Raw genomic sequence first — 110759 nt, forward strand, 5'->3', positions numbered from 1 at the left:
GATCTCGCGGCGCTTGCGCTCGGCGGTGATGCGCATCAGCATTTCCCACAGGTCGGTTTCCGCCACGAAATGGTCGCGCCGGTCGCCCTCGACATGGACGCGGCGGACGATGCCATAGCCCTGCAATTCCTTGAGGCCGGTCGAGACGTTGGAGCGGGCAAGCCCGAGCGCCTCGACGATCGCCTCGGCATCGATCGGCCGGTCGGAGAGATAGAGCAACGCATGGATCTGCGCGACCGATCGGTTGACGCCCCATTGCGTGCCCATCTCCCCCCAATGGAGGATGAAGGCCTTGACGTCGGGATGATCGGTGAGGGTCATATGTTTCTCTTTTCTGTAAAAACAGAAATACGAGATATGGGCGGTTGCGTCAATGGGGCTGGTTCGTGCGTTATGCCGCGCGTCTGTCGGGAGAGGAGTGCAGCATGCTCGATCATATCGGTCTGGCGGTGACGGATCTGGCAAAGTCCCGGGTCTTTTACGAAGCCGCGCTGGCGCCGCTCGGCATCACCGTCCTTGAGGTCATCGACGAGAACGAGGCCGGCGGCACCGCGGTGATGATGGGCGACAGCGAGCCCTTCTTCGTGTTCGCCGACAACGAGCAGCCGGGCGAGGGCACGCATGTCGCCTTCCGGGCTTCGTCGCGGGCACAGGTCGACGGGTTTTACGCGGCAGCAATGGCGGCGGGCGGCAAGGACAATGGTCCGCCTGGCATCAGGGCGCAGTATCATCCGCATTATTATGCGGCGTTCGTGCACGATCCCGACGGGATCAACGTCGAGGTGGTCTGCCATCTGCCCGGATGAAGCGGACGGATTGCGCGATCCTTCGCGGAGCGCGATACCGTCGCGATGAGCCAGACGACATCATCGCCTTTCCCGAACTTCTGGCTCTTCCCCGCTGCGATCCTTGCGGGCGTGAGCTTCTGGGCGGCGAGCCATCTGGGCGTGTCAGGCGCCCTGTTCGTTGCCTGGAAGGGGTTGGGTGTCGGGTTGCTGACGTTCTGCGCCGGTCTTGCCGCGCGCGACCGCAACGGCTGGCTGCTCACGGCGCTGCTGGCGCTGGGGACGCTGGGCGATGTGGTCCTGGAGACCTCCGGCATCGTGATCGGCGGGGCGGCGTTCCTGGCCGGGCATCTGGTCTCGATCCTGCTCTATCTGTCCAACCGCCGGAAAGAGGGCGGCGCGGTGGCGATCGCGATTGCCCTCGCGATCCCCGTCGCTGCCTTTGCCATCACGCATGATGCCGGCGCGACGGTCTATGCCGCCGGACTGGGCGGGATGGCGGGGGCTGCCTGGTACAGCCGATTTCCGCGGACGCTCGTCGCGACCGGCGCCCTGATGTTCGCCGCGTCCGACCTGCTGATCTTCGCCGAGCTCGGGCCCTTGAAGGGGTCGATCCTGCCGAGCCTGGCGATCTGGCCGCTCTATCTCGGCGGCCAGGCGCTGATCGCATACGGCGTGCTGAGAACCCTCGAAGCGAGGAAGCGCAATGAAGATCTTCACCATCGGCTATGAAGGCACGACGATGGCCGACTTCCTCGCCGCGCTGAAAGGCGCGGGTGTGGAACGGGTGATCGACGTGCGCGCGCTGCCGCTGTCGCGGCGGCCGGGTTTCTCCAAATCGTCGCTCGCCGCGTCGTTGCTCGATGCGGGGATCGGTTATGTCCATCTGAAGGCGCTCGGTACGCCCAAGCGGGGTCGGGACGCCGCGAAGAAGGGCGACCGGGCGACACTGGAGGAGGTCTATGCCGGGCAGCTCGAATTGCCCGAGGCGCAGGCGCAGGCAGCGCAGATGCTGGATCTTGCGGCGGAGAAGCCGAGCGCCCTGCTCTGTTTCGAGCGCGATCCCTGCGTGTGCCACCGAACCTTGTTGCTGGACGCGGTGGGCGAGGGTGCCGAAGTGATCGACCTGTTCGCCTGACCCCAATCGAAAGGACAATCGATGATCGACCATATGGGCATCGCCACGTCGGGTTTCGACGCCTCCCGCCGCTTCTACCAGGCGGCACTGGCGCATGGCGGGCAGGACAATGGCGCCCGACGTTCGCGCGCATTATCACCCCCATTATTACGGCGCGTTCGTGTTCGATCCCGACGGAATCAATGTCGAGGCGGTCTGCCACCGGCCCGAATGATCCCGCAATAAAGGTCTCGCGCAACCCGGCTTGCCTTTCGCCGTTGCTCTGTCATGTTCCACGGACTTCGGGGGAGGAATCATGGAACCATCGACACTTGCGGCCGGCGCGCCGAACATGTTCGCGGTCGCGGGCTTTGTCCTGCTGCTGTTCTGGCTGGTCCCGATCGGGATCTGCGGCATTCCCTTTTACCGGATACTCCAGCGCGCGGGCCTTCACCGCGGGCTGATCGCGCTGCTCGCGGTGCCGCTCGTGGGAATCCTGGCGATGCTGAGCGTGCTCGCTTTCTCGAACTGGCCGAACGAGCCCGAGGGGTATCGCTGATGCTGCTCATATCCCTGGTCATCTTCGCCTATACGGCGATCTGCATGTCGCTCATCTGCCGGAAGATGGGCTATTCTCCCGCGATCGGCCTGTTGACGATCGTGCCCTATCTCAATTTCCTGACCTTTCCGGCGCTGCTGTGGTTCATGGCCTTTGCCAAATGGCCGCGCTGGACCGACGACTGGGCCTGAAATTCGGGTAGCGGGCCTGATTGTGAGGATATGGCGGTGGTGATTGCTCGGTTGCGTGCGTTGCGGACGGCCATTCCCGGGCCCGGCTGGATGCTGCTGGCGCTGGTGTTCGGCTTTGCCGCCGGCGTGCTGATCGGCACCGGCCGGCCGGCGGTGATCGATGCGATGCGGCTGATCGGCGGGCTGTGGCTCGATTGCCTGCGCATGACGATCGTGCCGCTGGTCTTTGCGCTGGTCGTGACGGGGGTCGCCGATCTGGCGACGGCCGACGACGGCCCGGCGGCGCGCATCGGGGCGCGGTTGCCGCTGGTGCTGGCGGGGTTCCTGATCCTGTCCGCCGTGGTTGCCGCCTTGCTGGTGCCGCCCTTGCTGGCATTGTTTCCGATCTCGGCCGAGACCGTGGCGGGGCTGCGCGCCAATTTTCCCGCGAGCGCGCCGCCGGCGATCCCGTCGACCGCCGAGGCGATCAGCGCGATGGTGCCGGTCAATGTCATCGCGTCCGCCGCGCAAGGGGCGATCGTACCGCTGGTGGTGTTCGCACTGGTGCTCGGGCTCGCCTTGAGCCGGGTCGAGCGCGCGCGGGCGAAGGCGACGCTCGAACCGTTCCGCGGGCTGGGCGACGCGATGATCGTGGTGGTCGGGTGGGTGTTGCGCGTGGCGCCGATCGGCATCTTCGCGCTGGCGCTCGCGATCGGCGCGACGGCAGGGATCGGCGCGGCGCTGGCGCTGGGGCATTATATCCTGGTGCAGATCGTGCTGGCGCTGGTGCTGGCGACGATCTGTTATGGCCTGGCGCGCTGGCCGGGTGGCGTGCCCTTGTGGCGCTTTGCCCGCGCGGTCGCGCCGGCCCAGGCCGTCGCGGCGGGCACGCAATCCTCGATCGCGACCCTGCCGGCGATGCTGGTCAGTGCCGAGCGAGTCGGCATCAGCGATCGCGACGCCGGGGTGATCCTGCCGCTGGCGGTGGCGGTGTTCAAGGTCACCGCGCCGTCCGGGTCGTTGCTGTTCGGGCTGGCGATGGCGTGGATGGTTGGCGTGGACGTGCCCCTGGCCAAGATCCTGATCGCGATCCCGCTCGCCGTGCTGTCGACGCTGGTGGTGATCGGCATGCCGGGCGCCGTCAGCTTCTTCGCGGCGGCGACGCCCACCGCGCTGGTGCTGGGCGCGCCGTTGGAGCTGTTGCCGATCCTGCTGGCGGTCGACACCATTCCGGACATGTTCCGGACGGTTGCGAATGTGACGGCGGATGTGGCGGTGGCGGCGATCGTCGCGCCGCCCGGTATTGAGGACGGATCCTAGAGCCGGCCGGGTAAGGGACCCCGGCAATCCAGCCGGTCTTCGCCGGAGGCGATCGGGTAAAGCTCGCCCGCTTCCCGCAGGTTGACGATCCGGTTGCCGAGGAAACCGACGATCCAGAACTCCCGTCGCGGTTCGAAATGCGGGTCGGGTTCGAAAATGGGCATCAACAGGCCGTCATCGCCCATATAGCGTTCGAGTTCCCATCGGTCGCGTTCGATCGTCGCGACATAGAAAGCGGACGTCTTGTCTTTTCCGTCGTCGATGCGGCGCAGCGATTCGAGGCGCATCGGATGCTGGTCGGGCTTGCCATTATGCGAGCGCAGACTGGCGGCCAGCGCCTCCCATTCTTCCCATTGCACCGACCCCAGTTCGTCGGTCGAGACCTGGACCCCGATCAGCAGGCCGCCGAGCTGAGGGCGCTTGGCGGTCGCCAGTCCCTGGAGCAGGTTCGCCAGGGCGCTGCAGGCAAAGTCGGGCTGGTGCGGCCGGATGGCGGCGACCGAAGTCGCGCTGGCGGGCACGGCGAAAGCAAGCGAGAGACCGATGAGCCGCAAGATCATGCGACAAACATGCGCTGACTTCGGGTGGTGCGCAATGGACGGGCCGCGCTTGGGGATCAGCCCGTAACGGGCAGCTTCACCTTGCCCTGATCGTCGCGTTCGATCGGGCCATAGGCGACCACCGTGTCGAGCAGCAGCGGGCCGTAGATGTGCGGGAAAAGCTGGCCGCCGCGTGACGGCTCCCATTTCAGCGTCTCGCCCTGCGCCGCGAGATCGACCGCGGCGAGGTGGAGATCGGACTGGCCGGCGAAATGCTTGTCGACCGTCTCGTCGAGCTGCTGCGCGGTGGAGAGGTGGATATAGCCGTCGGCCAGGTCGATCGGCGCGCCGGCGAAGCTGCCGGTTTCGAGTGCCGTCATCTGGTCGGCTGTCAGGACCTTGTACGCCGTCAGTGCCGTCATGCGATCTCTTCCATACGCTTCAGCCGCGTCATCCGGGCCGGATTCCAAACCCGACGAACCGTGCGACGCCATGTTCCTTCGCAGCGAATGTCCGGCCTCTCTCCCCTCCCGCGTGCGGGAGGGGAGAAGGGATGGCCCCATTTACGCTTCGCTGTCGGGAACAGAATCCTCGCCGCCGTCAGCGAGGTCTTCGCTCGTGTCGCCGTCGGGCGTCGGCTCGCCGGCGATCGGGCCGTCGGACAGATCGACCTCGGCCTCTTCCTCCGATTCCTCGATGCGCGCGGCCGAGACGACATGCTCGTTGTCGGCCACATCGAACAATTTCACCCCGGCCGAGTTTCGACTGATTACTCGGAAACCTTCATCGTCGTTTCGAATGTGGCGCAACTCGATTGGCATTCGGATAAGCTTTGCCTGGTCTGTGACCAACATGAGTTGATCGCCATGCTTGGCTGGGAAGCTTGCGACCACCGGCCCGTTGCGTTCTTCGATCTTATCAATGTTGGTGAGGCCTTGGCCGCCGCGACCGATGCGCCGGTAATCGTAGGCGGATGAAAGCTTTCCATAGCCATTTGCGCAGACCGTCAGAATAAACTGCTCATGCGCGCGCATTTCATTGAAGCGCTCAGGCGCTAATGAGGGCTCACCGTCCTTGTCCGGTTTCCATGGTGCAAAGCGTAGGTATTCTTCGCGCTCCTCTTGGGTCGTACCGACTCGATGAAGTATGGAAAGCGAGATTACCTCGTCGCCGTCCTTGAGTGTCATGCCGCGCACACCGGTCGCCGTGCGGCTCTGGAACTCGCGGACATCGTCACCAGCGAAACGAATGGCCTTACCTTGGCGAGTCGCGAGCAGCACGTCATCTCTCTCGTTCAACAATGCAACGCCGATCAGGCGATCTTCGGATCCATCTTCAAACCTCATTGCGATCTTGCCGGCAGTCGGGACGTTAGTGAATGCGTCCATCGAGTTGCGCCTAACAGTGCCCCTGAGCGTGGCGAACATGACATGAAGATTGCCCCACTCGGCTTCATCCTCGGGCAATGGGAGCACGGTCGAAATCGTTTCGCCTTCAGCGAGCGGCAAGAGGTTGACCATTGGTCGTCCGCGCGTAGCAGCCCCTCCCTCGGGCAGGCGCCAAACCTTCAGTCGGTAGACCTTGCCTGCAGTTGAGAAGAACAGCACTGGCGTATGGGTCGAGGTGACGAATAGGTTGGTGACGGCGTCCTCGTCCTTCGTTGCCATGCCAGCGCGGCCCTTACCGCCACGAGCCTGAGCGCGGAAGGTGTCGAGCGTGGTGCGCTTGATATAGCCCTGCATGGTCACCGTGACGACCATGTCCTCGCGCTCGATCAGATCCTCGTCGTCGATGCCGTCCGCGGCAGCGGCGATCTCGGTCTTGCGCGGCGTGGCGAAGGCGAGGCGCACGGCGGCGAGCTCGTCCTTCATCACCGCGTATAGCTTGATCCGGTCGCCCAGGATCGCGAGCAGCTCGGTGATCGATTCGGCGAGCGTCTTGAGTTCGTCGCCGATCTCGTCGCGGCCGAGCGCGGTGAGGCGGTGCAGGCGCAGGTCGAGGATCGCGCGGACCTGGATGTCGGATAGGCGATAGCTGTCCCCCTCGATCTCCTTTTCGACCGCTTCGACCAGCTTGATGTAGGGCGCGATCTCCGCGATCGGCCATTCGCGCGCCATCAGGGCGGCGCGGGCGACCGGCGGGCTCGACGAGCCGCGGATGATCTTGACCATCTCGTCGAGATTGGTCGTGGCGACGACCAGACCGAGCAAGATGTGCGCACGCTCACGCGCCTTGGCCAGTTCGAACTTCGAACGGCGGGTAATGACCTCCTCGCGGAACTTGACGAAGGCCTCGATAATGTCGCGCAGGTTGAGCGTCTCGGGCCGGCCGCCGCGGATGGCGAGCATGTTGGCCGGGAAGCTCGATTGTGCCGGCGTGTGGCGCCAGAGCTGGTTGAGCACGACTTCCGCCGTCGCATCGCGCTTCAGGTCGATGACGATGCGCACGCCGTGACGGTTCGATTCGTCGCGGATGTCCGAGATGCCCTCGATCCGCTTGTCCTTGGCGGCCTCGGCGATCTTCTCGACCAGGGCGTTCTTGCCGGTCTGGTACGGGATTTCGGTAAGCACGATCGAGCGCTTGTCGCCTCGCCCTTCCTCGACGACGTGGCGCGAGCGCACCATGATCGAGCCGCGGCCCTCATGATAGGCGCCCTTGCAGCCGGCGCGGCCGAGGATGATGCCGCCGGTCGGGAAATCCGGACCGGGCACGATCTCCATCAGCTCGTCGATGGTGATCGCATCGCCGCCGTCGAGCGAGCGCTCGATATAGGCGAGGCAGGCATCGACCACTTCGCCGAGATTGTGCGGCGGGATGTTGGTCGCCATGCCGACCGCGATGCCGCCCGCGCCGTTGACCAGGATGTTGGGGAAGCGCGCCGGGAGCACGGTCGGCTCCTCGCGCGAGCCGTCATAGTTCGGCGCGAAATCGACCGTGTCCTTCTCGATATCCTCGAGCAGGGCCATCGCCGCCTTGGTCAGCCGCGCCTCGGTGTAGCGCATCGACGCGGGCATATCCGGATCCATCGATCCGAAATTGCCCTGGCCGTCCATCAGCATCACGCGCATCGCCCAATCCTGCGCGAGGCGGGCGAGCGCCATGTAGATCGAGCTGTCGCCGTGCGGATGGTAATTGCCCATCACGTCGCCGACGATCTTGGCGCATTTGCGGTAGGGCCGGCCGGGGACGAAGCCGCCTTCCTGGCTGGCGAAGAGGATGCGGCGATGCACCGGTTTCAGCCCGTCGCGTACGTCCGGCAGCGCGCGGCTGACGATCACGCTCATCGCATAATCGAGATAGCTCGAACGCATCTCGTCGACGATCGAGATCGGTGAAATATCGGAAGGGTCGGCGAGGAGTGTCTCGTCGGTCAAGTTTTCGAATCTTTCGGAAAGTTTATGTGTCTGTTGGATGACGGTTCTAGCGGGCCCGGCCGCATTTGTCACGCGCGTGCGTGACCCGCGTGCGCGCGTACGCACGCGTGAGGGCGCTCAAATCCTACTTGCGCAGTGGGAGTTTGTGAGGCCTATTGTCGGAGTTCAGGGGAGAGAGCCGATGCACGCCTGTCGACTGATGATCGTCATTCTGCTGGTGCTGCTGGCAGGGTGCTCGCCGGTGCCCTTCACTATCTTCGCAACGATCGAGGGACGGGACCTGGTTTTCAGCAGCAAGGGTAAAGGCTCCTGGCCGTTCAGGAAAAAGGACAATATCGAAACGGCACGGAAGATCGAGGTTCGCGACGGCCAGCAACTGATCTGGCGGATCGAGCAGGCGCTGGACAGCCCCGGCTGCGCGAACCCCGAACCGCTGCACTTTCCCCTGACCTATAACCGGACGCCGCCATGCTACCGCGTGATCATGCCGTCGCGCGGAATCCAGCACGGGATCGTCTATACGGTGGAGAGCGAGGGGTCGAGCGGTGTGGGCAGGGGCTGGGGACAGTTCCGGATCCGGGACAGTGCCCAGAATCTCTAAACCTTGTCTCTGACGGTCAAGGCGCGATCTCGGCGCCGTCCCAGGCGAAGTGCTTGCCGGTGTCGGGCGCCTTGAGGCCGTCGATCAGATCGAGAAGCTGGACCGCCGCGCGCGATGGGTCGAACAGGGTGCCCGGCGCGGCATTGCCGCGGAACGGGCGCGACAGATCGGTGTCGACGGTCCCCGGGTGAAGCGCGACGACGATCGAGCGGTCGTTGCGGCGCTTCTCCTCGATCGCGAGGGTGCGGACCATCATGTTGAGCGCCGCCTTGGAGGCGCGATAGCCGTACCAGCCGCCGAGCCTGTTGTCGGCGATGCTGCCGATCCGCGCCGACAGGACCGCGAACACGGTGCGGCCGGTGCGCGACATCAGCGGGAGGAAATGCTTCGCGACCAGGGCGGGGCCGATCGTGTTGACCGCGAAATTGCGGGCGAGCCAGGCCGGGTCGAGATCCTGCATCGCCTTTTCCGGGCCGTTCCCGTCCTCATGCAGCAGACCGGTCGCGACGACGACGAGGGTCGGCGCCGGCCCTTTGGCGACGATGGACGCGGCTGCGGCGATGCTGGCCTCATCGGTCAGGTCGGTACCGGTGGCGCTGCGAGAGAAGGCGTGGACGGCGTCGAAGGCACCTTCGTCCTCGATCGCCTCATATAGCGCACCGCCGATACCGCCCGATGCGCCAATGACGACGGCACTCATGCGCGGGTGAAGCACCAGTTATCGGGCTCGCTCGATGCGGCATCGAAACGATAGCCAGCGCTGTCGAAGCCTTTCATCGAATCGGCATCCGTGATGCGGTGCTCGCAGAGCCAGCGCGCCATCATGCCGCGCGCCTTTTTCGCGTGGAAGCTGACGAAGCGGGGGCCATCGGGGCCAGGTTCGCGAAAATCGACATTGATGACGCGCAGGCCCTGAAGCTTGTCGGCGACGGCGTGGAAATATTCCTGGCTGGTGAGGTTGAGCACAACGCCCGATCCTTCCGCTTCGACATCGTCGCGCACCGCCTGGGCGATGCGATCGCCCCACCAGGCATAGAGGCTCTTGCGGCGCGGCGCCCAGCGCGTGCCCATTTCGAGCCGGTAGGGGCGCATCGAATCGAGCGGGCGGAGCAGGCCGTACAGGCCGGAGAGCATCCGGACATGATCCTGCGCGAAGGCCACGGCCGATTCGTCAAGCGAGCGTGCCTCGAAGCCGAGATAGACGTCGCCGGCAAAGGCGTAGAGCGCGGGCCGCTCCGGCTGGGCGTCGAATCCGGCGAAACGGTCGGCATTGAGCTTGGCGAGCTTCTTCGAGATATCCATCAGCTCGGACAGGCGCCTCTGGCTGAGATTGGCGGCCGACGCGGCGAGCGAACTCGCCTCCGCGGCGAAACGCGGCACGGTGGCGTCGACCGGCGGCAGGGGCCGTTCATAGTCGAGGGTCTTGGCGGGGGAGAGAAGAGCAATCACCCGCCGCGCCTAGTCGGTGCGTCGCGCGCGAGTCAAAGGCCATGGATGCGAGCAAGGGATCCGAAGGCGTTAAAGCAGCGTTCAGCGCCCGAATGCCAACCGCACTGGGTTCCGTGCGCCTTGAACCATGGTGCCCCCCACATTAGAGGCGTCTGCGAATTGAACGGACGTCCATCCGCTTAGGAGTTTTTCTTGATGAAGCTGCTTCCGAACGTCGCGCTGGCCCTGATGCTGTCGCTTGGTGCCACCGCCATGGTTGCCACGCCGGCAATCGCGCAGAAGAACAAGAAGGACGACAAGGCGGCGGCGGGAGCGCCCAAGCTGGCCGCGAGCCCCGCCTTCGGCAAGCCTGCCCAGGAGGTCAAGAAGGCGCTCGACGCCAAGGATTATGCGACCGCTGAAGCCAAGCTCGCCATCGCCGAGCCGCTCGCGACCACCGATGACGATCGTTATTTTGCCGGCATCTTCCGCGTCAACATCGCGAGCGAGAAGAAGGACAACGCCATGCTCGCCACGGCGCTCGATTCGCTGATCGCGAATCCGAAGACTCCGGCGGCTGACCTTCCGGCCTATAATTATGTGCGGGGCACGCTCGCCATCGAGGCGAAGCAGAACGAGCAGGCCATTCCGCTTCTGCTGAAGGCGCGTGAGCTGGGCTATGCCAAGGCGGATCTGTCGGTATCGCTTGCCCAGGCTTATGGTTCGACCAACCGGACCAAGGACGCGATCGCCGAGCTCGACAAGGCGGTGACGGCAGAGACGGCCGCCGGTCGGGCGGCGCCCGAATCCTGGTACGCCTATGCCGTGAGCAACAGCTATGCCGGGCGCGACATTCCGACGGCCGAAGCCTGGCTCGTCCGCCAGCTCAAGGCCTATCCGAAGACTTCCACCTGGCGCACCGCGGTCAACAATTTCCGCAAGGTGACCGATCCGACCAACACCAAGTTCACCAAGGCCCAGAAGCTGGACCTGTATCGCACGATGCGGAACACCAAGGTGCTGAGCGACCCGAACGATTATTATGGTTATGTGCAGGCAGCGCTCGATTCGGGTCTGCCGTGGGAATCGGCCGCGGTGATCGACGAGGGGCGCGCGGCGGGCAAGATCCCGGCGGGCGATGCCGATATCGCGCGTGTCTACACCGCGGCTCAGGCGGCGATGAAATCGGAAGTCTCGGCGGCAAGTGCCGCCGGCAAGTCGAAGCCAAGCGTCGCCGGCGACATCTACTTTGCCGCGGGCGATTATGCCAAGGCAGCGGAGAGCTACACGGCCGCCACCGGCCAGGCCGGCGCCGACGCCAATGCGGTCAATCTGCACCTCGGCATGGCGCTCGCCAACCAGGGCCGCAAGGACGAGGCCAAGGCGGCCTTTGCCAAGGTCGGCACGGCGCCGTTGGCCGATCTCGCGCGTCTGTGGACGATCTGGCTGGACTCGCCGCCGCTGGCGTGATTCACCACGACTGAGAGCGCGACCGCCAGCGCCGTATTTGGAGAGTTCGGTAATGAAGACGATTTCGACCATGGCGCTGGCGGCGCTGCTGACCGGTAGCGCGGCATTGCCGTTCGCGGCGACCGCCGCGGGCAAGAAGGAGCAGCCGCTGCCGGACAGCCCGACGAACTTCGTCCTTTCCCAGCAGGTCCGGACTTCGGCGGCAGCGGCGACACTGGCGCTGAAGGCCAACGACCTGGCCGGTGCCGAAGGCGCGATCTCGACGATCGAGCGCAGCGCGAGCAACGACAGCGAGCGCTATATCGGACGCACCCTGCGGGTGAGGCTGCTGAGCGCGTTGCCGGTGACGGTCCAGAACCAGACCGCGATGGTGAAGCCGATGACCGAACTCATCGCCGATCCGCGCACGTCGAAGGATGACGCCTCGCGCTACAATTATACGCTCGGCGATTTCGCCTATGCGCGGAAGGATTACGCCAAGGCAGTGCAGTTCTACCGCCAGGCGCGCGAGAACGGCATTCGCGACGACGAGCTGAACCTGCAGATCGTCCGTGCGAACATGGAGGCAGGCCAGGTTTCAGCCGGCGCGGCTGAACTCGATTCGATGATCGCGGCGCAGATCGCCGCGGGCAAGAAGCCGCCCGAGAGCTGGTACCGCTTCGCGACCCAGCGTCTCAGGATGAAAAAGGCGCCGGAGACGGCGGCATGGACCGGCAAATGGCTCGGTGCCTATGGCACGAAAGCGAACTGGCATGACGCGATCGCGATCAACGGCTTCAAGGACGAGGACGAGACCAAGCTGACCCCGGCCGAGCGCAAGGACCGCGACACCCGTTTCGTCGACCTGTTCCGCCTGATGCGCGCGACGAAGAGCCTGGCCGGCCAGAAGGAATATCTGGAATATGCCCGGCGGGCGAACAATCTCGGCCTGAAGGACGAGGTGAAATCGGTGATCGAGGAAGGGCGCGCCTCGGGCGCGATTCCGCCCAAGGACCCGGAAAGCATCCGCCTGATGGGCGCCGCGCCCGCCAAGGGCAAGAAGGCCGCGGCGCCGGCCGGGCCGAGCGAGGCGGCGGCACGGAAGGCGACGGACGGCGCGCTGGCGGCGCAGGTCGGCGATGCCAGCATCGGCAAGGGTGCCTATGCCAAGGCAGTCGAGATGTACGATCTCGCGCTGGAGAAAACCGTCAAGGATGCCGACGATGTCCGCCTGCACCGCGGCATCGCGCTGGCGCTTGCCGGCGACAAGGCGCGTGCCAGCGCCGATCTCGCCATGGTCACCGCTGCGCCCGACAGCGACACGGCAACGCTCTGGCAGATCTGGCTGGACAACCCTCCGGCGGCGTGACGCGCGCCGAAGGCATTGAGAGGGGGCGGCGATGTCGCCCCTTTTATCCGGTCAGGCCTGCCGCACCGGGATGCCGGGCAGCGCCTTGGCGGTGCGGATCGTCAGCGAGGTCTTCACGCTCGCCACGTTCGGGGCAGGCGTCAGATGGGTGGTGAGGATCTCCTGGAAGCTCTTCAGGTCGGTCGCCACGATCTTCAGGATGAAATCGATCTCGCCGTTGAGCATGTGGCATTCGCGAATCTCGGGGATCTGCGCGACATGATCCTCGAACGCGGCGAGATCATGCTCGGCCTGGCTGCGCAGGCTGACCATTGCGAAAACGGTGATCGGATAACCGAGAGTCGCCGCGTCGAGTTCGGCATGATAGCCGCGGATCGCGCCTGCTTCCTCGAGCGTGCGGACCCGGCGCAGGCAGGGCGGTGCGGTCAAACCGACTCGCTCCGCCAGATCGACATTCGTCATCCGGCCATCATCCTGCAGCAGTCCCAGAATCCGCCGGTCGATCGAATCAAACGCCATTACGCAAAGCTCCCCGCCGGCTCTATCTTTCTGGCGAGCGGCCGACATTCAGCATAAGATAATTGCGGACGAACGCAATTGTCCCACATTGCTACGTACCAAAAACAGATGTTTCACTGGCGACTCCGGCCGGTTAAGAAATTCTTACGGCGCACCCCTCGCGACCGTTTGGGGATTGTGACCTTTGCGCTTCGACGACAGTCTCGAAACGGTTCTCTCGGCAGACATGTCGACCCCGTTCGGCGCGCAATCGGCATGGCGACAACTGGTCGACCTGATCAGCCGCCGCCGCGTTCCCCCCGGGATCAGCGCCATCGCAAAACTCAAGGCGATTCGCCAGCATGTGCCGGCGCCGATTCGCGCCGCGAGCGCGCGCGGCGTTGCCTTTGCCGATCCGCCCGCCGCGCTCGTCCAGCTCTTTGCCGAAGACGACCTGGCCATCGCCGCGCCGGTATTGCGCACTGCCCGGCTACGCGCCGACGAATGGATCGAGATGCTGCCGGGCATGCCGCCTGCCGCCCGTTCCATCCTGCGCCATCGCCGCGACCTGCCGCCGGCGGTGAACCGCGCGCTGGAAAGCTTCGGCAGTGTCGATTTTGTGCTGTCGGCCGGACCGGTCGCCGCACCGGTCCAGATCGAAGAGCCTGTGCCGGTCGAGCAGGAAGCCGAGGCGATCGAGGCCCAGGCCGAGCCTGTCGAGATCCAGGCGGACGTGGAAGCGGCACTGCCCGAGGTTGCGGTCGAGGAGACGGTCGAGGAGACTGGGGCGCTCGATACCGCGGTCGCCGTGGAATCGATCGACTGGACCGATGTGCTCGGCCCGCTTCCCGCCAATGAGCCGGAGCCCGCGATCGCGGCTGCGCCGGAGCCAGAGGTCGTCGAGCCGGAAACGGTCGCCGAACCGGCAATCGTCGCGCCGCCCGAATCGACCTTCGTGTCGTTCGCCAGCGTTGCGCTCGGTCTACCGGTCGTCGCGGAAGCGTTGCGCCATAGCGAGGCTGAGGCAGAGCAGGCTCCCGTGGAAGCCGAATCGATTCTGGACACGTTGCCCGAGACGGAGGCCCTGGAGGCTGGGGAGGTCCCCGAGACTCCGGAAGCTGCCGAGACCGAAGAAGCCCCCCAGGTTCAGGAAGAGGCCGAGGCTTCGGGCCCGGGCGCCGAGGTGATCGAGTTTTCCGCCCTGCAGCCGCCGCCGGCCGAGGCATCGAGCGGCATGTTCCAGATCGCCGAACTGGTCGCGCGGATCGATGCCTATCAGCGCCAGCGCGAGGAAGCGCCGACGACCCCGATCTTGCCGGAGATCCAGCCCGAGCTGTTCGAGTTCGAATCGATCCAGGCGCGGAGCTTCCGGTTCGAGACCGATGCGTCGGGCATCGTTCGCTGGATCGAGGGTGCCGCGCGCGCGCCGCTGATCGGGCTTTCGCTCGATCTCGCCGCCGTGTCCGGAGGATCGCGGGTGGACGGTGCCGCCGCCGGGGCGTTCCGCCGGCGCGCCGGCTTCGCCAATGCGCGCCTGGTCGTCGATGGCGATTCGGACGCCGCCGGGCAATGGCGGATCACCGGCATCCCGGTGTTCGACCGCGAGAGCGGGCGTTTCACCGGCTATCGCGGGACGGCGCGTCGCCCCCGCCCCGACGAGACGGCCGATCCGCGCCCGATTCGCACCCCCGCCTCCGATGCGCTGCGCCAGCTCGTCCACGAGCTGCGCACGCCGACCAATGCGATCGCCGGCTTCGCCGAGATGATCGAATCGCAGATGCTCGGGCCGGTACCGCAAGCGTATCGCGCGCATGCCGCCGATATCCGCAACCAGGCGGGCAGCCTGCTGACCGCGATCGACGATATCGACATGGCGGCGCGGATCGAATCCAGGGCGCTCGACCTGCGCCCGGGCGAGGTGCCGCTGGTGCCGCTGCTCGAGCGGGTCGCAAGCGACCTGCTGCCGCTGGCGACTCTGCGCGGCACGACGATCGACATCTATACCGGCGGCAGCGACCTGGCGATTGCGGGCGACGACCGGGCAGTCGAGCGGCTGATCGCGCGGTTGATGGCGACGCTCGTGGCGTCGGGCGGACGGGGGGAGCGGATCGGCATCGCCGCGACGCTCGAGGCGGACGCCATGGTCGCGGTCGTGTTCGATCGGCCCGCCGCGCTGGCCGCCTATGCCGGCGACAGCCTGTTGACGATCGATGCCGAGACCGAGACCGAGGGCGATCGCGAGGGCGCCCCGCTGCTCGGTACCGGCTTCGCCCTGCGGCTGGCCCGCAACCTTGCCACCGAGCTGCGCGGCGCGCTCGTCATCGGTGACAAGGCCTTGACTTTGCGGCTCCCGGCCGCCGTTATCGAGAGCGTGGAGCAGGTTTCTTCAAGCTGATCGTGGACCAATCCACGCCTTTGCCGGGCGCGGTGACGGGATACCGCGTCCCCCCGCCGACCGCCGCCGATCTGATCGCCTGGCCCGAGGATTTCGGCACGCGTTTCACCGTCTTCGTGGATACCGAGGAGGAGTTCGACTGGGACGCGCCGCTCGATCGCGACAGTCACGGCCTGTCGCATGTCACTGCGATCCCTGCGGCGCATCGCCGCTTCGCCGAGCGGGGCGTGCCGCTGACCTATATGGTCGACTATCCGATCGCGACCGACCGCCAGGCGATCGACATGCTGCGCGAGGTGCTCGCCGATGGCGTGTCGGCGATCGGGACCCAACTCCATCCCTGGGTCAATCCGCCGTTCGACGAGGCGCTGACGCCGGCCAACAGCTTCGCCGGCAATCTTCCCGAGGCGCTGGAGGCGGCCAAGATCGATGCGCTGACCGAAGCGATCGCATCGGCCTTCGGCGCCGCGCCACGCGCCTATCGCGCCGGGCGCTACGGCATCGGCCCGGCGACGGCCGGGCTGCTCGCGGCACGGGGCTATGCGCTCGATAGTTCGATGCGGTCATCTTATCGCTACAGCGACGAGGGCGGGCCGGATTTCGGGGCAGTCGGCAACCATGCGTTCCGTGTCGGATCGATCATCGAGCTGCCCTTGACCACGGTCTTCACCGGGCTGGCGCGGCGCGGCGGGGTCGGCCTCTACAATCTGCTGGGGAAGCTGCCCAAGGGACGCGGGCTCTTCGCCAGGACTCATCTGCTTTCCCGTGTCGCACTGACACCCGAGGAAATGCCGCTGGCCGATGCGCTGGAGGCAGTGGCGGTCGCGGTGGGCGAGGGGGTGCGCCTGCTCAACTTCTCCTTCCATTCGCCCTCAGTCGCGCCCGGCCACACGCCTTATGTGCGGGATGCGGCGGACCTTGCCGCCTTCCATCACTGGTGGGACCGGATTCTCGGCGATCTGGAGCGGCGCGGCGTCGCGCCGGCATCGCTCGGACAGATCATCGACGCGGCGGCCTTGCCACCGAAGCTGACCCTCAGCTAACGAGCGGCTTGGTGGGGCCTGTAGCTCAACTGGTTAGAGCTGCCCGCTCATAACGGGTAGGTTGCGGGTTCAAGTCCTGCCGGGCCCACCAAGTTTCCCAGCGGACGGTCGATTCGGTCGGGGAGTGTTCATGGACAATCGGGTGGCGATCGTGACGGGCGCCGGAAGCGGCATCGGCCGCGCGGTGGCGCTTGCCCTGGGCGAGGCCGGGTGGCGCGTGGTGCTGGCCGGGCGGCGGCGTGAGACGCTCGAAGAGACGGCGACGCTGGGCGCTGGGTCGATGCGCGTCGTCCCTTGCGACGTGGTTGATGCGACGTCGGTTGATGCGTTGCTCGACTCGGCGATCGCCGAGTTCGGCCGGGTTGACCTGTTGTTCAACAATGCGGGCATCTCGGCGCCGCCGGTGCCGCTCGACGAACTGGCGGTCGAGGCGATCCGGTCGCTGCTCGACATCAATGTGCTCGGCAGCTTCCTGTGCGCCCGTGCCGCGATGCGGGTAATGAAGCGTCAGTCGCCGCAGGGCGGGCGGATCATCAACAACGGATCGATCTCGGCCGATCGGCCGCGCCCGAATTCGGCGCCCTATACGGCGAGCAAGCACGCCATCACCGGCCTGACCAAGTCGATCGCGCTCGACGGCCGCGCCTTTGGCATCGCGGCGGGGCAGATCGATATCGGCAATGCCGTCACCGAGATGAGCGCCGCGATGGGGCAGGGGGTACCGCAGCCCGACGGCAGCATCCGCGCCGAGCCGAGGATGGATGTCGGCCATGTCGCCCGCGCGGTCGTCCAGATGGCGGCGCTGCCGCTTGAGGCGAACATCCCCTTCATGACGATCATGGCGACCAATATGCCGCTGTTCGGCCGGGGATGACCGAGCGGCCTTGCGTCGCACCCCGGTCCAGCCTAAGCGACCCGTCCGTCGGGGAGTGGCGCAGTCCGGTAGCGCGCCTGCTTTGGGAGCAGGATGTCGCAGGTTCGAATCCTGTCTCCCCGACCATTATCCAGATATCTGGCCTATCCTTCGGCGCGGAGAACCCGGCCGCTTCGCTTCACCGTGAATCCGTCGACGAAGGTTTCGCGCATGACGATGCCGGCGGATTCCAGCCGCTGCCTGACCCGTCGCCGATCTTCAGCGTGCATTCGTGCGCCGAGATAGACGGAGGACACTGCATCGATTTCGAAACGGGCAGGTCCCGTATGGTCGGCGAAGAGCCGCCACTCCCGCTCATAGGACCATTTGAGGCTCTTCGTCGAAAGAATGGCTCGCGCCCTATCTTCCTGCCGGAGTGCAGCAGTGTGAAGATGATATGGCTTGTCGCCATAGATGATGCGCGACAGCGCGCAGGAGTCCGGCAGACCTTGCAGCAATTTTTCGAACGAATAACTCACGCAGATGCCGCGGAACCCGTCCGCATAATGCGCCCACATCAACTCGTTGTTCCAACTCTCGCAAAGCGAGGCGATTCCTGTCTCCATCTTTTCCCCGAAGAGCAGCCCTTCGACCCGCTGGTAATCCGGACGGTCGCGGACGCGACCGCTGGCGCGATAGAGTCCCTCCATCGGATCATTCATATCCTTGTATCGCGGGCAGAAGATGTATCGATTCTCTATCGCATCCAGCTCCCGGTCGAGCGCTGTAGGATCGAGACGAAGCTCATCCCCCACAAGCCGGGAGCGGAGGTTGCGATAACGATATAGTCGCAGCGGTCTCGCATAGATTTGAATGCTGGCCATGGCCGTGGTCCCCCGTCGTACATCAAGCCTGGTCTATGCGCCGCTTCGGCATTATTGCACCCGTAATTACACCCGTAATTTGGACTGATCTTGGGAATTGTGCTTCCCGGCACATCATCGCTTATGATCGCGCCGCGCGGCTTCCCTGCCTTGGAATGGATTGCCGTAGATCGACGTGCCATTAAGGTAGTGGCGTGAAGGCGATCCTCGGCATCCCCGCGCAGACCATCATGAACGTCATGGCCGGTCTTTCCGTGGCCGGGCTGATGCTGCCTGAAGCCGTCGCCTATGCGGGCATTGCCGGGTTTACGCCGGGACGCGCGATCCTTGCCGCGCTTGCCGGCGGCGTGGCCTATGCCCTGCTCGGCCGCAGCCGTTTCGCGATCGTCGGACCGACCTCGTCCTCGGCGGCCATTCTCGCGGCCGCCCTGGCGACCCTGCCGGGCAGCCCGGCCGAGCGCGGCGCCATGGCGACGGTGATGGTCGCGATCGTCGGGGCGCTGTTCGCGCTGATTGCCCTGTTCCGCCTCGGCAGCCTGTCGGCCTTCATCGCCCGCCCGGTCCTGCGCGGCTTCGCCTTCGGCCTGGCGATCAACATCATCATCCGCCAGCTGCCGCATTTGCTGGGACTGAAGCTCGCCTCGTCGTCCACGCTGGCCCTGCTGGCAGAGATCGCGGCGAATCTCGGCCGGACGAACGTCGCGAGCGTCGTGATCGGCGTGGTCGCGTTGGCGTTGTTGCTGGGCCTGCGCGCCACGACCCGGCTTCCCGCCGCGCTGATCGCCCTGATCCTGGGCGTCGCGGCGTCGCGGATGATCGACTTGCCGGCATTGGGTGTGGCCCCGGTCGGGCCGATCGATTTCGGCCTGTCCGTCTGGACCCTGCCGGACTTCAGTTTCGCGCGCTGGTCGCGCCTCGTACAGCTCGCCGTACCGTTGACGTTGATCTTGTTCGCCGAAAGCTGGGGTACCGTTCGAACGCTCGCGCTGCGCCATGGCGATTCGCTCTCCGCCAATCGCGAATTCGGTGCGCTCGCCGGCGCGAACCTGTTGTCCGCGCTGGTTCAGGGCATGCCGGTCGGGGCCGGCTTCTCCGCTGCGTCGGCCAATGAATCCGCCGGCGCGACGAGCCGGCTCGCCGCAGTCACGGCGCTGATCGCGCTCGCGGCGGCGGCCTTGCTGGCCGGCTCGACGATCGAGGCCCTGCCGCAGCCGCTGCTGGCGGCGGTGGTGATCGCGGTGCTTTCCCATGCCCTGTCGCCGGCACCGCTGACCCGGCTGTTCATGATCGACCGCGACCAGTGGATCGCGCTCGCCGCGGCATGTGGGGTGATCCTGTTCGGCGTGCTCGACGGGATGCTGATCGCGGTGGCGCTGTCGATCGGCGCACTGCTCAACCGGCTCGCCCATCCAGCGGTGAGCGAGCTTGGCTGCCTGAACGGCGGCCATGATTTTGTCGATCGGGCGCGCCATCCCGAGGCCCGGGCCGTGACTGGCATCGCGATCTTCCGCCCGAACGCGCCGCTTTTCTTCGCCAATGCCGAACAGTCGCTCGGCACCATCGCGACGAGAATATTGGCGCGTGCCGGCGATACCGACGTCGTCCTCAGCCTGGAGGAAAGCGACGATCTCGACAGCACCGCGCTGGAAGCGATCGCCGAGTTCGAAAGGCTGCTTGAGGCGAAAGGGCTGTCCCTGCATCTCGCGCGGGCGCATGATCGCGTTCGCGACGTGCTGGTGGCGGCCGGGTTCGATCGCCTGGCGCACGGCGCGTCGTTCAGCGTCGCGGATGCCGTGCGCGCCGTGAAAGAAAATCGCGGTGTTCAGCCCGGGCGTAAGGCCGAGTAACGATAGAGTTAAACTGGATTGAATACGTGCAGGCGCATGAGGGAGAGATGCTGCCTGCTCCATGACATGTATATTCAAAATGGAGAAGGCTGGACTCCATTAAGCCCGGAAAGAGGAATATAGGGATACGGTCATGATCGACCGATCACACCTGTAGGGTGCGATCAAGATGTATTTGGCTTCTTCCTATGCGTCAGGGGATGCGAAATGAGCCGATCCACATCGACCGATGTCACTGGCCATCTCCGGTCGGCCCGGGCGCGGCTGTTGCGGATCGTGACGGCAGCGCTGGTTTGCGCCGCGTTGATCGCAGCTCCGGCCGGCGCGCAGAGCGTCGGGGACATCGCATCGAAAATGACGATCGCGAATTCGAAAGCAAGCATTGCAATCAGCGCGGCAAACACGGCCAATGGCGCGGCTGGCGCCGATATCCTGCCGGCAAAGCTGGTAAGCAAGACGCAGGCCGCCTCGGATAAAATGCAGGAAACAGCGGATGCAATGCGGCAAGTAGTTTCCGCGATCAGCTCCTATGTCGCCGCCGCCATTTCGGCGACGCCCGAGGAGTACCGGCCGGCGATGTATGAACTTCTTCAGCCCCTAGTGCAGAATGCGGTGGCATGGAGTAGTCAGGCCGCCGCATGGGATGCTGCGGCGCAGGCATGGTCGGGGGGAGCTCAAGGCTTGGGCACGTCAGACATGCCCTCGACACAGGCGGGCGGAGGCGGGGGAGGCGGCGTCGGGGTATCGGGCGTCGATGCGACCTTGGAAGCGATCAGCGCTGCTGTCGCCACTGCGGCATTGGGCGCGCCGAGCCCGCCCATACCCGTCAGCCCTTGACGCTCACTGAGCGAATTCCCCGCCGGGCCCGGCCGCTGACATGTTCAGGCAGGTGCCGCGCCGTGCCCGCCCTTGCGCGGGATCAGGTGCAGCACCGCGACGATCACCCCGCCGACGATCATGCCGACCACCGCCGATCCGAGCGCGCCGGCCAGCCATTCGACCAACCCTTGCGCCACAGGCGAGGCATGGCCGACCGCCTTGGCCGCATCGTGCAACCCGTGCGAGATCATGCCGAGGCCGAATTCCTCCAGCCCGTGCACGATGAACCCGCCGCCGACCCAGGCCATCGCCGCGACGCCCAGGGTCGACAGGCCTTCGAGCAGGAGCGGCATCGCCTTGACCAGCCCGCGGCCGAGCGCGCGGACTCCCGCCTGCTTCCGCTGGGCGAGGTGAAGGCCGATATCGTCCATCTTCACGATCAGCCCGACCACGCCGTACACGCCGACCGTGATGGCGATGCCCACCGCGGCGAGCACCACGCCCTGCATCACCACCGATTGCTCGGGGATGTCGGACAGGGCGATGACCATGATCTCGGCGGACAGGATGAAATCGGTGCGGATGGCACCGCCGACCTGGCGTTTCTCCAGCTCCGCCGGGTCGTGGATATCGGCGACTTCCTCGGCATGATGGGTGCCGGTGACGGCTTCGAAGATCTTTTCGGTCGCCTCGAAGCAGAGATAGGCGCCGCCGATCATGAGCAGCGGCGTGATCGCCCAGGGCAGGAAACTGCTGAGCAGCAGGGCGGCGGGCAGCAGGATCAGCAGCTTGTTGCGCAGCGAGCCGATCGCGATCCTGGCGATGATCGGCAGCTCGCGATCGGGTGTCAGGCCGACGACATAGCGCGGGGTGACCGCGGTATCGTCGATCACCACGCCCGCCGCCTTCACGCCCGCCCGGCCTGCGGCAGCGGCGACGTCGTCCACCGAGGCCGCGGCTAGCTTCGCGATCATCGCGATATCGTCGAGCAGCGCTACCAGGCCTCCGGGCATTCGATCACTTTCGGTTGATGGTGTCGATCGCTGGTATCGCATTCGGCGCGAAGTGCCAGAGGATCCCAAAGGATCAAGGCACCGCGATATCGAAATGCAGCACGTCCTCGCGCGCACCCAGCTTCGTATAGAGCGCGATGGCGGCATCGTCGCCATGATCGGCCTGGACGAAGATGACATAGGCGCCGCGCCGGGCGGCGATCTGTCGCAGATGCTCGATCAGCGCGGTGGCGATGCCTTCGCGGCGATGAGCCTCGGAAACGGCGAGGTCGTAGATATAGATCTCGCTGCGTTCCTGCTCGAATTTCTGCAGCTCATAGGCGACGAGACCGCCGACGACCGCGCCGTCCCTCACCGCGGCGAGGGCGAAGAAATGGTCGCTGCCGAGCAGGCGGCGGAGGTAATCCGGGCTCGGCCGTTTCGCGGCATAGGTTTCTGCGTCCTCGAACGCCTCGCCGAACGTGTCGAGCAGGGCGTCCATCAAGGCGAGATCGCCGGAGGCAAGGTGGCGAATGGTCGCGGGCATCAGGCCTGCTCCATGTCCGACGGTTCGATCGTCGCGATCAGGCGAAATTCCTCGCACCAGAGCAGCATGCCGGGCTCGAACCCGCCGTTTCGGGTGAAGTAACGCTGATGGGCATCGCGCCAATAGTCCAGGCTGCGATCGCCTTCGCCTTCCTTCACGGCGAACTCCGCCTTCACCTCGGAAAAAGCGAGCTGACGAAGCGTGACGGTCTCGATCACCGCGCGCGGACGACCGCGCCCGTCGCAGGCGACCATGCGCTTGCCGATCTCGGTGAGCTGACCGTCCCGCGCCGCCCAGCAGGTCCCGGTCTTGATCCCCGCCAGCACCAGCGCGAGCAGGGCGTTGGCGAGTTCCGGGCTGTCGCCGAAGGAGAAGCGCTCGAGATCGCTGATATCGGCTTCGGTGAGGGTTTCGGTCATGAGCCGACCGTAACAGGAGAGGGACGCCGAAAAAATGGTTCCCCGTCGAGGATTCGAACCTCGATGGCGGCAGTCAAAGTGCGAGTCCTGCCCTTGGACGAACGGGGAATGGCACCAGCGGCAGGAGTCGAACCTGCTGGCGTCGGTTTTGGGGACCGGGCCGCGCCCACGCGCTCGCTGATGTGGTGCCAGATGATGGAATCGAACCATCGCCGCGCGGATCTTCAACCCGCCGCTCTACCGCTGAGCTAATCTGGCATGAGGGATTGGCTGACCGTGCAGGAATCGAACCTGCCGTAAGCCGATTAACAGTCGGCCCCGTCCACCTTGTTCGGCTACGGTCAATTGGTTGCAGTGACTGGGATCGAACCAGCGACCTAAGGCTTATGGACCCCCTGCTCTACCTCTGAGCTACACTGCAAAGCAGTGAAGCGAACGCAGCTTCACCAATTGCTGGTAAATCGTTGCATTCGATTGAGGGAGCGTATCTGTCGCATGCGCGGGCCATTAGCGAAGAGTTTGGTTGATCGCAACTTCCATTTCAAATAGCGATATCCGGCGCGGCGCCCAGTGGCGCAGCTCGTGCCCGTAGATGTCGAGATCGATGAGCGGAAACCTGTTCGGGAGAGCGGAAATGTCTCGTGCCCTTCTGCCGGTTGTCCTTGGCGCCCTCTTCATTTCCGCCGCCGCCGACGCGGCGAGCGCGCCGCGCGAGAGCTGGGGCAAGGCGGGTGTCTCGCTCGACCGGTATCGCGAGGATGCGGTGCTGTGCGGGCGCCAGGCCTATTATCTGGACGTGTCGGACACCCCGGCAGCAAAGGCGCTGGTGAGGGCGTCGAGCCAGATCGACAATCTTGCCTCGAACATCAACGAGACGGCTTCTCAGCCAATGTCGGGAGCCGAGGCGATCGTCATGGCGGTGCAGGGCGCACGTCCGGAGCAGCGTTTCCGCGAGATCGCCGCGCTGCAGAAATCCACTCTGGAGAAATGCCTGACCTCGCTCGGCTATGTCCGCTTTCGCCTGACCGAGGATCAGCGGCATCATTTGGAAAAACTGCGCGCGGGCACGCCCGAGCGCCACGCCTATCTCCACAGCCTTGCCAGCGACCCGAAAATCCTGTCGACGCAGCATGGCTGATCGAGAGGAAGAATGATGATCAATGTCGGGGTGATCGGGTTCGGGCTGGCCGGCGCGAGCTTCCATGCGCCCCTGGTCGATGCGGTCGAGCGGCTGAAGCTCGCGGGCGTAGTCACCTCGCGCAAGGATGAGGTCGCCAGGGCCTTTCCCGGCGTTGCGGTGGTGCCGACCGCCGAGGCGTTGATCGCGGACCCGTCGATCGGCCTGATCGTGATCGCGACGCCCAACGAGCTGCACGCCCCGCTGGCCAAAGCGGGGCTGGAGGCGGGCAAGCATGTCGTGATCGACAAGCCCTTCGCGGTCGACCCGGCCGACGGCGCTGCGCTGATCGAGCTGGCGACGGAGCGTGGGCTGGTGTTGTCGGTGTTCCACAACCGCCGCTGGGACGCGGATTTCCTGACGGTGCTCGACGTGCTGGGCGGCGATGCGCTGGGCGAGGTGATGCTCGCCGAGCTGCGCTGGGACCGGTTCCGCCCGGCGATCAAGCCCGGCTGGCGCGAGGCGGCGGTGGGGCAGGGCGGCGGCATGCTCGCCGATCTCGGACCGCATCTGATCGACCAGGCGCTGCAATTGTTCGGCACGCCGGAGGCGGTCACCGCCGATGTAGCGGCGCAGAGGCGGGACGTGGTGGTCGACGATTATTTCGAGCTGACCCTGCACTACGGCGCGCGGCGCGTGATCCTCTCCGCCTCGACCCTGGTGGTGGCGCCGCGACCGCGCTTCGCGCTCCACGGGAGCGCGGGCAGCTTCGTGAAACACGGCCTCGATCCGCAGGAAGCCATGCTGCGTGCCGGCGCGAGCGCCAACGATGCCGGGTATGGCGAGGAAGCGCCCGAGGCGTTCGGCACGCTGACGCTGGCGGATGGCCAGCCCGAACTGGTGCCCTCGATGCGCGGCGACTGGCGGCGTTTTTATGAGGGAGTGGCCGATGCGATCCTCGATGGCGCCCCGCTGCCGGTCGATCCGGCCGATGCGCTGATGGGGCTGAAGCTGATCGCGCTGGCGCGGCGGAGTGCTGCCGAAGGGCGGAAATTGCCCGTCTGATCTAGACCCGGCCAGTCCTCAGCGCCCGCGCCCAGTCGGGGCGGCCATGCGCTTCCGCATCCTCGGCCGCGCCTTCCCAATCATAATCGACCGCGAGCAGTTCGACCGACCATCGCCCCGCCGCCCGGGTGACGATGGCATAGCGCGCATGGGGCGATCCGCTCTCGACGACATGGGGAAAGGGACGGTCGTCGTCATAGGCGGGGAGCCCGACGCTTCCCGGGTTCACGATGAGGCGCCCGTGCGGAAGGCGGAGCGTTCGGGGCAGATGGGTGTGGCCGCACAGGATCAGTGCCGCATCCGTATCGCCCGCGCGCTGTTCCACCTCGGCGAGCGTCGCTTCGCGCAGCCCGTTCTCGGTGACGGTCTCAAGGAAATAGGTCAGGTCGCTGTCGGGCGTTCCGTGGACCAGCAGCACATCGTCGGTGACATGGATGCTTGTCGGCAGGCCGCCCAGCCACGCGAGCTGGTCGGGGCGTAGCCGTTCAACCGTATAGAGATCGGACTGGCCCATGCGGTCCCGTGGCAATGTCACCAGCTGCCGCTCATGATTGCCCCTGATGGTCGGCAGCGCCAACGGCATCAGCCGGTCCGCCGTCTCGCTCGGGAACAGGCTGCCCGAGCAGATGTCGCCCAGATTCACGATCAGGTCGACCCCGCGCGCCGCGATATCGGCGAGCACGGCATCGAGCGCGGCCACATTGCCGTGAATGTCCGAGATGACGGCGATCCTCATCGTCGCCGATTAGCCAACCGGCATCCTCCGCGTAACCCCCGATGCCCGAATGGGTTCGGTCGGCCTGCTCGCGCCACCCGACCGAGCCGATTCAATATAAATCGGCGCTGCCCTATCCCATTGGCGGATTCCCCTTCCGGAGGCAGTGAGCAGTCCTCATCATGCCACTCGCAAAATTCTATACTTACGAGTTATCTGTCGGGTGCGAACGACCATGTCGCTGGCGCGCCTGGTATGAGCACGGGAAATTACCACGGACCAGCCGTGAGTTTTTTACTGGAGCACTATTTGTTGGACGCGATTCTGCTCCCTTCGCTGGTGGGTCGCATAAATCGCGACTGAGCGAATCCCGTCTTGAAGATCATTTCGACGATGATGTCTGGTACTTCTCCGATACTCAGTCACCTGCCTCGATTTGGCGACCATCCCACCGGCAACACCCGTGCCGGGAGCCGAATCCGTATCTTTTGCGCAATTTCGCGGGAGGAAGCGCCAAGTATAACGTCGTAACTTCCCGCCGCGATGCGCCATTGATGCCCGGCCTCGTCCCAGGTCGCGAGCAGGCGCGGATCGACCTGCACGGTCACCTGCTTCGAGGCGCCGGGCGCCAGCGCGACCTTGGCGAAGCCGCCAAGCCGCTTCGGCGCCTCCCAGCCGGCACCCGCCACATAGATCTGCGGCACCGCCTTGCCCGTGACCTTGCCGGTGTTGCGCACGGTGAAGCGTACGCCGATGCCGCTGCCGGAGGGCGCGGCGCTGAGTCCGGCAAAGGAGAAGCTGGTGTAGGAAAGCCCATGGCCGAAGGCGAATTGCGGATCGAGGCCCTTCGAATCGTACCATTTATACCCGATTGCCGCGCCCTCGGTGTAATTCGTGTCGCGCTTGTTCGGCTCGGCCGGGTGGGGCAATTGATCGAGGCCACGCGGGAAGGTCGCGGGCAGGCGGCCCGACGGGTTGACCTTGCCGAACAACAAATTGGCGATCGCCGTGCCGCCCTCGGTGCCGGGATACCAGGCCGCCAGCGCGGCACCGACCCGGTCGATCCAGGGCGTGAGGATCGGGCCGCCGGTCTCCATCACCACGACCGTCTTCCGGTTCGCGCCGGCGACCGCTTCGACCAGCGCATCCTGATGGTCGGAGAGAGTCAGCGGCACGTCGAACGCTTCGCCCGCCCATTGCGTGACGAACACGATCGCGACGTCGCTGTCGCGGGCCAGCGCCGCCGCGGCCGCCGGATCGCTGCCGTCGGCGAAGCGCACCATGGCGCCCGGCGCCTGCTTCGCGATCGCGGCGAGCGGCGAGGACGGGTAATACATGATCGGCCCCGGCCAGCTCGTCGGCGTCAATCCGGGCACGGCGTTGCCGCCCTTCGGATAGACCAGAGACGATCCGCCGCCCGCGAGCACACCCTTGTCGGCATGCCCGCCGATCACCGCGATCCGCTTCGTCGTGGGCGACAAGGGGAGGATCGCGGCAGCATTCTTGAGCAGGACAATGCCTTCCTCGGCGTCCTGGCGCGTCACCACGGCGTGCGCGGCATGGTCGATCGGGGCCTCGGCGACGGGAAACTCGAACAGGCCGTGCGCGATCATCGAACGCAGGATGCGCGTGACCATCGCATCGAGCTGCGCGTCGCTCACTCCGCCGCTGGCGATCGCCTTGGCGAGCGGCTCGCCGAAATAGGGCGCGTCGTCGAACGGGAAGCCCGATTCCTGGTCCAGGCCGGCCTTCACCGCCTTCGCCGTGCTGTGCGTCGCGCCCCAGTCGGACATGACATAGCCCGGCCATTTCCAGTCCTTGCGCAGCACCTGGTTCAGCAGGAAATCATGCTCGCAGGCATGGGTACCGTTGATCCGGTTGTAGGAGCACATCACCGAGCCCGGGTTCGACCGCTCGATCGCGAACTGGAAGGCGAGCAGGTCGGACATACGCATCGCCGCTTCGCCGAGGATCGAATTGCCCGCGAAGCGATCGGTCTCCTGATCGTTGATCGCATAATGCTTCACAGTCGAGATGATGTGATTCGACTGGATGCCCGCGATCTGCGCGCCGACCATCGTGCCGGCGAGCAGCGGATCCTCCCCGCCATATTCGAAGTTCCGGCCGTTGCGCGGCTCGCGCATCAGATTGACGCCGCCTGCCAGCATCACGTTGAAGCCGGAATGGCGCGCTTCCTTGCCGATCATCGCGCCGCCGGCAAAGGCGAGCGCCGTGTTCCAGCTCGCCGCAGTGGCGAGGCCCGAGGGCAGGGCGGTCCGCTCGCGCTTCACCGCCGCGCCGCCCTGGGTCGCGACACCGACTCCCGCGTCGGTCTGCCATTGCGGCGGAATGCCCAGGCGCGGGATGCCGGGGACATAACCCGCGGAACCGGGGCGCGATCCCTTCGGCGTGAGGAATTTCTTCGACGGAAAATCGGTGCCGAAATAGCCGAACACCAGAGTCAGCTTCTCGTCGCGGGTCATCCGCCTGACCAGCGCGGCGGCGCGGTTGTCCGGAGAGGGCGCAGCGGCCCGGGCCTTTTTGGGCGCGGCGGCGATCGGCGTGCCTGCACTCGTCAACAACGCGACCATCAAGGCCGCTCCACAGGCACGCTTCATCGTCTCTTGTCCTCAGTTCTTGGGGAGTTTGGCCGGGTCGTAATTCTGGCCGAAATCGAGCACGAACACAGGGCCGAGATCGATCACCTGCTTGTCCGCGGCGAGATGAGCGGTCGCCCGCATGCTGCCGCCGGGAAAGGCCTTGGAGGCTTTTCCGGAGGCGTAATAGAGTTTCCAGTCCTTCGTGATCGTCACGCCGTTGCCGACCAGATTCTCATAGGGCGCCGCCGCCCCGTTCGCGCCGATATAGGGGATGGAGGCGGTCTCGCCGTCCTTCAGCTCGGGCGCACGCAGGTACATCGCGACCAGGATCGTGTCGCCGGCCGCGATCGGCTTCTGGATCGGGGAGCTGGAGCCGACGTCCCAGGCATTGGTGCCCTTGGCCGACACGGTTACGCGGATCACCTGGCCGCCGGGCACGCCGCCATCGTTCAGCGCCTTAGCCTTCTGGTTCGGGCCATAGATCTGCCAGTTGGTGCCGGGCTGGTTGACCGCCTTCTTCATGATGTCGTCGGACGCATCGCTCTTCGCCGCCGGGGCCGCCTGCTGGGCGAGCACCGGCAGGGCAAGCATCGCCGCGCTGCCTGCAAGAAACATCGTCAAAACCTGTCGCATATCCTCCGCTCCTCTTCTGGCCGCCTCGCGCGGCTCGTGTCAGGTCCGCGCCGGTGCTGCCGCGAACGCTTCGGCGAAGGCGGTGCGCATCGGTTTGGGCTTGAAATCGCTGTCGTAAGGGCAGGGGCGCCGCTTCGCCCCGTCGCCGCGCGGCTCGAACCCCTCGATCCAGCTATACCGGTCGCATATGCCCCAGACGAGAACGTCCGACAGCTGGGGATAGGCGACCATCACGTCGAGATAGGCGCGGCTGTAATCCGCCACCGCCCGGTCCCGCGCGGTGATGTCGGCGGGCAGATTATTGTCGCGCACGTCGAATTCGGTGATCAGCAGCTTGTAGCCCATTGCCACGACCTGATCGAGAAAACGGCGCCACTCCGCCTGCTGTGCGGAAACGCTGGCGGCGGTGTCGGTACCTTGCGTGATGAGGTGCGACTGAACGCCCAGCGCATCTACGGGCGTGCCGCGTGTCCTGAACCCTTCGAGCAGACGGAGCACGCCGGCGCGGTGGTTCGCATTGCCCGGCTCCCAGCCCATATAGTCGTTATAGACGAGCTGCGCGTGCGGCGCGGCGGCGCGGGCGGTGTGGAAGGCGAGGTCGAGCGTTGCCGTCGCCCCGCCGATCGCGCGCGACAGTGCCGTCTCGTACAGGCTCGCATCGGCCGGATTCACCGCCTCGTTGACCACGTCATAGCTGGCGATCTTCGCGCCGTAGCGGGCGCAGACGGTACGGATATGTTCGGTCAGCACGCGATCGCCCTCGATCGCGGGATTGGGGCCATAGTCATGGCTTTCGGCCCAGGCCGGCATCCATTTGGGCTGGTGCCACAGCAGATTATGGCCGCGAACCGCCAGCCCCTTGCTTTCGGCATAGGCCATCATCGCGTCGAGACGGGTGAAGTCGAACGCCGTCGCGCTGGGGCGGATGAACTGCCATTTCATCTCGTTCTCGGGAACGAGGATGCCGCAATCTCCCTCGATCAGCGCGGCATAGGACGGGTTGGCGAAGGACCCGCGATCGGCGCCGGGCGTGCTCCACGCATAGGCAGACCCGAAGCGCATGCCCTTGGTGCGCGCCGCGCTGTTCAGGGAGACGGTCGGCGATGTCGGGCTTGGCGAGGGAGTCGGTGTCGGACTCGGCCCGGTCACGGTGCCGGAAGAGGGGCCGCTGCCGGCGCAGGCGGTGAGCACCATGCCGGCGGCCATCATCAGGCCCTCGCGACGCGATATTTCGCTCATCGTCCCTCCCCGCTGCCCCGCTTCAAGGTTCCGGCGGCCTTGATAGCGGTATCATGATGGCCGTTTGACCAACCTTGTCAATAGGACGCGCGCGGGCTCGCTATGGGCAGTAATCGAGGACATTTTCGGCCTGGGAGGCGTCGGGCGCGGTCTTGCATGCAGATATGGTGCGGAATCGAAATAATAGGCTATTAGCAGGCAAGAGGAGACCCATAGTACCGTGAACGAGAAGAACTCCCGCCGCCGTAGAACGGCACCGACGATCAGAGACGTTGCTCGCATGGCGTCGGTTTCATCCATGACCGTGTCCCGCGTGATCAATGGCGAAGCCAATGTCCGCCCGACGACTCGCGACGCGGTCAATGCCGCCATTGCCGCGCTCAGCTATTCGCCCAACCCTGCCGCGCGCAGCCTGGCCGGCGCGGCGCCGGTGCGGATCGGGCTGCTCTACAGCAATCCCAGCGCCGCCTATCTCAGCGAGTTCCTGGTCGGCAGCCTCGACCAGGCCAGCCGCAGCGACGTGCAGTTGATCATAGAGAAATGCGAGCTGGGCGATCACGAGATCGAGGTCGCCAAACATCTGATCGACAGCGGGATCGACGGGCTGATCCTGCCCTCGCCACTGTGCGACTCCCCCAAGCTGATCAAGACGATCGCCGATGAGGGCGTGCCGGCGGTGCTGGTCGGCAGCGGCCAGCCCGCAGCCGAGCTGAACGCGGTCAGCATCGACGAATATTCGGCGGCCTGGTCGATGACCGGCCATATCGTCTCGCTTGGCCATCAGCGCATCGGGTTCGTCATCGGCAATCCCGAACAGACCGCCAGCGACGAGCGGCTGCGCGGCTATCGCGATGCGCTGGCCAAGGCGCATATTGCCGTGGACGACGCGCTGATCGTGCAGGGGCTGTTCACCTATCGCTCCGGCCTGGATGCGGCGGAGAAGCTGCTCGACGTGGTCGATCCGCCCACCGCGATCTTCGCCAGCAATGACGATATGGCGGCGGCCTGTGTCGCGGTGGCGCATCGCCGCGGGCTCGACGTGCCGGGCGATCTGACGGTGTGCGGCTTCGACGACACCACCTTGGCGACCGCGATCTGGCCCGAACTGACCACCATCCACCAGCCGATCGCCGACATGTCGCGCGCGGCGGTGGAGATGCTGGTGTCGTCGATTCGCCGCCCGCGCGCGAACGACGAGAAGCAGCAGCATGTGGTGCTCGATTTCACCCTGGTCCGCCGCCAGTCGGACGCGGCGCCGCGGCGCCGTCCGCCCTCCAGATCGGCGCGTCCGGCCTGATTTTCCGTTAGCGGTAACAGTCATGCCTATCGGGATGATGGCGCGCGGCAGCGCTTGGCGCTAACAGGCTGTCATGTCCTTCGATGTCAAACCTGTGACCGACACCCGCGTCGCCGAACGCCCGGCGGTCGATGCCGAGACCTTCGCCCGCGAGATCGCGCCGAGCTACGCGCCGGTCGTGCTGCGCGGGCAGGTGGCCGATTGGCCCGCGGTTGCGGCGGGCAGGCAGGGGGAGCGGGCGCTGGCCGAATATGTCGCTGGGTTCGCCGGCGGCAAGCCGCTCGAGGTGCTGCTGGGGCCGCCCGAGATCGCGGGCCGCTTCTTCTACCGCGACGATATGCGGGGCTTCAATTTCACGCGCCAGCAGGTGCCGCTGGGGGCGCTGATGGGGCAGCTGCTCCATCTCGCCGAAGAAGGCGCGGCCGATCCGCCGGCGATCTACGCCAATGCCGCCGCGGCGCCCGATCATCTGCCCGGCTGGGGCGAGGCGAACCGGCTCGACCTGCCCGCGACCGGCGCCACGCCGCGGGTGTGGATCGGCAACGCGACGCGGGTCGCCACGCATTACGACGCATCGCCCAACCTCGCCGCAGTGGTCGCGGGGCGGCGGCGCTTCACCCTCTTCCCGCCCGAGCAGGTGGCGAACCTCTATGTCGGGCCGCTCGACCGCACCCTGGCGGGGCCGCCGGCCAGCATGGTCGACCCCGACGAGCCCGATCTGGAGCGCTATCCGCGCTTCGCCGAGGCGCGGCGGCATGCCCAGGTGGCCGAACTCGGGCCGGGCGACATGCTCTTCATCCCGGCGATCTGGTGGCACCATGTCCGCGCGTTCGACCGGATCAACGTGCTGGTGAATTACTGGTGGGCCTATGACACCTCGGCCACCCCGTTCGTCGCGATGGTCCATGCGCTGATGAGCGTGCGCGACCTGCCGCCGGCGGAGAAACAGGCGTGGAAGGCGTGGTTCGACCATCTCGTCTTCGGCGAGGATGCAGTCCAGGCGGGCGACCATCTGCCTGAACATGTGCGCGGCGTGCTGGGCGCGCCGGGCAAGGAGCGGAACGAGCGGATCCGCGCCTATCTTCTCGGGATGCTGTCCGCGCGGGGCTAGAGTCGAACGCGACCCAGTCGAATCGTCACCCCGGACTTGTTCCGGGGTCCACCGTGCCGCAAACCTAGGTGCCGATGGATGTGCGGCACAGTGGATGCCGCAACAAGTCCGGCATGACGGCTAAGCCTGATCGCGAACACTTGTAGGGCGGATCGACCTTCAGCGACGGGTGTCGCGTGTCGATTCAACCTGACGATGAAGCATGGCAGGGTGAGTTCGGACGGCGCTCTCCGGGTGCCGCCCCGCTCTTTCTCAGTCTGAAGATGCAGGACGATCGGCGCCGGCTGTTTTTCCGGCAGAACAGCCAGCATGCTGGCTGTTACCTGGCTGTTATTCGATAACAGCCAGCATGGCCGCAAACGCTTGAAATCGGGCCGTAAATCCCGGCCCGAAATCCAACATAACAGCCAGCAAAAAAATTATCAGCCAGGAACAGCCAGCACGGCGCCCTCTTTGTTGGACCTGTCGCATGCCACGAACGGACGGCAGTTGAATGTCGATGCGGCTGTCTCGCAACCTGGCGCTAACAGGCGTAATCAGTGCCGATGCTCAGACATATGCTTGCCGCCGGCGCGTTCCTTCTCTGTCTGGCGGTTCCCGCGACGGCGCAGCAGATCGCGGACGCTGCCTATGCACCGAAGCTGGAAAGCCCCGCCTATATCGAACCGGGACCGCAGGTCGTGATCGACGGGGCGCACCGGAATTTCCACACGCTGGACGGGCGGTACGCGCCGTTCGGCAAGCTGCTCGAAGCCGACGGTTACAGGGTTTCCGCCCTCACGACCCCGCTTTCGGCCGAGGCGCTGGTCAGCGTGAATGTGCTGGTCATCGCCAATGCCCAGTCGGCTCCGCCGGAGACTTCAGCCTTTACGCCTGAGGAGATCGCCGCGACCCATGACTGGGTCGAAGCGGGCGGCTCGCTCCTGCTGCTCGCGGACCATGCGCCGTTCGGCGGGGCGGCGGCCGACCTCGCCAAGGCGTTCGACGTGGACATGGGCCAGGGCTATGTCGCCGCGCATCAGGACGGGAAGGTGACCTTCGCCATCGACTATGCCGGACCGCAGCTTGGCGACCATCCTATCTTCCACGGGCGCGGCGAGAAGGAGGAAGTCCGGCAGGTGCGGACCTTCACCGGGCAGTCCCTTGGTGTTCCGGAGGGTGCCGTTGCCCTGCTCGGTTTGCCGGTGGACGCTGTTGAGGTCGCAACGCCTCTGGAAGCCGGTGCGCTGCTGAAAGGCGAGGCGCCGCCGGGCAGGGTGATGGGTGGAAGGGCTCAAGCGGTCGCCATTGCGGTAGGCAAGGGCAGGGTAGTGATCGCCGGCGAGGCCGCGATGTTCTCGGCGCAGGTGGTGACGCGTCCGAACCAGCCGGTCAGGCATATGGGCCTGACGGTGGCCGACGATCAGCAGTTCGCGCTCAACACGCTTCACTGGTTGTCGCACTTGATCGGTTGACGCTCAGCGATCGAGCAGGAAGCGGTAGCGGCCGGTCAGTTGGTGCGTGAACAGCGCATCCTCCTCACGCGCGCCGGCGCCGATATTGTGGATGACGGCCCAGCTTCCGCTCCGCCCGCGCCGATCGGAGACCAGGCCGATATGGGGCAGGGTACCGCCGATCAGGCAGGTGAAGATGTCGCCCGGGCGCCAGCCATCGGGCGAGGTGGGCAAGGGCAGGCGAGCGCCCTTGCGGGCCATGAAGGTCTGCAGATTGGGGACGCGGCGATGGTCGATGTTGCGGTCCGGCCCGCGCAGGCCCCAGCGCCGCGGATAGGCGGCAAAGGCAGCGCGCATATCGGCATTGACCAGTGCTTGCAGATCCACGCCGAACGCGTCGCGATAGGCACGGATCAGCACATCGGTGCAGACACCCCTGGTGCGCGGCACATCGCCACCCGGAAAGCCGAGCCGGGTATAGGCGGAGTCGTACTGCACCGTGACGCCGACCTGCGCGCGCGCTGCGCCGATCAGGGTCGCAGCCGTGCGAACGGAGCGTTGCGCCTGCACCGGCGCGGTGATCACGGCGCCCAACCCGAGCAGCACGGCGCGGCGATCGAGGATAAAGGTCATGTCCGAATGATACGCTCAATCGTGACGGCGTCATCGTCATTCGATCAGGATGAGGTCGTCAGTCCAGCGATTGCAACTCGATCTTCCTGAACTCGACCGGATTCCCCTCGCTTTGCAGCGCGATATAACCGCGACGCAGCGTCAATACCCCTCCCGCTGCCGCGACGAGCGGCTTTGCGTCCGCATCGTCAGGGTCGAGCTGGGGATTGGCATAACGCAGGACGATTTTTCCGTTGATGCGGTGCGTGATCTGCCCGTTCGGAAGGACTTCGAGTTCGGCGTGGACCCAGTGCCCACTGGGCAACAGCGGCGAGGACGAAAGGATGCAATGCCGGGGATCCTGCTTGCCGGCTATCTCAACAATAGTACCCGGGGTGCAGACATTGGCGGTCGGCTCCCGCACCGCGCGGGGAACGGCGAGCAGCTGCATTTCCAGGCTGACCGGAAATGCCTGATCGTGCCGCATCGTTTCCGGCGCCTGGGCGTGGAACATCACGCCGCTGTTGGTCTGCTGCCATATCTTCACGCCCGGAAGGGGGGCGCCGAACAGACGATAATCGAAACGCAGACGATAGGCATGCATCGGAGCCTTCCAGAAAAGGTGACCGAACTCGCCCTCGAAGCGCGGATAACCGGCATAGGACACGCGGATTGCGCCATGCTTCACGATGAACATGTGGCGCGGATCCTCCCCGACCGCGCGGCCCGTGATCTTCGGCGTCCAGCCATCGAGCGTCCGGCCGTCGAAGATCGGCTGCCATTTGGGTTCGGGCGCGGCCCCGGCTCCAACCAGCGCCAGGATCGGCAGAACCAGCAATGCCTTTGCCGTGGGTCCGATCAGATGCAGCCCGGTACGGATCGGCCGAATGTCGCTTGCCTGCCTGCTGGCCATCTACCGCTCCTCGTCCAGATACGCGGTGACCCAGAACAACGGGGCGTTCCAATTGATCGCGACCTCGTTCAGCGCATAGGCGTGCACATCGTCGCGCCAGCAGCGTTGCGGGGCGCATTTGCCCTTCATGGTCTTCGCGATGTCGTCCACCATCGCGGTCGAATTCGGCCCGCCCGACAGCACGCCCGGTGGAGGCCCCGGCAGTTTCGGGTCGAGCGAGGGCGCCCAGAAGCGGTGGTGCGGATAGCGCATCGGATTGACGCCGAAGCCGCTGACATAGCTCTGGTCGAGCGGGTTGCGGCCGAGGATATAGTCCATCGAGTCGACCACGGCATTGCGATAAGGCGCCTCGCCGGTGAACTGGGCGGCCAGCGCCAGGATGATCGCGCGGTTGAGGATGTTCGAGTTGGAACCCCAGGGATAGGCGGTGGTGCCATAGGGAATATGATAGCCGGAGCCCCGTTCTTCCCCGAGGAATCGGCGGGCGGCGATGACGATCAGGGCGCGCTGCGACGCCAGTTCTTTCGCGGATAGCGTGTTGGGAACGGTGGTGAGCGTGATCGTGCCGAGCGCCGCCGTGTTGGGCCAGCCCGGTTCGCTCAAGGGCGCCGAAAATTGCGCCAGGTGGGTCACGGCATCGCGCCAGACCGGCTTGCCGGTCGTCACGAACAGCTCGGCCGCTGCCCAGTAGAATTCATCGGCCAGGGTGCGGTCGCCATAGCCGCCGCTGCCGGTGAAGGTGTCGGGGGCATAGATTTCCGGATTGCGCAGCGCGGCGTTGAAGGCGCGTTCGCTTGCGCCCAGGCAACGCGCGGCAAAGGCCGGGTCGATCGTCCGCCATATCCGGGCGCACTGCGCCGCGGTGGCGGCGAGGTTGAGCGTCGCGCCGGTGCTGGGCGGATAGAGCAGGCGCGGCTGGGGGTCGTCGGCCGGCCGCATCGGCAGGCCGGTCCATGCCCGGTCGGCGACCTTGTGGTGCGCCATGCCCGACGCGTCGATATCGGTGAAGACGAGCTTGACGCCCTGCGGCTGCGGGCCGACGGGCACGCGGATATGCTTGCCCTGGGGCACCTGCATGGCGAGCAGGAAGCTCATCTGCCAGCGCGCCTCGTCGAGCAGGTCGTTCACGCCATTGCCGGCCTCGGGCAGCTTCGCCTTGCCATCGGCGAAGGCCGAGGGGCCGGCCTTCGCCGCCTCGCGTTCCGCGTAATTCTGCAGCATCCACAGCGCGATGCCGCCGTTGACGACATATTTGCCGTGGTCGCCCGCGTCATACCAACCGCCGGTCACGTCCAGGCTATAGTCGCAGCCGGGCCAGTCATTGCCCTTGTCGTCCTTGCCCGAGAAGCAAGGGGCGATTTCCTTCGGGTGGCCCGCGGGGCGCGCCCATCGTAGGCCGCCGGCGTAGCGCGCCTCGATCGGGATGCCGGCGCGGGTCTGGTAGAAATAGTTGAGCGCGGCGTATTTGAGCGGGGTGTAGATGCCGCGGGCGATGGGGAAGGGGCGGCTTTCTGTCTCGCCGACCCTCAGGCGGTAGGTGCCGGCCGCGCTGACGCCGGTGAAATCGACCTCATGGACATGATCGCCCGAGGCGGTGTCGTTGCCGGTGACCCGGGTCTTTCCCTGAGCGACGATGGTGTCGCTCGCGTCGAGCAGGCGCCATGGCAAGGGCGCGGTTGCCGGATCGGCGACGATCGCGCGCTTGGCGGCGTCGGGGTCGAAGCCGAGCTGGTTCAGGTGAATTGCCGTTGCCGGCGCATCGGCCGGGGCTGACGGGCTTGCGGTGGCGAGGGCAAGCGCGACGGCGGCGGCCGTATGGAGCATGGTCCGCATGTCAGGCCGCCGCGCAGTGGCGATTGATGAAGTCGCGGTGGCTCGGCATATAGCCGACCGAGGCGGCGATGGTCTCCCGGATATTGGTCAGGCGCGCCTCCAGCACGTCCGGGCCAAGTGTGTCGGCAACGGGATCGTGAGTCGCCGCCTTCATGCACTGGCCGTTCATCACGGCGAACCAGCTCGTCTCGTTGAACAACTCGTCATCGTCGCGGAAGGTGCGGCCATATTCCTCGAAGCAGCGCATCTTCTCGTTCAGCCGCTCGGGAATCTCCATCGTCCGGCAATAGTTCCAGAAGGGAGAATCGTCGCGTTCTGTGGCGTGGTAATGGAGCACGATGAAGTCACGGATCTGGCGATATTCGTTGAGCAATATTCGGTTGTAGCGATCGATCGTGCCCGGCGCGAAGCTGCGATCGGGGAACATGCCCATCAGACGCGCGAGGCCGCTCTGCACCAGCCAGATGCTGGTCGATTCGAGCGGCTCCATGAAGCCCGAGGCGAGGCCCAGGGCGACGCAGTTCCTGATCCACATCTTCTGCCGATGGCCGCTCTGGAACGGGATGGCGCGCGGCTCGGCCAGCGCCTCGCCGTCGAGATTGGCGAGCAGGATCGCGGTCGCCTCGTCCTCGCTCATATAGGTGGTCGAGAAGACATGGCCGTTGCCGATGCGGTGCTGCAACGGGATGCGCCATTGCCAGCCGGCGCTGTGCGCGGTCGCGCGCGTATAGGGGCTGAAATGCGATCCATGCGCGCAGGGCACGGCAACCGCGCGGTTGCAGGGCAGCCAGTGCGACCAGTCCTCGTATCCGCCGCCCAGCGTCTGCTCGATCAGCAGCCCGCGGAAACCGGAGCAGTCGATGAACAACTCGCCCTCGACGCGGGTGCCGTCCTCCAGCACGACCGCCTCGATGAAGCCATCGCTGCCACGTAGCGCAACGTCGACGATCTTGCCCTCCTGGCGGACCACGCCCCGCGCTTCGGAATAGCGGCGAAGGAACGGACCGTAGAGCGACGTGTCGAAATGATAGGCATAGGCGATCTCGCTCAGCGGCGAGTTCTTGCCATTGTCGATCGACCGCATGAACTTCGCCTGCTCGCCGGCCAGCGCCTGGAGCGAATATTCCTCGATCGGCCGCGCGTCCCCGGCATGGTGCGCGCGCAGCCAGTGCGCGTGGAACGACACCCCCGCCATATCCACGCCGAACTTGCCGAACGGATGGAAATAGGTGCTGCCGATCTTGCCCCAGTTCACGAACTCGATGCCGAGCTTGAAGCTGCCTTGAGTCTCGCGGAGGAATTCGTCCTCGTCGATGCCGAGCATGCGGTTGAAGATCGCCATTTGCGGGATCGTCGCCTCGCCCACGCCGACGATGCCGATCGCGTCGGACTCGATCAGGGTGATCTCGGTATAGTCGGTGCTCAGCAGCTTGGCGAAGGTCGCCGCGGCCATCCAGCCGGCGGTGCCGCCACCGACGATGACGATCTTGCGGATGCGGTTGTCGGTCATGCGGTCTTTCTCGACGGAGCGGCGGTGGGAGCGGGGCAGGTGCGCGCGAGCCAGTCCTCGTGGCGCGGCATTGCCGCGGCGGCGCGGCGGAACACCTCGCGGATTCGGTCGAGCCGCTGGCGGACCAGCGCCGGATCGACGGCGTCGGCGAGCGGATCCCAGCCGGCCGGCATCACGTTCTGGCCGAGCAGCACCGCGATCCAGCTCGAATCCGCGAACAGCTCGTCGTCGTAGCGGAAGAAGCGGCCGCGGTTGCGGAACAGGTCGATCTTGCGCTGGAGCGTCTCGGGGATGTCCATCTCGCGTACCCGGCGCCACAGGTCGCCGTCGGTGCGTTCGTTGGCGTGATAGTGCAGGATCACGAAATCGCGGACCTGCTCCATCTGGATCTGGGTCTGGCGGTTATATTCGTCGCGTTCGACGGGCGAGAAACCGCTGTCCGGTAGCAGCGCCATCAGCTTCGAGACGCCGGTCTGGATCATGTGGATGCTGGTCGATTCGAGCGGCTCCACGAACCCGGACGCGAGGCCGAGCGCCACCACATTGCGGTTCCAGGCCAGCTTGCGGCGGCCGGCCTCGAACTTGATCAGCATCGGATCGCGCAAGGGCGCGCCGTCGAGATTGGCCATCAGCGTCGCGGCCGCTTCGTCGTCGCTGATATCGTCGCTGCAATAGACATAACCGTTACCGACGCGGTGCTGCAGCGGGATGCGCCATTGCCAGCCGGCGCGGCGAGCGGTCGATCTGGTATAGGGTGCAATCTCGCTGCCCGGGTTTGCCGATGGTACCGCCCAGGCCCGGTCGCATTGCAGCCAATGTTTCCAGGATTCGAAACCGGTCTTGAGCGCCCCCTCGATCAGCAGGCCGCGAAAGCCGGTGCAGTCGACGAACAATTCGCCTTCGATACGGCGGTCGCCCTCGAGCGCGATCGCATCGACATGGCCATCTTCGCTGCGCAGCAAGACATCGACGACCTTGCCTTCGGTCCGCGCCACCCCGCGCGCCTCGGCATAGGCGCGCAGATAGATAGCGTAGAGCGATGCGTCGAACTGATAAGCATAGGTGAGGCGCGACAGCACGGAGGCGGGATCGGCGACGGGCGTCGTATACCGCCCCAGTTTTTGCGCAGTGGCGCAGAGATTATAATCCTCGATCGAGCTCGCTTTGCCCTCGGCATGGAGCTTCCGCCAGAAATGATGGAACTTCACCCCCTCGATATCGAAGCCGAATTCGCCGAACGGGTGCGTGTAGCGGTGCCCCTCGCGCGTCCAGTCGATGAAATCGATGCCGAGCTTGATCGTGCCCTGCGTTTTCGAGAGGAAGTCGTTCTCATCGATCCCGAGCAGGCCGTTGAAATTGCGGATCGGTGGGATCGTGGCCTCGCCCACCCCGATCGTGGCGATGGCGTCGGATTCGACGAGAGTGACCGAAACGCCGGTGCGGACGAGACGGGAAAGAGCGGCGGCTGCCATCCAGCCGGCAGTGCCGCCGCCGACGATGACGATGCTGCGGATCGGTGCGGTCGCACTCATGCGGCGGCCCCACGCGGCGGGGCGCTATGGGCCCGGCGGAGATACTCGCCGTGCGGCGGCATGGCCTTCACGCCGGCAATGATCGCTTCGCGGAGCCTCGCGAGATGCCGCTCGATGCGCTCGACCGGCACGCTGCCCGCCAGCGCGTCGTGGCGGCGCGGATGGAGGCCTTGCGCGTCGAGCAGGGCGATCCAGTCGGCTTCCTCGAACATGTCGTCGTCAAACATCGGCATGCGACCCGCGCTGGCGAACTGGGCGACCTTGTAAGCAAGGCGGTCGGGCGGGCGCACCGAGCGGACCGCATTCCAGAAGGGATCGGCGAGGCGGCCATTGGTGGCATATTGTGCGATCAGGAAGTCGCGGGCGCATTCCGTCTCGTTGATCGTCATGCGGTTATATTCGGCTGACTCCACCGGTGCCTCCGGTGCATCGGGGAACAGGGTGATGAGCCGGGCAAGCGCGCTTTGCACGAGGTGGAGCGCGACTGGGTGCAGCGGCTCGAGCACACAGGCGGCAGCGCCGATCGCGACGCAGTTCCGATGCCAGGGCACGGCACGGCGGCCATTCTCGAACGCGATGCCATGCAACGGCTCGCCGCCCTCGATACCAAGCGCTGCCGCGCCGTCCCCGTTGCCGAACGCGCTGCTCCAGCAGAGCAGGCGCCCCTCCTCGCCGGCGAGCGGGGTGCCGCTGCGCCAACCGTTTGCCAAGGCCTCGACATAGCCGAGCGGCGACGGATCGGACGGATCGGCGACGCGTGCGGCTATCGCCCGGTCGCAGGGCAGCCATTGTCGCCAGCTTTCGAAACCGACGCCGAGGGCACCCCCGCTCAATAGCGCGTCGGAGCCGGTCGCGTCGATGAACAGCAGGGCGGCGAGGGAGTCGCCATTGGTGAGTTCAAGCGCCGCTATCTCGCCCGATGCCCCCAGCAGCGCCCGGCGGAAGGGCGCGCCGGCGGTCCGTGCGCCATGCGCCTCGGCAGTCGCGCGCATCGCCGCGAGATAACCCCAGGTGTCGAGATGGAGGCCATAGGCATAGTGCGACGATATTGAGTGCTGGTCAGTCGATGGGCGCGCAAAGCGGTCTGCCTGGGCGGCGATCGCGGCGATCGCATAGTCCGCCGCCCTGACGGGGCGACCCTGTTGCCGCAAGCGAGTCAGCAATTGGTGGAAGGCGACCGGACCGAGCGGCGCGCCGACTGCGCCGAAGGGCAGGAAATAGGCCGAATCCGGTTCGGCCCAGCCCGCAAAGGCGACTCCCAGGGAGAAGCTGCCGCGCGCGGCGCGCAGGATGAGGTTCTCGTCGATGCCGAGAGAATCGTGGAACGGCCCGATCGACGGCAGCGCGGTCAAGGTCGTGCCGAAATCGCCAAGCCCATCCCCGTCGCGATCGGTCTCGACGACCATGACGCTGTAGTGCCGGCGCGGCAGGCGGCGGGCGAGGGTGGCGGCCGCCATCCAGCCTGCAACGGTGCCACCCAGGATCGCGACGGTGCGCATCTCACCGCCCGTCATGCGCGCACCGGATCGGCAAGGCCAGAGAGCTGACGGAGATAGGCGGCGTGATCGGGCATCGCCTCGGCGGCGTGGCGGAAAGCGACCGCCATGGTCTCGGCGCGGGCAGAGACCTCGTCGATCGGCAGCGCCTCGACCAGCGGGCTGACTCGGTCGGGTTCGATGCGCTGGCCATAATAGACGGCGAGCCAGCTCGGTTCGAGGAACATGCCCTCGCGATATTTCACGACGACGCCGCGTTCCCGGAAGGCGGTCATTTTGTAGACCAGCGAGTCGGGCAGGCTCATCGTCCGGCAATGGTTCCAGAACTCTGTGTCGGTCCGTTCGGTGGCGCAATAATGCAGGATCAGAAAGTCGCGGACCCGCTCATATTCGACCCCCATCGAGCGGTTGAACTCGGCGGCGTCGAGCGGATCCCAGCCGTCGAGTGGCAGCAGCTCGATCAGCTTGGTGATGGCGAGCTGGATCAGGTGGATGCTGGTCGATTCCAGCGGCTCCAGGAAGCCCGAGGACAGGCCGATCGCGACGACATTGCCGAGCCATTGCGCCTTGCGCTTGCCGGTGGCGAAACGGAGCAATTTGGGCTCGGCCAGCGCCTCGCCCTCCAGGTTCGCCATCAGAATATCACGGGCCGCATCGACGTCCGTGAAGGCAGTGCTGAAGACATGGCCGTTACCGACCCGGTGCTGGAGCGGAATGCGCCATTGCCAGCCGGCGTCGCGTGCCGTTGCGCGCGTATAGGGGGTGAGCGGTCCGCCATGCACGCAGGGCACCGCGAGCGCGGCATCGCAGGGCAGCCAATGAGTCCAGCTCTCATAACCGGCCTTGAGCGTGCCTTCGATCAGCAGGCCGCGAAAACCCGAGCAGTCGACGAACAGGTCACCGGCCAGCTCTTCGCCGCTTTCGAGCGTGACCGAGCGGATAAAGCCGGTTTCGCTGTCCTGGCCGACCGACATCACCTTGCCCTCGACCCGTCGTACCCCGCGCTGTTCGGCGTAGCTGCGCAGATAGGCGGCGTAGAGGCCAGCATCGAATTGATAGGCGTAGGAGAAGGTCGACTCGATCGTCGATGGATCGGGTGAGGGCGATGCGAACCGGTCGGCGCGTGCGGCCATGATCGGGAGCGAGAACGCCTCCAGCGCCCTGTCGGTGCGTCCGGCGCGCGTGAGGCGGAGCCAATGCTGGTGGAAGGGCAGACCGGCGATATCGCGGCCGAAATCGCCGAACGGGTGGATATAGCTGTCGCCGATCCGTGCCCAATCGCGGAACTCGATGCCCAGCTTGAAGGTGGCGTTGGTGCGTCGCATGAAATCGGCTTCGTCGATGCCGAGCCGCTGATTGAAGAAGCGGATGTGCGGGACGGTGGCCTCGCCGACGCCGACCGTGCCGATCTCTTCCGACTCGACCAGCACGACTTCGACCGGAAGTGCCGACAATGCCCATCCGAGCGACGCCGCGGTCATCCAGCCGGCAGTTCCGCCGCCTATAATGACGATTCGACGGAGTCGCCTGTCCGAGTCGGCCCGTGCCGCCTGTGCTTCGATCATTGCCCCTCCCTGTGCATCCGCTGCGACAGATGTGTGTTTCCGATCACACTATCTGTAACAAATGTCCCACGTGAGACTTTTTGCGGGGCGCCTCTTGCTTTTTATATCCGATACGGCATCATGACCGCAGCTACGAAGATAGCCAAGAAAAAATCGCACCAAAAATTGGTAGCGGTACCATGACAGGGGGGTGACCTGATGAGGTATGTTTCGCGCACTGGTGGAATCGTGAATCGCAGCGGAATCGGCCGTTCGCTGAGGGACGGCGTGTCGATGATGGCGCTTTGTGCCTTCTCGATGGCGACCCCCGCATGGGCTGACGAAGTCGCCCCAAAAGTCGCGGATTTGGCTCAGCCGGTATCGGGCACACAAGACGCGACCGGACAGACAACGTCGGACACGCCAGCCCAGGATGACGCCGATATTGTCGTCACCGGCATCCGCCAGAGCCTCAAGACGGCGCAGGCGCTGAAGCAGAATGCCGAGATCGTCAGCGACTCGATCTCGTCGGAGGACATCGGTGCGCTTCCCGACCGTTCGGTCACCGAGGCGCTGCAGCGCGTGCCGGGTGTCGCGATCAGCCGCTTCGCGGCGGGCGTCGACCCCGATCACTTCTCGGTCGAGGGTTCAGGCGTGGTTGTCCGCGGTCTGACCTATACCCGCTCGGAACTCAACGGACGGGACACCTTCACCGCCAATAACGGCCGCGGCCTGAGTTATGCGGACGTGCCGTCGGAGCTGCTCGCCGGTGTGGACGTGTTCAAGAGCCCTTCGGCCGACATGGTCGAGGGTGGTATCGCCGGCACGGTCAACCTGCGCACGCGCGTGCCCTTCGATTCGAAGGGTCTGCTCGTCGCGGGTACGTTGGAGGTCAATTACGGCGACCTGACTCATCGGTCCGCACCGACCGTCTCGCTTCTGGCGAGCAACCGGTGGCAGACCGGCGCCGGCGAATTCGGCCTGATGGGCAGCTTCGTGCGCTCGGAGCTCCTGTCGCGCTCGGACGGCTTGCAGATTTCGAACTGGGGACAGCGTACGCGCCATGCCAATGGCACGTTCGGCCAGCCGCCGGCGGGTGCTGGCGACACGATCGTCTATATCCCGCGCGGCGCGGCGATCCGCAGCACCGATACCCAGCGCATCCGCTACGGCTATTCGGCGGCGGCGCAGTGGCGCAGCAACGACGAGTCGATGACCGCGACCTTCCAGTTCCTGCGGTCGGACTCGCGCGAAACCTGGACCGAGCATGCGGTCGAGATCGCGACCGACAACGTTACCAGCAATGGCGATTCGCAGCCGCTGCCGGGCACCAGCTTCAGCTTCGACAGCCAGAACATCTTCACCGACGGTACGATCACCGCGCCGAACGGCTACCGTGCCGATCAATGGGGCGCCGCCGACAATATCCGTACGCCGCTCAACGGCCTGCAGAGCAACAACATCACCCGTGCGGTGAATCAGCGCTATCTGACCGACGATTACGGCGCCAATTTCAAATGGAAGGTGACCGACCGGCTGGGTGTCAACCTGGATTACCAGCACACCAAATCGCACGTGACCAACACCGATTTCGGCATCTGGGCTTCGACCTTCCAGAATGCCGAGATCCACATGAACGGCGACGACCCGGCGACGGTGAAATTCCTGCCGCTCAGTAATGCCGGCTCGCTGTACATGAATCCGCAGCACAACAGTTATCTGGATCCGTACAACAGCTTCTACCGCTCGGCGATGGACCATATCGAGGACAGCGACGGCAACGAGGATGCCGCGCGCATCGATCTCGACTACAGCTTCCCCGAGGATAGCTGGCTGACCTCGATCCGCGCCGGCTATCGCTTCTCCGATCGCGAGAACACCGCGCGCTTCTCGACCTATAACTGGGGCGTGCTCAGCGAAATCTGGGGCGGGACCGGGCCGGTATGGCTCGACGAGCCCGTCAACGGCAACCCGAATACGGCTGGCGGTTCGCCTGGGCCAAGCGAAGCCTATTCCTTCTCGAATTTCTTCCGCGGGACCGTCAACCTGCCGACAGGTGCTGGCCGGCTATTCTTCCCCGACGAATTGATCAAGAATTATGCGGCGGCCAGTGCCGCCGGCCTCGCGATCGGCGATGAATGGCGCGACCGGCTCGCTGGAACGCCTGCTTGTCCACAGAACTGGGTGCCGCTGGCGATGCGGTGCGACGTCGTTGCCGGAACGCCGTTCCTGCCGGGCGAAATCAACCCGGTGCACGAGCGCAATAACGCTGTTTATGCGCAAATCCGCTTTGGCAACCCGATCGGCAGCGGCGGGGTAAATCTGAGCGGCAATGTCGGTCTGCGCTATTCCAAGACGACGCGTGAAGCGAGCGGCAACCTTTCCTTCCCGAAACGGACCTTCACCTGCACGCCGCCGCAGAACGGGCAGCCGCCGACGCCGTTCTGCGCGCTCGGGCCGACAGTAGTCGCCAATGCCAATGCGTTCCAGAACGGCGCGCTCTCACCGATCAATGTGAAGCTGGACTATCATTATTTCCTGCCGAGCGTGAATCTCAAGCTTGAGGTCGGCGGAGGACTGCAGTTCCGCGCAGCATTCAACCAAGGCGTCGCTCCTCCGGACTTCGGCCTGACTCGCGCCTTTTACAATGTGATCATCGATACCCTGGACGCAACAATCGCCGCGAACGGAGCGCCAGTCGCATTTTTCAGCGTCGGGAACCCCTATCTCAAGCCGATTCGGTCCGACAATTACGATCTCACTGCTGAATGGTATTTTTCGAGCGTCGGGCAGCTCAACCTGTCGTTGTTCAAGAAAGACCTGCACGGCGTAATCGCCAATGGCACCGACAGTTTTTATATAACCAACAACGGCGCCACCTTTGGCGCAGCTGTCACCACTCCCTTCAACTCGCCGGAAACTGGAAGGGTAAAAGGGCTGGAGGTGGGCTATCAACAGACCTTCACTTTCCTGCCTGGATTACTTAGCGGCTTCGGGCTGAGTGGCAATTTTACTTATGTTGAATCCAAGGGAGTGAGACAAAGCACGCTGTCGGCCACTGATCCCAATGTTGCCGCCGGGCGTGTCGCCAATGTCGACACCAGCAAATTGCCGCTGCAGGGGCTGTCGAAATATACGTTCAACATCGCGCCTTTCTATCAGGCCCACGGACTGGAACTCCGTGCCGCCTATTCCTGGCGCTCGCGCTATCTGCTGACGGTACGCGACGTGATCGTGCCCTTTGCGCCAGTTTTCAATGAATCGACTGGCCAACTGGATGCATCGGTGTTCTACAACGTCACGCCCAACATCAAGATGGGCTTCCAGGGCGTGAACCTGCTCAATGAGACGCTCAGGACATCGCAGGTGATCAACAACGACCTCATTCGAAGACCGCGTTCCTGGTTCATGAACGATCGGCGCATCATCTTCTCGTTGCGCGCCAAGATCGGAGGTTAGGGGCCCCGCCTTCGACCCTGTGCGCCGCTGCGGGAGGGCAAGGTCATCGGCGGAGAATCTCGGGGCTTCAATCCAATGGGATTGGAGCCCCTTTTCGATTGGAGGGCGGCGCTTGCCGGGCCCCGATGAGGGCCATAGACCTTGCGGATGAGATCGCGATGACGCCCGTTCCAGCCCCGACCTATGACCTGAGCGTCAACCCGCGCCCGCGGGTGACACTCGACCGTGTCGGTGCGGTGCAGGAGCCGGTGCTGATCGTCGACGGGCTGCTCAACGATCCGGCCGCGCTGATTGACTATGCGACCTGGGAGGTGGCGTTCACGCCCGCGGGCAACCCCGAGGGCGGCTATCCCGGCGTCCGCGCGCCGGCGCCGCTCAATTATGTCGAGGCAGTAGTGCGGGCGCTGAGCCCGTTGATCGAGCGGGCGTTCGGTCTGGGCGATGTCGTGCTGTCCAATGCGGAATGCAGCTTCTCGCTGACCACGACCCCGCCGGGGCAACTGACGGTGCAGCAACGTACACCGCACATCGATACGGTCTATCCGCTGCAGTTCGCGCTGCTGCACTATCTGTGCGACCCGGATTATGGCGGCACGTCCTTCTACCGCCACCGCGCGACCGGATATGAGACGATCGATGAGGAACGCGCCGTGACCTATGACGCGGTGCGTGCGCGCGAATTGGCCGAGGAGGCGCCGCCGCAGCATTATGTCGGCGAGGATACCGGCCATTATGCCCGGATCGGGGGCTGCGACGCGGTCTTCAACCGGATGGCGATCTATCGCAGCTGCCTGCTCCATTCGGGCCATATCCGCGAGGAGAAGCCGCTCGTCGCAGATCCGCGCAGGGGGCGGTTGACCGCGAATATCTTCGTCAATTACCGGCCGCGCTGAGATGGGCGGGCCGGGGCGATTGCGCAGCATCGTCATTGCCGGGGGCGGCGTGACCGGGTGGATGGTGGCGGTCGCGCTGGCGCCCTTCACGCCGATGATGCGAGTCACGGTGATCGATTGCCCGGTCGACGACGCGGTCGCCCAGGCCACGCTGCCGGCACACAAGGATTTCCATGCGCTGATCGGCGTGGACGAGCATGAGATGCTGGCGTGCTCGGGCGGGACGATGCGGCTGGGCACCCGCTTCGCCGACTCTGAGCGTCCGGCCGACTATCTGCACGCCTTTGGCGATTTCGGGCTCGAGGTCGGTGGGGTACCCTTTTACCAGCTCTGGCTGCGCGCCCGGGCGGCGGGGCAGCAGATCGATCTCGACGATTACAATCTCGCCGCGATCGCCGCGACGATGGGCCGTTTCGCGCGGCCCGCCGCCGACAAACGCGCGATGATGGACTATGGCTATCATCTCGACACGGCGCAGTACGCCGCACATCTAAAGTCCCTGGCGCTGGTACAGGGCGTGGGTTGCGAAACCGGAGAGATCGGCGCCGTCACGCGGGATGGCGAGAGCGGGCTGATCGCTGCGATCCTGTTGCGGGACGGGCGCTCGATCGAGGGCGACTTCTTCGTCGATTGCACGGGCGAGCGAGCGCTGTTGATGGAAGCGCTGGATATCGGGTTCGAGGACTGGAATGGCTGGTTTCCCTCCAGTCGCGAGGTCGCGGTCGGCACGGAGGCCTTGTCCGATCTGCCGCCGCTGACCAACGCGGCGGCCCATTTGTCCGGCTGGCGGCGGCGATTACCGCTGCAGCATCGGACCTGGCACAACCTTGGCTACGCTCCCGGCGAGATCGAGGATGAGATCGCGGTCGCGGCCTTGGGCGATGGCGGAGAACCGAACTTCACGGCGCATCGCAGGGGGCGGAGGCAGCGCTTCTGGGCGCATAATTGCGTCGCTTTGGGTACGGCGGCGGTCTCGATCGAGCCGATCGAGGCCGGCGAACTGGACATTGCGAGCAGCTTTATCGTCGCGCTCCTTTCGCTGATTCCGGATCGGGGCGATGCGGTGGCGGAAGCGGGCGAGTTCGATCGAGCCATGGCCGCGACGATCGAGGCGCAGCGCGACCTGACACTGCTTCATCATGTTGCGATCGAGCAAGGGAAACCAGCCCTGCGCGTAGGCGGGGAGGCGGCTGCGCTGCCGGACAGCCTGGCGCACCGGATCGAGCTGTTCCGCGGACGGGGTCGGCTACAGCCACGTGACGCGAGCGGTTTCGGCCCGGCGGACTGGCTGGCCGTGCTGATCGGGCGGGGCGTGCTTCCCGTGTCATGGGATCCGCTGGCCGATGCGATCGACATTCCGCGCGCGCAGCAGAATTTCCTGCGACCGGCCGGGCTGTTCCGGCAATCGGCCGAAACCATGCCCGGTCACGCCGCCTATATCGCTCGCCATTGTCCGTACAGGCCATAGGCTTGGCAGTGTTTGACAACGCTGACTGATAACGTTCTCATAAGGAAAAAGTCGAGCCGGGACGTGCCGGGGAAATGGTATGGCGACCATACCGCCATCCGGCCCTGAATGCCTCGATTCGCCACAGGAGTTATCCGTGTCATATCCCATGCCCTATACCGCCGATCCCGCACGCTATGATGGACGCATGCCCTATCGCCGGTGCGGCAGGAGCGGGCTCGACCTGCCGGCGATCTCGCTCGGCCTGTGGCAGAACTTCGGTGGGGAGGACGTGTTCGAGACCGGTAGGGCGATGCTGCGCCGCGCATTCGACCGGGGCGTCACCCATTTCGATCTCGCGAACAATTACGGCCCGCCCTACGGATCTGCGGAGGAGAATTTCGGCCGCGTGCTCGCCGCCGATCTTGCCGGGCACCGGGACGAGCTGGTCGTCTCGACCAAGGCCGGGTGGGACATGTGGCCTGGGCCGTACGGCGATGTCGGCGGATCGCGCAAATATCTGATCGCGAGCTGCGACCAGAGCCTCAAGCGCATGGGGCTCGATTATGTTGATATCTTCTATTCGCACCGCGTCGACCCCAAGACCCCGCTTGAGGAGACGATGGGCGCGCTCGCCCACCTGCACCGCCAGGGCAAGGCGCTCTATGTCGGCATCTCCTCCTATTCGTCCGAGCTGACCCGCAAGGCCGCCGCGATCCTGCGCGAGGAGCGGGTGCCGCTGCTGATCCACCAGCCGAGCTATTCGATGCTCAATCGCTGGGTCGAGAACGGGTTGCTCGACACGCTGGACGAGCTGGGCACAGGCTGCATCGCCTTCTCGCCGCTCGCCCAGGGGATGCTCACCAGCAAATATCTGGACGGGGTGCCGGAAGGCGCTCGAGCAACTAAAAGTGGGTCGCTGGGCCAGAGGATGTTGTCCGACGAAAATCTTGCCAGGATTCGCGCGCTGAACGCGATCGCCGGACGGCGCGGTCAGACGCTGGCGCAGATGGCGATCGCCTGGGTGCTACGCGATCCGCGGGTCACCTCAGCTCTGATTGGTGCGCGGACGGTGCAACAGCTCGATGATTCGCTCGATGCTGTCAAACGGCTGGGATTCGACGAGGCGGAACTGCGGGAGATCGATCAATATGCCGGCGAGGGCGGGATCGACCTGTGGAAGGTCTCATCGGCGCTCGGAAGCGAGCAGGCCGCCTGATTGTCGATCGGATGAGGCGCCCAACGAAAAAGGGCGCCCCCGAAGGGACGCCCTCTCGAATCAATCGACCGGGCCGAAGCCCGGCCAATCCGATCAGTTGGCCGTCACGGCGTCGGCTGCATTGTGCAGGCCATCCGCAGCGTTCTCGAGCGCGTCGGCGGCAACAGCGTTCGACGTGTTGTCGGCAACCGCATCAATGTTGTCAGCGACTGCGTCCAGGTTGTCCCCAATCGCTGCCGTGTTGTTCTCGACAGGAGTGGGCTTGGTGCAGGCGGCGAGCGACATCAGGCCGGCGGCGGCGAGAACAAAGGCGATCTTCTTCATGCGGATGCTCCCAAGCATAGCAAACTTCGCGGCCAGCCCGATTGCTACCACGAGCCGCTTTTCATAGCGGACGTTGCAGGTGCGTCAATCGCAATTCATCTTACAGAAAGGTTCGATCACGGTTTTCCGTCATTTCTTGATCGTAACCGGCCCAATCTCCTCCGGCGCGTTCGCAACCACGGCAAGCATCGCTGTCCATGCAGCGACATTCTGGCGGAGTTGATCCACGTCGATGATGTCGAGCGTGTCCTCCGGCGTATGGTGATAATCGAAATAGCGCAGGCCGTCCTGGTTGAGGTCGATCCCCGCCACACCCGTCGCCAGCACCGGCTCCACATCGGTGCCGCCATTGGCCTTGCCCGGACCGCGAATCACCCCGATCGGAGTGAGCGCCGCCGCCAGCCGGTCGGCGACCGGCTTCGCGCTGTCGGGCAGGTTGGTCTGGAAGCGCCAGACCCGGTCTGCCCCGAAGTCGGATTCGGTCGCGATCGCATGACGTTCGCCGACATGCGCCTTGGCATAGGCCTCGCCGCCGAAGCCGCCGGTTTCCTCATCGCCGAACCAGACGATGCGGATCGTGCGGCGCGGGCGATTGCCCGAATCCAGCAGCATCTTCGCCGCAGCGGTGGTGATGCCGACGCCCGAGGCATCGTCGATCGCGCCGGTGCCGAGATCCCAGCTGTCGAGATGGCCGCCGATCAGGACGATTCCGGCATCGGGATCGGTACCAGGCACTTCAGCAATGACATTGCCGGAGTCGCGCATGCCGACCCGCTTCGGCGTGAGCAGCAGGTGGAGCGTTACCGGCTTGCCGCGCTTGACCATGCGTTCCAGGTTGGCGGCATCAGCCACCGACAGGGCGGCTGCGGGAATCGGGGTGATACCCGCCTCGAAATTGGTGACGCCGGCGTGCGGCCCGCGGCCATGATCGGTGCCGATCGAGCGGATGACGATCGCGCTGGCGCCCTTTTTCGCGGCGATGCTCGGTCCCTGGCGTCGCGCGGCGCCCTGGCTGCCATAGCTGGAGCCGTCCATGGTACGTTGCATGGTGTTGGAGACGAAGGCGATCTTGCCCTTCAGGCTGCCATCGGGTGCGGCGCGCAGATCCTCGATGCTCGGGAAGAAGACGATCGGCAGGGTCAGGCCCTCGGGCGGCGTCGCGCCCGAATTGCCGAGCGCGGTGAGGCGCAACGGCTGCGGATAGGGCGAGACGACCTCAGCGCTCTCCAGCCCGCGCGCCCAGGTGTCGAGCTGGTAGGTCTCGATGCGGACATTCTGGAAGCCGAGGCTCTTGAGCTTCGCTACGCCCCATTCGCGTGCCTTGGCCTGTTGCGGCGATCCGTCCGGTCGTGGGCCGATCTCGGTGGTCAGTCCTTCGACGATATCCCAGGCGACATCGTCCTTCAGCGCCGCGTCGCGCAGCTTGCCGACAGCCGGATCGAGCGGCGGCTGTTGCGCGGCGACCGGAAAGGCGAGGGCGGAGGCGGCAAGCGCCGCGAAAAGGGAGACATTGCGCAAGATCGGACCCTCCGTTCGCCCTGGAAAACCGCAGGGCCGTGATAGTGTCGCTTAGAAGCAAGCACGGTGTTTCGACAAGCGCCCTGCCGACGGATTTTTGGACATGATCCGGTTTGCCAAGCGGCCCTGCAACCACTACATGCGCCAGCGAAATTCCCCGCATTCAAAGACGGAGCCAATCGGCGATGGCCGTGCAGTACAGCTATGTGATGAAGGGTCTGACCAAGACCTTCCCAGGTGCCGCGAAGCCGGTGCTCAACAATATCCACCTCCAGTTCCTTCCCGACGCGAAGATCGCGATCATCGGCCCCAACGGCTCGGGCAAGTCGACGCTGATGAAGATCATGGGCGGCATCGACCCCGATTTCATCGGTGAGGCCTGGGCTGCCGAGGGCATCAAGGTCGGTTACCTGCCGCAGGAGCCGCAGCTCGATCCGACCAAAAACGTCATCGACAATGTCAAGGACGGCGTGCGTCCCGTTGCCGACCTGGTCGATCGCTTCAACGCGATCTCGGCCGAGATGGGCGATCCCAAGGACGACACAGATTTCGACGCGCTGATGGAGGAAATGGGCGATCTCCAGGCCCGGATCGACGCCGTCGATGGCTGGAGCCTCGACAACCAGCTCGAGATCGCGATGGAGGCCCTGCGCTGCCCGCCGGGCGACAGCCCGGTCACCAATCTGTCGGGCGGCGAGAAGCGCCGCGTCGCCTTGTGCAAGCTGCTGCTCGAAAAGCCGGACATCCTGCTGCTCGACGAACCGACCAACCATCTCGACGCCGAGAGCGTCCAGTGGCTGGAGAACTACCTCAAGGAATATACCGGCAACGTCATCCTGGTGACCCATGACCGCTATTTCCTCGATAACGTGGTCAATTGGGTGCTCGAGCTCGATCGCGGCCGCTACTACACCTATGAATCCAACTATTCGGGGTATCTCGAAAAGAAGGTGAAGCGGCTCGAGCAGGAGGAACGCGAGGAGCAGGGCAAGGCCAAGGCGATCGCCGACGAGCTCGCCTGGATGCGCCAGACCCCCAAGGCGCGCCAGACCAAGTCGAAGGCACGTATCCGCGCCTTCGACGAGCTGATGGAGAAGCAGGAGAACCGCACCGTCGGCAAGGCGCAGATCCTGATCCAGCTCCCCGAGCGTCTCGGCGGCAAGGTGATCGAAGCCAAGGGGCTGACCAAATCCTATGGCGACAAGCTGCTGTTCGAGAATCTCGACTTCGTGCTGCCGCCGGGCGGCATCGTCGGCGTGATCGGGCCGAACGGCGCGGGCAAGTCCACCCTGTTCAAGCTCATCACGGGCCAGGAACAGCCGGACGAGGGCACGATCGACATCGGGACCACGGTAAAGCTCGGCTATGTCGACCAGAGCCGCGACGATCTCGACCCCAACAAGAATGTCTGGGAAGAGATTTCCGACAAGCTCGAGGTCTTCCGCTTCGGCAAGCAGGAACTCGGCACGCGGGCCTATGTCGGCGCGTTCAACTTCAAGGGCCAGGACCAGCAGAAGAAGGTCGGCCAGCTATCGGGCGGCGAGCGCAACCGCGTCCACCTCGCCAAGATGCTCAAGGAGGGCGGCAACGTCCTGCTGCTCGACGAGCCGACCAACGATCTCGACGTCGAGACGCTGCGCGCGCTCGAAGAGGCGCTGGAGAGCTTTGCCGGCTGCGCCGTGGTGATCAGCCATGATCGCTTCTTCCTCGATCGCCTCGCGACCCACATCCTCGCGTTCGAAGGCGACAGCCATGTCGAGTGGTTCGAGGGCAATTTCGAGAGCTATGAGGCGGACAAGCGTCGCCGCCTGGGCGATGCGGCGGACCGGCCGACGCGCCTGGCGTACAAGAAGCTGACGCGCTGAGCCCTGGGAACGTCTCGTCGGCCTGCGTGACGGTGGGTCGACGATCCCCGAAACGCTAGCGAAGTGGATTTGTCTCGATGACGAGCCCGGCGATCGAGGCCGCCTCGATGGGGTTGCCAAACGCAGTCGCGCGTCTCTCTGCATAGGTATCGCCTCGGGGATGCCACATCTGGTGGATCACCTTGGCGTTCACGTCCGCGACCCAATATTCGGGCACGCCGGCTGCGGCGTAGATGCGCTGCTTGTCTTCGAGGTCAAACGCAAGTGTTGCGTCGGACACTTCGATGATCAGCCGCACCGACGCGAGCGGGATGAGGCCGTCGCCTTCCGCTTCCACCGTCAGCACGATGTCAGGTTCCGGCGCGTTCGTGGGCGGTATCGCTACCGAGCCCTCGACCACGGCCTCGATTCCGGGATTGGTCTGCGCCAGTGCCCCTGCCAGCAGCACATGAAGGCGCGACTTGATCCGCGCATGAGGTCGATGCTGGGCGTTCATGAAATAGACGCCCCCCCCGATCAGCTCGGTCTTGCGATAGGCGTCGAACGCGCCGGCTTCGTCGAGAAGCAGATAGTCCTCGACACGCAGCTTCACGGGAAGGGGCGAGGTATTGAGGGGCAGAAGCTCCGTCATGGCAGGAAGCTATCACGGAAGGCGCGATTTTCCACCAATGGTTGATTGGTCACAGTGTAAACCGCTTCGTGAATCCCTTGGGCGGCCGCTCGCCGTCGGCATGGGCTTCGATATGCTCGACGCGTGCGAGGGGAGGGCCCTCGCGGCATTTGTCGATCAGGGCCGTGGAGGCGTCGCTGTCGCCGATGACCAGGACCTCGACCCGGCCGTCGGTGCGGTTGCGGACCCAGCCGATCAGGCCGAGCGCCTTGCCGTGGCGGACCACCCAGTCGCGGAAACCCACGCCCTGGACCTTGCCGGAGATGAAGACGCGTTGAGTCGTGCTGGTCATTGGCTCATTCCCTGAGGGCGGGCGCTGACGGCGGCGATCCTAGCATGATCGGTCCGCAAGGTCGGCGCCGGTGGGGGCAGATATCGTAATCGAGGCAGTTTTCGTCGCGCTCTCGACCTGGCCACCGGACGGCGATAGCCTGCGCCGATGAGCGACCTGCATGCCCCTTTCGTCACCCGTTGCTTCGAACTGGCCGACCAGGGGCGCTCCGAGGGCGGCTTGCCGATCGGATCGGTTCTGGTCGGCGACAGGCGAATCCTGGGCGAGGGCTATAACCGGCGCGTCCAGCAAGGCGATCCGATCGCACATGGCGAGATGGATTGCCTGCGCAACGCCGGCCGCCGCCCGCATTATCGTGATACTATCCTCTATACCTCGCTCAGCCCCTGCATGATGTGCGCGGGCACGATCGTGCAGTTCGGCATTCCTCATGTCGTGATCGCCGAGAACCGGAATTTCGGCGGCAACGAAGACTTCCTGCGCGAACGAGGCGTGCGCGTGGACGTGATCGACGATTCGCGCTGCATCGAGCTGATGGCACGCTTCATCGCCGAGCATCCGGCGCTGTGGAACGAGGATATCGCCGAGGGCTGAGGCGACTATGCCTGGATCCCGAGGCGCTTGTTGAAGCCCTTGAGGTGGATTTCACCGACCGGCTGCACCTCGATATCGTCGACCCGGGCAAGCTGCGGCCCCTGGCGGCAAGCCTCGACCAGTGCGTCGAGTGCCTGGTCCTCGCCCGATGCCATGATTTCGATGCTGCCGTTCTGGACGTTGCGGACCCAACCCGTCACGCCCAGCGCATTGGCCGTCCAGATCGTCCAGTTCCGATAACCAACGCCCTGCACCTTGCCGCTCACGATCATTCTCTGTGTCGCGCTCATTTGTCGTTTCTCGCTTTACACGACCGTGCGACCCCCGCCCGGCCAGACGCAAACCCTAACAGCGGCCGATCCGGCCAAAAGCCGGGCGCAACCGGATTCACCGCGATTCCGGCAGCTTCCGGCGTGAGATGACTGATTTTCGAGACGGTTAGCGGAGCCTTCTCACATCCCGATGCCCGACCTGGCCGCGCCTTGCGAAATCAGGCGCGTGGCGTATTGCCCGAACAACACGGTTCGATCGGGGAGGAATGCCACAATGATTCTCGCAACGTTGATGGCGGCTGCGCTCGCGGTGCAGGCCAACCCGGCGCCCGCAGTACCGCACGAGAATACGGCGGCTGTGGTGACATCCGCAGACTTCACCTCCCATACCGCCGCCTTCGCGGCATTTGTCGACGAGACCGCGACAATGCCGGAGACGGACCGAGTCCGGCTATTCCGCGCACGCTTCAATGCCCTGTTCCCCGGCTTCTACCAGCCCAATGGACGGACCGAGGCGGAGTATGACGCCACGGTCGCGGCGGCCTTGACCGGTTTTCCGGCCATCCGCGAGAAATATACTGCCGCGTCCGATGCGTTCGCCCAGGCCTTCACGACCGGCCAGACTCGCTTCCTCAAGACCTTCCCCGACTACAAGCTCAACATGCCGGTCTATCTGGTCCACTCGCTCGGCCAGATGGATGGGGGATCGCGGACCATCAACGGGCGCAACGTGATGATCTTCGGCGCTGACGTGATCGCCAAGATCCATGACGAGACGACGATCGCACCGTTCCTCGATCACGAGCTGTTCCATCTCTATCACGCCACCTGGTTTCCCGACTGCGACGCGCTCTGGTGCTCGCTGTGGCAGGAAGGGATGGCGGTGTACGTCGCGTCGCGGATGAACCCGGGGGCGAGCGAGCGTCAGCTCCTGCTCACTATTCCCAAGCCGCTGCCCGCCGCGGTTAATCCGAGGCTCAACGAGGCGATGTGCCTGGCACGCGCCAAGTTCGACGCCACCGGGCAGGCGGATTACGCGCCCTTCTTCTTCGGCCGGCCGAGCGGCGGCCCGTTCCCGCCGCGCTTCGGCTATTATCTCGGCTATCTGCTGGCGCAGAAGATCGGCACGACGATGCCCTTGACCGAGATGGCGCATATGCCGCCGGCCAAGGTCAGGCCGCTGCTCGAAAAGGCCATCGCCGAGTACGGGGCCTGTCCGCCGCCGGCCAAGGGGTGATCACGCCCTGGTGCGGGCGGCGTCAGCGCTCCATGCACCACCGCCGGCGGCAGCGAGGTACAGGAAGATGAAGCAGTAGAGCATCGCCGCTTCACCACCATTGGCGGCCGGGAAGAAGCCTTGTGGGAGATGCGCCATGAAATAGGCGACGGCCATCATGCCGGAAAGGACGAAGGCGACCGGCCGGGTGAAGAGTCCGATCACGATCAGCGTGCCGCCGACCAGTTCGAGTCCGCCGGCGACGTAAAGCAACGGGTTGAGCGGCGCAGGGAAGGGCGGGATGCCGAAGAACTTCGAGACGCCGTGCTGAAGAAAACCCAGACCAGCGACGATGCGCAGGATGCTGAGAAGCTGGGAAGACCAGGTCGCGGGGATCGGCATGACGGTTCCTCTCGGGTCGTTTCGCTGCACGATCGTTTCATGACGGGCGAGCGCCGTCAATTGGTCCGCCGGAAACGCTAGGTTGCCGGGTACGCGATGGCGATCACCTCATACTCGCGTTCGCCCGCGGGCAGGGTGACCCGGCGCAGGTCGCCGATGGCAGCACCGCGTAGCGCGCGGGCGAGGGGCGCGCTCCAGCCGATGCGGCCAGCGCCAGCGTCGGTCTCATCGTCGCCCACCAGGGTGAGGACCCGCTCGGTATCGTCTTCATCAGCGATGGTGACGGTGGCGCCGAACCACACCCGCGAGCGGTCGGGCTGGGCAGCGGGATCGATCACCACCGCCGCCTTCATCCGCTTCGCCAGCCAGCCGAGCCGCCGGTCGATCTCGCGCAAGCGCTTGCGGCCATAGATATAGTCGCCATTCTCGGAGCGGTCGCCATTGCCCGCCGCCCAGGAGATGACCTCGACCAGCTTGGGGCGCTCGTCGCCGAGCAGGATCCGATATTCGGTGCTGAGGGCGTTATAGCCGGTGGGCGTGATGTAGTTGGGGCGGTCCATGTTCTTCCGTCATGCCGGGCTTGTTCCGCAGATGCGGCGAACGTTGTGTGTGCGGCACGATGGACTCCGGAACAAGTCCGGGGTGACGGTTGCTCTCAGCCCGGGGTGTTCTTGCCGAGATACCAGCTGATCCGCCTCGCGCCGCTTGAGCGCGAGCGCGACGGGTTCATCAGGTCGTAGACCACCGCATTCTCCAGCACGCGCTGGACGTAGTTCTTGGTCTCGTAGATCGGGATCGCCTCGATCCAGTCGATCATGTCGACGCCGGGCGTACGCGGATCGCCATTGGCACGCAGCCATTTGTTCACATTGCCGGGGCCGGCATTGTACGCCGCCACGGCCAGCGGATAGCTGCCATAGAGCCGGTAGATACGTTCGAAATAGCTCGACCCCAGCATGATGTTGTAATCGGTATCGTTGGTGAGCGAACCCGGATCGTAGGACATGCCCAGCTTGCCCGCTGTCTCGCGCGCGGTGCCCGGCATGAGCTGCATCAGCCCACGCGCGCCGGCGTGGCTGACCGCGGCGCGATCGAACTGGCTTTCCTGCCGCGCGATGGCATGGATCATCGTCCAGCTATCCTGGCTCGAGGCCGGCACGCGGACATTGGGGAAGCCGACCGTGCTGTATTCGCTGAGGCCGTTCTGCAGGGCACTGCGCCCTACCATCACGCCGAGATCGGGCCGGCCGAGGCTGCGCGACAATTCGGTCGCGAGGACATGATCGCTGTCGGTCTTCGCGTCGATCGCGATCTGGCGGACGAACGCCGTCTGGTCCTGCCACGCGCCGACCGTGCCGAGATATTGCGCGGCGCGCACCGTCTCGCGGCCATAAAAGGCGGCGCGGAGTTGCGGATCGACAGGCTTCATCAGCGGATCGCCCGGGGGCGTCAGCGCCATGCCGAGCCGCTCGGTCGCGAGCTGGCCGTAAAACAGGTCGCGGAAGCCGGCGGCGCGCGCATAATAGCTGTTTGCTTCCTCGCGGCGCCCGGCGGCTTCAGCGGCGCGGCCGGCCCAGTAGAAGCCCTTCGATTGGGTCGTCGGCGTCTTCGAGGCGCTGCCGTAGCGGGTGAACATGCCGATCGCGTCGGCGGGCCGCCCGAGTTGTTTCAGGGCGGTCTGCCCGGCGAGCCAGGCCAGGCTCGTATAATCGTCGCGCTCGCCATAAGGCTTTTCGCTGACATCGGTGCCGGCCGGATAGGTATCGTCGAGCTGGCGTGCGATATCGAAGGCGGTCGAGTATTGCGCATCGGCAGCGGCGCCGCGCGCGTTGGTCAGCAGGGTTTCGAACCATTTTTCCGGGCTGCCGGGGCGCGACGTGAGCGCCTGGCGCCGGGCGAGCAGGCTGCGCGCGCTGGGCGAGGCATTGTTGTTGCGGAACCAGGCGGCGCGGTCGGCAAGATAGCCGGGGTCGCCCGCGCCGATGCCATTGGTATCGGCTGCGAGATCCACCGCGTTGGGCGCGTTGGTGCGAAGCGCAAGCCGGGCCTCGAACAACGGGCGCTTCGACGGGCTGACCAGGGCGAGCTGGCGCTGGGCCGACTGGATCGATCCCTGCCAGAGCAGCATGTCCATGCGGGCGTCATGATCAACCGAGGTCAGCGCGCCGGAGAAGCTGCCGATCAGCTTCGCCTCGTCGAGCGCGGATAGCGACCCGGACACCCAGGCCTTTTCGGCGGCGAGGTTCGCTTCGTCGCGCGCGCCGGTCGCCGACAATGCTTCGGCGAAGCGAGTCTTGCCCGCGCCGGTGAGCGGCGGATAGCGGCGGAAATAGGTGACGGCGGTGCCCGGCGACCAGTTGCCGGCGGACAGTGCATTCTCCGCGTTGCGCCGCATCGCCATCTCGCCGGGCCAGCCGGGGTGCGCGAGCAGGAAGCGCGCATAGGTCTCGAACGGATAGCTCGAACTGTCCTGGAGCGTTTTCCATTCGGTGATCGTCGCGGAGAGCGCGCTGTTCGCGACGGCGGAGCCCTGGAGGGCCTGCTGCGCGCGGCCCCAGCCGAGTTGATCCTGTGCCACGCCGGAGGTGACCGCGAGGCCCGAAACACCGGCGAACAGCAATGCCGACTTGATCAGTGACGGTATCATGTGGACAGGATATGGGAGCGGACCTTATTTGTCGCTGAACAAATTACGAAAATGCGACGGAATCACCGTCCCGTAGGAGCACATCAACCATGTTTTCGGGTTCGATCCCGGCGCTCGTCACGCCGTTCGAGGAAGACGGCGCATTCGCCGAGGGCGCGTATCGCGATTTCATCGAGTGGCAGATCGCCGAGGGCTCGACGGCCCTGGTACCGTGCGGCACGACGGGCGAGGCGGCGACCATGTCGGCCGAGGAGCATTTCCACGCCGTTCGCGTCTGTGTCGAGCAGGCGGCGGGCAGGGTGCCGGTGATTGCCGGTGCGGGCTCGAACGACACGCGCGTCGCGATCGAGAACATCAAGGCGGCGAAGGACGCCGGCGCCGATGCGGCGCTGATGGTGCCGCCTTATTACAACCGCCCCAATCAGGAAGGCATCTTCCGCCACTTCGAGGCAGTGGCGAACAGCTGCGACCTGCCGATCGTGCTCTACAATGTGCCCGGCCGCACCGTCACCGACATTGCGGTCGAGACGATGGGACGCATCGCGAAGGCCTTTCCGCGCGTGGTCGGCGTCAAGGATGCGACGGGGATCATCCAGCGCGTCTCCGCCCAGCGGGAGGCCTGCGGCCCCGATTTCTGCCAGATCTCGGGCAATGACGACATGGCGCTGGCGTTCAACGCGAACGGGGGCAGGGGCTGTATCTCGGTAACCGCGAACGTTGCGCCCCGGCTGTGCGCCGAGTTCCAGGCGGCGTGCCAGGCGGGCGACTATGCCAGGGCGCTCGACTATCAAGATCGCCTGTTCGCGCTGCACGTTGCGCTGTTCACCGACGCGTCGCCGGGGCCGATCAAATATGCGCTCAGCCGGGTCCGCCCGGGTTTCCCGAAGATGCTGCGCCTGCCGATGACCTGGCCGGGCGAGGCGAGCCAACGGGCGGTGGATGCGGGGCTGGCACGCGCCGGATTGCTGTAGGTCAGTTGTGTCGCGGCGGAAGAAATTCCCTGTTCCGGCAAATTAACAGGGAATTTGTTTCTATTTGTCTGTTTTGGCTGGTTCTTCTGGTAATTCCTTTGGTGATTCCAATGACTTGAAGGCAAATTCCCTGTTATTCGATAACAGGGAAATTTTGCCGAATAACAGGGAAAACCTGACCGGAACAGGGATTCCACCTCGCGCTGAAACTGAGTTCCTTCGGTACTTCCATCAATGAGAAAGAGCGGATCGTGGCGCCAACGGCGCCTCGACCATCACTGAATGCGACGGTTCTTCGTAACGTTGAATCGACGGCGCTCAGGCGGATCGAGCGCGAGGTTTCTCGACGCCGCTCGAAACGAACTTGGAACTCGGTGAAATAACCTACCGGCTGGAGGCGACGAAGGTCGGTAGCTGCGGGCCGCCATTGGCCGTCGCGCTATAGTCGATCACGCACATGTAGCGCACCGTCGGGTGCGTGCCGCAGCCGACGCCGGCGAAGCGGTTGCCGGTCGCGAAGACCAGCGCGCGGTGGCCGCGGCCGGGAACGCCGTCATCGATGACGAGCTGGCGGACCACCGCATGGTGCTCGCTATAGCCGTAGGAGATGGTCTCGCTGACGAAGATGTCGCCGCCGTGGCGCTTCACCCGGTCGCCGGGCATGGCGCCGTCGGCCGAGCGATGGCCATTGCGGCCGGTTTCGCCCTGTTCCTCGACAAGGTCGCGTGCAGCGAGTTCAAGCAATGCGCCGCGAGCTAGCGGGGGCAGGGGTTTCTGGCGATCGAGGAAAGCGATTGCTTCGTCGACCGCATAGGCCCCCTCACGTGTCATTTCGCCGACCGGGTCGCCGGGCAGCCGTACCACGTGCCCGTCGAACAGATCGCGATACTGGCGCAGCTCATCGGCATATTTCTGGGGGTTGGCCCGTACATAGTTGATCTCGTCGAGGACCGAATCCTCAAGCGACGCAGGCCGATCCGCCGCGACCAGGGCCAGCCAGCCCAGGCCAAGCGCCGCCACGGTGCGACCGATCCCCATCTTCCGAAGCCCCCAAGGCGTGATCGCGACATGATTGCAGCGACTATCAACGACTTAGGGATGCTAGCTTGTCGAATGGAAAATGCAATTGGCTGACGTGGTGGTAACCTTGTCACCACGATGATCGTTGCCCAGCTATCGGTTCGTCGCTCAAAAGTTCCGCTTCACCGTAAAAAATTCTTGTTCATCCTGTTGAAACCTTCCGGCCCCGTGCGCATTTCCATTTCAAGTTCCTCGAACATGAAACGAAACAGGCCATGAAATCCGTCGTTCCGATCTTCCTCGCCCTGATCCCGCTGGTCGCGGTGGTGGGTGCGTGCGTCGCAGCGCCGTAACGCCGAAACAACCCGTTACCCGCTTCAGGGCGGGACAACAGAAAAGGGCCGCCCGGCGAAACGCCGGACGGCCCTTTTTCTATGCGAACCTCGCGGTCGTTCAGCCTTCGGCCGACTCTTCCGCTTCGGGTGCCGCTTCGGTCTGGACCTCGGCGGTCGCGCCTGGCTCGGCGTTCGGATCGTACGCCTCGACAAAGCCCGCTTCGTCCTTCTCGAACATCGCGGACATCACGTCGACGCCCTTCGCCTGCATCTCGGCCTCTTCAGGCGAGCGTGCGACGTTGACCTTGATGGTCACGGCGACTTCGGCGTGCAGGGCGACCTTCACGTCATAGACGCCGATGGCCTTGATCGGCTTGTTCAGCACGATCGCCGACTTCGGCACCTTGTGGCCTTCGGCCTCGAGCAGCTCGAGCAGATCGCGCACCGCGACCGAGCCGTAGAGCTGGCCGGTGTTGGACGACTGGCGGATCAGCGTCAGCGTGATGCCGTCGATCGTCTTGGCTTCGGTCTCCGCTTCGCTGCGACGCGCGGCGTTGTCGGCCACGATCTTCTCGCGGTTCTTCTCGAAGACCTTGCGGTTGGCTTCGTTCGAGCGAAGCGCCTTCTTGTTCGGCAGCAGGAAGTTACGGGCGAAACCGTCCTTCACCTTCACCACGTCGCCGATGTTGCCGAGCTTTTCGACTCGTTCCAGCAGGATCACATCCATGAGTCCGGCTCCTTACTTAACGATGTAGGGCAGCAGGCCCAGATGACGGGCGCGCTTGATCGCCTGGGCGAGCTCGCGCTGCTTCTTGCCGCTCACCGAAGTGATGCGGCTCGGGACGATCTTGCCACGCTCGGACACGAAGCCCTGCAGCAACCGGACGTCCTTATAGTCGATCCGGGGGGCGTCCTTCGCGGAGAACGGGCAGCTCTTGCGGCGGCGGAAAAATGGGCGTGCCATTGTCTATATGCTCCTTATTCGCCGTCGAAGTCGCGACGCGGGCGCTCGGGCCGGTCACCACGGTCCGGACGGTCGCCACGGCCCTCGCGGTCACCACGACGCTCACGGTCACGATCGCTCTTGCGCATCATCACCGACGGACCCTCTTCGAGGGCGTCGACCTTGACGGTCATGTAGCGGATGATGTCTTCGTTGATCTGGGTCTGGCGCTCCAGCTCGGCGACAACACCGGCCGGCGCGTCGATTTCGAGCATCACATAATGCGCCTTGCGGTTCTTCGCGATCTTGTACGCGAGGCTGCGCAGGCCCCATGACTCGGTCTTCACGACCTTGCCCTTATTGTCTTCGATGATCTTGGTGGCGGTTTCCGCCAGCGTATCCACCTGCGCCTGTGCCAGATCCTGGCGCGCAAGGAACACGTGCTCGTACAGAGCCATGCTGCTTTCTCTTCTCTTGGCCGATCGCTGACGTACGCACCATGCGCAACGCCCCTCCGGCTATCGTCTCTCAATGCAACCGGGGCGGAAAGCTGGCGCTTCCCACCCCGATGGCGGTCCCTTAGCGGAAATCGGGCGAAAGGCAAGCCTTCCGCCCGATCTTTGGGTGTTAGCGAAGTGCGCCGGCCAGAATGGCTGCGATCACGCCGCTCGAGATGCCGACCAGCAGCGCATCATTGCCCGACTGGACATAGCGGTAGCCGCGGGGCGGGGCCTTCAGGTGACGGCCGCGATAATCGTTGATCACGCGGTAGTTGCGGGCCTGGCGATAGTCGAACCGCTCGCCCCGGCGCCAATCGTTGCGATACTGGGGGCGGCTGTGGCGATAGTCGCGCTGGACGACGACGGTCTTGCCCGGCTGATGACGGACGACCGTCTCATGGCGCTGCTGGGGCTGATACTGGCCGGCCGAAGCTGCGGTGGCGGCCAGCGGGCTCGCGACCATCGAGACGGCGATCGCGCTCAGGATGAACTTCTTCATGATACTCACTCCTCGGTGTCTTTCACGGCGCCTCGCTTGGCGTCGAACACCTATCTAGGAGTCGGTTGTCGCAGGCCCGTGCCGATAAGGGGCCGAAATGGTCGCCATTTGTCGCGGCTTGCCTAAGTTCGTTCAGCTTTCTAGTCCCACCCGCCTGATCTCACAGGAGCCGGCCCATGCGTGCATTCATCTTTCCCGGACAGGGCAGCCAGGCGGTCGGCATGGGCCGTGCCCTCGCCGACGCCAGCGCCGTCGCCCGCGCCGTGTTCGAGGAAGTCGACGAGGCGCTGGGCCAGCATCTCTTCAAGCTGATGAGCGAGGGGCCCGAGGACGAGCTGCAGCTGACCGAGAACGCCCAGCCGGCGATCATGGCCAATGCGATCGCGACGCTGCGCGTGCTGGAGAAGGAAGGCGGCATCCGCCTGGCCGACAAAGCCGATTACGTCGCCGGCCATTCGCTTGGCGAATATAGCGCCTTGTGCGCAGCAGGGGCGATCGACCTGCCGACCACTGCCTTGCTGCTCAAGCATCGCGGGCTGGCGATGCAGGCGGCGGTCCCGGTCGGTGTCGGCGCGATGGCGGCCCTGCTCGGCGCCGATCTCGAAAAGGCGCGGATCATCGCCAATGCCGCGGCGGAGGGCGAAGTCTGCACCGTAGCGAACGACAATGATCCGAGCCAGGTGGTGATATCGGGCCATCGCGGTGCGATCGAGCGGGCAGTGGCCATCGCCAAGGAATATGGTGCGAAGCGCGCGGTGCTGTTGCCGGTGTCGGCGCCGTTTCATTGCCCGCTGATGCAGCCGGCGGCCGACGCGATGGAGAAGGCACTGGCCGAAGCACGGATCGATTCGCCGCTGGTGCCGGTGTTCGCCAATGTGACAGCGACGGCGGTCGGCGATGTCGACACGATCCGGCGGCTGCTGGTCGAGCAGGTGACGGGCATGGTGCGCTGGCGGGAATCGGTGCTGGCGATGTCGGATACGGGGGTCGAGCGTTTCATCGAGTTCGGCGGCAAGGTGCTTGCGCCGATGGTCAAGCGGATCGTGGCCGATGTGGATGCGTCGAGCGTGATCTCGATGGACGATATCGAGGCGCTGGCGAAGACGCTTTAAGTTTTGTTCGCGCGGAGGCGCGGAGGCGCAGAGAGGTCGCGGTGAAGGATATCGATACGATCTCCGGTGACGTGATCGATGTATCCTTGCGTCTGCATCGCGACCTGGGCCCGGGATTGCTTGAGACCGTTTATGAAACCGTCCTTGCTGCGAAGCTCGCTGCAATGGGCTACGAAGTCGCTCGACAAGTGGCTGTACCTATCGAATTTGAGGGGTTGCGGTTTGATGCCGCTTTCCGGATCGACTTGTTGGTGGATCATCGTCTGATCGTCGAAATCAAATCGATCGAGCGGTTGAATCCGATGCACGCGAAGCAATTGCTGACCTATCTCCGTTTGACGGGGCAGCCAGTCGGGCTGCTTCTCAATTTCGGCGGCGAGACGTTAAAGGAAGGTATCCGACGGCTCGTCAACAACCACAAACCCTCTGCGCCTCCGCGCCTCCGCGCGAACAAAATAAATGGAGATTAGAATGTTCGACCTGACAGGCATGACCGCGCTGGTGACCGGCGCTTCGGGAGGGATTGGTTCAGCGATCGCGCAGGCGCTGGCGGGGCAGGGCGCGCGGCTGGCGGTTTCGGGGTCCAATGCGGCCAAGCTCGACGCATTCAGGGACAGCCTCGGCGGCGATCATGTCGCACTGCCCTGTGACCTTTCCGACGGTGCGGCAGTCGATGCACTGGTGCCAAGCGCGGTCGAGGCGCTCGGCAAGCTCGACATCGTCGTCAACAATGCCGGCGTCACCCGCGACAATCTCGTCATGCGCATGAAGGACGACGAATGGGACCAGGTGATCCGCGTCAACCTGGAGGCGGCGTTCCGTATCGCGCGCGCCGCCGCGCGGCCGATGATGAAGGCCAGGTTCGGGCGAATCATCTCGATCACCTCGGTGGTGGGCACCACCGGCAACCCCGGCCAGGCCAATTATGCCGCGTCCAAGGCGGGGCTGGTCGGCATGTCCAAGGCGCTGGCGCAGGAACTGGCGAGCCGCGGCATCACCGTCAACTGCGTGGCGCCGGGATTCATCACCTCGCCGATGACCGATGCGCTGCCCGATGCGCAGAAGGAGGCGCTCAACGCACGCATTCCCGCCGGGCATATGGGCGAGGGCGGCGATATCGGCGCGGCGGTGGTCTATCTCGCGAGCCGCGAGGCGGGCTATGTCACGGGACAGACTCTGCACGTGAATGGCGGCATGGCGATGATCTGATCGCGATCGGTGCCGTTTCCCGGGGCTGCGCCCCCTTGCAAGGGCACCAAGCGCGTTCTACGTGCGTTCAGGAAATGAAACCCCCAGCGATAGAGGGACGATAACAATGAGCGAGACCGCAGACCGGGTTAAGAAGATCGTCGTCGAGCATCTCGGCGTCGAAGCCGACAAGGTCACCGAAGACGCGAGCTTCATCGACGATCTGGGCGCGGACAGCCTCGATATCGTTGAGCTGGTGATGGCCTTCGAGGAAGAATTCGAAGTCGAAATCCCCGATGACGCCGCGGAGAAGATCACGACCGTCAAGGACGCGATCACCTTCATCGACGAGCATAAGGACTGATCTGGCGGATGGCGCCCCGGCGCCCGCCTGGCCTTTTTGCAGGCAGGAATGCATGAGCGGCTCCCCGTCCCAGGGCAACATACCGGGGCGGGGGGCCGTTCCTATTTGACGACCCCAATTTGACGAATGAAGAACGGAGATGGCCATGCGCCGTGTTGTCGTAACCGGGCTCGGGCTTGTGACGCCGCTGGGTGCCGATGTGGAAACCGCATGGGCGAACATCATCGCCTCCAAATCGGGCGCGGGCACGATCACGCGCTTCGACGCGACCGACTATGCGTGCCGCATCGCCTGCGAGGTGAAGCCGCCGGAGCATGAATATGGCTTCGATCCCGGCAAGCGCGTCGATCACAAGGTGCAGCGCCAGGTCGATCCGTTCATCATCTACGGCATCGATGCCGCAGGCCAGGCGCTCGAGGACGCCGGCCTGACCGACATGACCGAGGAGGAGCGCTTCCGCGCCGGCTGCTCGATCGGCGCGGGCATCGGCGGCCTGCCGGGCATCGCCAGCGAATCGATCGTGCTCCACGAAAAGGGCCCGCGTCGCGTGTCGCCGCATTTCGTGCACGGCCGCCTGATCAACCTGATCACCGGTCAGGTGCAGATCAAATATGGCCTGATGGGCCCGAATCACGCCGTCGTGACCGCCTGCTCGACCGGGGCGCATTCGATCGGCGACGCCGCGCGGATGATCGCGATGGACGATGCCGATGTAATGCTCGCGGGCGGCGCCGAGGGCGCGATCTGCCCGCTTGGCATCGCCGGTTTCGCACAGGCGCGCGCGCTGTCGACCAATTTCAACGATACGCCTGAAAAGGGCAGCCGGCCCTATGATGTCGATCGCGACGGGTTCGTGATGGGCGAGGGCGCCGGCGTGGTCGTGCTCGAGGAATATGAGCGGGCGAAGGCCCGCGGTGCGAAAATCTATGCCGAGGTGATCGGCTACGGCCTGTCGGGCGATGCCTATCACGTCACGGCACCGCATCCGGAAGGATCGGGTGCGTTCCGCTCGATGGAAATGGCGATGAAGAAGTCGGGTCTGGCGCTGTCGGACATCGATTATATCAACGCGCACGGCACCTCGACGCCGCTCGGCGATGAGCTGGAACTGAACGCGGTGCGTCGCCTGTTCGGCAACAACATCGACACTCTGTCGATGAGCTCGACCAAATCGGCGATCGGGCATCTTCTCGGCGGCGCAGGCGCGGTGGAGAGCATCTTCTGCATCCTGGCGCTGCGTGACCAGATCGCGCCGCCGACGCTCAACCTCGACAATCCGAGCGAGAATTGCGCCGGCGTCGATCTGGTGCCGCATGTCGCCAAGAAGCGGTCGATCAAGGCAGTGCTGAACAACAGCTTCGGCTTTGGCGGTACCAATGCCAGCCTCGTCATGCGGGCCGTCTAGGGGGCCGTGCGCAAGCTCGGATGCCTTGGCCTGCTCATCGTCCTTGCGACGATCGCGGCGGCGTTCTTCGGACTGCAGATCTGGGCCGGCCCCGGGCCGCTGAAGCGCAATACCACCGTCACGATCGCACAGGGCACCAGCCTGGCGACCGCGTCGGCCCAGCTTGAAAAGGCGGGCGCGATCGGTTCGGCGAACCAGTTCCGGCTGTTCGCCCGCTTCCTGGGCTCGGGCGACCCGATCAAGGCCGGGGAATACCGGCTTCCGGCGCATCTCAGCCAGGCCGATATCCTGAAGGTCCTGCAGGGCGGCAAGACGCTGCAGCGTTTCGTGACGATCCCCGAGGGCTGGCCGTCGGTGATGGTCAAGGCTGCGCTGGACAAGACGCCGGGGCTTGAGGGAACCGTGGCGGTGCCGATCGAGGGAACGGTGCTGCCGGACAGCTACAGCTTCGAGCGCGGCTATACCAAGGCCTTCATGGTCGAGCGGATGCAGCGCGCGATGGTGCGCTATCTCGCTTCGGCCTGGGAGAAGCGCAAGCCGGGCATCGCGGTGAGCACGCCGCGCGAGGCGCTGATCCTCGCATCGATCGTCGAGAAGGAAACCGGCAAGTCGAGCGAACGGCGGATGGTGGCGGCGGTCTATTCCAACCGGCTGAAGCGCGGGATGATGCTCCAGGCCGATCCGACCGTGATCTATCCGGTGACCAAGGGGCGCCCGCTGGGCCGGCGCATCCTGCGGTCCGAGCTGCAGGCGAACAACGGCTACAACACCTATGCGATGACGGGCCTGCCCGCCGGCCCGATCTGCAACCCGGGCCGTGCTTCGATCGATGCGGTGCTGAATCCCGAACAGTCGAACGCGCTATATTTCGTCGCTGACGGCACCGGCGGCCATGTGTTTGCCGACACGCTCGAACAGCATAATGCGAACGTCCAGAAATGGTATGCGATCAGGCGCGCCCGCGGCGAGATGTGAGGCGCGCGATATAGCCCAACCTCGTCACTCCGGGCTTGTCCTGGAGTCCACCGTGCCGCAAACCAAAGGCTGATTGCTTGCGGAGAGGCGGATGCCGGAACAAGTCCGGCATGACGGGTAAATCGGTTTGCCAATGACGCCGGGGGCCTGATCGTGACCATACAACGCAGCAGCTTGCGCCTTGAGCTGCCCCGCCAGCTCCTCTTGCTGTTGCTGGCCACCTTCCTCACCTGTAGCCTCGGCTGGCTGTTCAAGGCACATTGCAGCTTCGACGGTGGCTGGTCCGCGTCCGAACAATATACCACCGGCTGCTATTCTGACGCGATGCCCTTCTGGAACGGGCGGGAGATCGCGGCGGGCAGACTGCCCTATTTCGAGGCGCGGATGGAATATCCGGTGCTCACCGGGGCGCTGATCTATCTCGACGGGCGCATCACCGCCGGCCTGTTCGGTGCACAGGCCAGCGCGCCTTATTTCCTGTTCGTCGTCGCCCTGGTCAACACGGCCATCGCGCTGCTGGTGACCGCGCTGCTCTGGTCGATGCGCCTTGCGCCGACGCGGCTTTGGTGCTGGGCGCTCGCGCCACCGCTGATCCTCTATATCGGGCATAATTGGGACATATTGGCGGTGGCGCTGGCGGTCGGCGCGCTGGCACTGGCGCAGCGCGGCCGCCTCATCCAGGCCGCCGGGCTGGCAACGCTCGGCGGAGCAGCCAAGCTCTTTCCACTGCTGTTGCTGCCGCTGCTCGCCCTGCGCCCTTTGGTCGAACGGCGGATCCTGGCGACGGCCGCGATGATCGCGACGGCCATCGGCGCCTGGGGGCTGGTCAATGCCCTGCCGGCATTGCTGGCGCGGGCGAACTGGCTCGATTTCTACACCTTCTCGACCAGCCGGAGCGGCACCGCAGCCTCGATCTGGGAATTGGCGGCCCAGTTCGGCTGGCTGCAGACCGATATCGCACAGCGCAATCTCTGGTCGGCCGCTCTGTTCGTCACGGGCGCCGGGGCGATCCTTGTGCTGGGCGGGCGGCGCCACTGGTGGCATCTGTGGGTATTGTTCACGCCAGTCGCCGCGTGGTTCCTGCTCATCAACAAGGTCTATTCGCCGCAGTTCGATCTGTGGATCTTTCCGCTCCTGCTGATCACCTCGCGGCGGATGGGCCCGGTGGCGCTGTTCCTGCTCGGCGATCTGCTCGCCTATTTCGCCGAGTTCTGGCTCTTTGCCGGGCAGGAAGGCGCGTGGCCCGCCATGGGCCAGACCGGGATCCTGATCGCCGCTTCGGTGCGCGGCGCGGCGATGCTGTGGATCATCGGCGATGCCGTGTTCGCCGCGGCGCCGGCATGGATCGACCGGCCGGGCGGCGTCGCCGATCCCGTCTGACGGCGTCGATTCAATCGTCGAAAAATCCCGTTACCGTGATGAGCGATCCGGCCCGCAGCGGTGCGATTCGGGTCGGCTCTTTCTCAGTTTCGGCAAAGACCAGGTCGCCCTGTTATCGCGCTCGCCCGCCCTGTTATGGCTGACGGTTCACCCTGTTCCGCGTTAACAGGGTGAAGGCTATAAGTAATTGTAACGAAATAATAAAAACCATAATTTGGCCAGAATCAGGCCGAAAACAATGAAAAAATTAAAATAACAGGGCGGAACAGGGTGGAACAGGGCGGGTGCGCTCCTACCGCGCCAGCGCCGCCGCCGCGCGCGCCTTGGCTTCGACCTCGGCCATGGTGCCGCCGGTTACCCAACTGCCGCCGACGCACAGCACCGGGCCGAAGGAGAGCCAGTCGGGTGCGCTCGCTTCGGTGATGCCGCCGGTCGGGCAGAAGTTGCACTGGTAGAAGGGCGCGGCGAGTGCCTTCAGCGCCTTGAGCCCGCCCGAGGTCTCGGCGGGGAAGAACTTGAAATGGTCGAGGCCGAGATCGAGCCCGCGCATGATGTCGCCCGCGGTCGCGATGCCCGGCAGATAGGGCACGCCGCTGTCCACGATCGGGGCGGCAAGCCGCTCGGTCAGGCCGGGCGAGACGATGAACTCGGCGCCAGCGTCCATCACCTGTTCGAACTGCTCGGTCGAGACGACCGTGCCGGCGCCGACGATCGCGCCGGGCACCTGCTTCATCTCGCGGATCGCGTCGAGCGCGGCGGCGGTGCGCATCGTCACCTCGAGCACCCTGAGTCCGCCGGCGACCAGCGCTTCGGCGAGCGGTCTGGCGGTCGACGCGTCTTCGATCACCAGCACGGGAATGACCGCGCTCGTCCGCATGATCGTTTCGATACCGCTCATCGGGCATGCTCCTGGGCAAAGGCGGCCGCGGCGCCGAACAGGCCGGGCTGGGGGTGGGTGATGAGCTTCACCGGTATCGACTTCATCAGCGACTGGAAACGGCCCTTTGCGGTAAATCGTTGCTCGAAACCGGATTGAAGCAGCCGATCCTTGAGCCGCAGCCCAAGTCCGCCAGCGATCACCACGGCGGTGGGACCATGGGTCAGCGCCAGATCGCCTGCGACCGCGCCCAGGCTGAGGCAGAATCGATCGAGCGCGGCGAGTGCCAGGCTGTCGCCATCGTCGAGCGCGAGGCTCCAGATCTGCTTGTCGTCGAGCCGCTGCAACGCGCGCCCTTCGATCTCGCCCAGGGTCTCGTAGATCGCGACGATGCCTGGGCCGGCGACGATCCGCTCGACCGACACGCGGTTATAGGCCTTGCGGAGACGTTTCAGGAGGGCGTCTTCCAGATTGTCGAGCGGCGCGAAATCGATGTGACCGCCTTCGGTTTCGATCACATGATAGCCGTGGCGCATGCGCAGGACCTGGGCGACGCCAAGGCCGGTACCCGGCCCGCAGACGGTGATCGAGCCGTGATCCGGCAGCGGCGTGTCGGGCCCGCAGAGATGCTGGAAACAATCATGGCCGACCTGCGCCACCGCATGGCCGATCGCGCCGAAATCATTGATCAGGGCGAAGGTGTCGACCTCGAGCCGCTCCTGGACCAGCGCCGGGCGAATGATCCAGGGATTATTGGTCAGCTTGATGATCTCCCCGCCGATCGGCGAGGCCACCGCGATCGCCGCGGCGCGGGGCAGGGGACGGTCGAGCGACGCGCCAAAGGCCTGCCAGGCGGTCTGCAGGCTGGCATATTCGGCGGTCTTGAGCGTCTCGGGCTCGCCGAGGGAAAGAACGCGCCCATCCGCAACCTCGGCGATGGCGAAGCGCACATGCGTTCCGCCGATATCGACCGCCACAACTTCCATGCTTACCATCCCATCGCGGCCAGTATCGCAGATGCGCCCTTTTCAGCTTCGTTCGCGTTGCCGCGGAAAAGGCCGAACAATTCACGTCCCATGCCTTGGGCCGCCGGCGGCGCCTCGACGAAGCTGCGTGCCGCCCATTCCTCGGGATCGATCAGCGCGACCAGCTCGCCGCTATCCGCCGACATGCGGATGACGTCGCCATCACGCAGTTTCGCAAGCGGGCCATGGCCGAGCGCCTCGGGCGAACAATGGATCGCGCACGGTACCTTTCCGCTCGCCCCGGACATGCGCCCGTCGGTGACCAGCGCGACGCGGAAGCCGCGATTCTGCAGCACGCCGAGCGGCGGGGTGAGCTTGTGCAATTCGGGCATGCCGTTCGCGCGCGGGCCCTGGAATCGCACCACCACGACGACATCGCGGTCCAGCTCGCCCGCCTTGAACGCGGTCTGCACTTCGGACTGGTCGGCAAAGACGCGGCACGGCGCCTCGATCGTCCAGCGATCGCGATCGACCGCGCTCACCTTGATGCAGGCCCGGCCGAGATTGCCGGTGAGGATGCGGAAACCGCCCTCGGGCGCGAATGGCGCGGCGGCCGGGCGCAGAATCGTTTCGTCACCACTGGCCCCGACATCCCCCCAAACCAGCGCCTCGTCCTCGATGGCCGGGCGTTTGGCGTACGTTGTCATGTCATCCCCAGCGACCGTCATCAAGTCCCGATGGAGCATTCCCCCATCAAGCAGCTCGCGAATGACATAGGGCATGCCGCCCGCATCCTCGAAGCCGTTCACATCGGCCGAGCCGTTGGGATAGACGCGCGCGATGAGCGGCACCGCGCGGGAAAGGCGGTCGAAATCCTCCCAGTCGATCACCACGCCTGCCGCAGCGGCAATTGCGGGGAGGTGGATCAGGTGATTGGTCGATCCGCCGGTCGCGAGCAGGCCGACCGCCGCATTGACGATGGCCTTTTCATCGACGCATTCGCCGAGCGGACGGTAGGTGTCGCCGTTCCAGCCGATCTCCGCGAGGCGGTGCACGGCGGCGCGGGTCAGCTCCTGGCGCAGCTTGGTGCCCGGGTTGGCGAAAGCTGCACCGGGCATGTGGAGGCCCATCACCTCCATCATCATCTGGTTCGAATTGGCCGTGCCGTAAAAGGTGCAGGTGCCCTTCGAATGATAGGCAGCAATCTCCGCTTCGAGCAGGTCTTCCCGCGTGGCCTTGCCCTCGGCGAACTGCTCGCGAACCGCTGCCTTCGCCTTGTTGGCGAGGCCGGAGCGCATCGGACCGCCCGGGATCAGGATCATCGGCAGATGGCCGAAGCGCAGCGCGCCCATCAGCAGACCGGGCACGATCTTGTCGCAGATGCCGAGCAGCGCCGCGCCCTCGAACATGCCGTGGCTGAGTGCCACCGCCGTCGACAGCGCGATGGTGTCGCGGCTGAACAGCGACAGCTCCATGCCCGGATAGCCTTGAGTCACGCCGTCGCACATCGCCGGCACGCCGCCCGCGACCTGGGCGGTTGCGCCCGCCTCGCGCGCCCAGACCTTCATCTGCTCAGGGTAGCGGTAATAGGTCGCGTGCGCCGAGAGCATGTCGTTGTAGGCGGTGACGATGCCGATGTTCATGCCGCGGCCCGCCTTCATCGTGTCGCGGTCCTCCTCGGTGCCGGCATAACCGTGCGCGAGGTTGGCGCAGCCGAGCGCGGGGCGATCGATATGGTTGTCGCGCTCGCGCCGGATCAGCGCCAGATAGGCGTCGCGGGTCGGTTTCGACCGGGCGATGATCCGGTCGGTGACCGCGCTCACATCGGCATGAAGGGTCATGCGGGGCTCCAATGGATATCGACCGGCAGCTCGGCGTCGGCGAGCACGCGGCCGATCGGGTAGGAGGAGGACGGGCCCTGCTTGATCGCCTGTTCGATCACCTTGCGCTTCTTGTCGCCGGTGACGGCGATCATCAGCGCCTTGGCCGAGACGATCGCGGCACGGCTGAGCGTGATGCGTGCGACAGGGGCATCGGCCGGCATCGGATCGGGCATCACGCCAAGCGCGCGGCGCTCGCGCGGGCCGTTGATGGCTTCCTCGAAATCGGGGCCGGGGAAGATCGAGGCGGTATGCCCGTCCTCGCCCACGCCGAGCAGGCAGAGGTCGAGCGGCCAGTGGTGATCGGCAAGGCGCGCATCGGCTGCCTTGCCGGCGGCGCGATAATCCTTCGCCGCCTCGCTGACGATCGGGATCACCCGGGCGCCCTTCGGTAGGAAGGCCTTCCCGATTGCGGTGATGTTGGACAACGGATCGCCGAGCGGCACGATGCGCTCGTCGGTCGGGATGATCGTGACCCGCTTCCAGTCGAGCTTGGTCGCGGCGAGCTTCTCATAGATCGGCAGCGGGGTCTTGCCGCCCGCGAGCGCGATGACGCACCCGCCGCGCGCGTCGATCGCGCTTTCAATCACGAAGCCGATATCGCCCGCGACGGCAGCGGCCATCTCGGCCGCGTCGTCATAATCCCACCATTCGATTTCTTCGCTCATGTCATCACCTTAATAGTCGTTCGTTGCGAGCGGCGGCGTCGCTTCGCGTCTCAATCGTCCTGCCAGGTCACCCCGTCGCGCTCGGTCAGCGCGATCGCGGCCGATGGTCCCCAGGTGCCGGCGCCATAGCTTTTCGGCTTCACGTCGTTCGCCACCCAGCCGGCACGGATCGCGTCGATCCATTCCCACTGCGCCTCCACTTCGTCGCGGCGCACGAACAGCGTCGGATCGCCCTCGATCAGGTCGAGCAGCAGCCGCTCATAGGCGATGCGGCGGCGGGTGCCGGCGAATTCGGCGTCAAGGCTGAGGTTCAGCGGCACCTCGCGCAGGCGGATGCCGTCGCGGTCGAGGCCGGGTTCCTTCGCCATGACCAGCAGCTGGACATATTCCTCGGGCTGCAGGCGGATGATCAGCATGTTGGGCTGGAGCAGCCCGCCGCGGCTCGCGAACATGGAGTGCGGCACCGCCTTGAACTGGATCGCGATCTCCGAATGGCGGTTCGGCATGCGCTTGCCCGTGCGGAGATAGAAGGGCACGCCCTGCCAGCGCCAATTGTCGACATGCGCCTTGATCGCGACGAAGGTCTCGGTGGTCGAGGGCTTGGCCAGTTCGTCGAGATAGCCCTTCACGATCTCGCCATTGACCGCGCCCTGGGTATATTGGCCGGTCACGGTGACCTGCGGCACTTCCTCCGGCTTCATCTTGCGGAGCGAGCGGAACACCTTGGCCTTCTCGTCGCGGATCGCCGTACCGTCGAAGCGGGCAGGCGGCTCCATCGCGATCAGCGCGACGAGCTGCAGGATATGGTTTGCGACCATGTCGCGTAGCGCGCCGGCCGTGTCGTAATAGCCGGCGCGTTCCTCCAGCCCGACCGTTTCGGCGACCGTGATCTGGATGTTGTCGATGCCCTGCGCATTCCAGACTGGCTCGAAGAAGCTGTTGCCGAAGCGCAGCGCCAGGATGTTCTGGACGGTTTCCTTGCCCAGATAATGGTCGATCCGGAAGGTGCGATCTTCGGGGAAGGCGAAGGCGACCGCGTCGTTGATCTCCTTGCTCGAGGCGAGATCGTACCCGAGCGGCTTTTCGAGCCCGATGCGGGTCTTCGGGCCGGCCAGACCGGCGGATTCGAGGCCCTTGATCGTCGGCTCGAACAGGAAGGGCGCGGTCGACAGGAAGATGGCGAGCCCGCCCGAGACGTCGCCGACCTTCTTGGCGAGCGCCGGGAAGCCCTCGGTCGAGGACGCGTCGAGCGCCTGATAGCCGATGCGTTCGAGGAAGCTCTTGATCGCCTTCTCGTCCTTGCGATCCTCGGGCAGGAACTCGTCGAGCGCATGCCTGGCGAATTTGCGATAGCTCGCATCGTCATGCTCGGACCGTGCCGTACCGGTGATCGTCAACCCCTCGGGCAGGAGCCCGTCGGCGTGCAGCCCGTATAGCGACGGCAGCAACATGCGTTGCGCGAGGTCTCCCGTCGCGCCGAACAGCAGCAGCTTGCCCACCGGATCGCGCATAATATCTCCTGGATGGCGATGTCGCCCGTGCGACTAACAGACGCGGGTGCGCCGGGCCAAGGCCAATACGCAGTCGGTGCCGAGGATTAAAGCGTCAATCCGGCGACGGGATCGAATCCGGCCATGATGTTGAGGTTCTGGACCGCGGCGCCGGCGGCGCCCTTGCCGAGATTGTCGAGCGTCGCGATCAGGCGCGCCTGGCCGGTTTCGGCATTGCCGAAAACGCGCAGGGTCAGCCGGTCGGTGCCGGCATCGTCCTCGATCGCGACGGTTTCGACATCGGCGTCTGCCACCCTGACGATCGGTGAATCCTTGTACGCCTCGCGCAACACGGTCTCGAGCGCGACGAGAGTCGGGCGCCGCACGAACATATGGAGGGGCAGGGGCACCTCGACGATCATGCCGCGATAGGTATTCGCGACCGACGGCATGAAGATCGGCGGATGCTCGACGCGCGCATGCTTCTGCATCTCGGGTACATGCTTGTGCGCGAGGCCAAGCGCATAGGCGCGCGCGGCAGGGGGCGGATTGGGACCTTCGAACTCGGCGATCATCGATTTGCCGCCGCCCGAATAGCCGGACACGGCATTGACGGTGAGCGGCCAATCCACCGGGATCAGCCCGGCGCGAATGAGCGGCCGGACAAGCGCGAGGAAGCCGGTCGGATAGCAGCCGGGGTTGGAGACACGCTTTGCCTCGGTGATCGCGGCCATCTGGCCGGGTTCGAGCTCGGGAAAGCCATAGGTCCAGCCATCGCCGGTGCGGTGGGCGGTCGAGGCGTCGATCACGCGCGTATGGTCGTTCTCGATCAGCGCGACCGCTTCGCGTGCCGCGTCGTCGGGCAGGCACAGGATGACGAAATCGGCATCGTTGAGCAGCTTTGCCCGCGCTTTCGCATCCTTGCGGCGCGATTCGCTCAGGCTCAGCAGCTCGATATCGTCACGACCGCCCAGCCGTTCGCGAATTTCCAGGCCGGTCGTGCCGGCTGCACCATCGATGAAGACCTTGGCCGTCATTGGGCCGGTTCCAGCGCAGCTGCGTCGATATAACCGACCAGAGTATGGGCAACCGCGATTCCCCATGCCTTGCCGCCGGCAAGATCCAGGACCTCGAAAATCTCGCCCGGACGCAACATCTCAAGGACCGCCGAATCATCGGAATCGGTCGCCAGCAGCGAGGCCTGAACCGCGATTCGGCGCGGCATGGGGGCAGCATAATGGGGAGCAAACACTCGGTCCGCGAGACGGATATCCGCTACATCGCGCCGTACGGCGTCGTGCAACGGATCCAGGACAACGGACGGGCCGAGGAGCGCGAAGCTCCTACGCGGAGGCCCGCCTGGCAACCGGCTGCTCGGCGTCGTCGATAAACTGGCCAAACTCTTCAAGAAATTCTGCCCCTTCAGACGTGCGCGCGACGAATATGTTGCGCTTGTCGGTTTCGTCACGCTGTCGGCGCAGATAGCCGAGCGAACCGAGCCTGTTCAAGGCGCGCGTCACAACCGGCTTTGAAACGTTCAGCACACGGGCGAGCCCGCGCACAGTATGCGGCCCTGGATTAAGATATACCACCAGCAACAGCGCCATCTGCCGATTGGTGAGATCGGGCTCTCCCGACCGCACATAATCCACCAGCGTCCGCATCCAGCCGCCCAGCGACCGATCAGGTAGTGTGGCCACGAAAAAATTCCACATTTTGCCCAGGCCCCGCACGTTGGGGCACCGGACATATAACGTTCATAATCGCTGCTGGTTTCAGTGCGGAAGCGAAATGTCCGGCATGGCGTGCCCTGTGGCGGTTGATCGGAAGCCCGGGCTCGCCTATGTGCCCGCCTTCCCAAGCCACAGGTTGCGTCTTTTCATGTTCAAGTTCCTCCTCGTCGTCCACGCGATCATCGCCGCCAGCCTGGTGACCGTGATCCTGATGCAGCGCTCGGAAGGCGGCGGGCTTGGCATGGGCGGCAGCCCCTCCGGCCTGATGTCGGCACGCGGCGCGGCGGATTTCCTGACGCGCGCTACCTCGGTCCTCGCGACCTTGTTCGTCGGCCTGGCGGTCTTGCTCGCGGTGCTGGCCTCGATGGGCCACAACACGGCCAAGATCGACCCCAGCCTGGCGCGGACACCGCCCGCAACCGGCCAGTTGGCCCCGCCGCCCGCTCCTCAGCCGACGACCGCGCCGGCGCCGGGCGCTCCGGCTGCGCCTGCCGGCAACAGCGCGGTTCCTCTCGCGCAGTAAGCGCGCGGGCTCCTTCGCCACTTTTTTGCAACGATATTGGAGTCGTGCGCTTGTCGCGCGACCCCTGATGACGCTAGGCCTTTTCTCCCATGGCGCGGTTTATCTTTATCACCGGCGGCGTGGTCTCCTCGCTCGGCAAGGGTTTGATGGCGGCGAGCCTCGCGGCTCTCCTGCAGGCGCGCGGCTATCGCGTGCGTATCCGCAAGTTCGATCCCTATCTGAACGTCGATCCCGGAACGATGTCGCCGTACCAGCATGGCGAAGTCTATGTGACCGACGACGGGGCCGAGACCGATCTCGATCTGGGCCACTATGAGCGCTTTACCGGGGTCGCGTCGCGCCAGTCGGACAATGTCACCTCGGGCCGGATCTATCAGCAGATCATCACGCGTGAGCGTCGCGGCGACTATCTGGGCGCGACCGTCCAGGTGATCCCGCACGTCACCGACGCGATCAAGGAATTCGCACAGGCCGAGACAGACGATCTCGATTTCGTGCTGTGCGAGATCGGCGGCACCGTCGGCGACATCGAATCGCTGCCCTTCATCGAAGCGATCCGACAGCTTCGCAACGATCTCGGCCGGGGCCAGTCGGTCAGCATCCATGTGACTTTGGTGCCGTACATCGCGGCGGCGGGCGAGCTGAAGACCAAACCGACCCAGCATTCAGTCCGCGAGCTAGCCGCGCTCGGCGTTCAGCCCGACGTGTTGGTCTGCCGCTGCGAACAGCCGCTCCCGGCGAGCGATCGCGCGAAGATTGCCCTGTTCTGCAACGTGCGCAAGGAAGCGGTGATCCCCGCGCTCGATGCGAAGAGCATCTATGCGGTGCCGATGCAATATCATGCGGAAGGTCTGGATGCCGAAGTGCTCCGGGCCTTCGACATCGAGCCGGGCGACGCGCCGGACCTGTCGCGCTGGGCCGATATCGTCGATCGCCTGACCAATCCGGAAGGCGAGGTCACGGTCGGCGTGGTCGGCAAATATGTCGGCCTGCAGGACGCATACAAGTCGCTCAACGAGGCGCTGGTGCATGGCGGCATCGCCAATCGGGTCAAGGTCAACATCGAGTGGATCGATGCCGAGCTGTTCGAGGCCGAGGACAGCGATGTCGCGGCGAAGCTCGAGCCGCTGCATGCGATCCTGGTGCCCGGCGCGTTCGGTGAGCGCGGCGCGGAGGGCAAGATCGCCAGCGTGCGGTTCGCGCGCGAGCGGGAAATTCCCTATTTCGGCATCTGCTTCGGTATGCAGATGGCGTGTATCGAGGGCGCGCGCGACCTGGCGGGCATCGCAAATGCCAGCTCGACCGAATTCGGCCCGACCGAGGAGCCGGTGGTCGGCATGATTACCGAATGGATGACCGAGGCCGGTATCGAGAAGCGCGAAGAGGGCGGCGACCTGGGCGGCACGATGCGCCTCGGCGCCTATGACGCGAAGCTCGACGGCAACAGCGTGGTCGCCTCCATCTATGGCGGCACCGATATTTCGGAGCGGCACCGGCATCGGTATGAGGTCAATACCGGTTATCGCGATGCGCTGGAAAAGGGCGGGCTGGTTTTTTCGGGCATGTCGCCCGACGGCATGCTGCCGGAGATCGTCGAGCGGCCGGACCATCCCTGGTTCGTCGGCGTGCAGTTCCATCCGGAGCTTAAATCGAAGCCGTTCGATCCGCATCCGCTGTTCGCGAGCTTCATCGAAGCGGCGGTGCGGCAGAGCCGGCTGGTCTAAACCTGCACAAGGCCGGAGCGCGGCATCTCGCCCGCCACCATGGCCCGCTTTTCTAGTGGGACGTCTCGGCCCGGTCGGCCTGGGCTTCATATTCCCGTGCCATGGCGATGAGTGTTTCGACGGTATAGCGGTCGCCAACTGCCAGGGCGAGCCGGCGGCAACGCTCCGCCTTGCCCAACAGCGTTTCGATCTCGGGCTCTTCGGCAAGCATCTCGTCGGATCCAGTGACCGCCAACAGGGCCTGGTCGGCAGGCGATTTTGCGGAGTCGGTACGCGCTCTCATCGGATTCCCCCGGGTCGAACAGACCTTCTATGGGGCAAGAACGTTGATCTGAATCAACGGTTCCCTTTTTCGGACAAAAAAGAGGCGCCCCGGGCACTTGGCCCCGGGGCGCCTCTTCCGCGCGAGCGGCGTTGGGGGTTACGCCGCCTCGCTGTCCTGGCCGCCATCGACCGCGGCGAGCGGTGCGCCCGTCTTGATCGCGATCGTCTTCGGCTTCATGGCTTCGGGCACTTCGCGGACGAGTTCGATCGTCAGCAGGCCGTCATTGAGTCGCGCATCGTCGACGCGGACGAAATCGGCGAGCTCGAAGCGGCGCTCGAAGCTGCGATTGGCGATGCCGAGATGCAGGAAGGAGCTGTTGGCACCTTCCTTCTCGGCCTTGTTGCCCTTCACCTGGAGCAGATTCTGCTGTGCGACGATCTCGATCTCATCGCGGACGAAGCCGGCCACGGCGAGCGTGATTCGATAGCGGTCGTTGGAAAGCTTTTCGAGGTTGAAGGGTGGATAATTGTCCGCGGACGACTGGCGCGCGCTGGTTTCGAGCATGTCGAACAGGCGGTCGAAGCCGATCGTCGAACGGCGATAGGGGGTCAAATCGAACTGACGCATATTGGTCTCCTCATGCGAAGCGAGATGGTCGTCATGGGTGCCCGCAACGGCGCGGCACCCGGTTTCCACGCGGCCCAAATGGCACCGCGCACCGCGAATCTGGGGCGTTTGGGCGCTGGTTCAAGGGGTAAACCGGCGGATTTACGTGGGTGAAAGCTCAGCTTTGCTTTCGCCAAGTTCTTACGGGGGTGAAACCATATCGATTGAGTGGGAATTATAGTCGCGACTCGCGCTAACGAGCGAAAAAGGGGACACCAATGCTCGCCACTCTGCCTATGCTGTTGCTTGCTCAAACTGCGCTTGCCACCCAGACGATGGCGGTCACGGATGCAGGCGCGGTGTCCGCGGTTGCGACGCCCGCCGTTGCCGCGCCCGCATCCGACGATGAACCGCAGGGTCAGGCTGTCGCAGCGGCTGCCGCGTCGGACGATATCGTCGTCACCGCACGTCGTCGTGCGGAGAATGTGCAGGACGTTTCGATCGCCGTGTCGGTCGTCACTCCCGAGTCGCTCGAGAAGACCGGCGCGTTCAACGTCAACCGCCTTCAACAGCAACTGCCCTCGCTGCAATTCTATTCGAGCAACCCGCGCAACTCGGCGATCAACATTCGCGGCCTGGGCGCGCCGTTCGGCCTGACCAATGACGGTATCGAGCAGGGCGTCGGTTTCTATGTCGACGGCGTCTATATCGGTCGCGTCGGCGCCTCGACCTTCGATTTCGTCGATGTCGCTCAGGTCGAGATTCTCCGTGGCCCGCAGGGTACGCTCTACGGCAAGAACACCACGGCAGGTGCACTTAACATCACCACGCGCGCGCCGACCTTCTCGCCCGAAGCGAAGGTCGAGATCAGCGGCGGCAATTACGAATTCGTCCAGGCCAAGGCCTCGGCCTCGGGGCCGCTGTCCGACAATGTGGCTCTGCGCCTGTCGGCGTCCGGCACCACACGCAAGGGCACGATCTACAACGTCACGAGCGACGAATATCTGCACCGCCAACGCAACCTGGGTTTGCGCGGTGCGCTGCTGTGGAAGCCGACCGATACGATCGACCTGACCCTGTCCGGCGATTTCAACGTCCAGAGCCCGGATTGCTGCGTGCAATATTATGCGAGGGTTGGCGCCACCCAGCGCCCGACCGCCCGCCAGTATAATGCGCTCGCTGCGGCCTTCGGCTATACGCCGCCCAGCAAGAACCCGTTCGATCGGGTTACCGATCTCGATGCAAGCATCAACTCTCGTCAGGAGATCGGCGGTGTCTCACTGGTGGCGAATTGGGATGTCGGCTTTGCGACGCTGACGTCGGTCAGCGCATGGCGCTATTGGGACTGGCAGCCGCAGAATGACCGCGATTTCATCGGCCTGCCGATCACCACTGTTTCGCAGAATCCGTCGCAGCAGAAGCAGGTTTCACAGGAAATCCGTCTCGCTTCGAACGGCTCCAACAAGCTCGACTACACTGTCGGTGCGTTCTTCTTCCATCAGACGATCCATACGCAGGGATCGCAGGTCCAGGGTCCGGCCGCGAGCCGCTGGCTGCTGTCGGGCGCGGACGCGTCGAACCCCAATGTCCTGAATGGGCTTACCTCGACCAACACGATCAATTTCGACAACACCAGCTTCGCCGTATTCGGGAAGCTCAACTGGGAGGCCTTTGACGGCTTCCACATCCAGCCTGGCCTGCGCGTCAACTATGACAAGAAGTCCGGCTTCTACGACGCGGTCGTCAGCATCCATAACAGCCAATATGATTTCGTCGCGACCGCTGACAATGTCGCGGCCATGCTGAACGCGTTCCCCAATCCCAGCGCCGGCCGGACGACATTCCAGAACCAGATCAACACGCTGGCCCCGCAGCGTTACAGCCCGGAGTTCAGCGCCTGGAACGTTTCGGGTGACATCACGGCCTCCTATGATTTCGGGGCGGACATCCACGGCTATGCGACCTATTCCCGGAGCTTCAAGTCGGGCGGTATCAATCTCTCGGGCCTGCCGCTCAACGCGACGAGCACGGGCGTCGATCTCACCACGCAGACGGTGAAGCCGGAGAAGGTCAATGCATATGAGTTGGGCCTGAAGACTCAGTTCCTCGACCGCCGCGTGACCCTGAACCTGGCCGCGTTCTGGACCGACATCACCGACTATCAGGCGACCGTGAACAACAACGCGATCAACGTGATCCGCGGCTATCTCGCTAATGCCGGCAAGGTCCGCTCGCGCGGGTTCGAGTTCGACTCCAGCTTCCGGCCGAGCAAGCGGTTCAACATCTACGTCAACGGCGCCTATACCGACGCCAAATATATCGATTTCAAGAATGCGCCGTGCCCGCCCGAGCTTTCCGGCGGTACGGCAACCGCGCCGGGTGGCGTCACCGATCCAGCGGGTACGGCGGCCGGCCGCAGCCCAGCCTATTGCGACATCTCGGGTCAGCGGCTGCCCGGTATCTCCAAATGGTCCTTCTCGTTCGGCGGCGAATATAATGTGCCGGTGGGCGGATCGGGCGGCGAGGTGTATCTCGGCTATGACGGCAACTATCGCTCGCGCTTCTCGTCCAACCCGTCGCCTTCGGCCTATACCTGGATCGAAGGGGGCTCGCTGTCGAACTTCCGTCTCGGTTACCGCCAGGATGGCTTCAACGCCTTTGCCTGGGTCCGTAACGCCTTTGATCGCGACTATTTCGAGCTGCTGTCGACTCAGTCCGGCAGCACCGGCCTGATCGTCGGCCAGCCGGGCGATCCGCGCACCTTCGGCGGCACCATCAGCAAGTCGTTCTGACCAATCGAGAGCGACCCCGGCGCGAGCCGGGGTTGCCACTCGGGAAAGAGTGTCCGCGAAGCGGCGCTTTGCCGCAAATACAAACGCCCGGGCTGTTTCCAGCCCGGGCGCCTGCGTGACGACTGCTCGTCAGCCCCCTTGTCCCGCTTCCGCTACCAGGCCCTTAAGGGCGGCGCTGAAAGCATTCCCCGAACCACGGCCGTTGCCTGTGTCTCAGTGAGGTGATTGCTAGGAGCGGACCCGGCGATTGTCACCGGGAATGTGGCGAGCCCGAACGGATTACGGCGACCCTGTGGCGATTGCGCAACACGCGCGTTCAGTTGCCAGCAATGCACACCGGCCTTAGAGCGATCGGACCATCACTATCGGGCGGGTTGTTCCCAACATCATGATCCTGTCGCGCTACGAACGCATGATCGCCCGGCGTTATCTGCTGCCGGGCAAGGGCGAGGCGTTCATCCTGCTCGTCGCCGGCTTCAGCCTCGGCGCGGTGATGCTCGGAGTCGCCGCGCTCGTCATCGTGATGAGCGTGATGAACGGCTTCCGCGCCGAGCTGTTCGACAAGATCGTCGGGCTGAACGGCCATGCGGTGGTGCAGGGCATTGGCGGCCAGCTGCCCGACTGGCGCGACGTCGTGAAGATCGCCCAGGCGACTCCCGGCGTGACCAGTGCGACCCCGTTGATCGAGCAGCCGTTGATGACCAGCTATAACGGCCGGGTCGAGGCAGTGCTGGTGCGCGGCATGCGGGTGGAGGATATCCGCCGTAACCCGATCATCAGCTCAAAGGTGGTGATGGGCTCTCTCGCCAGCCTGACCGATGGCAGCAACCGGATTGCGATCGGATCGCGGCTGGCCGAGGCGCTGGGCGCTCAGGTCGGCAGCGAGATCTCGCTGATCAGCCCGCAGGGGCAGACCACGCCGTTCGGCACGGTGCCGCGCATCGTTTCCTATACGGTCGGCGCGATCTTCGAGATCGGCGTCTATGATTACGACAAGGCCTATGTCGTCATGCCGATGCAGGACGCCCAGACCCTGCTGATGATGGGCGATTCGGTGGGCATGATCGAGGTGCAGACGGTCAATGCCGACCAGGTCGGGACGACCCTGGCGCCGCTCGCCGACAAGGTCGCGGGTAGGGCGGTGATCGCCGACTGGCGGACGATGAACGCGCAATTGTTCGAGGCGCTGGCGATCGAGCGGGTCGTGATGTTCTGCGTGCTGTGCATCATCATCCTGGTCGCGGCGTTCAACATCGCCTCGTCGCTGATCATGCTGGTGCGCGCCAAGACCCGCGACATCGCGATCCTGCGCACCATGGGCGCGACCCGGAAGAGCATGATCAAGATTTTCATGACGGTCGGCACGACGATCGGGTCGCTCGGCATCCTTGCCGGACTGGTACTCGGCTTCACCTTCCTGGTCTTCCGCCAGAATGTGGTCGATTTCGTCCAGTGGATCAGCGGGCAGAATCTGTGGGATCCGAATATCCGTTACCTGACGCTGCTGCCGTCCAAGACCGATCCGGTCGAGATGATCGCGATCGTGCTGATCGCGTTCCTGCTGACCTTCCTCGCCACGCTCTACCCCGCGTTCAAGGCGGCGAGCACCGATCCCGTGCAGGTGCTGCGTTATGAATAAGCCCGTATTGGCCGTGACCGGCCTGACCCGCAGCTTCACCCAGGGCGGCGAGACGATCGAAGTGCTTCGCGGCGTCGACCTGACGGTGGAGAAGGGCGAGATCGTCGCGCTGCTCGGCCCGTCGGGCTCGGGCAAGTCGACCCTGCTCCAGGCGGTGGGGCTGCTCGAAGGCGGATTCACCGGATCGATCCGCATCGCCGATGAGGAAGCGGCGCGGCTGGACGCACATGGCCGCACCATGGTGCGCCGGGACTATCTGGGCTTCGTGTACCAGTTCCATCACCTGCTGCCCGATTTCAACGCGACCGAGAATGTCGTGCTGCCCCAGCTGATCCGCGACCGGACCCGTGCCGAAGCGGACGAACGGGCGACGTCGCTGCTGACCTCGCTCGGTCTAGGCCACCGGCTGTCTCACCGGCCGAGCCAGCTTTCCGGCGGCGAGCAGCAGCGCGTCGCCGTCGCGCGGGCGCTTGCCAACAAGCCGGCTTTGGTGCTGGCTGATGAGCCGACCGGCAATCTCGACGAGGCGACCGCCGATGTGGTGCTCGCCGAGTTCCTCCGCCTCGTGCGCGGCGAGGGATCGGCCGCTTTGGTCGCGACGCATAACGAACGCATGGCGCTGAAGATGGACCGGGTGGTGAGGTTGCACGAGGGCAGGCTGGCATGAAGGCGTCAATCCGGAGTATCTGATGGCGCGTCACGAGGAGAGGCAGCGATGAGCGCGATTACCGAGATGAGCGTGAAGGCAGCCGATGGCACCCCCGCCGATCTTTCGGCCTATGCCGGGCAGGTGCTGCTGATCGTCAACACCGCATCGAAATGCGGCTTCACCCCGCAATATGAAGGGCTCGAGGCGCTGCACCGCAAATATCGCGATCGCGGGTTCGAAGTCCTCGGCTTTCCGTGCAACCAGTTCGGCGCGCAGGAGCCGGGCGACGCGGCAGAGATCGCCAATTTCTGCTCGCTGACCTATGACGTGACCTTCCCGGTCTTCGCCAAGATCGACGTCAACGGATCGAACGCCGATCCGCTGTTCGAAAAGCTGCGGAAAGAAGCGCCGGGCCTGATGGGCTCCACCTCGATCAAGTGGAACTTCACCAAGTTCCTGGTCGACCGCACCGGCAAGACGGTCGCGCGTTACGCGCCCACGACCAAGCCCGAGGATATCGAAAGCGATATCGAGAAGCTGCTTTAATCTGAGAAAGAGCGTCGGGAATGAACCCCGACGCCCGATCTACGCGCCCGGGCGGACCATTTGAATCACGGGCGCGCAGCGTTGGAAATGTCATGAGGGTCACTGACATTCTGGCATAATTTGTCTGACAATTTAACACGTCTCTACATCTCGCCCGTCAGCGTCAGGGTGAAGGCGCGGGGGCTGTTGACCGTGAAGAGCCCGGCGCTGTTGGCATTCCACACGAAGCGATTGAACAGGTTAGTCACGCGCGCCCGGAGCGTCACCGGCTTGCCTTCGATCGTGAAGCGCTCCCTCAGGCCGGCCTGGGCGATGGCATAGCCGGGCAGGGTCGCGCTGTTCTGGCGGTTCGCGTAGCGCTCTCCGCGATAATTGACCCCGCCATCGATCGTGAGGCCCTCAACACCCGGCACGCGCCAGGTGAGGTTGGCGAGCGCGATCCGTTCGGGCCGCCCGATCGGATGCGACCCGATCACGCCGGCATCGACCAGCTCGCCGCTGATCTGCGCGTCGAGAAAGGTAGCGCCCAGGACAGCGCTGAGGCGCGACGTGATCGGTCCGGCGACCGACAGCTCCGCTCCGCGATGGCGCACCTCGCCGACGAATTCATAGACGCCGTTCGCGTTCAGGCCGGGCATCGGCTTGGAAATGGCGAACAGGCCGGCGATCAGCGAGGGGCCGCCGGGAATGGCATATTTCACGCCGAGCTCGGCCTGGCGCGACATGCCCGGGGGCAGCACCGCGCCGCGATTGAACGCGTTGCCGGGTGCCACGCCTGCTTCCTCCAGCCCGCGCGCATAGCTGGCGAACGCGGTGAGCTGGCGCGTGAGGGCGCCGGTGACCGAGCCGCTGTAGAGCCAGGGGCGCGTGGTCTCGCGGGTCGTCTGTCCGTCAAGCGCCCGCACCTGCTTGGTGTATTCGGCGCGTTGCACGTCGCCGCGCATCTCGGCCACGCCGCCGATCGACAGGCGGTAGCCGAGGCCGCCTGCCCATTGGCCGACATCATCGCGGGTGCGGCGCGGGTCGAAGGTCACCGGCGGTTTTGCGATCACGGGCGGCGAATCGACATCGGGGAACTGGCCAAGCGCCAGTGGCGCGCCGGGGTCGCTGCGCGTCATGCTGTCTCGCCGCCGCGCCATGGCGATCACCCGGTGATCGAGCTTGCCGGTCGAGAAGCTCTTCGTCGCGGTCACCTCGGCGGAGAAGGAGCGGGCGCGCTCATCGCGGAACAGGAGACCGCTTTCCTCGGCCGGTGCGCCACCGCCGGGGAAGCGGATCAGGTTGAACACGCCGCGCTCCTTGATGATCTCGGAGACGAAGGCGGAGGCGCCGAAGGTCCAGCCCCGGCCGGCATCGACATCGGCGATCAGGCCAGCCGCGTTGGTCTCGTCGCGCGGTTCCATCCAGTCGGGCGATCGCGCGACATCGCGCTTCACGCGCGGCGGTGCCACGCCGCCGGTCGTCGCGAACACGGTGTCCGCCCCGCGCTCATACCAGGTATGGCCGGCGAGCGCGGTCAGCCGGACGCCCGGCAGGGGTGACCAGCGCGGGATGGCCCCGATCGCGAAGAAATCGCCGCCGGTGCCGTCGGTGTAATCCTGTTTCGGGGCGAGCTGGACCCCGCCGGCAATGCTGAGACTGCCGTCATGCGTCCCTGCGGCGAAACGGGCGAGGGTGATCGGACCCGAGCCGGCCCACCAGCCGCTTTCGATCGTCGCGCGCAGACCGGGTGCCGCGTCGGGCAGGTCATATTGCACCACGCCCGAGGGGGCGGCGAAATCGGTGCGCAGGCCGTTGGCGCCGACGCGGATCGCCGTGCCTTCGGTCAGCGGCAGGATCAGCCCGGTCGCACGTACGAAATAATGATCCTCGATCCGGTAATTGCCGGCGCTCTGCAGGTCGAAGCCGCGCACCTCCCCCTCGCTGTACAGCCCAACATCCTCGACCCCGATCCGCCGCCCGAACGCGTCGTCGGCGGCGCGGACCACGTCGCGTCCCTGTGGCTGCGGCGCTGGCTGAACTGGTGATTGAACCTGGGCATGGGCGGCTGGCGCGGCGAGCAAGGATAGGCAACAGATGGAGAAACGCATCCTCAAAGTCCCTTTCATTCACCCCTGTCGACGACCGGATGCACCCACCAACGGCGCGTCCGGGAGGGGCTTGGGACGAACGTCACACGGGTGTGACGAACGGACATTCGCGCGCGCGCGTAGGTGAGCTATCGTTCGGGCATGGCGACACGGCCCCGCGATTCGATTCTGGACCTGCGCCTTTCCGGCAACGCTGCCGCCGTGATGGCGGCGCTCGCCTTTCTGCTCGGTTATGGCATGCGTGGCAGCCAGGCCTCGTTCGACCGGCCGTCGGCAACGGCACCTGCCGAGACGGGCCTGTTCAACGCGCTTCTCTGGGGGACCGTGCTGACGATCGGTTGGGCGTTCCGGGATCGGTTGCGCGACCTGATGATGGCGCCCCACCAATCGCGCCTGTTGCTGGTCGTGCTTGCCTTCGTGCCGGTGACGATCGCCGATGCCTTTGCCATGCAGCTATCGGCGGCGATGAGCCTTGACCCGGCTTGCCCGGAACAGGTTGCGCTGATCCCGCCGCTTCAAACCTTCCTGCCGCGCGCCGCGGTGCTCGGCACGACGGTGCTGCTCGTGCTGCTTGCCTGGGAGCGGCAGGTGGCGGGGCAGACGCCCCGGCAGCCCCTTACGGCGCCACCGCCACCGCCGCTGCCCGAGCCGCCGGTCTCCGGCGAATGGCTGGATTTCCCCGAGGCGCCGCTGCTGCGCGTCCGCGCCGACGATGTGGTGCTGATCCGCTCGGCAGGCAATTACAGCGAGATCGTCGCGCATGGCCGCGCCCATCTCGTCCGCGCGACCTTGAGCGAGCTTGCCGCGCGGCTCGCGCCGATGGGTTTCGTCCGGGTCCACCGTCAGACGATCATCAACATGCGCAATGTCCGCGAAATCTGCCGCGATGCCGCAGGCCGTGCGCTGATCCACCTTGCCTGTGGCAACAGCGTTCCCGTCGGGCGCCGCTATATGGCCGCGATCGACGCGCTCACCCGTTAGCGGGCGGGGTACGGCATCGATGAGCGCCTAATAAAGTTCCCGCCGCAGCCAGACCTCGTCGGGGCCGGTTCCCGCGCGCTGGAGCAGCTTGGCCAGGGTGAGCTTGTACTGGCGCAGTTCGGCGAAGCTGAGCGATCCGAACCAGGCGCGCTCGTGTCCGCTTGCCTCAGCGTCGAGCAGCGGCACCAGATCGGCGCCCGCTTCGGTGAGCGAGAGCCGGACCGAGCGGCCGTCGGTAGGATCGGGCTCGCGTGCCACCAGGCCCTTGGCCTGAAGCCGGTCGGCGAGGCGCGTGACCGCGGCGCCATCGAGCCGCAAGGCGGTGGCGATGCCGCGAACCGTATCCGCATCGTGCCGTGCCAGCGCCGCAAGCAGGCGGCATTGGGCTGGCGTTACGCCATAGGCCGCGAACCGCCGCTCAAGGTCGTTCTGCAGCTCTTGCGATACGCGGTCATGCCAATAAGGCACGCGATCGCTCTCTTTGTGGATAGTTAATGTCATGACAACCATTTACATTGTCATGACATCGAACGCAATCCACAGCTAATTTATCGCGTAACACTTCCCCGAATCGGCCAGGGCACCCATAGTCGCAACATGCCGCATTCCGCCTTCGTGCCCCTGCGTATCTTTTCGTCCTACACGATGCTCGATGGTGCCATTGAGCCCAAGGCGATCGCCAAGCGTGCGCAGGAACTCGGCTTTCCCGCCGCGGCGCTGACCGACCGCAACGGTCTTTATGCGGCGATGGCCTATTCGGACGCCTGCAAATCGTCGGGCGTGCAGCCGATCATCGGCACGATGCTGGGCATCGCGCGGCCTGACATGCCCGAGGGCGTCGATGCGCCGATCGACTGGATCGCGCTCTACGCGCAGGACGAGCACGGCTATGAGAATCTCTGCGCGCTGGTGTCGCGCGCGCACCTCGACCGCCCGCTCGAATTGTCGCCGCATGTCGATTTCGCCGCGCTGGAGGGCAGGACCGACGGGCTGATCGCCCTGACCGCGGGCGGCGAGGGCGGGCTCACCCGGCTGATCGCGGAAGGGCAGACCGAGCGAGCCATGGCCTATGCCGACCGGCTCCAGTCGCTGTTCTACGACCGGCTTTATATCGAGCTGGTCCGCCGGCTGGACGAAACCGAGGGCAGGGCCGAGGCGGGGCTGCTCGACCTGGCCTATGCCCGCGACCTGCCGATCGTCGCGACCAACCCGTGCTGTTATGCCGACCAGGATTTCGGCAATGCGCATGACGCGATGCTGTGCATCGCCAATTCGACCTATATCGCAAGCGAGGATCGCCCACGCAGCTCGCCCGACGCCTGGATGAAGCCGGCCAAGGACATGCGCCAGCTGTTCGAGGATCTGCCCGAGGCGATCGCCAATACATTGGTCGTGGCGCAGCGCTGCGCGGTGATGGCGCCGTACCGAAAGCCGATCCTGCCCAGCCTGGCCGGCGATCCGGAGGCGGAGGCCGAGGCGCTGCGCGTCGATGCGCGCGCGGGGCTGGAGAAACGGCTGAAGCGGATCGAGGAGCTGTCGGCGACCTTATCCCTCTCCCGCACGCAGCAGGGGAATAAAGAAGAAGATTGGCGCCAGGCCTATCGGGATCGGCTCGAGTTCGAACTCGACGTCATCATCCAGATGGGCTTTCCGGGCTATTTCCTGATCGTCGCCGACTTCATCAAATGGGCGAAGGACCATGACATCCCGGTCGGGCCGGGCCGTGGTTCGGGCGCGGGCTCGGTCGTCGCCTGGTCGCTGACCATCACCGATCTCGACCCGATGAAGCTGGGCCTGCTGTTCGAACGTTTCCTCAACCCGGAACGCGTGTCGATGCCCGACTTCGACATCGACTTCTGCGAAACCCGGCGCGGCGAGGTGATCCGCTACGTCCAGGAGAAATATGGCCGCGACCAGGTCGCGCAGATCATCACCTTCGGAAAGCTGAAAGCGCGCGCCGTGCTCAAGGATACCGGCCGCGTGCTGCAGATGAGCTATGGCCAGGTCGACCGGCTGGCGAAGCTGGTGCCCAACCATCCGACCGACCCCTGGACGCTCGAGCGCGCGATGAACGGCGTTTCCGAGCTGCTCGCCGAGTACAAGAGCGACGGGGGGGTGAAGCACCTGCTCGACCTCGCGATGAAACTCGAAGGCCTGCCGCGGCACAGCTCGACCCATGCCGCCGGCGTGGTGATCGGGGATCGGCCGCTGGCCGAACTGGTGCCGCTCTACCGCGATCCGCGATCGGACATGCCCGTCACTCAGTTCGACATGAAATATGTCGAGGGCGCCGGGCTGGTGAAGTTCGACTTTCTCGGCCTGAAGACGCTGTCGGTTCTCAAGAAGGCGGTTCAGCTGCTCGAAAACCGCAACATCATCATCGATCTCGACGCGCTCGAATGGGAAGACGAGGGCGTCTATAAACTGCTCCAGAAGGGCGACACGGTCGGCGTGTTCCAGCTCGAATCGGAGGGCATGCGACGCACGCTGTCGGCGGTGCGCCCATCCAATTTCGGCGACATCATCGCGCTCGTCTCGCTCTATCGCCCGGGCCCGATGGACAATATCCCGAGCTTCGGCGCGCGCAAGAACGGGCGCGAGGACATCACCTATCCGCACCCGCTGCTGGAAGGCATCCTGTCTGAAACCTATGGGATTTTCGTCTATCAGGAACAGGTGATGCAGGCCGCGCAGATCCTGGCCGGCTACAGCCTGGGCCAGGCCGACCTTCTGCGCCGCGCGATGGGCAAGAAGATCAAGGCGGAGATGGACGCGCAGCGGGCCGGGTTCGTCGAGGGATGCCTCGCGGTCAACAAGATCCCGGCGGGCAAGGCGAACGAGCTGTTCGACTTGATCGACAAGTTCGCCGGCTACGGCTTCAACAAGTCGCACGCCGCTGCCTATGCGCTGCTCGCCTATCAGACGGCATGGCTGAAGGCGCATTATGCGGAGGAATTCTACGCCGCCTCGATGTGTTTCGACATGACCCTGACCGACAAGCTCGGGGTGTTCGCCGACGATATGCGGCGCATGGGCGTCACCTGCCTGCCGCCCGACATCAACCGCAGCGAGGCGGAATTCTCGGTCGAGAGCACCGCGGACGGGCTGGCGGTTCGCTATGCCCTCGCCGCGCTGAAGAGCGTGGGCGAGGGGGCGATGGAAAAGCTCGTCGCCGAACGCGACGAGAATGGGCCGTTCGAGACGCTCGACGACCTTGCCCGGCGGGTCGACCCGCGGCTGCTCAACAAGCGGCAGCTTGAGACTCTGGCGGCGGCGGGCGCGTTCGATTCGATCGATGCCAACCGCGCCGGCATCTTCGCGACGGCGGAGACGATCCTGGCCACGGCGGCGCGCGTGCACGACATGCGCACCAGCGGGCAGGGTGGTTTGTTCGGCACCGCCGATGCGGTCGAACCGGCGATCAAGCTGCCGCTGTCGGCGCGCTGGACCTTGGCGCAGCGCATGGAGCAGGAGAAGGAGGCGTTCGGCTTCTATTTCTCGGCGCATCCGGTCGACCGGCACGGGCATCTGGCGACAATGCACGGCGCCCGCAGCTTCGCGGCGCTGGGTGAGCTTTCAATCCCGGACGACGGCACGCGGGCCGGGGCGACGATGGCGGCTTTGGTCGAGGATGCGCGCTGGCGGACCTCGGCGCGGGGCAAGCGCTACATGATGGCGACCCTGTCCGACCCGTCGGGCCAGTTCATCGCCACCTGTTTCGACGATATGGTCGCGGCCGACCTGGAAGAAGCTGCGCGCAACGGCGGCTGTGGGCTGCTGACGGTCGAGCTCGATCGCCGCCCGGGCGAGGACAGCCCGCGCGTGAGCATCAAAAGGATCCAGCCGTTCGAAACGCTCGCCAACACCGCGCGCTTCGTGGTCGAACTGTCGGTGGAGACTCCGGCGGCGATGGCGGCACTCGGGGCGCTGCTCGCCGAGGCGCGTGGGGCGCGGGGCGAGGTGTGGGTCAATGCGGCGCTGCCCCAGGGCGGCGCGGCCCGCGTGCTGCTTGGCCGGGATTTCCTGCTCGACGGCGAGCTTGCGGCCAGGATCGAGACACTGCCGGGTATCAGCAACGTGGTGCTGAGGACCTCCGAGACGAGGCTCGCGCTGGTCGGCTGACGGATGTTGCCGTTCCGTGTCCGGCTTGACGATGCGAAGGATTTTTATGACGTTCGCTTGATCGCGTCGTGGTGAACGGCACGGGATCGAAACAGGGCCGGGGCTGTACAAACACGCTCAAAGCGGACGACAATACCCCGTGGGACAAGCCGGGAGAGGGCGATGCTGGGCGGAATGCAGGATTTCGAGCTTCGGGTGCCGCGGCTCCTGGAGCATGCCGAGCGGGAGCATGGCGGCCGGGAGATCGTCAGCGTCTGGGCCGATGGACGCGAGACGAGGACTGACTGGGCCGGTATCGCACGCGATGCGAGGAAATTGTCACAAGCCCTTGAGAAAATGGGCTGCAAGCCGGGCGATCGTATTGCGACCCTGGCGATGAACCATAGCCGCCACCTCGTCGCCTGGTATGGCGCGATCGGGATGGGCGGGGTGATCCACACCGTCAACCCGCGGCTGTTCGACGAGCAGCTGGTCTATATCGCCAACCATGCCGACGACCGGGTGCTGTTCTACGACCGAGTGTTCCAGCCGGTGGTCGACCGGCTCAAGCCGCTCTGGACCAGCATCGAGCATTATGTGGTGTTCGACCCGGATGAGTCGGAAGGGGGCGGGCCTGACGGGTTCGAGGCGCTGATCGCGGGTGAGGACGGGAACTATGCCTGGGTCGAGGGGCCCGAGCGCGATCCGTGCATGCTCTGCTATACCAGCGGCACCACTGGGAACCCCAAGGGCGTACTCTACCAGCACCGTTCGACGATGATCCATGCGATGGCCGAGGTGGCGCCGGCGGTGTTCAATCTCTCGTCGCGCGCGGTCGTGCTGCCCATCGTGCCGATGTTTCACGCGGCGGCCTGGGGCCTGCCCTTCGCGGGCGCACTCGCAGGAGCGAAATTCGTCTATTCGGCGGTCAACGACCCGCTGATCCTGTGCCGGTTGATGAACCAGGAGAAAGTGACTCATTCGGCCGGCGTACCGACCGTCTGGCTCGGCATGTTCCAGCATATGGACGCGACCGGCGAGGCGCCCGGGCATCTCCAGCAGGTGACGATCGGGGGCTCCGCGGCGCCGCGCGCGATGATCGAGCGGATCATGGGCATGGGCGTGACGGTCAAGCACCTATGGGGCATGACCGAGACCTCGCCGATCGGTACCGCAGGTTCTCCGCCGGCCCATTGGGACGAGATGAGCCTGTCGGACCAGCTCGACCATGTTTCCAAGCAGGGCCAGATCCCGTTCGGCGTCGAACTCCGCGTGGTGAATGACGAGGATGTCGTCCAGCCGCGCGACGGGGTCAGCTCGGGGCGGCTGCAGATTCGCGGTCCCTGGGTGATCAAGCGCTATTTCAAGGCCGATGCGGACGCGGTGGATAAGGACAACTGGTTCGACACCGGGGATGTGGCGGTGCTGCATCCCGACGGCACGATGCAGATCACCGACCGGGCCAAGGACGTGATCAAATCGGGGGGCGAGTGGATCAGCTCGGTCGATCTGGAGAATGCGGCAGTCGGCTGCCCTGGCGTCGCGGAGGCGGCGGCGATCGGCATTTATCATCCCAAATGGGACGAGCGGCCCTTGCTGCTGGTTGTGCGCAAGCCGGGCAGCGCGGTGACCCCGAGCGAGATCACCGCGCATCTGGCCAACCATGTCGCGAAATGGTGGCTGCCCGACGAGATCGTCTTCGTCGACGACCTGCCCCACACCGCGACCGGCAAGCTGCTCAAGACCGAGCTTCGCGCGCGGTTCAAGGACTACAAGCTGGCGGCCGCCTGACCTCAGGCAGCGCGATCTTTATCGGCGATGGCGATATTGGCCGCGCGCAGCTTGTCCTTGACCGCGTTGGAGAAGCTCCGCTCGATCGCGCTGCGCAGGCCTTCATGGTCGTCGAGGAAGCGGGTCACTGTGGGTGTGGACGCGCACCAGAAGGTGGAGGGCTCGGTCAGGGTGACGGTGGCGGTGGCGTCGTCGCCCGACACGATGGTCGCCTCGCCGATCAGGTCGCCGGCGCGGCAGGTGCCGACCTCATGCCCCTTGATCGTCGCGCTGGCCTCTCCGCTGACGAGGTAATAGAGGTTGGTCACCGGCTCGCCCTCATTGGTCAGCACGTCGTCGGCGACGCCGCGCAGCCACAGGCCGAGGTCGATGAACTGGCGCGCCGCGCCGCGTGGCAGCGCGTCGAGATAGGTGCGGCGCATCGCCTCCTCGACCGGCGTGAAACGGATCTTCCTGCCCTCGGTGCGGTCTCCCCAGAGCTTGACCAGCCATACCCCGAGCAGAAGCAGCATCCAGCCCAGCCCGGCATAATCACCAAGCAGGACCGCATGCGCCAGAATCGCCACGCCCGCGGCGGCGATCATCATCCGCATGCGCCGCGTCGTGCGCGCAAGCAACGCGACGACGAGCAGAGCGTAGCTAAGCTGCAGCACCAGGGCATCGGTTGAAATCATGCGTGCGCTCCCTCGTTGGAAAGCGACCCGTGACCGCATCATGGGCAAAGCGCGGGCGCGGTACAAGCCAGCTTGCGACGCTTGCGACGAAGGCGCGAGTGGTTCAAGTTCCCCGGCTGGATTCATCGCCTTGTGCGCGGGAGTTGACGAGTGACGGACGAAGGCGCGACGGTTGAAGTGGGCACTCCGGCGGGGGCGGTGACGCTGCCCGCCCGACCCGAGGCGCTGCGCCTGTCGCCCGGCGAAACCGCGGTCGTCGTGATCGACATGCAGAATGCCTATGCCTCGCCCGGCGGTTATGTCGATCAGGCGGGTTTCGACATTTCGGGCGCGGCGGGCACGATCGGCAAGATCGCGACCGTGCTCGACACCGCGCGCCGGGCCGGGGTGCAGGTGATCTATCTGCAGAATGGCTGGGACCCGGACTATGTCGAGGCGGGCGGGCCGGGATCCCCCAACTGGCACAAGTCCAACGCGCTGAAGACGATGCGCAGGCGGCCGGAGCTGTCAGGCACGCTGCTCGCGCGGGGCGGCTGGGACTATGAGCTGGTCGATGCGCTGAAGCCGCAGCCAGGCGATATCAGCCTGCACAAGACGCGCTATTCCGCCTTTTTCAACTCGCAGCTCGACAGCACGCTCCGGTCGCGGGGAATCCGGAACATCGTGTTCGTCGGCATCGCGACCAATGTTTGTGTGGAATCGACCCTGCGCGACGGCTTCCATCTCGAATATTTCGGAGTGATGCTGGAGGATGCGACTCATCACCTGGGGCCTGAATTCATCCAGCAGGCGACTGTTTACAATGTCGAGAAATTCTTCGGCTGGGTTTCCACTGTCGCCGATTTCTGCGGCAGCTTCGGCCAGGCCCCCAAGGAGTAGAACCATGCCCTTTGAACCGATCAACCCGCCGCAATTCCCGACCCCGATCGCGCCCTATTCGGCCGGCGCCAGGGCGGGGAACACGGTATATGTGTCAGGCGTGCTGGCGCTGGGCGAGGGCGGGGTGGTGCTGCATGTCGGCGACGCCGCCGCGCAGACCCGGCACGTGCTCGACGTCATCCGGATCACGCTTGAGGCGGCCGGGGCGACGCTGGCGGATGTGGCGATGAACCATATCTTCCTGAAGGATCTGGCGGATTATGCCGCGTTCAACGGGGTTTATGCCGAGTATTTCCCCGGCGCGAAGCCCGCGCGCTATTGCATCAGATGCGATCTGGTGAAGCCCGATTGCCTGGTCGAGATCGCCAGCGTGGCGCATATCGGCTGATGCAGGCCGCCGGGCTCTGGTACGAATGGCACGGGCCCGAGCATGGCGAGGTCGTCATCCTCTCGCCCGGCATGGGGGGCTCGGCGGGATATTGGTCGCCGAACCTGGCTGCCCTCGCCGCGGACTATCGCGTGCTGCTCTACGATCATCGCGGGACGGGGCGTAGTGACCGGACGCTGCCCGATGGCCTCACCATTGCGAGCATGGCGGGGGATGTGCTGGCGCTGCTGGACGAGATTGGGGTCGAGCGTGCGCATTTCATCGGCCATGCGTTGGGCGGGCTGATCGGACTCGAACTGGCACGGATATTCCAGGGGATCGGCAAGATCGTCGTCATCAACGGCTGGGCCAGCCTGGATCCGCATTTCGCGCGGTGCTTCGAGACGCGGCTTGAGCTGCTGCACGGGCGCGGGCCGGCCGCCTATGTCCGCGCCCAGCCATTCTTCCTCTATCCGGCCAACTGGATTTCGGAGAATATCGCGCAGCTCGATGCGGAAGGTGCGCATCAACTGGCGCATTTCCCGCCTGTCGAGACCCTCGAAAAGCGGATCGGCGCGGCGCGGATGTTCGAACTGCCCGCCGATGTGGCGGCAGATATTCTGGTGCTGGTGTCGGAGGACGATATGCTCGTGCCTTCGCGTTGTGCGCGGCAGCTGGCCGATCGGCTGCCGCGGGCCAGGCTCGCGACGATGGCGTGGGGCGGCCATGCCTGCAACGTAACCGATCCAGCTACCTTCAACTCACTCGCGCTCGAATTTCTGGGGAGCTAACAACATGCAAGTCGGCGTTTTCGTGCCCATCAACAATAATGGCTGGCTGATCTCGGAGAACGCTCCGCAGTACAAGCCGAGCTTCGACATGAACAAGGAGATCGCACTCAGCGCCGAGAAGTACGGGCTCGATTTCCTGCTGTCGATGATCAAGCTGCGCGGCTTTGGCGGCAAGACCGAGTTCTGGGAATATGGCCTGGAGAGCTTCACCCTGATGGCCGGGCTGGCGGCGGTCACCGAGAAGATCAAGATCTATGCGACCTGCCCGACCCTGGTGATCCCGCCGGCCTTTGCCGCGCGGATGTGCAACACGATCGACTCGATCAGCCATGGGAGGTTCGGGCTGAACCTGATCACCGGCTGGCAACGGCCCGAATACAGCCAGATGGGCATGTGGCCCGGCGACGAGCATTTTCGCAATCGTTATCAGATGTTGGACGAATATGCGTATATTCTGCGCGAGCTCTGGGCCGAAGGCGTTTCCGACTATAAAGGCCAATATTATCAGATGGAGGATTGCCGCGTCCGGCCCAAGCCGACCGGCGACATGAAGATCATCTGCGCCGGATCCTCGGACGACGGCCTCGCCTTTTCGGCGAAATGGGCCGACTATGCCTTTTGCCTGGGCAAGGGCGTCAACACGCCAAAGGCCTTCGCCTTCAACAATGATCGCCTGGCCGTCGCCACCGCCAAGACCGGGCGCGACGTCTCGGTCTTCGTGCTGATCATGATCATCGCGGCCGAGACCGACGAGGAGGCCATGGCCAAGTGGAAATCCTATAATGACGGCGTCGATGTCGACGCTATCTCCTGGCTCGCCGACCAGGGTGCGGCCGACAAGCACAATGCCACCACCAATGTCCGCCAGCTCGCGGCGCCCGAAGGTGCGGTGAACATCAATATGGGCACCCTGGTCGGCAGCTATGAGAGCGTGGCGCGGATGCTCGACGAGATGGCCGAAGTGCCGAACACGGGCGGCGTGCTGCTGACCTTCGACGACTTCATCGAGGGCGTGGAGAAATTCGGCACGCGCATCCAGCCGTTGATGAAATGCCGCGCCGGCAAGGTGTGACGCCGAGACTCCACACCTTGGCCGCCATCGCGCTTCTCGCGAGCGGACCGGCTTGCGCCGAACGCAAACAGGCTGTGCCGGTCCCCGTCTATGTCGGGGGCCGTGTCGTGGCCGAGGCGGACGGGTCGCTGCGGTTCGGCTGGCCCGGACTCTATTTCGAGGGGCGCTTCAAGGGTAGCGGCCTTGTCGTCAGGCTCCACAACGGCTCGGGTCGCCTGCGCCTGCTGATCGACGGCGTGGAAAAGGCGCGGTTCGACCGCACGGGCGATATGGATGTGCGGATCGGCGATCTTGGCGACGGCGAGCATAGCTTCCGGCTGGAGAAGCTCAGCGAAACCCAAGGTGACGTGACCCGCCTGATCGGCTTCTTCCCGACGGATGACGGCGCGCCGCTCTCGCCGCCGGCCCGGACCGGGCGGCAGATCGAGTTCATCGGCGATTCCCACAGCGTCGGCTATGGCGACACATCGCCCAAAAGAGACTGCACGCCGGCCGAACTGCGCGACGCCACCGATACGCAACAGGCTTTCGGGCCAATCCTCGCACGGCGCCTGGGTGCTGACTATCGCGTCAACGCCTATTCCGGCTTCGGCATCGTCCGGAACTATGACGGCAATCGCCCGGGCGAGAGCATGCCAGGGCTCTATTGGCGCCTGGTCCCAAGCGATCCGGCGCCGGTCGAGACCGACCCCGGTGGCTGGCATCCGCAGGTCATCGTCATCAATCTCGGCACCAATGATTTCTCCACGCCGCTCCACAAGGGCGAGCCCTGGGCTGATCAGGACGCGCTGCGTGCCGCCTATCGCAGCCGTTATGTGCGGTTCGTCCGCGATGTGATGGCGCGGCAGCCGGAGGCGCGGCTGATCCTGATGGGGTCTGACGCGTTCATCGCCGATGTCGAGCAAGTCGCGGCGGCGCTTGGCGGCGCTCCCGGTCGGGTTTCCACCGTGCATGTCAGCGGGCTCGATCTTGGCGGTTGCGATTGGCATCCCTCGCTGAAGGATCACCGGCTTATGGCCGACCTGCTCCAGGCCGAGATCGGGCAGATCGGGGTGCCCGCCCACTAGGTATCACGCCGGACCTTTGGACCTTGAAATTGCCACAGACTGGGTCGCTTGTCTGAGCCCCGGGGGCTCCTCAAGCGAGCGGGTGAATCATGCGTCTTGTCTTCCTGACATCTCTGGTCCTGCTGACCGCCGGGTGCGGCGGCGACCAGCATCCCAAATTCCGGCATGGTCCGCCTCCGGGTGGTTTCCGCGGCGGCGCGGAAGGTGAGGGACCGCGCGGGCGGCTGTTCATCAGCCCGATGGGCGAGCCTTTTCGCGGCGACCGCGGCGGCGGCGACCCACAGGACATCTGGTTCCAGAATGCCGATACCGACCATGACGGCGCGCTGAGCCGAGCCGAATTCTCGAAGGACGCGTCGCGCTTCTTCGCGGTGCTCGATCGCGGCCGTGACGGCGAGATCGATCCCGACGACATCGATTATTACGAGACGGTGCTGGCCCCCGAAATCCGCGTCGGCGGCGACGGCGGCGGCGGGCGTTTCGCTGGTGGTGCGGGTCGTGGCGGCGGCGGGCATCGCGGTGGTGGTGGCCGGGGCGGTGGTGGCGGCCGCCGCGGCGGCGGCGGTGCCGGCGGTGGACAGGGCGGCGCGCAAGGCGGCGGCGAGACCCGGGTAACCTATGGCAAGCAGGGCGCGGCCCGTTTCAGCTATTTCGACTTTCCGGAGCCGGTGACGATCGCCGATACCAACTTCAATCGCGGGGTCGATCCGGCCGAATTCCAGCATGCGGCCGATGTCCGGTTCGCGATGCTCGACAAGAATGGCGACGGAAAGATCGAGCGCAAGGAATTGCCGCGGATCTCGAGTGGTCCCGCCGGCGGGCGCGGGCGCCCCGGGGCGGTCCCGGTGGGCGGAGATGCGCCGCCGGCCGATCGGACCGGCGCTGCGCCCTGAGGCAGCACGCCGGGATCAGGACGGCTTCTTGCGTCGCTCGCCCTTGCGGCGTTCCTCGCCTGCGTAAAGCGCTTCCTGTTCCCGGCGCCGATCGCCGGTTCTCTTGTCGGCCGACGGCCGATCGTCCGTGCTCGCCTTTTCCATCAACTCCTCCCGTAAAAAGCCTGGCTGCAACAATAGAGGCGCGGTTGGTTCGACAAAAAACGGCGCCGCGCGAGAAATACCTCATTCTTCGCGATCCATTCTGCCATACGAACAGCTAAGGCGATGTTAAAGCGCTGGATAAGCGGCTTTCGCGATCGTCGCGCTCACCCGAACAACTCGCCCTGACGACCCGGCGGCGGCCTGAACAAGTCGGTCCGGAGCGGTTTCCATTCGCCGACCAGGCCGTTTTTTCGACAGGCGATCTTGAATCGCGTCCTGAGCAACTCGGCCCAGGGGCCGCTGCCACGCATCCTTGTGTGGAAGTTCGGGTCATTGTCGCGCCCGCCGCGGATCGACTGGATCGTCGCCATGACCTTGCCGGTGCGATCCGGGAAATGCGTGTCGAGCCAGGCCTTGAACAGCGGCGCGACCTCATAGGGCAATCGGACGGGGATGAAGGTGACGCCGTGCGCGCCGGCCTCCGCCGCGCGCTCGATCAGATGCTCCATCTCGTGATCGGTGATCGCCGGGATGACCGGGGCGATCGAGACATAGGTCGGGATGCCGGCATCGACGAGTTTGCGCACCGCGGCCAGCCGCCGCTCCGGCGCCGGCGCGCGGGGCTCGACGGTCATGGCGATGCGCGGATCGAGCGAGGTGATCGACACTGCGACCGCCGCCAGCCCCCTGGCCGCCATCGGCCCGAGCAGATCGATATCGCGGGTGACCCGGTCGGACTTGGTAGTGATGGTCAGCGGATGCCCCGTTTCCGACAGGACCTCGATGCATTGCCGGGTGATGCGCCATTCGGCTTCGATCGGCTGATAGGGGTCGGTGTTGGTCCCGAAGGCGATCGGCCGCACGACATAACCGCGCTTGGCCAGCTCGGCTCGAAGCAACATGGCGGCGTTCGGCTTGGCAAACAGCCTGCTCTCGAAATCGAGTCCGGGCGACAGATCGTGGAACGCATGGGTCGGCCTCGCGAAGCAATAGATGCAGCCATGCTCGCAGCCGCGATAAGGGTTGATCGAGCGATCGAAGCCGATGTCGGGCGACGTGTTGCGGGTGATGATGGTGCGTGGGGTTTCGACCGTCACCGTGGTGCGCAGGGGCGGCGGGCCCTCGTCGAGCAACGCGCGATCGTCCAGCCAATCTCCATCAGCCTCGCGCTCGGGCAGGTTGAACCTGACGCTTTCCTGGTTCAGCGTCGCGCCACGGACGGCTCGGGATTTGGTGCCTGATTTTGGCCCAGAATTTGGCATTGACTTGGTCTAGTCGATCGATGAGAACATAGCAAGAACACTGCGGTCTTTTGGGAGGCTTTATGGCACGCTTCAACTATCTCGAGCTGCCGGTGCGCGATGTGCCGGTGACCAAGTCCTTCTATGCGTCGGCCTTTGGCTGGACCTTCACCGATTTCGGACCGGACTATGCCGCGACGATGACCGGCGACACCGATCTGGGGCTCAACGGCGACTCGTCGCAATGGACCGCGCAGCTGTTGCCGGTGATCGAGGTCGAGGATCTGGAGGCGGCCGAAGCGGCGGTGATTGCGGCGGGCGGCACGATCACCTTGCCGATCTTCGCCTTTCCGGGTGGGCGGCGCTTCCACTTCCGCGATCCGGCGGGGCATGAACTTGCGGCGATGCAACCCGATGCCCATGCATGAAGGCGCGTGTGGCGTGTCGCTGGCGGGCCTCTTATAATCTTATTCATACCGATCGGCTTCGGGGGAACAGGAATATGCGGACGGGACTATTGGCGCTGACGCTCGCGGCGATGACGGCCCCTTCGGCTGCGATGGCGGCCGATCGGGTGATCGATGTTAGCAGCGTGAAGGGCGTCGCCGCGCTTCTTCAGGAGGCTGGGTACAAGGCCGAGATCAAGAAGGGCGACGACGGCAGCAGCTATATCGAGAGCGGCGTCAATGGCAGTGGATTCCAGCTGACCTTTTACGGCTGTACGAACGATGCAGGGTGCGATTCCTTCGAATTCTACAGCTATTTCAAGAAGGAGCCCTTCTTCTCGAGCGACATGGCAAACGAGTGGAATGCGAAGAAGCGCTTCCTGAAGGTCGCCATCGACAGCGACGGGGACCTTGCGGAATATCTCTACGTTTCAGCCCTGGGCAACATGACCTATGAGAATTTCAAGGACTATATCGACTGGTATTCGTCGATGGATGCGCAGCTCGGCACTTTCATCAAGGAGAAGCGTGACGCTGCGGGAGGCAGCAAGCCGACAACCTAGGACGGATCGACCTTCAGCGATGGGTGTCGCGCGTTGATTCAACCTGACGGTGGATCATGGCAGGGTGGGTTCGGACGACGCTCTCGCAGGGCGCCGCCCCGCTCTTTCTCAGCTTGAAGGTGCAGGACGATCGGCGCGGGCTGTTTTTCCGGCAGAACAGCCAGCATGCTGGCTGTTAGCTGGCTGTTATTCGATAACAGCCAGCATGGCCGCAAACGCTTGAAACCGGGCCGTAAATCCCGGTTCCAAATCCAACATAACAGCCAGCAAAAAAATTATCAGCCATGAACAGCCAGGAACAGCCAGCACGGCGCTCTTTTTGTTGGGCGCGCCTCATGCCTCGAGCGGCCGGCGGTTGAATGTCGATTTACCTCATAACCTCCTGCGTTGATGTCGCGCGCTAGAGGGCGACCTTGGTGCCACTCTCTTCCGCGATAAAGGCGAGGAGCGCCTTTTCCAGCGGGTCGAGCGTCGTGTCGGCGTCGATCTTCGTCTTGAGCCAGCCCTGCTCGTCGGCGGCGATGGCGCGGTCGGAGGCGACCGCCGCGTCGTGATCTTCCGGCGTTGTGGGGCCGCCGAACACGGCGCGGAAGCCATCGGCGAAACCGGCCCGGCTCATCCTGCCGAAGAAACCACCGACGCCGGAACGGGTGTCGTTCATGGATGCATCAAGCCTTGCGGCCTGGTCGCGGTCCAGCGGGCGATAGTCGTTATGCGCCATCAGGTGGTTGCCGACGGCCTGAACGAACAGCCTTTGCCATTCAGGCGCGTTGGTGCCGGCCAGGGTCGCGTCCTTGATCCTGAACAGCATGTCCGCTTCGGCACGGCTGATCGCCGCAGGGCCATCGCTCGCCTGTGCGAACAACAGACGGCGCAGCAGCGTCACCTCGGCCGCGCTGATCGATCCGGCATCGAGCGATCCGCCATCTCGGGTCGGCCCGGTGCCGGTCAGGACGATCGTCTCGACCTGCTCGAGCGCGTAGGTCTTCAGCGTCTCGGGCGCGTTGGTCGCGTCCTCGAGGATCTTCACCAGCACCTCCAGTTCGCCAAGCGAGTCGACCCTTCCGTCCGAGTCGATCCTGCCGATCAGCCAGGCGGCCTTGGCATCGTCGACATAGCCTTCAGGCGCCTGCTGGCGAACGACATAGGTGCTGATCGCCTCGACGAAGAAGTCCACCCACTCGCGCGACCTGTCCTTCACGCTGGTGTTCAGGTCGAAGATCGCATCGGCTTCGGGCGCGTCGATCCGGCCGTCGGGCCAGGCGATGCGGCGGATCGCAAGCGTATCGTCGGCGTCGATGCTCGCCTTGGTCTTGAGCGTGACGGTGAGATCTGAAATCGGCGCGGTCATGGAAATGCCCCTCACTGGATGTGGGGGATGTAGCGGCTGAGATTTAACACCCGCTTACGGCCGGTTGAGGGCGGAAGATTGACGAACGGCCCGGCTTGCGGTCTGCTGCCCTTGCCGTCGCAAGTGGGGGCGGCGCGACCGGGGGAAAGACCATGCGTCGACTGATAGCGATATCCGCCCTGCTCTATGGAATGACCAGCGCCGTCCAGGCGACAGCGCAGGATAGGCTGCTCGATCTGCGACAGCCACCGGTCGTCGTCACCGCGCTCAAGGAGGCGGGCTACAAGGCGGAGCTGAAGCAGAACAGCAAGGGTGAACCCTATGTCCTCAGCAGCGCCGGTGGATCGGATTTCACGATCGAATTCTACGGCTGCACCGGGCAGGTCGATTGCGGATCCTACCAGTTTTCGAGCTGGTACAAGGCCGAACCTCTGTTCACGCTCGCGCTCGCGAATGAATGGAACCTCACCAAGCGCTTCCTGAAGCTTGCCGTCGATAAGGAGGGCAACCTCAACGAATATATGGATTTCACGGCCACCGGGAAAACCACCCAGGCCAATTTCGCTGACATCGTCGACTGGTATCAGGTGATGGACGCCGAACTGGCGAAGTTCATTGCCGCCAAGAAAACACCGGCGGCAGCGAAATAAGTTCCTAGCGCTCCATCAGGCGCGGCATCAGCTCCACGAAGTTGCAGGGCCTGTGACGGCTGTCGAGCTGGTCCTTGAGGATGCCGTCCCACCCGTCCTTCACCGCGCCGGTCGATCCGGGCAACGCGAAGATATAGGTGCCGCGCGTCACACAGGCACAGGCGCGCGACTGGACGGTCGAGGTGCCGATCGTCTGGTAGCTGAGCCAGCGGAACAGCTCTCCGAAGCCGGGAATCGGCTTGTCCTGCACCCGCTCGATCGCCTCGGGCGTGACATCGCGCCCGGTCACGCCCGTGCCGCCGGTGGTGATGACGCAATCGACCTGCGGATCGTCGATCCAGGCATGGAGGCGGCTGACGATCGCGGCGACATCATCGGTGACGATCGCGCGATCGGCGAGGACATGCCCCGCCGCACTCAGACGCCCGACGAGCGTGTCTCCCGAGCGGTCGTCGGCCAGGGTCCGGCTGTCGGAAATGGTGAGCACCGCGATCCTGACCGGCAGGAACGCGGCGTCCTCGTCAATTGGCACTGGCGACCGATGCCGGTACCGATGCGGAACTGAGCGCGCCGGGGTTGATCGCGCTGGAGCTGAGGCGCACCGCGCTGGCGCCGGCCATGCCCGGGAAGCGCGGCCACAGGCCCTGCGACAAGGCGACGCGGCTCGGCGACGCCGTCTTGCCGGTCTGCCCCTCGTACATCCAGTAATTGCGCAGCACGGTGATGACGTAACCGCGCGTCTCCCAGAACGGGATGGATTCGATGTAGAGCAGCGGATCGCCGCCATCGCGCGCCTGGGCGTTCCATGCCTCGACAGGCACCGGCCCGGCATTATAGGCGGCGATCACCTTGGGCAGCAGGCCGCCCGTACACGGCTGGTCGCGCAGTTGCTCGAGATAGCTCTGGCCGACTTCCATATTGGTGCCGGGGTTGCTGAGCGCCGAACGATCGAAAATGCGGCCCTGCTTGCGGGCGATGTCGGTGGCGGCGCCGGGGCGGACCTGCATCAGGCCATAGGCGCCGGCTGCGCTGACCACATCGGTGCGGAAACGCGATTCCTGCAGCGTGTGGGCAAAGACCAAAGCCTTGTCGACGCGCCAGCCGCCATCGGGCGTCCAGTTCGGCGCCGGGAAACGCGCCTCGACCGGCGGCGTCGCGCCGACCGGGCCGTTATGGGAGAGCCAGACCAGAGTCGAAGGCAGGTTGAGCGCCCCGGTCAGCCGGACCAGGGCCGGGAATTCCGATGCATCGCCGATCCGTGCCTGCTGACGGATCACCTCGTCGGCCAGGCTGTTCTCGCCGACTTCGATCAGCGCCGCGGCGACGCGGATATTGGGGCGGCGTGCCAGAATCTGCCAGTCATTGGCAAGCATCGTCTCGGCGGGATGACCGGCCGGATCGCGGATGCCGAGCGTCTGGCGGGCGAGCAGGCCGTAGAAGGTTTCGCGATATTGTGCGGCATTCTTCAGCCGGCCCTCGACCAGATCGGGACGGCCGCACTGCATGTCGGCGCGCGATGCCCAATAGAGACCCGCCGCGCGAAGCTCGATGTCGTTGGCGCGCGCCGCGACCTTGGTGAAGCCCTGTCCGGCGGCGGTGCAATCGCGCTGCCGCCAGGCGGCGAGCGCGGCGACCCATTCGCCCTGCACGGCCCAGTCGCCGGTGCCGGTCGCGGCCTTGGTCGCCATGGTGCGGGCATTGTTGTCGTCGCCCGCCAGGAAATACATCCAGGCGACCTTTTGCTGCCATTCCGTCAGCGCGTCGGGGGACAGGCCCTCCATCGATTCGAGCAGCGCCTGGGCCGAAACGCCGTCATCGGCCTTCACGAAGGGCTGCATGCGGATCGCCAGCTCGCCGGCGACCATGTCGCTCTTGATGCTCTTCGCGCGCAGCCGGGCAGGGGCGCCGTCGATCCAGGTGAGCCTGCGCGCTTCAGGCAGCGGCGGCAGGCCGACGGCGCCGCGCGAGCTGGCCAGCACCGCGATCTGTTGTGCCTGGGGAAGTTCCGGGGCCTCGCTCAGCAGCTTCACCAGCGGGTCGAGATCGGCTTTGGGCGAACCCTTGGCGGTAAGCAATTCGGCACGCGCGATGGCGTGGAGCGGGCCCGGCTTCATCGAATCGAGCTGAATCTGCGCATCGAGCCATTTCTGGTCGCGGATGCTCTGGAACACGGCACGATAGCCGGCGTGTTGCTCGGCATCGAGCTGCTCGGGTACGGCGCGGGCTGTGGCGGATCCGACGCGCTGGGCATCGGCGGCATGCGCAACACCGAGCGGGGCCAGCGCCACGGCGCAGGCCAGAATGAATTTCGAGGTCACTTTTCGAGGTTCCCGATCAGCATCTGCAGATCTTTCCATGCTTCGGCCTTGGCGGCCGGCCGCTCCAGCAGGAAGCGCGGGTGGAAACTCGCCACCGCCTGCGTCGCGACGTCATTCCCCCCCGGTTGGTCCCTATCTGCCCCGGACCCTTTTCCACCACTAAGGTTAACCACGTGTAAACCGCCGCGAACGCGCATCACATCCGCCCCGAGCAGCGCTCGGCTGGGCGCATTACCCAGCAACAACAGGCGTTTGGGCGCGGCAAGTTTGACATGGTGGCGGGCGACCTCGTTCAGGCGCTCCTCGATCTCGGGGGCGATCCGCCCGGCTACAGGACGGCTTCCGCAGACCGGCACGAGATAGATCGAGGCGCGGTCCCGCCCGATCGCGGCGAGCATGCGATCGAATAGCCGGCCGGCAAGACCGCTCATCAACACGCCCGATTCGGCATCCTCGCGCTCGGGAAGATCGATCAGGACCATGATATCGGAAGCCGCGGAGCCCTGGGCCGCGATCGGTTCACCGGGCCATCCAGCTTCCGGAGCCTCCGGTCCGACCCGCCAGGCTTCGAACGCCGTCAGCGTGTTGGGCAGGGGTGCCACCGCCGCCGCTTCCGCTACGGCTTGAGCGCGCCGGACTGGTTTGGGCGCCTCGACGGCGGCAAGCCAGTCGCGCGGCGTCTCGTCGATCGACGCGTCGACCCCCGCGTCGCGCCACCAATCCAGCGCGCCCGCCACCGCCGTCCGCCAATCGATATGCTGGTCCGCCCCCATGATGTTCCTATAGAGTCGAGTGTTGACGGCGCGGTCAATTCGCTGGCACCGCTGAATGGACAGGACGTTGCTGTGGCGCGACGAGAGCGCCCACTTCGTCCCTATTGGAGACGATGATGAGCGAACGCGAGTCCATGCCTTATGACGTCGTGATCGTCGGCGCCGGGCCTGCGGGCCTGTCCGCCGCGATCCGGCTCAAGCAGTTGGCGGCTGAAAAGGGCGGTGAAATCTCGGTCTGCGTGCTCGAAAAGGGCTCGGAGGTAGGGGCGCATATCCTGTCCGGCGCGGTGGTCGATCCCAAGGGGCTCGACGAGCTGATCCCCGACTGGCGCGACAAGGGCTGTCCGCTGGCCGAGGTGCCCGTCACCGATAACCAGCATTGGATCCTGACGAAAAAGAAGAAGTTCGGCTTGCCGCACATCTTCACGCCGCCCTTCATGCACAACAAGGGCACCTATACGGGCTCGCTCGGCAATCTGTGCCGCTGGCTCGCCGGCCAGGCGGAGGAGCTCGGCGTCGAGATATTCCCGGGCTTCGCGGCGGCCGAAGTGCTGTTCAACGAGGACGGATCGGTCAAGGGCGTCGCCACCGGCGACATGGGCGTGGCGCGCGACGGCACGCACAAACCGGATTACACACCGGGCCTCGAGCTCCATGCGAAATACACCTTCCTGGGCGAGGGTGTGCGCGGGCATCTGAGCAAGGAACTGATCCGCACTTTCGACCTGGCGAAGGACGCGCAGCCGCAGGTCTATGGCCTGGGCATCAAGGAATTATGGGACATCAAGCCGGAGCACCACGTCCCCGGCCGGGTGATCCATACCCAGGGCTGGCCGCTGTCCGACGGCACCAGTGGCGGCGGCTTCTTCTACCACCAGGCGAACGGGCAGGTGGCGATCGGCTTCGTCACCTGGCTCAACTATACCAACCCCTATGTCTCCCCGTTCCAGGAGATGCAGCGCTGGAAGACTCATCCCGCGATCGCGGCAATGCTGGAGGGCGGCAAGCGCGTCTCCTATGGTGCGCGAGCGATCAGCGACGG

At 65.2% G+C, this 110759-nt stretch carries 107 protein-coding genes and 7 tRNA genes (2 of these 114 running past the window's edge); 55 read left to right on the forward strand and 59 right to left on the reverse strand.

Annotated features, from left to right (window positions below; all coding sequences use genetic code 11):
- Positions 1-321, reverse strand: partial view of a GbsR/MarR family transcriptional regulator gene (locus AC1RT8_RS00770; protein ID WP_493073235.1) — the 5' portion only. The gene continues 228 nt to the left of window position 1, outside the view; 321 of the gene's 549 nt are visible here — the first part of the coding sequence; it begins with the start codon at positions 319-321; the stop codon falls past the left edge of the window.
- A gap of 104 nt (positions 322-425) precedes the next feature.
- Here AC1RT8_RS00770 and AC1RT8_RS00775 point away from each other — a divergent pair, with 104 nt between their 5' ends.
- The 6 genes from AC1RT8_RS00775 to AC1RT8_RS00800 all read left to right on the forward strand — a co-directional run bounded on the left by AC1RT8_RS00775 (position 426) and on the right by AC1RT8_RS00800 (position 3951).
- Entirely contained in the window at positions 426-806 is a 381-nt protein-coding gene (locus tag AC1RT8_RS00775; RefSeq protein WP_493073241.1) for a VOC family protein, read from the forward strand.
- 45 nt (positions 807-851) lie between these two features.
- Positions 852-1517: a lysoplasmalogenase family protein gene (locus AC1RT8_RS00780; RefSeq protein ID WP_493073246.1), complete on the forward strand. Its 666-nt coding sequence runs from the start codon at positions 852-854 to the stop codon at positions 1515-1517.
- Complete coding sequence (locus AC1RT8_RS00785) at positions 1492-1923, forward strand: DUF488 domain-containing protein (RefSeq protein ID WP_493073250.1); 432 nt, start codon at positions 1492-1494, stop codon at positions 1921-1923. Before AC1RT8_RS00780 ends, AC1RT8_RS00785 begins: the two co-directional genes overlap by 26 nt.
- A gap of 295 nt (positions 1924-2218) precedes the next feature.
- On the forward strand, positions 2219-2461 hold the full coding sequence (locus tag AC1RT8_RS00790) for a hypothetical protein (RefSeq protein WP_493073255.1): 243 nt from the start codon (positions 2219-2221) through the stop codon (positions 2459-2461).
- Positions 2461-2652, forward strand: coding sequence for a hypothetical protein (locus AC1RT8_RS00795; protein ID WP_372853589.1), 192 nt, complete (start codon positions 2461-2463; stop codon positions 2650-2652). Before AC1RT8_RS00790 ends, AC1RT8_RS00795 begins: the two co-directional genes overlap by 1 nt.
- A gap of 30 nt (positions 2653-2682) precedes the next feature.
- Positions 2683-3951, forward strand: coding sequence for a dicarboxylate/amino acid:cation symporter (locus AC1RT8_RS00800; RefSeq protein ID WP_493073264.1), 1269 nt, complete (start codon positions 2683-2685; stop codon positions 3949-3951).
- Here AC1RT8_RS00800 and AC1RT8_RS00805 read toward each other — a convergent pair.
- The 3 genes from AC1RT8_RS00805 to gyrA form a co-directional block, all read right to left on the reverse strand.
- Positions 3948-4511, reverse strand: a complete 564-nt coding sequence (locus tag AC1RT8_RS00805; protein ID WP_493073267.1) for a hypothetical protein — start codon at positions 4509-4511, stop codon at positions 3948-3950. The two genes, AC1RT8_RS00800 and AC1RT8_RS00805, sit on opposite strands and share 4 nt — an antisense overlap.
- A gap of 56 nt (positions 4512-4567) precedes the next feature.
- Positions 4568-4912 (reverse strand): DUF952 domain-containing protein, encoded by a 345-nt coding sequence (locus AC1RT8_RS00810; protein WP_493073271.1) that lies wholly within the window; start codon positions 4910-4912, stop codon positions 4568-4570.
- Between the two features lie 141 nt (positions 4913-5053).
- Entirely contained in the window at positions 5054-7864 is a 2811-nt protein-coding gene (gyrA, locus tag AC1RT8_RS00815; RefSeq protein ID WP_493073276.1) for a DNA gyrase subunit A, read from the reverse strand.
- A gap of 199 nt (positions 7865-8063) precedes the next feature.
- On the opposite strand from gyrA, the gene AC1RT8_RS00820 reads away from it, so the two are divergent.
- Positions 8064-8465 (forward strand): hypothetical protein, encoded by a 402-nt coding sequence (locus AC1RT8_RS00820; RefSeq protein WP_493073281.1) that lies wholly within the window; start codon positions 8064-8066, stop codon positions 8463-8465.
- A gap of 16 nt (positions 8466-8481) precedes the next feature.
- Here the strand turns inward: AC1RT8_RS00820 and AC1RT8_RS00825 are convergent, their stop codons facing one another.
- Positions 8482-9165: an SDR family NAD(P)-dependent oxidoreductase gene (locus AC1RT8_RS00825; RefSeq protein ID WP_493073285.1), complete on the reverse strand. Its 684-nt coding sequence runs from the start codon at positions 9163-9165 to the stop codon at positions 8482-8484.
- Positions 9162-9914, reverse strand: coding sequence for a peroxide stress protein YaaA (gene yaaA / locus AC1RT8_RS00830; RefSeq protein WP_493073289.1), 753 nt, complete (start codon positions 9912-9914; stop codon positions 9162-9164). Before yaaA ends, AC1RT8_RS00825 begins: the two co-directional genes overlap by 4 nt.
- Positions 9915-10109: 195 nt before the next feature.
- On the opposite strand from yaaA, the gene AC1RT8_RS00835 reads away from it, so the two are divergent.
- Both AC1RT8_RS00835 and AC1RT8_RS00840 read left to right on the forward strand, forming a co-directional pair.
- The gene (locus tag AC1RT8_RS00835; RefSeq protein WP_493073291.1) at positions 10110-11363 is read left to right on the forward strand and encodes a tetratricopeptide repeat protein; all 1254 of its coding nucleotides are present in this window, start codon (positions 10110-10112) and stop codon (positions 11361-11363) included.
- Positions 11364-11415: 52 nt separating this feature from the next.
- On the forward strand, positions 11416-12711 hold the full coding sequence (locus AC1RT8_RS00840; protein WP_493073295.1) for a hypothetical protein: 1296 nt from the start codon (positions 11416-11418) through the stop codon (positions 12709-12711).
- Positions 12712-12762: 51 nt separating this feature from the next.
- Here AC1RT8_RS00840 and AC1RT8_RS00845 read toward each other — a convergent pair whose 3' ends face one another.
- On the reverse strand, positions 12763-13230 hold the full coding sequence (locus AC1RT8_RS00845; protein ID WP_493073298.1) for an Lrp/AsnC family transcriptional regulator: 468 nt from the start codon (positions 13228-13230) through the stop codon (positions 12763-12765).
- Positions 13231-13456: 226 nt separating this feature from the next.
- On the opposite strand from AC1RT8_RS00845, the gene AC1RT8_RS00850 reads away from it, so the two are divergent.
- The 5 genes from AC1RT8_RS00850 (at position 13457) to AC1RT8_RS00870 (ending at position 17647) form a co-directional block, all read left to right on the forward strand.
- A complete protein-coding gene (locus tag AC1RT8_RS00850; protein ID WP_493073302.1) occupies positions 13457-15604 on the forward strand; it encodes a sensor histidine kinase in 2148 nt (715 codons plus the stop codon).
- A 2-nt stretch (positions 15605-15606) separates the two neighbouring features.
- The gene (locus AC1RT8_RS00855; protein WP_493073305.1) at positions 15607-16647 is read left to right on the forward strand and encodes a polysaccharide deacetylase family protein; all 1041 of its coding nucleotides are present in this window, start codon (positions 15607-15609) and stop codon (positions 16645-16647) included.
- Between the two features lie 14 nt (positions 16648-16661).
- Positions 16662-16738: transfer RNA gene (locus tag AC1RT8_RS00860), tRNA-Ile, on the forward strand.
- A gap of 39 nt (positions 16739-16777) precedes the next feature.
- The gene (locus AC1RT8_RS00865; RefSeq protein ID WP_493073307.1) at positions 16778-17521 is read left to right on the forward strand and encodes an SDR family oxidoreductase; all 744 of its coding nucleotides are present in this window, start codon (positions 16778-16780) and stop codon (positions 17519-17521) included.
- Between the two features lie 49 nt (positions 17522-17570).
- Positions 17571-17647 (forward strand) — tRNA-Pro (locus AC1RT8_RS00870).
- 17 nt (positions 17648-17664) lie between these two features.
- On the opposite strand, the gene AC1RT8_RS00875 is transcribed toward AC1RT8_RS00870, so the two are convergent.
- On the reverse strand, positions 17665-18384 hold the full coding sequence (locus AC1RT8_RS00875; protein ID WP_493073309.1) for a DUF2971 domain-containing protein: 720 nt from the start codon (positions 18382-18384) through the stop codon (positions 17665-17667).
- Between the two features lie 194 nt (positions 18385-18578).
- Between AC1RT8_RS00875 and AC1RT8_RS00880 the strand changes: the two genes are divergently transcribed.
- Both AC1RT8_RS00880 and AC1RT8_RS00885 read left to right on the forward strand, forming a co-directional pair.
- On the forward strand, positions 18579-20231 hold the full coding sequence (locus tag AC1RT8_RS00880; RefSeq protein ID WP_493073313.1) for a SulP family inorganic anion transporter: 1653 nt from the start codon (positions 18579-18581) through the stop codon (positions 20229-20231).
- Between the two features lie 207 nt (positions 20232-20438).
- Positions 20439-21068: a hypothetical protein gene (locus tag AC1RT8_RS00885; protein WP_493073318.1), complete on the forward strand. Its 630-nt coding sequence runs from the start codon at positions 20439-20441 to the stop codon at positions 21066-21068.
- A 44-nt stretch (positions 21069-21112) separates the two neighbouring features.
- On the opposite strand, the gene AC1RT8_RS00890 is transcribed toward AC1RT8_RS00885, so the two are convergent.
- The 8 genes from AC1RT8_RS00890 to AC1RT8_RS00925 all read right to left on the reverse strand — a co-directional run bounded on the left by AC1RT8_RS00890 (position 21113) and on the right by AC1RT8_RS00925 (position 23429).
- Positions 21113-22063 (reverse strand): DUF808 domain-containing protein, encoded by a 951-nt coding sequence (locus AC1RT8_RS00890; RefSeq protein WP_493073322.1) that lies wholly within the window; start codon positions 22061-22063, stop codon positions 21113-21115.
- Between the two features lie 73 nt (positions 22064-22136).
- Positions 22137-22589, reverse strand: coding sequence for an AAC(3)-I family aminoglycoside N-acetyltransferase (locus AC1RT8_RS00895; RefSeq protein WP_493073326.1), 453 nt, complete (start codon positions 22587-22589; stop codon positions 22137-22139).
- Positions 22589-23008: an ASCH domain-containing protein gene (locus tag AC1RT8_RS00900; RefSeq protein ID WP_493073331.1), complete on the reverse strand. Its 420-nt coding sequence runs from the start codon at positions 23006-23008 to the stop codon at positions 22589-22591. The genes AC1RT8_RS00895 and AC1RT8_RS00900 overlap by 1 nt, the downstream gene beginning before the upstream one ends.
- Positions 23009-23043: 35 nt before the next feature.
- A tRNA-Gln gene (locus AC1RT8_RS00905) sits at positions 23044-23116 on the reverse strand.
- A gap of 1 nt (position 23117) precedes the next feature.
- Positions 23118-23190 (reverse strand) — tRNA-Trp (locus AC1RT8_RS00910).
- Between the two features lies 1 nt (position 23191).
- Positions 23192-23266 (reverse strand) — tRNA-Phe (locus AC1RT8_RS00915).
- A 9-nt stretch (positions 23267-23275) separates the two neighbouring features.
- Positions 23276-23352: transfer RNA gene (locus tag AC1RT8_RS00920), tRNA-Asn, on the reverse strand.
- A gap of 2 nt (positions 23353-23354) precedes the next feature.
- Positions 23355-23429 (reverse strand) — tRNA-Met (locus tag AC1RT8_RS00925).
- 213 nt (positions 23430-23642) lie between these two features.
- On the opposite strand from AC1RT8_RS00925, the gene AC1RT8_RS00930 reads away from it, so the two are divergent.
- Together AC1RT8_RS00930 and AC1RT8_RS00935 are read left to right on the forward strand one after the other, a co-directional pair.
- Positions 23643-24146: a hypothetical protein gene (locus AC1RT8_RS00930; RefSeq protein WP_493073335.1), complete on the forward strand. Its 504-nt coding sequence runs from the start codon at positions 23643-23645 to the stop codon at positions 24144-24146.
- Positions 24147-24158: 12 nt separating this feature from the next.
- The gene (locus tag AC1RT8_RS00935) at positions 24159-25190 is read left to right on the forward strand and encodes an oxidoreductase (RefSeq protein ID WP_493073339.1); all 1032 of its coding nucleotides are present in this window, start codon (positions 24159-24161) and stop codon (positions 25188-25190) included.
- A gap of 1 nt (position 25191) precedes the next feature.
- On the opposite strand, the gene AC1RT8_RS00940 is transcribed toward AC1RT8_RS00935, so the two are convergent.
- The 4 genes from AC1RT8_RS00940 to AC1RT8_RS00955 form a co-directional block, all read right to left on the reverse strand.
- Complete coding sequence (locus AC1RT8_RS00940; protein ID WP_493073344.1) at positions 25192-25926, reverse strand: metallophosphoesterase family protein; 735 nt, start codon at positions 25924-25926, stop codon at positions 25192-25194.
- A gap of 401 nt (positions 25927-26327) precedes the next feature.
- A complete protein-coding gene (locus tag AC1RT8_RS00945) occupies positions 26328-28496 on the reverse strand; it encodes a beta-glucosidase (RefSeq protein ID WP_493073348.1) in 2169 nt (722 codons plus the stop codon).
- 39 nt (positions 28497-28535) lie between these two features.
- Positions 28536-29138, reverse strand: a complete 603-nt coding sequence (locus AC1RT8_RS00950; protein WP_493073351.1) for a hypothetical protein — start codon at positions 29136-29138, stop codon at positions 28536-28538.
- 39 nt (positions 29139-29177) lie between these two features.
- A complete protein-coding gene (locus tag AC1RT8_RS00955; protein ID WP_493073352.1) occupies positions 29178-30377 on the reverse strand; it encodes an endo-1,4-beta-xylanase in 1200 nt (399 codons plus the stop codon).
- A 220-nt stretch (positions 30378-30597) separates the two neighbouring features.
- On the opposite strand from AC1RT8_RS00955, the gene AC1RT8_RS00960 reads away from it, so the two are divergent.
- The 3 genes from AC1RT8_RS00960 to AC1RT8_RS00970 all read left to right on the forward strand — a co-directional run bounded on the left by AC1RT8_RS00960 (position 30598) and on the right by AC1RT8_RS00970 (position 34239).
- Positions 30598-31674, forward strand: a complete 1077-nt coding sequence (locus AC1RT8_RS00960) for a LacI family DNA-binding transcriptional regulator (RefSeq protein WP_493073353.1) — start codon at positions 30598-30600, stop codon at positions 31672-31674.
- A gap of 73 nt (positions 31675-31747) precedes the next feature.
- Positions 31748-32785 (forward strand): cupin-like domain-containing protein, encoded by a 1038-nt coding sequence (locus AC1RT8_RS00965; RefSeq protein WP_493073357.1) that lies wholly within the window; start codon positions 31748-31750, stop codon positions 32783-32785.
- 539 nt (positions 32786-33324) lie between these two features.
- On the forward strand, positions 33325-34239 hold the full coding sequence (locus AC1RT8_RS00970) for a hypothetical protein (protein ID WP_493073361.1): 915 nt from the start codon (positions 33325-33327) through the stop codon (positions 34237-34239).
- Between the two features lie 3 nt (positions 34240-34242).
- Here the strand turns inward: AC1RT8_RS00970 and AC1RT8_RS00975 are convergent, their stop codons facing one another.
- The 7 genes from AC1RT8_RS00975 to AC1RT8_RS01005 are packed head-to-tail and all read right to left on the reverse strand — an operon-like array spanning position 34243 to position 43679.
- On the reverse strand, positions 34243-34851 hold the full coding sequence (locus tag AC1RT8_RS00975; protein WP_493073364.1) for a DUF1287 domain-containing protein: 609 nt from the start codon (positions 34849-34851) through the stop codon (positions 34243-34245).
- Between the two features lie 58 nt (positions 34852-34909).
- The gene (locus AC1RT8_RS00980; protein WP_493073366.1) at positions 34910-35743 is read right to left on the reverse strand and encodes a 3-keto-disaccharide hydrolase; all 834 of its coding nucleotides are present in this window, start codon (positions 35741-35743) and stop codon (positions 34910-34912) included.
- Positions 35744-37576, reverse strand: coding sequence for a glycoside hydrolase family 9 protein (locus AC1RT8_RS00985; protein WP_493073371.1), 1833 nt, complete (start codon positions 37574-37576; stop codon positions 35744-35746). It lies immediately after the preceding gene.
- Position 37577: 1 nt separating this feature from the next.
- The gene (locus AC1RT8_RS00990; RefSeq protein ID WP_493073376.1) at positions 37578-39086 is read right to left on the reverse strand and encodes a tryptophan halogenase family protein; all 1509 of its coding nucleotides are present in this window, start codon (positions 39084-39086) and stop codon (positions 37578-37580) included.
- Positions 39083-40618: a tryptophan halogenase family protein gene (locus AC1RT8_RS00995; RefSeq protein ID WP_493073380.1), complete on the reverse strand. Its 1536-nt coding sequence runs from the start codon at positions 40616-40618 to the stop codon at positions 39083-39085. Before AC1RT8_RS00995 ends, AC1RT8_RS00990 begins: the two co-directional genes overlap by 4 nt.
- The gene (locus AC1RT8_RS01000) at positions 40615-42132 is read right to left on the reverse strand and encodes a tryptophan halogenase family protein (protein ID WP_493073384.1); all 1518 of its coding nucleotides are present in this window, start codon (positions 42130-42132) and stop codon (positions 40615-40617) included. The genes AC1RT8_RS00995 and AC1RT8_RS01000 overlap by 4 nt, the downstream gene beginning before the upstream one ends.
- Positions 42129-43679, reverse strand: coding sequence for a tryptophan halogenase family protein (locus tag AC1RT8_RS01005; RefSeq protein WP_493073390.1), 1551 nt, complete (start codon positions 43677-43679; stop codon positions 42129-42131). Before AC1RT8_RS01005 ends, AC1RT8_RS01000 begins: the two co-directional genes overlap by 4 nt.
- 198 nt (positions 43680-43877) lie before the next feature.
- Between AC1RT8_RS01005 and AC1RT8_RS01010 the strand changes: the two genes are divergently transcribed.
- The 4 genes from AC1RT8_RS01010 (at position 43878) to mgrA (ending at position 50676) form a co-directional block, all read left to right on the forward strand.
- Positions 43878-47117 carry a TonB-dependent receptor gene (locus AC1RT8_RS01010; RefSeq protein WP_493073395.1) on the forward strand — a complete coding sequence of 1080 codons (3240 nt, stop codon included), beginning with the start codon at positions 43878-43880 and terminating at the stop codon, positions 47115-47117.
- A 125-nt stretch (positions 47118-47242) separates the two neighbouring features.
- Positions 47243-48010, forward strand: a complete 768-nt coding sequence (locus AC1RT8_RS01015; RefSeq protein WP_493073398.1) for a DUF6445 family protein — start codon at positions 47243-47245, stop codon at positions 48008-48010.
- 19 nt (positions 48011-48029) lie between these two features.
- Positions 48030-49478: a tryptophan halogenase family protein gene (locus tag AC1RT8_RS01020; protein ID WP_493073403.1), complete on the forward strand. Its 1449-nt coding sequence runs from the start codon at positions 48030-48032 to the stop codon at positions 49476-49478.
- A gap of 136 nt (positions 49479-49614) precedes the next feature.
- Positions 49615-50676 carry an L-glyceraldehyde 3-phosphate reductase gene (gene mgrA / locus AC1RT8_RS01025; RefSeq protein WP_493073407.1) on the forward strand — a complete coding sequence of 354 codons (1062 nt, stop codon included), beginning with the start codon at positions 49615-49617 and terminating at the stop codon, positions 50674-50676.
- 93 nt (positions 50677-50769) lie between these two features.
- Here the strand turns inward: mgrA and AC1RT8_RS01030 are convergent, their stop codons facing one another.
- Together AC1RT8_RS01030 and AC1RT8_RS01035 are read right to left on the reverse strand one after the other, a co-directional pair.
- Positions 50770-51000, reverse strand: a complete 231-nt coding sequence (locus tag AC1RT8_RS01030; protein ID WP_493073411.1) for a hypothetical protein — start codon at positions 50998-51000, stop codon at positions 50770-50772.
- A 129-nt stretch (positions 51001-51129) separates the two neighbouring features.
- Positions 51130-52518 (reverse strand): M20/M25/M40 family metallo-hydrolase, encoded by a 1389-nt coding sequence (locus AC1RT8_RS01035; RefSeq protein WP_493073416.1) that lies wholly within the window; start codon positions 52516-52518, stop codon positions 51130-51132.
- A 185-nt stretch (positions 52519-52703) separates the two neighbouring features.
- Between AC1RT8_RS01035 and ettA the strand changes: the two genes are divergently transcribed.
- The gene (gene ettA, locus AC1RT8_RS01040; RefSeq protein WP_493073419.1) at positions 52704-54383 is read left to right on the forward strand and encodes an energy-dependent translational throttle protein EttA; all 1680 of its coding nucleotides are present in this window, start codon (positions 52704-52706) and stop codon (positions 54381-54383) included.
- Positions 54384-54438: 55 nt separating this feature from the next.
- Here ettA and AC1RT8_RS01045 read toward each other — a convergent pair whose 3' ends face one another.
- Positions 54439-55014, reverse strand: coding sequence for a Uma2 family endonuclease (locus tag AC1RT8_RS01045; RefSeq protein WP_493073423.1), 576 nt, complete (start codon positions 55012-55014; stop codon positions 54439-54441).
- 49 nt (positions 55015-55063) lie between these two features.
- Complete coding sequence (locus AC1RT8_RS01050) at positions 55064-55345, reverse strand: acylphosphatase (protein ID WP_493073427.1); 282 nt, start codon at positions 55343-55345, stop codon at positions 55064-55066.
- Between the two features lie 147 nt (positions 55346-55492).
- Between AC1RT8_RS01050 and AC1RT8_RS01055 the strand changes: the two genes are divergently transcribed.
- Positions 55493-55939 (forward strand): nucleoside deaminase, encoded by a 447-nt coding sequence (locus tag AC1RT8_RS01055; RefSeq protein WP_493073433.1) that lies wholly within the window; start codon positions 55493-55495, stop codon positions 55937-55939.
- 5 nt (positions 55940-55944) lie between these two features.
- Here AC1RT8_RS01055 and AC1RT8_RS01060 read toward each other — a convergent pair whose 3' ends face one another.
- Positions 55945-56229, reverse strand: coding sequence for an acylphosphatase (locus tag AC1RT8_RS01060; protein WP_372853684.1), 285 nt, complete (start codon positions 56227-56229; stop codon positions 55945-55947).
- 256 nt (positions 56230-56485) lie between these two features.
- On the opposite strand from AC1RT8_RS01060, the gene AC1RT8_RS01065 reads away from it, so the two are divergent.
- Positions 56486-57448: a hypothetical protein gene (locus AC1RT8_RS01065; protein ID WP_493073441.1), complete on the forward strand. Its 963-nt coding sequence runs from the start codon at positions 56486-56488 to the stop codon at positions 57446-57448.
- Here the strand turns inward: AC1RT8_RS01065 and AC1RT8_RS01070 are convergent, their stop codons facing one another.
- The 3 genes from AC1RT8_RS01070 to AC1RT8_RS01080 form a co-directional block, all read right to left on the reverse strand.
- Positions 57449-57829: a DoxX family protein gene (locus AC1RT8_RS01070; RefSeq protein WP_493073444.1), complete on the reverse strand. Its 381-nt coding sequence runs from the start codon at positions 57827-57829 to the stop codon at positions 57449-57451.
- Positions 57830-57906: 77 nt separating this feature from the next.
- Complete coding sequence (locus AC1RT8_RS01075; RefSeq protein WP_493073449.1) at positions 57907-58389, reverse strand: GreA/GreB family elongation factor; 483 nt, start codon at positions 58387-58389, stop codon at positions 57907-57909.
- A 95-nt stretch (positions 58390-58484) separates the two neighbouring features.
- Positions 58485-60476 (reverse strand): lytic transglycosylase domain-containing protein, encoded by a 1992-nt coding sequence (locus AC1RT8_RS01080; protein WP_493073452.1) that lies wholly within the window; start codon positions 60474-60476, stop codon positions 58485-58487.
- An 89-nt stretch (positions 60477-60565) separates the two neighbouring features.
- On the opposite strand from AC1RT8_RS01080, the gene dapA reads away from it, so the two are divergent.
- Entirely contained in the window at positions 60566-61447 is an 882-nt protein-coding gene (dapA, locus tag AC1RT8_RS01085; RefSeq protein ID WP_493073454.1) for a 4-hydroxy-tetrahydrodipicolinate synthase, read from the forward strand.
- 384 nt (positions 61448-61831) lie between these two features.
- Here the strand turns inward: dapA and AC1RT8_RS01090 are convergent, their stop codons facing one another.
- From AC1RT8_RS01090 to AC1RT8_RS01110, 5 genes are all read right to left on the reverse strand, one after another.
- Positions 61832-62485, reverse strand: coding sequence for a CAP domain-containing protein (locus AC1RT8_RS01090; RefSeq protein WP_493073457.1), 654 nt, complete (start codon positions 62483-62485; stop codon positions 61832-61834).
- A gap of 435 nt (positions 62486-62920) precedes the next feature.
- Positions 62921-63529, reverse strand: a complete 609-nt coding sequence (gene rplI / locus AC1RT8_RS01095; RefSeq protein WP_493073459.1) for a 50S ribosomal protein L9 — start codon at positions 63527-63529, stop codon at positions 62921-62923.
- Positions 63530-63541: 12 nt separating this feature from the next.
- The gene (rpsR, locus tag AC1RT8_RS01100) at positions 63542-63766 is read right to left on the reverse strand and encodes a 30S ribosomal protein S18 (protein WP_034158365.1); all 225 of its coding nucleotides are present in this window, start codon (positions 63764-63766) and stop codon (positions 63542-63544) included.
- 14 nt (positions 63767-63780) lie between these two features.
- A complete protein-coding gene (rpsF, locus tag AC1RT8_RS01105; protein WP_372853702.1) occupies positions 63781-64203 on the reverse strand; it encodes a 30S ribosomal protein S6 in 423 nt (140 codons plus the stop codon).
- A gap of 169 nt (positions 64204-64372) precedes the next feature.
- On the reverse strand, positions 64373-64744 hold the full coding sequence (locus AC1RT8_RS01110; protein ID WP_493073465.1) for an RcnB family protein: 372 nt from the start codon (positions 64742-64744) through the stop codon (positions 64373-64375).
- A 176-nt stretch (positions 64745-64920) separates the two neighbouring features.
- Between AC1RT8_RS01110 and fabD the strand changes: the two genes are divergently transcribed.
- The 7 genes from fabD to AC1RT8_RS01145 all read left to right on the forward strand — a co-directional run bounded on the left by fabD (position 64921) and on the right by AC1RT8_RS01145 (position 71168).
- Positions 64921-65856 carry an ACP S-malonyltransferase gene (gene fabD / locus AC1RT8_RS01115; protein WP_493073467.1) on the forward strand — a complete coding sequence of 312 codons (936 nt, stop codon included), beginning with the start codon at positions 64921-64923 and terminating at the stop codon, positions 65854-65856.
- A gap of 41 nt (positions 65857-65897) precedes the next feature.
- On the forward strand, positions 65898-66326 hold the full coding sequence (locus tag AC1RT8_RS01120; RefSeq protein ID WP_493073472.1) for a GxxExxY protein: 429 nt from the start codon (positions 65898-65900) through the stop codon (positions 66324-66326).
- A gap of 1 nt (position 66327) precedes the next feature.
- Entirely contained in the window at positions 66328-67065 is a 738-nt protein-coding gene (fabG, locus tag AC1RT8_RS01125; protein WP_493073475.1) for a 3-oxoacyl-[acyl-carrier-protein] reductase, read from the forward strand.
- Between the two features lie 106 nt (positions 67066-67171).
- Positions 67172-67408 (forward strand): acyl carrier protein, encoded by a 237-nt coding sequence (locus tag AC1RT8_RS01130; protein WP_272627031.1) that lies wholly within the window; start codon positions 67172-67174, stop codon positions 67406-67408.
- 145 nt (positions 67409-67553) lie between these two features.
- Positions 67554-68813 carry a beta-ketoacyl-ACP synthase II gene (fabF, locus tag AC1RT8_RS01135; RefSeq protein WP_493073479.1) on the forward strand — a complete coding sequence of 420 codons (1260 nt, stop codon included), beginning with the start codon at positions 67554-67556 and terminating at the stop codon, positions 68811-68813.
- Positions 68814-68819: 6 nt separating this feature from the next.
- Positions 68820-69788: an endolytic transglycosylase MltG gene (gene mltG, locus AC1RT8_RS01140; protein ID WP_493073482.1), complete on the forward strand. Its 969-nt coding sequence runs from the start codon at positions 68820-68822 to the stop codon at positions 69786-69788.
- Positions 69789-69941: 153 nt separating this feature from the next.
- A complete protein-coding gene (locus tag AC1RT8_RS01145) occupies positions 69942-71168 on the forward strand; it encodes a hypothetical protein (RefSeq protein WP_493073486.1) in 1227 nt (408 codons plus the stop codon).
- A 292-nt stretch (positions 71169-71460) separates the two neighbouring features.
- Here the strand turns inward: AC1RT8_RS01145 and eda are convergent, their stop codons facing one another.
- The 8 genes from eda to AC1RT8_RS01185 form a co-directional block, all read right to left on the reverse strand.
- Entirely contained in the window at positions 71461-72066 is a 606-nt protein-coding gene (eda, locus tag AC1RT8_RS01150; RefSeq protein ID WP_493073487.1) for a bifunctional 4-hydroxy-2-oxoglutarate aldolase/2-dehydro-3-deoxy-phosphogluconate aldolase, read from the reverse strand.
- Positions 72063-73031, reverse strand: coding sequence for a glucokinase (glk, locus tag AC1RT8_RS01155; RefSeq protein WP_493073490.1), 969 nt, complete (start codon positions 73029-73031; stop codon positions 72063-72065). Before glk ends, eda begins: the two co-directional genes overlap by 4 nt.
- Positions 73032-73033: 2 nt before the next feature.
- Complete coding sequence (edd, locus tag AC1RT8_RS01160) at positions 73034-74851, reverse strand: phosphogluconate dehydratase (RefSeq protein ID WP_493073494.1); 1818 nt, start codon at positions 74849-74851, stop codon at positions 73034-73036.
- A complete protein-coding gene (pgl, locus tag AC1RT8_RS01165) occupies positions 74848-75558 on the reverse strand; it encodes a 6-phosphogluconolactonase (RefSeq protein ID WP_493073498.1) in 711 nt (236 codons plus the stop codon). The genes edd and pgl overlap by 4 nt, the downstream gene beginning before the upstream one ends.
- 50 nt (positions 75559-75608) lie before the next feature.
- Positions 75609-77069 (reverse strand): glucose-6-phosphate dehydrogenase, encoded by a 1461-nt coding sequence (zwf, locus tag AC1RT8_RS01170; RefSeq protein WP_493073502.1) that lies wholly within the window; start codon positions 77067-77069, stop codon positions 75609-75611.
- 86 nt (positions 77070-77155) lie between these two features.
- Positions 77156-78085, reverse strand: coding sequence for an N-acetyl-gamma-glutamyl-phosphate reductase (gene argC / locus AC1RT8_RS01175; protein WP_493073506.1), 930 nt, complete (start codon positions 78083-78085; stop codon positions 77156-77158).
- Positions 78082-78351 carry an SH3 domain-containing protein gene (locus tag AC1RT8_RS01180; RefSeq protein ID WP_493073511.1) on the reverse strand — a complete coding sequence of 90 codons (270 nt, stop codon included), beginning with the start codon at positions 78349-78351 and terminating at the stop codon, positions 78082-78084. Before AC1RT8_RS01180 ends, argC begins: the two co-directional genes overlap by 4 nt.
- A gap of 40 nt (positions 78352-78391) precedes the next feature.
- Positions 78392-78712, reverse strand: coding sequence for a MarR family transcriptional regulator (locus AC1RT8_RS01185; RefSeq protein ID WP_372853734.1), 321 nt, complete (start codon positions 78710-78712; stop codon positions 78392-78394).
- Positions 78713-78929: 217 nt separating this feature from the next.
- Here AC1RT8_RS01185 and secG point away from each other — a divergent pair, with 217 nt between their 5' ends.
- Together secG and pyrG are read left to right on the forward strand one after the other, a co-directional pair.
- On the forward strand, positions 78930-79304 hold the full coding sequence (gene secG / locus AC1RT8_RS01190) for a preprotein translocase subunit SecG (protein ID WP_493073515.1): 375 nt from the start codon (positions 78930-78932) through the stop codon (positions 79302-79304).
- 89 nt (positions 79305-79393) lie between these two features.
- Entirely contained in the window at positions 79394-81028 is a 1635-nt protein-coding gene (pyrG, locus tag AC1RT8_RS01195) for a CTP synthase (protein WP_493073516.1), read from the forward strand.
- A gap of 52 nt (positions 81029-81080) precedes the next feature.
- Here pyrG and AC1RT8_RS01200 read toward each other — a convergent pair whose 3' ends face one another.
- Positions 81081-81311 carry a hypothetical protein gene (locus AC1RT8_RS01200; protein ID WP_493073520.1) on the reverse strand — a complete coding sequence of 77 codons (231 nt, stop codon included), beginning with the start codon at positions 81309-81311 and terminating at the stop codon, positions 81081-81083.
- A 138-nt stretch (positions 81312-81449) separates the two neighbouring features.
- Positions 81450-81920 carry an Hsp20 family protein gene (locus AC1RT8_RS01205; RefSeq protein WP_493073524.1) on the reverse strand — a complete coding sequence of 157 codons (471 nt, stop codon included), beginning with the start codon at positions 81918-81920 and terminating at the stop codon, positions 81450-81452.
- A 257-nt stretch (positions 81921-82177) separates the two neighbouring features.
- Here AC1RT8_RS01205 and AC1RT8_RS01210 point away from each other — a divergent pair, with 257 nt between their 5' ends.
- From AC1RT8_RS01210 to AC1RT8_RS01225, 4 genes are all read left to right on the forward strand, one after another.
- On the forward strand, positions 82178-84691 hold the full coding sequence (locus AC1RT8_RS01210; RefSeq protein WP_493073527.1) for a TonB-dependent receptor: 2514 nt from the start codon (positions 82178-82180) through the stop codon (positions 84689-84691).
- Between the two features lie 388 nt (positions 84692-85079).
- Positions 85080-86330: a lipoprotein-releasing ABC transporter permease subunit gene (locus tag AC1RT8_RS01215; RefSeq protein ID WP_493073531.1), complete on the forward strand. Its 1251-nt coding sequence runs from the start codon at positions 85080-85082 to the stop codon at positions 86328-86330.
- Positions 86323-86997 carry an ABC transporter ATP-binding protein gene (locus AC1RT8_RS01220; protein WP_493073534.1) on the forward strand — a complete coding sequence of 225 codons (675 nt, stop codon included), beginning with the start codon at positions 86323-86325 and terminating at the stop codon, positions 86995-86997. Before AC1RT8_RS01215 ends, AC1RT8_RS01220 begins: the two co-directional genes overlap by 8 nt.
- Positions 86998-87045: 48 nt before the next feature.
- On the forward strand, positions 87046-87525 hold the full coding sequence (locus AC1RT8_RS01225) for a glutathione peroxidase (protein ID WP_493073538.1): 480 nt from the start codon (positions 87046-87048) through the stop codon (positions 87523-87525).
- A gap of 143 nt (positions 87526-87668) precedes the next feature.
- On the opposite strand, the gene AC1RT8_RS01230 is transcribed toward AC1RT8_RS01225, so the two are convergent.
- Positions 87669-89513, reverse strand: coding sequence for a TonB-dependent receptor (locus AC1RT8_RS01230; protein WP_493073541.1), 1845 nt, complete (start codon positions 89511-89513; stop codon positions 87669-87671).
- Positions 89514-89756: 243 nt separating this feature from the next.
- Between AC1RT8_RS01230 and AC1RT8_RS01235 the strand changes: the two genes are divergently transcribed.
- Positions 89757-90596, forward strand: a complete 840-nt coding sequence (locus tag AC1RT8_RS01235) for a LytTR family DNA-binding domain-containing protein (RefSeq protein WP_493073543.1) — start codon at positions 89757-89759, stop codon at positions 90594-90596.
- Between the two features lie 27 nt (positions 90597-90623).
- On the opposite strand, the gene AC1RT8_RS01240 is transcribed toward AC1RT8_RS01235, so the two are convergent.
- Positions 90624-91097, reverse strand: coding sequence for a MarR family winged helix-turn-helix transcriptional regulator (locus AC1RT8_RS01240; protein WP_493073544.1), 474 nt, complete (start codon positions 91095-91097; stop codon positions 90624-90626).
- Positions 91098-91193: 96 nt separating this feature from the next.
- Here AC1RT8_RS01240 and dnaE point away from each other — a divergent pair, with 96 nt between their 5' ends.
- Both dnaE and AC1RT8_RS01250 read left to right on the forward strand, forming a co-directional pair.
- Positions 91194-94718 (forward strand): DNA polymerase III subunit alpha, encoded by a 3525-nt coding sequence (dnaE, locus tag AC1RT8_RS01245; protein WP_493073549.1) that lies wholly within the window; start codon positions 91194-91196, stop codon positions 94716-94718.
- A gap of 162 nt (positions 94719-94880) precedes the next feature.
- Positions 94881-96488, forward strand: a complete 1608-nt coding sequence (locus AC1RT8_RS01250; protein ID WP_493073552.1) for a long-chain fatty acid--CoA ligase — start codon at positions 94881-94883, stop codon at positions 96486-96488.
- 2 nt (positions 96489-96490) lie between these two features.
- Here the strand turns inward: AC1RT8_RS01250 and AC1RT8_RS01255 are convergent, their stop codons facing one another.
- Positions 96491-97162 (reverse strand): cyclic nucleotide-binding domain-containing protein, encoded by a 672-nt coding sequence (locus AC1RT8_RS01255; RefSeq protein ID WP_493073554.1) that lies wholly within the window; start codon positions 97160-97162, stop codon positions 96491-96493.
- 150 nt (positions 97163-97312) lie between these two features.
- On the opposite strand from AC1RT8_RS01255, the gene rutB reads away from it, so the two are divergent.
- From rutB to AC1RT8_RS01285, 6 genes are all read left to right on the forward strand, one after another.
- Entirely contained in the window at positions 97313-98041 is a 729-nt protein-coding gene (rutB, locus tag AC1RT8_RS01260) for a pyrimidine utilization protein B (RefSeq protein WP_493073559.1), read from the forward strand.
- A 4-nt stretch (positions 98042-98045) separates the two neighbouring features.
- The gene (rutC, locus tag AC1RT8_RS01265) at positions 98046-98429 is read left to right on the forward strand and encodes a pyrimidine utilization protein C (RefSeq protein ID WP_493073564.1); all 384 of its coding nucleotides are present in this window, start codon (positions 98046-98048) and stop codon (positions 98427-98429) included.
- A complete protein-coding gene (gene rutD / locus AC1RT8_RS01270; RefSeq protein ID WP_493073569.1) occupies positions 98429-99199 on the forward strand; it encodes a pyrimidine utilization protein D in 771 nt (256 codons plus the stop codon). Before rutC ends, rutD begins: the two co-directional genes overlap by 1 nt.
- A gap of 4 nt (positions 99200-99203) precedes the next feature.
- Complete coding sequence (gene rutA / locus AC1RT8_RS01275) at positions 99204-100271, forward strand: pyrimidine utilization protein A (RefSeq protein WP_493073572.1); 1068 nt, start codon at positions 99204-99206, stop codon at positions 100269-100271.
- Positions 100268-101338, forward strand: a complete 1071-nt coding sequence (locus AC1RT8_RS01280; protein ID WP_493073576.1) for an SGNH/GDSL hydrolase family protein — start codon at positions 100268-100270, stop codon at positions 101336-101338. Before rutA ends, AC1RT8_RS01280 begins: the two co-directional genes overlap by 4 nt.
- An 89-nt stretch (positions 101339-101427) precedes the next feature.
- Complete coding sequence (locus tag AC1RT8_RS01285) at positions 101428-102231, forward strand: EF-hand domain-containing protein (RefSeq protein WP_493073581.1); 804 nt, start codon at positions 101428-101430, stop codon at positions 102229-102231.
- 15 nt (positions 102232-102246) lie between these two features.
- Here the strand turns inward: AC1RT8_RS01285 and AC1RT8_RS01290 are convergent, their stop codons facing one another.
- The gene (locus AC1RT8_RS01290) at positions 102247-102375 is read right to left on the reverse strand and encodes a hypothetical protein (RefSeq protein WP_493073584.1); all 129 of its coding nucleotides are present in this window, start codon (positions 102373-102375) and stop codon (positions 102247-102249) included.
- Between the two features lie 164 nt (positions 102376-102539).
- Positions 102540-103637 carry a PA0069 family radical SAM protein gene (locus tag AC1RT8_RS01295; RefSeq protein ID WP_493073587.1) on the reverse strand — a complete coding sequence of 366 codons (1098 nt, stop codon included), beginning with the start codon at positions 103635-103637 and terminating at the stop codon, positions 102540-102542.
- 62 nt (positions 103638-103699) lie between these two features.
- Between AC1RT8_RS01295 and AC1RT8_RS01300 the strand changes: the two genes are divergently transcribed.
- On the forward strand, positions 103700-104044 hold the full coding sequence (locus tag AC1RT8_RS01300) for a VOC family protein (protein WP_493073590.1): 345 nt from the start codon (positions 103700-103702) through the stop codon (positions 104042-104044).
- A 74-nt stretch (positions 104045-104118) separates the two neighbouring features.
- Positions 104119-104625 carry a YbjN domain-containing protein gene (locus tag AC1RT8_RS01305; RefSeq protein WP_493073594.1) on the forward strand — a complete coding sequence of 169 codons (507 nt, stop codon included), beginning with the start codon at positions 104119-104121 and terminating at the stop codon, positions 104623-104625.
- 400 nt (positions 104626-105025) lie between these two features.
- On the opposite strand, the gene AC1RT8_RS01310 is transcribed toward AC1RT8_RS01305, so the two are convergent.
- Positions 105026-105976, reverse strand: coding sequence for a hypothetical protein (locus AC1RT8_RS01310; protein WP_493073597.1), 951 nt, complete (start codon positions 105974-105976; stop codon positions 105026-105028).
- A 152-nt stretch (positions 105977-106128) separates the two neighbouring features.
- On the opposite strand from AC1RT8_RS01310, the gene AC1RT8_RS01315 reads away from it, so the two are divergent.
- Positions 106129-106626, forward strand: a complete 498-nt coding sequence (locus AC1RT8_RS01315) for a YbjN domain-containing protein (RefSeq protein WP_493073602.1) — start codon at positions 106129-106131, stop codon at positions 106624-106626.
- Between the two features lie 4 nt (positions 106627-106630).
- Here AC1RT8_RS01315 and moaB read toward each other — a convergent pair whose 3' ends face one another.
- From moaB to AC1RT8_RS01330, 3 genes are read right to left on the reverse strand one after another with little or no spacing between them, the layout of a single operon-like run.
- The gene (gene moaB, locus AC1RT8_RS01320) at positions 106631-107158 is read right to left on the reverse strand and encodes a molybdenum cofactor biosynthesis protein B (protein ID WP_493073606.1); all 528 of its coding nucleotides are present in this window, start codon (positions 107156-107158) and stop codon (positions 106631-106633) included.
- The gene (locus AC1RT8_RS01325; protein ID WP_493073610.1) at positions 107148-108983 is read right to left on the reverse strand and encodes a lytic transglycosylase domain-containing protein; all 1836 of its coding nucleotides are present in this window, start codon (positions 108981-108983) and stop codon (positions 107148-107150) included. The genes moaB and AC1RT8_RS01325 overlap by 11 nt, the downstream gene beginning before the upstream one ends.
- Positions 108941-109681: a uracil-DNA glycosylase family protein gene (locus AC1RT8_RS01330; RefSeq protein WP_493073614.1), complete on the reverse strand. Its 741-nt coding sequence runs from the start codon at positions 109679-109681 to the stop codon at positions 108941-108943. Before AC1RT8_RS01330 ends, AC1RT8_RS01325 begins: the two co-directional genes overlap by 43 nt.
- Positions 109682-109833: 152 nt before the next feature.
- Between AC1RT8_RS01330 and AC1RT8_RS01335 the strand changes: the two genes are divergently transcribed.
- Positions 109834-110759, forward strand: partial view of an electron transfer flavoprotein-ubiquinone oxidoreductase gene (locus AC1RT8_RS01335; RefSeq protein ID WP_493073619.1) — the 5' portion only. Its footprint extends 730 nt past the window's final position; only the first 926 of its 1656 coding nucleotides appear in the window; its start codon is at positions 109834-109836; its stop codon lies off the right edge, out of view.

Source organism: Sphingomonas sp. GW821-FHT10F11 (assembly GCF_058809095.1).

Excerpts from the sequence above, each read along its gene's own strand:
- edd (WP_493073494.1), bottom strand. The coding sequence starts at position 74,851 with ATGACCCTTCATGCCGATGTGAGCGCGGTCACCGACCGGATCATCGCC.
- AC1RT8_RS00785 (WP_493073250.1), top strand. The coding sequence starts at position 1,492 with ATGAAGATCTTCACCATCGGCTATGAAGGCACGACGATGGCCGACTTC.
- AC1RT8_RS00835 (WP_493073291.1), top strand. The coding sequence starts at position 10,110 with ATGAAGCTGCTTCCGAACGTCGCGCTGGCCCTGATGCTGTCGCTTGGT.
- rpsR (WP_034158365.1), bottom strand. The coding sequence starts at position 63,766 with ATGGCACGCCCATTTTTCCGCCGCCGCAAGAGCTGCCCGTTCTCCGCG.
- AC1RT8_RS00955 (WP_493073352.1), bottom strand. The coding sequence starts at position 30,377 with ATGAGCGAAATATCGCGTCGCGAGGGCCTGATGATGGCCGCCGGCATG.
- rutA (WP_493073572.1), top strand. The coding sequence starts at position 99,204 with ATGCAAGTCGGCGTTTTCGTGCCCATCAACAATAATGGCTGGCTGATC.
- AC1RT8_RS00985 (WP_493073371.1), bottom strand. The coding sequence starts at position 37,576 with ATGCGGACCATGCTCCATACGGCCGCCGCCGTCGCGCTTGCCCTCGCC.
- AC1RT8_RS00895 (WP_493073326.1), bottom strand. The coding sequence starts at position 22,589 with ATGCCCGCGACCATTCGCCACCTTGCCTCCGGCGATCTCGCCTTGATG.
- AC1RT8_RS01060 (WP_372853684.1), bottom strand. The coding sequence starts at position 56,229 with ATGAGCGCGACACAGAGAATGATCGTGAGCGGCAAGGTGCAGGGCGTT.
- pyrG (WP_493073516.1), top strand. The coding sequence starts at position 79,394 with ATGGCGCGGTTTATCTTTATCACCGGCGGCGTGGTCTCCTCGCTCGGC.
- AC1RT8_RS01000 (WP_493073384.1), bottom strand. The coding sequence starts at position 42,132 with ATGACGGGCGGTGAGATGCGCACCGTCGCGATCCTGGGTGGCACCGTT.
- rutD (WP_493073569.1), top strand. The coding sequence starts at position 98,429 with ATGCAGGCCGCCGGGCTCTGGTACGAATGGCACGGGCCCGAGCATGGC.
- AC1RT8_RS01310 (WP_493073597.1), bottom strand. The coding sequence starts at position 105,976 with ATGACCGCGCCGATTTCAGATCTCACCGTCACGCTCAAGACCAAGGCG.
- AC1RT8_RS00825 (WP_493073285.1), bottom strand. The coding sequence starts at position 9,165 with ATGAGTGCCGTCGTCATTGGCGCATCGGGCGGTATCGGCGGTGCGCTA.
- AC1RT8_RS00845 (WP_493073298.1), bottom strand. The coding sequence starts at position 13,230 with ATGGCGTTTGATTCGATCGACCGGCGGATTCTGGGACTGCTGCAGGAT.
- AC1RT8_RS00995 (WP_493073380.1), bottom strand. The coding sequence starts at position 40,618 with ATGAGTGCGACCGCACCGATCCGCAGCATCGTCATCGTCGGCGGCGGC.
- ettA (WP_493073419.1), top strand. The coding sequence starts at position 52,704 with ATGGCCGTGCAGTACAGCTATGTGATGAAGGGTCTGACCAAGACCTTC.
- AC1RT8_RS00900 (WP_493073331.1), bottom strand. The coding sequence starts at position 23,008 with ATGACCGAAACCCTCACCGAAGCCGATATCAGCGATCTCGAGCGCTTC.
- AC1RT8_RS01250 (WP_493073552.1), top strand. The coding sequence starts at position 94,881 with ATGCTGGGCGGAATGCAGGATTTCGAGCTTCGGGTGCCGCGGCTCCTG.
- AC1RT8_RS01255 (WP_493073554.1), bottom strand. The coding sequence starts at position 97,162 with ATGATTTCAACCGATGCCCTGGTGCTGCAGCTTAGCTACGCTCTGCTC.
- AC1RT8_RS01200 (WP_493073520.1), bottom strand. The coding sequence starts at position 81,311 with ATGAGAGCGCGTACCGACTCCGCAAAATCGCCTGCCGACCAGGCCCTG.
- fabD (WP_493073467.1), top strand. The coding sequence starts at position 64,921 with ATGCGTGCATTCATCTTTCCCGGACAGGGCAGCCAGGCGGTCGGCATG.
- AC1RT8_RS00950 (WP_493073351.1), bottom strand. The coding sequence starts at position 29,138 with ATGCGACAGGTTTTGACGATGTTTCTTGCAGGCAGCGCGGCGATGCTT.
- AC1RT8_RS00965 (WP_493073357.1), top strand. The coding sequence starts at position 31,748 with ATGTCCTTCGATGTCAAACCTGTGACCGACACCCGCGTCGCCGAACGC.
- AC1RT8_RS01225 (WP_493073538.1), top strand. The coding sequence starts at position 87,046 with ATGAGCGCGATTACCGAGATGAGCGTGAAGGCAGCCGATGGCACCCCC.
- AC1RT8_RS01235 (WP_493073543.1), top strand. The coding sequence starts at position 89,757 with ATGGCGACACGGCCCCGCGATTCGATTCTGGACCTGCGCCTTTCCGGC.
- AC1RT8_RS01010 (WP_493073395.1), top strand. The coding sequence starts at position 43,878 with ATGAGGTATGTTTCGCGCACTGGTGGAATCGTGAATCGCAGCGGAATC.
- glk (WP_493073490.1), bottom strand. The coding sequence starts at position 73,031 with ATGGAAGTTGTGGCGGTCGATATCGGCGGAACGCATGTGCGCTTCGCC.
- AC1RT8_RS01305 (WP_493073594.1), top strand. The coding sequence starts at position 104,119 with ATGCGGACGGGACTATTGGCGCTGACGCTCGCGGCGATGACGGCCCCT.
- AC1RT8_RS01130 (WP_272627031.1), top strand. The coding sequence starts at position 67,172 with ATGAGCGAGACCGCAGACCGGGTTAAGAAGATCGTCGTCGAGCATCTC.
- argC (WP_493073506.1), bottom strand. The coding sequence starts at position 78,085 with ATGACGGCCAAGGTCTTCATCGATGGTGCAGCCGGCACGACCGGCCTG.
- AC1RT8_RS01055 (WP_493073433.1), top strand. The coding sequence starts at position 55,493 with ATGAGCGACCTGCATGCCCCTTTCGTCACCCGTTGCTTCGAACTGGCC.
- AC1RT8_RS00980 (WP_493073366.1), bottom strand. The coding sequence starts at position 35,743 with ATGGCCAGCAGGCAGGCAAGCGACATTCGGCCGATCCGTACCGGGCTG.
- zwf (WP_493073502.1), bottom strand. The coding sequence starts at position 77,069 with ATGCGCGATCCGGTGGGCAAGCTGCTGCTGTTCGGCGCGACGGGAGAC.
- AC1RT8_RS01050 (WP_493073427.1), bottom strand. The coding sequence starts at position 55,345 with ATGACCAGCACGACTCAACGCGTCTTCATCTCCGGCAAGGTCCAGGGC.
- dapA (WP_493073454.1), top strand. The coding sequence starts at position 60,566 with ATGTTTTCGGGTTCGATCCCGGCGCTCGTCACGCCGTTCGAGGAAGAC.
- AC1RT8_RS00890 (WP_493073322.1), bottom strand. The coding sequence starts at position 22,063 with ATGCCCGGAGGCCTGGTAGCGCTGCTCGACGATATCGCGATGATCGCG.
- AC1RT8_RS00975 (WP_493073364.1), bottom strand. The coding sequence starts at position 34,851 with ATGACCTTTATCCTCGATCGCCGCGCCGTGCTGCTCGGGTTGGGCGCC.
- AC1RT8_RS00885 (WP_493073318.1), top strand. The coding sequence starts at position 20,439 with ATGAGCCGATCCACATCGACCGATGTCACTGGCCATCTCCGGTCGGCC.
- AC1RT8_RS01220 (WP_493073534.1), top strand. The coding sequence starts at position 86,323 with ATGAATAAGCCCGTATTGGCCGTGACCGGCCTGACCCGCAGCTTCACC.
- dnaE (WP_493073549.1), top strand. The coding sequence starts at position 91,194 with ATGCCGCATTCCGCCTTCGTGCCCCTGCGTATCTTTTCGTCCTACACG.
- rutC (WP_493073564.1), top strand. The coding sequence starts at position 98,046 with ATGCCCTTTGAACCGATCAACCCGCCGCAATTCCCGACCCCGATCGCG.
- fabG (WP_493073475.1), top strand. The coding sequence starts at position 66,328 with ATGTTCGACCTGACAGGCATGACCGCGCTGGTGACCGGCGCTTCGGGA.
- AC1RT8_RS01065 (WP_493073441.1), top strand. The coding sequence starts at position 56,486 with ATGATTCTCGCAACGTTGATGGCGGCTGCGCTCGCGGTGCAGGCCAAC.
- AC1RT8_RS00940 (WP_493073344.1), bottom strand. The coding sequence starts at position 25,926 with ATGAGGATCGCCGTCATCTCGGACATTCACGGCAATGTGGCCGCGCTC.
- AC1RT8_RS00805 (WP_493073267.1), bottom strand. The coding sequence starts at position 4,511 with ATGATCTTGCGGCTCATCGGTCTCTCGCTTGCTTTCGCCGTGCCCGCC.
- AC1RT8_RS00865 (WP_493073307.1), top strand. The coding sequence starts at position 16,778 with ATGGACAATCGGGTGGCGATCGTGACGGGCGCCGGAAGCGGCATCGGC.
- AC1RT8_RS01295 (WP_493073587.1), bottom strand. The coding sequence starts at position 103,637 with ATGCCAAATTCTGGGCCAAAATCAGGCACCAAATCCCGAGCCGTCCGT.
- AC1RT8_RS00930 (WP_493073335.1), top strand. The coding sequence starts at position 23,643 with ATGTCTCGTGCCCTTCTGCCGGTTGTCCTTGGCGCCCTCTTCATTTCC.
- fabF (WP_493073479.1), top strand. The coding sequence starts at position 67,554 with ATGCGCCGTGTTGTCGTAACCGGGCTCGGGCTTGTGACGCCGCTGGGT.
- AC1RT8_RS01240 (WP_493073544.1), bottom strand. The coding sequence starts at position 91,097 with ATGACATTAACTATCCACAAAGAGAGCGATCGCGTGCCTTATTGGCAT.
- AC1RT8_RS01215 (WP_493073531.1), top strand. The coding sequence starts at position 85,080 with ATGATCCTGTCGCGCTACGAACGCATGATCGCCCGGCGTTATCTGCTG.
- AC1RT8_RS00850 (WP_493073302.1), top strand. The coding sequence starts at position 13,457 with ATGTCGACCCCGTTCGGCGCGCAATCGGCATGGCGACAACTGGTCGAC.
- AC1RT8_RS00820 (WP_493073281.1), top strand. The coding sequence starts at position 8,064 with ATGATCGTCATTCTGCTGGTGCTGCTGGCAGGGTGCTCGCCGGTGCCC.
- AC1RT8_RS01030 (WP_493073411.1), bottom strand. The coding sequence starts at position 51,000 with ATGAAGAAGATCGCCTTTGTTCTCGCCGCCGCCGGCCTGATGTCGCTC.
- AC1RT8_RS01300 (WP_493073590.1), top strand. The coding sequence starts at position 103,700 with ATGGCACGCTTCAACTATCTCGAGCTGCCGGTGCGCGATGTGCCGGTG.
- AC1RT8_RS01090 (WP_493073457.1), bottom strand. The coding sequence starts at position 62,485 with ATGGGGATCGGTCGCACCGTGGCGGCGCTTGGCCTGGGCTGGCTGGCC.
- rpsF (WP_372853702.1), bottom strand. The coding sequence starts at position 64,203 with ATGGCTCTGTACGAGCACGTGTTCCTTGCGCGCCAGGATCTGGCACAG.
- AC1RT8_RS01290 (WP_493073584.1), bottom strand. The coding sequence starts at position 102,375 with ATGGAAAAGGCGAGCACGGACGATCGGCCGTCGGCCGACAAGAGAACC.
- AC1RT8_RS01110 (WP_493073465.1), bottom strand. The coding sequence starts at position 64,744 with ATGAAGAAGTTCATCCTGAGCGCGATCGCCGTCTCGATGGTCGCGAGC.
- AC1RT8_RS00810 (WP_493073271.1), bottom strand. The coding sequence starts at position 4,912 with ATGACGGCACTGACGGCGTACAAGGTCCTGACAGCCGACCAGATGACG.
- pgl (WP_493073498.1), bottom strand. The coding sequence starts at position 75,558 with ATGAGCGAAGAAATCGAATGGTGGGATTATGACGACGCGGCCGAGATG.
- AC1RT8_RS00945 (WP_493073348.1), bottom strand. The coding sequence starts at position 28,496 with ATGGTCGCGTTGTTGACGAGTGCAGGCACGCCGATCGCCGCCGCGCCC.
- AC1RT8_RS01045 (WP_493073423.1), bottom strand. The coding sequence starts at position 55,014 with ATGACGGAGCTTCTGCCCCTCAATACCTCGCCCCTTCCCGTGAAGCTG.
- AC1RT8_RS01210 (WP_493073527.1), top strand. The coding sequence starts at position 82,178 with ATGCTCGCCACTCTGCCTATGCTGTTGCTTGCTCAAACTGCGCTTGCC.
- AC1RT8_RS00795 (WP_372853589.1), top strand. The coding sequence starts at position 2,461 with ATGCTGCTCATATCCCTGGTCATCTTCGCCTATACGGCGATCTGCATG.
- eda (WP_493073487.1), bottom strand. The coding sequence starts at position 72,066 with ATGAGCGGTATCGAAACGATCATGCGGACGAGCGCGGTCATTCCCGTG.
- AC1RT8_RS00840 (WP_493073295.1), top strand. The coding sequence starts at position 11,416 with ATGAAGACGATTTCGACCATGGCGCTGGCGGCGCTGCTGACCGGTAGC.
- AC1RT8_RS00935 (WP_493073339.1), top strand. The coding sequence starts at position 24,159 with ATGATGATCAATGTCGGGGTGATCGGGTTCGGGCTGGCCGGCGCGAGC.
- AC1RT8_RS01075 (WP_493073449.1), bottom strand. The coding sequence starts at position 58,389 with ATGGACCGCCCCAACTACATCACGCCCACCGGCTATAACGCCCTCAGC.
- AC1RT8_RS00775 (WP_493073241.1), top strand. The coding sequence starts at position 426 with ATGCTCGATCATATCGGTCTGGCGGTGACGGATCTGGCAAAGTCCCGG.
- rplI (WP_493073459.1), bottom strand. The coding sequence starts at position 63,529 with ATGGATGTGATCCTGCTGGAACGAGTCGAAAAGCTCGGCAACATCGGC.
- AC1RT8_RS01185 (WP_372853734.1), bottom strand. The coding sequence starts at position 78,712 with ATGCGGACGCTGGTGGATTATGTGCGGTCGGGAGAGCCCGATCTCACC.
- secG (WP_493073515.1), top strand. The coding sequence starts at position 78,930 with ATGTTCAAGTTCCTCCTCGTCGTCCACGCGATCATCGCCGCCAGCCTG.
- AC1RT8_RS01315 (WP_493073602.1), top strand. The coding sequence starts at position 106,129 with ATGCGTCGACTGATAGCGATATCCGCCCTGCTCTATGGAATGACCAGC.
- AC1RT8_RS01325 (WP_493073610.1), bottom strand. The coding sequence starts at position 108,983 with ATGGAAAGATCTGCAGATGCTGATCGGGAACCTCGAAAAGTGACCTCG.
- AC1RT8_RS00875 (WP_493073309.1), bottom strand. The coding sequence starts at position 18,384 with ATGGCCAGCATTCAAATCTATGCGAGACCGCTGCGACTATATCGTTAT.
- AC1RT8_RS01080 (WP_493073452.1), bottom strand. The coding sequence starts at position 60,476 with ATGATACCGTCACTGATCAAGTCGGCATTGCTGTTCGCCGGTGTTTCG.
- AC1RT8_RS01285 (WP_493073581.1), top strand. The coding sequence starts at position 101,428 with ATGCGTCTTGTCTTCCTGACATCTCTGGTCCTGCTGACCGCCGGGTGC.
- AC1RT8_RS00790 (WP_493073255.1), top strand. The coding sequence starts at position 2,219 with ATGGAACCATCGACACTTGCGGCCGGCGCGCCGAACATGTTCGCGGTC.
- AC1RT8_RS01070 (WP_493073444.1), bottom strand. The coding sequence starts at position 57,829 with ATGCCGATCCCCGCGACCTGGTCTTCCCAGCTTCTCAGCATCCTGCGC.
- AC1RT8_RS00990 (WP_493073376.1), bottom strand. The coding sequence starts at position 39,086 with ATGACCGACAACCGCATCCGCAAGATCGTCATCGTCGGTGGCGGCACC.
- AC1RT8_RS01205 (WP_493073524.1), bottom strand. The coding sequence starts at position 81,920 with ATGCGTCAGTTCGATTTGACCCCCTATCGCCGTTCGACGATCGGCTTC.
- AC1RT8_RS00780 (WP_493073246.1), top strand. The coding sequence starts at position 852 with ATGAGCCAGACGACATCATCGCCTTTCCCGAACTTCTGGCTCTTCCCC.
- AC1RT8_RS01005 (WP_493073390.1), bottom strand. The coding sequence starts at position 43,679 with ATGATCGAAGCACAGGCGGCACGGGCCGACTCGGACAGGCGACTCCGT.
- AC1RT8_RS00800 (WP_493073264.1), top strand. The coding sequence starts at position 2,683 with ATGGCGGTGGTGATTGCTCGGTTGCGTGCGTTGCGGACGGCCATTCCC.
- AC1RT8_RS01015 (WP_493073398.1), top strand. The coding sequence starts at position 47,243 with ATGAGGGCCATAGACCTTGCGGATGAGATCGCGATGACGCCCGTTCCA.